96 protein-coding genes, 11 tRNA genes, 1 other RNA gene, 4 pseudogenes and 1 riboswitch are annotated in these 113,875 nt (G+C 72.0%); of the genes and pseudogenes, 56 read left to right on the top strand and 56 right to left on the bottom strand.

What is annotated here, in order from left to right:
* Positions 1-56 precede the first annotated feature (56 nt).
* Positions 57-575 (bottom strand): MarR family winged helix-turn-helix transcriptional regulator, encoded by a 519-nt coding sequence (locus ACIBBD_RS06875; protein ID WP_399418238.1) that lies wholly within the window; start codon positions 573-575, stop codon positions 57-59.
* 120 nt (positions 576-695) lie between these two features.
* On the opposite strand from ACIBBD_RS06875, the gene ACIBBD_RS06870 reads away from it, so the two are divergent.
* The 8 genes from ACIBBD_RS06870 (at position 696) to ACIBBD_RS06835 (ending at position 11,074) form a co-directional block, all read left to right on the top strand.
* Positions 696-1,115: an HGxxPAAW family protein gene (locus ACIBBD_RS06870; protein ID WP_399418237.1), complete on the top strand. Its 420-nt coding sequence runs from the start codon at positions 696-698 to the stop codon at positions 1,113-1,115.
* Entirely contained in the window at positions 1,036-1,932 is an 897-nt protein-coding gene (locus ACIBBD_RS06865) for a DUF2797 domain-containing protein (RefSeq protein WP_399418236.1), read from the top strand. Before ACIBBD_RS06870 ends, ACIBBD_RS06865 begins: the two co-directional genes overlap by 80 nt.
* 366 nt (positions 1,933-2,298) lie before the next feature.
* Positions 2,299-3,036, top strand: a complete 738-nt coding sequence (locus tag ACIBBD_RS06860) for a response regulator transcription factor (RefSeq protein WP_399418235.1) — start codon at positions 2,299-2,301, stop codon at positions 3,034-3,036.
* A 94-nt stretch (positions 3,037-3,130) separates the two neighbouring features.
* On the top strand, positions 3,131-4,780 hold the full coding sequence (locus ACIBBD_RS06855; protein WP_399418234.1) for an ATP-binding protein: 1,650 nt from the start codon (positions 3,131-3,133) through the stop codon (positions 4,778-4,780).
* Between the two features lie 14 nt (positions 4,781-4,794).
* On the top strand, positions 4,795-6,261 hold the full coding sequence (locus tag ACIBBD_RS06850; RefSeq protein WP_399418233.1) for a glycosyltransferase: 1,467 nt from the start codon (positions 4,795-4,797) through the stop codon (positions 6,259-6,261).
* Positions 6,258-8,444: an ArnT family glycosyltransferase gene (locus ACIBBD_RS06845; protein WP_399418232.1), complete on the top strand. Its 2,187-nt coding sequence runs from the start codon at positions 6,258-6,260 to the stop codon at positions 8,442-8,444. Before ACIBBD_RS06850 ends, ACIBBD_RS06845 begins: the two co-directional genes overlap by 4 nt.
* 137 nt (positions 8,445-8,581) lie before the next feature.
* Positions 8,582-10,120 (top strand): MFS transporter, encoded by a 1,539-nt coding sequence (locus ACIBBD_RS06840; protein ID WP_399418231.1) that lies wholly within the window; start codon positions 8,582-8,584, stop codon positions 10,118-10,120.
* Positions 10,121-10,315: 195 nt separating this feature from the next.
* The gene (locus tag ACIBBD_RS06835) at positions 10,316-11,074 is read left to right on the top strand and encodes a TetR/AcrR family transcriptional regulator (protein ID WP_399418230.1); all 759 of its coding nucleotides are present in this window, start codon (positions 10,316-10,318) and stop codon (positions 11,072-11,074) included.
* A 127-nt stretch (positions 11,075-11,201) separates the two neighbouring features.
* Here ACIBBD_RS06835 and ACIBBD_RS06830 read toward each other — a convergent pair whose 3' ends face one another.
* The 4 genes from ACIBBD_RS06830 to ACIBBD_RS06815 all read right to left on the bottom strand — a co-directional run bounded on the left by ACIBBD_RS06830 (position 11,202) and on the right by ACIBBD_RS06815 (position 15,685).
* Positions 11,202-11,672 (bottom strand): PPOX class F420-dependent oxidoreductase, encoded by a 471-nt coding sequence (locus tag ACIBBD_RS06830; RefSeq protein ID WP_399418229.1) that lies wholly within the window; start codon positions 11,670-11,672, stop codon positions 11,202-11,204.
* A 49-nt stretch (positions 11,673-11,721) separates the two neighbouring features.
* The gene (locus ACIBBD_RS06825; protein ID WP_399418228.1) at positions 11,722-12,543 is read right to left on the bottom strand and encodes a YceI family protein; all 822 of its coding nucleotides are present in this window, start codon (positions 12,541-12,543) and stop codon (positions 11,722-11,724) included.
* Between the two features lie 72 nt (positions 12,544-12,615).
* Positions 12,616-15,153, bottom strand: a complete 2,538-nt coding sequence (locus tag ACIBBD_RS06820; protein ID WP_399418226.1) for an MFS transporter — start codon at positions 15,151-15,153, stop codon at positions 12,616-12,618.
* A gap of 13 nt (positions 15,154-15,166) precedes the next feature.
* Entirely contained in the window at positions 15,167-15,685 is a 519-nt protein-coding gene (locus ACIBBD_RS06815; RefSeq protein WP_399418225.1) for a MarR family winged helix-turn-helix transcriptional regulator, read from the bottom strand.
* A gap of 473 nt (positions 15,686-16,158) precedes the next feature.
* Here ACIBBD_RS06815 and ACIBBD_RS06810 point away from each other — a divergent pair, with 473 nt between their 5' ends.
* Positions 16,159-16,356: a hypothetical protein gene (locus ACIBBD_RS06810; protein ID WP_399418224.1), complete on the top strand. Its 198-nt coding sequence runs from the start codon at positions 16,159-16,161 to the stop codon at positions 16,354-16,356.
* Between the two features lie 133 nt (positions 16,357-16,489).
* Here ACIBBD_RS06810 and ACIBBD_RS06805 read toward each other — a convergent pair whose 3' ends face one another.
* The 9 genes from ACIBBD_RS06805 to ACIBBD_RS06765 form a co-directional block, all read right to left on the bottom strand.
* Positions 16,490-17,230 (bottom strand): hypothetical protein, encoded by a 741-nt coding sequence (locus tag ACIBBD_RS06805; RefSeq protein ID WP_399418223.1) that lies wholly within the window; start codon positions 17,228-17,230, stop codon positions 16,490-16,492.
* A gap of 49 nt (positions 17,231-17,279) precedes the next feature.
* On the bottom strand, positions 17,280-18,191 hold the full coding sequence (locus ACIBBD_RS06800) for an RNA polymerase sigma factor SigF (protein ID WP_399418222.1): 912 nt from the start codon (positions 18,189-18,191) through the stop codon (positions 17,280-17,282).
* Positions 18,192-18,482: 291 nt separating this feature from the next.
* On the bottom strand, positions 18,483-19,316 hold the full coding sequence (locus ACIBBD_RS06795) for an RNA polymerase sigma factor SigF (protein ID WP_399418663.1): 834 nt from the start codon (positions 19,314-19,316) through the stop codon (positions 18,483-18,485).
* 228 nt (positions 19,317-19,544) lie between these two features.
* The gene (locus tag ACIBBD_RS06790) at positions 19,545-19,838 is read right to left on the bottom strand and encodes a Dabb family protein (RefSeq protein WP_399418221.1); all 294 of its coding nucleotides are present in this window, start codon (positions 19,836-19,838) and stop codon (positions 19,545-19,547) included.
* Positions 19,839-19,879: 41 nt separating this feature from the next.
* Positions 19,880-20,056, bottom strand: a complete 177-nt coding sequence (locus ACIBBD_RS06785; protein WP_399418220.1) for a hypothetical protein — start codon at positions 20,054-20,056, stop codon at positions 19,880-19,882.
* A gap of 277 nt (positions 20,057-20,333) precedes the next feature.
* Positions 20,334-20,418: transfer RNA gene (locus tag ACIBBD_RS06780), tRNA-Ser, on the bottom strand.
* Positions 20,419-20,463: 45 nt separating this feature from the next.
* The gene (gene tadA, locus ACIBBD_RS06775; RefSeq protein WP_399418662.1) at positions 20,464-20,895 is read right to left on the bottom strand and encodes a tRNA adenosine(34) deaminase TadA; all 432 of its coding nucleotides are present in this window, start codon (positions 20,893-20,895) and stop codon (positions 20,464-20,466) included.
* 86 nt (positions 20,896-20,981) lie between these two features.
* On the bottom strand, positions 20,982-21,515 hold the full coding sequence (locus ACIBBD_RS06770) for a hypothetical protein (protein ID WP_399418219.1): 534 nt from the start codon (positions 21,513-21,515) through the stop codon (positions 20,982-20,984).
* A 312-nt stretch (positions 21,516-21,827) separates the two neighbouring features.
* Complete coding sequence (locus ACIBBD_RS06765) at positions 21,828-22,022, bottom strand: hypothetical protein (RefSeq protein ID WP_399418218.1); 195 nt, start codon at positions 22,020-22,022, stop codon at positions 21,828-21,830.
* A 137-nt stretch (positions 22,023-22,159) separates the two neighbouring features.
* On the opposite strand from ACIBBD_RS06765, the gene upp reads away from it, so the two are divergent.
* Entirely contained in the window at positions 22,160-22,795 is a 636-nt protein-coding gene (gene upp, locus ACIBBD_RS06760) for a uracil phosphoribosyltransferase (RefSeq protein WP_399418217.1), read from the top strand.
* A gap of 99 nt (positions 22,796-22,894) precedes the next feature.
* On the opposite strand, the gene ACIBBD_RS06755 is transcribed toward upp, so the two are convergent.
* From ACIBBD_RS06755 to ACIBBD_RS06725, 7 genes are all read right to left on the bottom strand, one after another.
* Positions 22,895-23,512, bottom strand: a complete 618-nt coding sequence (locus ACIBBD_RS06755; RefSeq protein WP_399418661.1) for a LytR C-terminal domain-containing protein — start codon at positions 23,510-23,512, stop codon at positions 22,895-22,897.
* A gap of 251 nt (positions 23,513-23,763) precedes the next feature.
* Positions 23,764-24,060, bottom strand: coding sequence for a type II toxin-antitoxin system VapB family antitoxin (locus ACIBBD_RS06750; RefSeq protein ID WP_004943146.1), 297 nt, complete (start codon positions 24,058-24,060; stop codon positions 23,764-23,766).
* A 227-nt stretch (positions 24,061-24,287) separates the two neighbouring features.
* On the bottom strand, positions 24,288-24,422 hold the full coding sequence (locus ACIBBD_RS06745; protein WP_399418216.1) for a hypothetical protein: 135 nt from the start codon (positions 24,420-24,422) through the stop codon (positions 24,288-24,290).
* Positions 24,423-24,493: 71 nt separating this feature from the next.
* The gene (locus ACIBBD_RS06740; RefSeq protein WP_399418215.1) at positions 24,494-24,808 is read right to left on the bottom strand and encodes a hypothetical protein; all 315 of its coding nucleotides are present in this window, start codon (positions 24,806-24,808) and stop codon (positions 24,494-24,496) included.
* A gap of 66 nt (positions 24,809-24,874) precedes the next feature.
* Entirely contained in the window at positions 24,875-25,564 is a 690-nt protein-coding gene (locus ACIBBD_RS06735; protein ID WP_399418214.1) for an HdeD family acid-resistance protein, read from the bottom strand.
* A gap of 154 nt (positions 25,565-25,718) precedes the next feature.
* Positions 25,719-26,315: an HhH-GPD-type base excision DNA repair protein gene (locus tag ACIBBD_RS06730; protein WP_399418213.1), complete on the bottom strand. Its 597-nt coding sequence runs from the start codon at positions 26,313-26,315 to the stop codon at positions 25,719-25,721.
* A 25-nt stretch (positions 26,316-26,340) separates the two neighbouring features.
* Entirely contained in the window at positions 26,341-27,063 is a 723-nt protein-coding gene (locus tag ACIBBD_RS06725) for a siderophore-interacting protein (RefSeq protein ID WP_399418212.1), read from the bottom strand.
* Between the two features lie 129 nt (positions 27,064-27,192).
* Here ACIBBD_RS06725 and ACIBBD_RS06720 point away from each other — a divergent pair, with 129 nt between their 5' ends.
* The 5 genes from ACIBBD_RS06720 to ACIBBD_RS06700 all read left to right on the top strand — a co-directional run bounded on the left by ACIBBD_RS06720 (position 27,193) and on the right by ACIBBD_RS06700 (position 33,453).
* On the top strand, positions 27,193-29,460 hold the full coding sequence (locus ACIBBD_RS06720) for a penicillin acylase family protein (RefSeq protein ID WP_399418660.1): 2,268 nt from the start codon (positions 27,193-27,195) through the stop codon (positions 29,458-29,460).
* Complete coding sequence (locus ACIBBD_RS06715) at positions 29,453-30,046, top strand: GNAT family N-acetyltransferase (RefSeq protein WP_399418211.1); 594 nt, start codon at positions 29,453-29,455, stop codon at positions 30,044-30,046. Before ACIBBD_RS06720 ends, ACIBBD_RS06715 begins: the two co-directional genes overlap by 8 nt.
* 14 nt (positions 30,047-30,060) lie before the next feature.
* Complete coding sequence (locus tag ACIBBD_RS06710) at positions 30,061-30,534, top strand: cupin domain-containing protein (protein ID WP_399418658.1); 474 nt, start codon at positions 30,061-30,063, stop codon at positions 30,532-30,534.
* The gene (locus ACIBBD_RS06705) at positions 30,531-31,325 is read left to right on the top strand and encodes an SDR family NAD(P)-dependent oxidoreductase (protein ID WP_399418210.1); all 795 of its coding nucleotides are present in this window, start codon (positions 30,531-30,533) and stop codon (positions 31,323-31,325) included. The genes ACIBBD_RS06710 and ACIBBD_RS06705 overlap by 4 nt, the downstream gene beginning before the upstream one ends.
* Before the next feature lie 181 nt (positions 31,326-31,506).
* A complete protein-coding gene (locus ACIBBD_RS06700; protein WP_399418209.1) occupies positions 31,507-33,453 on the top strand; it encodes a copper resistance protein CopC in 1,947 nt (648 codons plus the stop codon).
* A gap of 9 nt (positions 33,454-33,462) precedes the next feature.
* On the opposite strand, the gene ACIBBD_RS06695 is transcribed toward ACIBBD_RS06700, so the two are convergent.
* Positions 33,463-34,359 carry a phosphorothioated DNA-binding restriction endonuclease gene (locus ACIBBD_RS06695; protein WP_399418207.1) on the bottom strand — a complete coding sequence of 299 codons (897 nt, stop codon included), beginning with the start codon at positions 34,357-34,359 and terminating at the stop codon, positions 33,463-33,465.
* A gap of 192 nt (positions 34,360-34,551) precedes the next feature.
* Here ACIBBD_RS06695 and ACIBBD_RS06690 point away from each other — a divergent pair, with 192 nt between their 5' ends.
* The 3 genes from ACIBBD_RS06690 (at position 34,552) to ACIBBD_RS06680 (ending at position 39,232) form a co-directional block, all read left to right on the top strand.
* The gene (locus ACIBBD_RS06690; RefSeq protein ID WP_399418206.1) at positions 34,552-35,343 is read left to right on the top strand and encodes an Fpg/Nei family DNA glycosylase; all 792 of its coding nucleotides are present in this window, start codon (positions 34,552-34,554) and stop codon (positions 35,341-35,343) included.
* A gap of 448 nt (positions 35,344-35,791) precedes the next feature.
* A complete protein-coding gene (locus ACIBBD_RS06685) occupies positions 35,792-36,433 on the top strand; it encodes a restriction endonuclease (protein WP_399418205.1) in 642 nt (213 codons plus the stop codon).
* 246 nt (positions 36,434-36,679) lie between these two features.
* Positions 36,680-39,232: a hypothetical protein gene (locus ACIBBD_RS06680; protein WP_399418204.1), complete on the top strand. Its 2,553-nt coding sequence runs from the start codon at positions 36,680-36,682 to the stop codon at positions 39,230-39,232.
* 203 nt (positions 39,233-39,435) lie between these two features.
* On the opposite strand, the gene ACIBBD_RS06675 is transcribed toward ACIBBD_RS06680, so the two are convergent.
* The 5 genes from ACIBBD_RS06675 to ACIBBD_RS06655 all read right to left on the bottom strand — a co-directional run bounded on the left by ACIBBD_RS06675 (position 39,436) and on the right by ACIBBD_RS06655 (position 44,883).
* Complete coding sequence (locus ACIBBD_RS06675) at positions 39,436-39,828, bottom strand: hypothetical protein (RefSeq protein ID WP_399418203.1); 393 nt, start codon at positions 39,826-39,828, stop codon at positions 39,436-39,438.
* 761 nt (positions 39,829-40,589) lie between these two features.
* On the bottom strand, positions 40,590-41,174 hold the full coding sequence (locus ACIBBD_RS06670) for a GNAT family N-acetyltransferase (protein ID WP_399418202.1): 585 nt from the start codon (positions 41,172-41,174) through the stop codon (positions 40,590-40,592).
* Positions 41,175-41,183: 9 nt separating this feature from the next.
* Positions 41,184-42,188 (bottom strand): aspartyl/asparaginyl beta-hydroxylase domain-containing protein, encoded by a 1,005-nt coding sequence (locus tag ACIBBD_RS06665; protein WP_399418201.1) that lies wholly within the window; start codon positions 42,186-42,188, stop codon positions 41,184-41,186.
* Between the two features lie 9 nt (positions 42,189-42,197).
* Positions 42,198-43,505: an MFS transporter gene (locus tag ACIBBD_RS06660; protein WP_399418200.1), complete on the bottom strand. Its 1,308-nt coding sequence runs from the start codon at positions 43,503-43,505 to the stop codon at positions 42,198-42,200.
* Positions 43,492-44,883 (bottom strand): cytochrome P450, encoded by a 1,392-nt coding sequence (locus ACIBBD_RS06655; protein WP_399418199.1) that lies wholly within the window; start codon positions 44,881-44,883, stop codon positions 43,492-43,494. The genes ACIBBD_RS06660 and ACIBBD_RS06655 overlap by 14 nt, the downstream gene beginning before the upstream one ends.
* Before the next feature lie 387 nt (positions 44,884-45,270).
* Here ACIBBD_RS06655 and ACIBBD_RS06650 point away from each other — a divergent pair, with 387 nt between their 5' ends.
* From ACIBBD_RS06650 to ACIBBD_RS06625, 6 genes and pseudogenes are all read left to right on the top strand, one after another.
* Positions 45,271-46,311: a helix-turn-helix transcriptional regulator gene (locus tag ACIBBD_RS06650; RefSeq protein WP_399418198.1), complete on the top strand. Its 1,041-nt coding sequence runs from the start codon at positions 45,271-45,273 to the stop codon at positions 46,309-46,311.
* A 368-nt stretch (positions 46,312-46,679) separates the two neighbouring features.
* Positions 46,680-47,180 (top strand): annotated as a pseudogene (locus ACIBBD_RS06645) (FtsK/SpoIIIE domain-containing protein); the annotation flags it as partial.
* 80 nt (positions 47,181-47,260) lie between these two features.
* A pseudogene (locus tag ACIBBD_RS06640) lies at positions 47,261-47,533 on the top strand (DUF2637 domain-containing protein); the annotation flags it as partial.
* A gap of 330 nt (positions 47,534-47,863) precedes the next feature.
* Positions 47,864-48,547 (top strand): annotated as a pseudogene (locus ACIBBD_RS06635) (replication initiator); the annotation flags it as partial.
* Between the two features lie 13 nt (positions 48,548-48,560).
* A complete protein-coding gene (locus tag ACIBBD_RS06630; RefSeq protein ID WP_399418197.1) occupies positions 48,561-48,794 on the top strand; it encodes an excisionase family DNA-binding protein in 234 nt (77 codons plus the stop codon).
* A 13-nt stretch (positions 48,795-48,807) separates the two neighbouring features.
* Positions 48,808-48,993: pseudogene (locus ACIBBD_RS06625) on the top strand (site-specific integrase); the annotation flags it as partial.
* Between the two features lie 157 nt (positions 48,994-49,150).
* On the opposite strand, the gene ACIBBD_RS06620 reads toward ACIBBD_RS06625, so the two are convergent.
* Positions 49,151-49,238, bottom strand: a tRNA-Ser gene (locus tag ACIBBD_RS06620).
* A 72-nt stretch (positions 49,239-49,310) separates the two neighbouring features.
* Here ACIBBD_RS06620 and ffs point away from each other — a divergent pair.
* The 6 genes from ffs to ACIBBD_RS06590 all read left to right on the top strand — a co-directional run bounded on the left by ffs (position 49,311) and on the right by ACIBBD_RS06590 (position 58,590).
* An RNA gene (gene ffs, locus ACIBBD_RS06615) (signal recognition particle sRNA small type) lies at positions 49,311-49,409 on the top strand.
* 197 nt (positions 49,410-49,606) lie between these two features.
* Positions 49,607-51,931, top strand: a complete 2,325-nt coding sequence (locus ACIBBD_RS06610) for a DNA polymerase III subunit gamma and tau (RefSeq protein WP_399418196.1) — start codon at positions 49,607-49,609, stop codon at positions 51,929-51,931.
* A gap of 277 nt (positions 51,932-52,208) precedes the next feature.
* On the top strand, positions 52,209-53,462 hold the full coding sequence (gene purD, locus ACIBBD_RS06605; protein ID WP_399418195.1) for a phosphoribosylamine--glycine ligase: 1,254 nt from the start codon (positions 52,209-52,211) through the stop codon (positions 53,460-53,462).
* A 389-nt stretch (positions 53,463-53,851) separates the two neighbouring features.
* Positions 53,852-55,717, top strand: a complete 1,866-nt coding sequence (locus ACIBBD_RS06600; protein WP_399418657.1) for a hypothetical protein — start codon at positions 53,852-53,854, stop codon at positions 55,715-55,717.
* A 385-nt stretch (positions 55,718-56,102) separates the two neighbouring features.
* Positions 56,103-57,599 carry a N,N-dimethylformamidase beta subunit family domain-containing protein gene (locus ACIBBD_RS06595; RefSeq protein WP_399418194.1) on the top strand — a complete coding sequence of 499 codons (1,497 nt, stop codon included), beginning with the start codon at positions 56,103-56,105 and terminating at the stop codon, positions 57,597-57,599.
* Positions 57,600-57,690: 91 nt separating this feature from the next.
* Complete coding sequence (locus ACIBBD_RS06590; protein WP_399418193.1) at positions 57,691-58,590, top strand: phosphoribosylaminoimidazolesuccinocarboxamide synthase; 900 nt, start codon at positions 57,691-57,693, stop codon at positions 58,588-58,590.
* Positions 58,591-58,703: 113 nt separating this feature from the next.
* Here ACIBBD_RS06590 and ACIBBD_RS06585 read toward each other — a convergent pair.
* The 8 genes from ACIBBD_RS06585 to ACIBBD_RS06550 form a co-directional block, all read right to left on the bottom strand.
* Positions 58,704-58,776: transfer RNA gene (locus tag ACIBBD_RS06585), tRNA-Gly, on the bottom strand.
* A 23-nt stretch (positions 58,777-58,799) separates the two neighbouring features.
* Positions 58,800-59,408 (bottom strand): response regulator, encoded by a 609-nt coding sequence (locus ACIBBD_RS06580; RefSeq protein ID WP_399418192.1) that lies wholly within the window; start codon positions 59,406-59,408, stop codon positions 58,800-58,802.
* Positions 59,405-60,691 carry a sensor histidine kinase gene (locus ACIBBD_RS06575; protein WP_399418191.1) on the bottom strand — a complete coding sequence of 429 codons (1,287 nt, stop codon included), beginning with the start codon at positions 60,689-60,691 and terminating at the stop codon, positions 59,405-59,407. The genes ACIBBD_RS06580 and ACIBBD_RS06575 overlap by 4 nt, the downstream gene beginning before the upstream one ends.
* Positions 60,692-60,744: 53 nt before the next feature.
* Complete coding sequence (locus ACIBBD_RS06570; RefSeq protein ID WP_399418656.1) at positions 60,745-61,551, bottom strand: ABC transporter permease; 807 nt, start codon at positions 61,549-61,551, stop codon at positions 60,745-60,747.
* Positions 61,552-61,574: 23 nt separating this feature from the next.
* Positions 61,575-62,591, bottom strand: coding sequence for an ABC transporter ATP-binding protein (locus tag ACIBBD_RS06565; RefSeq protein WP_399418190.1), 1,017 nt, complete (start codon positions 62,589-62,591; stop codon positions 61,575-61,577).
* Between the two features lie 127 nt (positions 62,592-62,718).
* Positions 62,719-62,791, bottom strand: a tRNA-Gly gene (locus tag ACIBBD_RS06560).
* An 80-nt stretch (positions 62,792-62,871) separates the two neighbouring features.
* Positions 62,872-62,943, bottom strand: a tRNA-Gly gene (locus ACIBBD_RS06555).
* A gap of 325 nt (positions 62,944-63,268) precedes the next feature.
* Positions 63,269-63,586 (bottom strand): Lsr2 family protein, encoded by a 318-nt coding sequence (locus ACIBBD_RS06550; protein ID WP_399418189.1) that lies wholly within the window; start codon positions 63,584-63,586, stop codon positions 63,269-63,271.
* 362 nt (positions 63,587-63,948) lie between these two features.
* On the opposite strand from ACIBBD_RS06550, the gene purS reads away from it, so the two are divergent.
* The 6 genes from purS to purM all read left to right on the top strand — a co-directional run bounded on the left by purS (position 63,949) and on the right by purM (position 70,919).
* Positions 63,949-64,212, top strand: a complete 264-nt coding sequence (purS, locus tag ACIBBD_RS06545; protein WP_399418188.1) for a phosphoribosylformylglycinamidine synthase subunit PurS — start codon at positions 63,949-63,951, stop codon at positions 64,210-64,212.
* Complete coding sequence (gene purQ / locus ACIBBD_RS06540) at positions 64,209-64,889, top strand: phosphoribosylformylglycinamidine synthase subunit PurQ (RefSeq protein WP_399418187.1); 681 nt, start codon at positions 64,209-64,211, stop codon at positions 64,887-64,889. Before purS ends, purQ begins: the two co-directional genes overlap by 4 nt.
* Positions 64,886-67,144: a phosphoribosylformylglycinamidine synthase subunit PurL gene (gene purL, locus ACIBBD_RS06535; protein ID WP_399418186.1), complete on the top strand. Its 2,259-nt coding sequence runs from the start codon at positions 64,886-64,888 to the stop codon at positions 67,142-67,144. Before purQ ends, purL begins: the two co-directional genes overlap by 4 nt.
* Positions 67,145-67,228: 84 nt before the next feature.
* The gene (locus ACIBBD_RS06530) at positions 67,229-68,026 is read left to right on the top strand and encodes a sterol carrier family protein (protein ID WP_399418185.1); all 798 of its coding nucleotides are present in this window, start codon (positions 67,229-67,231) and stop codon (positions 68,024-68,026) included.
* A 222-nt stretch (positions 68,027-68,248) separates the two neighbouring features.
* Positions 68,249-69,775, top strand: coding sequence for an amidophosphoribosyltransferase (purF, locus tag ACIBBD_RS06525; protein ID WP_399418184.1), 1,527 nt, complete (start codon positions 68,249-68,251; stop codon positions 69,773-69,775).
* A 37-nt stretch (positions 69,776-69,812) separates the two neighbouring features.
* On the top strand, positions 69,813-70,919 hold the full coding sequence (purM, locus tag ACIBBD_RS06520) for a phosphoribosylformylglycinamidine cyclo-ligase (protein ID WP_399418183.1): 1,107 nt from the start codon (positions 69,813-69,815) through the stop codon (positions 70,917-70,919).
* Between the two features lie 68 nt (positions 70,920-70,987).
* Here the strand turns inward: purM and ACIBBD_RS06515 are convergent, their stop codons facing one another.
* Together ACIBBD_RS06515 and ACIBBD_RS06510 are read right to left on the bottom strand one after the other, a co-directional pair.
* Positions 70,988-71,236, bottom strand: coding sequence for a DUF3073 domain-containing protein (locus tag ACIBBD_RS06515; RefSeq protein ID WP_399418182.1), 249 nt, complete (start codon positions 71,234-71,236; stop codon positions 70,988-70,990).
* Between the two features lie 338 nt (positions 71,237-71,574).
* Positions 71,575-72,678 carry a Leu/Phe/Val dehydrogenase gene (locus ACIBBD_RS06510; RefSeq protein ID WP_399418181.1) on the bottom strand — a complete coding sequence of 368 codons (1,104 nt, stop codon included), beginning with the start codon at positions 72,676-72,678 and terminating at the stop codon, positions 71,575-71,577.
* Positions 72,679-72,899: 221 nt separating this feature from the next.
* Between ACIBBD_RS06510 and ACIBBD_RS06505 the strand changes: the two genes are divergently transcribed.
* Positions 72,900-73,742 (top strand): hypothetical protein, encoded by an 843-nt coding sequence (locus ACIBBD_RS06505; RefSeq protein ID WP_399418180.1) that lies wholly within the window; start codon positions 72,900-72,902, stop codon positions 73,740-73,742.
* A gap of 557 nt (positions 73,743-74,299) precedes the next feature.
* Positions 74,300-74,506 (top strand): developmental transcriptional regulator BldC, encoded by a 207-nt coding sequence (gene bldC, locus ACIBBD_RS06500; protein ID WP_003949541.1) that lies wholly within the window; start codon positions 74,300-74,302, stop codon positions 74,504-74,506.
* Between the two features lie 483 nt (positions 74,507-74,989).
* Here the strand turns inward: bldC and ACIBBD_RS06495 are convergent, their stop codons facing one another.
* From ACIBBD_RS06495 to ACIBBD_RS06480, 4 genes are all read right to left on the bottom strand, one after another.
* Complete coding sequence (locus ACIBBD_RS06495) at positions 74,990-75,181, bottom strand: DUF6274 family protein (RefSeq protein ID WP_399418179.1); 192 nt, start codon at positions 75,179-75,181, stop codon at positions 74,990-74,992.
* 414 nt (positions 75,182-75,595) lie between these two features.
* Positions 75,596-75,670: transfer RNA gene (locus tag ACIBBD_RS06490), tRNA-Asp, on the bottom strand.
* Positions 75,671-75,764: 94 nt separating this feature from the next.
* Positions 75,765-79,709: an ATP-dependent RNA helicase HrpA gene (gene hrpA, locus ACIBBD_RS06485; protein WP_399418178.1), complete on the bottom strand. Its 3,945-nt coding sequence runs from the start codon at positions 79,707-79,709 to the stop codon at positions 75,765-75,767.
* Between the two features lie 338 nt (positions 79,710-80,047).
* Positions 80,048-80,224, bottom strand: coding sequence for a hypothetical protein (locus ACIBBD_RS06480; RefSeq protein WP_399418177.1), 177 nt, complete (start codon positions 80,222-80,224; stop codon positions 80,048-80,050).
* A 246-nt stretch (positions 80,225-80,470) separates the two neighbouring features.
* On the opposite strand from ACIBBD_RS06480, the gene ACIBBD_RS06475 reads away from it, so the two are divergent.
* Positions 80,471-81,514, top strand: a complete 1,044-nt coding sequence (locus tag ACIBBD_RS06475) for a hypothetical protein (RefSeq protein WP_399418176.1) — start codon at positions 80,471-80,473, stop codon at positions 81,512-81,514.
* Positions 81,515-81,624: 110 nt separating this feature from the next.
* On the opposite strand, the gene ACIBBD_RS06470 is transcribed toward ACIBBD_RS06475, so the two are convergent.
* From ACIBBD_RS06470 to ACIBBD_RS06455, 4 genes are all read right to left on the bottom strand, one after another.
* Positions 81,625-81,698, bottom strand: a tRNA-Phe gene (locus ACIBBD_RS06470).
* 24 nt (positions 81,699-81,722) lie between these two features.
* A tRNA-Asp gene (locus ACIBBD_RS06465) sits at positions 81,723-81,797 on the bottom strand.
* A 37-nt stretch (positions 81,798-81,834) separates the two neighbouring features.
* Positions 81,835-81,907: transfer RNA gene (locus ACIBBD_RS06460), tRNA-Glu, on the bottom strand.
* Positions 81,908-81,987: 80 nt separating this feature from the next.
* The gene (locus ACIBBD_RS06455; RefSeq protein WP_399418175.1) at positions 81,988-83,568 is read right to left on the bottom strand and encodes a metallophosphoesterase; all 1,581 of its coding nucleotides are present in this window, start codon (positions 83,566-83,568) and stop codon (positions 81,988-81,990) included.
* Positions 83,569-83,651: 83 nt separating this feature from the next.
* Here ACIBBD_RS06455 and ACIBBD_RS06450 point away from each other — a divergent pair, with 83 nt between their 5' ends.
* The 9 genes from ACIBBD_RS06450 (at position 83,652) to ACIBBD_RS06410 (ending at position 91,585) form a co-directional block, all read left to right on the top strand.
* Positions 83,652-84,002, top strand: coding sequence for a metallopeptidase family protein (locus tag ACIBBD_RS06450; RefSeq protein ID WP_003999986.1), 351 nt, complete (start codon positions 83,652-83,654; stop codon positions 84,000-84,002).
* A gap of 85 nt (positions 84,003-84,087) precedes the next feature.
* Entirely contained in the window at positions 84,088-84,621 is a 534-nt protein-coding gene (locus ACIBBD_RS06445; protein WP_399418174.1) for a hypothetical protein, read from the top strand.
* 230 nt (positions 84,622-84,851) lie between these two features.
* Complete coding sequence (locus ACIBBD_RS06440; RefSeq protein WP_399418173.1) at positions 84,852-87,074, top strand: DEAD/DEAH box helicase; 2,223 nt, start codon at positions 84,852-84,854, stop codon at positions 87,072-87,074.
* A gap of 154 nt (positions 87,075-87,228) precedes the next feature.
* Positions 87,229-88,806: an amino acid permease gene (locus ACIBBD_RS06435; protein WP_399418172.1), complete on the top strand. Its 1,578-nt coding sequence runs from the start codon at positions 87,229-87,231 to the stop codon at positions 88,804-88,806.
* 89 nt (positions 88,807-88,895) lie between these two features.
* Positions 88,896-88,968: transfer RNA gene (locus ACIBBD_RS06430), tRNA-Lys, on the top strand.
* Between the two features lie 305 nt (positions 88,969-89,273).
* Positions 89,274-90,062 (top strand): DeoR/GlpR family DNA-binding transcription regulator, encoded by a 789-nt coding sequence (locus ACIBBD_RS06425; protein WP_399418171.1) that lies wholly within the window; start codon positions 89,274-89,276, stop codon positions 90,060-90,062.
* A 59-nt stretch (positions 90,063-90,121) separates the two neighbouring features.
* On the top strand, positions 90,122-90,475 hold the full coding sequence (locus tag ACIBBD_RS06420) for a DUF4406 domain-containing protein (RefSeq protein WP_399418655.1): 354 nt from the start codon (positions 90,122-90,124) through the stop codon (positions 90,473-90,475).
* Between the two features lie 2 nt (positions 90,476-90,477).
* Positions 90,478-91,158 carry an NUDIX domain-containing protein gene (locus tag ACIBBD_RS06415; RefSeq protein WP_399418170.1) on the top strand — a complete coding sequence of 227 codons (681 nt, stop codon included), beginning with the start codon at positions 90,478-90,480 and terminating at the stop codon, positions 91,156-91,158.
* A 25-nt stretch (positions 91,159-91,183) separates the two neighbouring features.
* The gene (locus tag ACIBBD_RS06410; RefSeq protein ID WP_399418169.1) at positions 91,184-91,585 is read left to right on the top strand and encodes an ASCH domain-containing protein; all 402 of its coding nucleotides are present in this window, start codon (positions 91,184-91,186) and stop codon (positions 91,583-91,585) included.
* 35 nt (positions 91,586-91,620) lie between these two features.
* Here the strand turns inward: ACIBBD_RS06410 and ribA are convergent, their stop codons facing one another.
* Positions 91,621-92,256 carry a GTP cyclohydrolase II gene (ribA, locus tag ACIBBD_RS06405; protein WP_399418168.1) on the bottom strand — a complete coding sequence of 212 codons (636 nt, stop codon included), beginning with the start codon at positions 92,254-92,256 and terminating at the stop codon, positions 91,621-91,623.
* Between the two features lie 117 nt (positions 92,257-92,373).
* Positions 92,374-92,889, bottom strand: a complete 516-nt coding sequence (locus tag ACIBBD_RS06400) for a MarR family winged helix-turn-helix transcriptional regulator (protein ID WP_399418167.1) — start codon at positions 92,887-92,889, stop codon at positions 92,374-92,376.
* 140 nt (positions 92,890-93,029) lie between these two features.
* On the opposite strand from ACIBBD_RS06400, the gene ACIBBD_RS06395 reads away from it, so the two are divergent.
* The 4 genes from ACIBBD_RS06395 to ACIBBD_RS06380 all read left to right on the top strand — a co-directional run bounded on the left by ACIBBD_RS06395 (position 93,030) and on the right by ACIBBD_RS06380 (position 96,249).
* Positions 93,030-94,178 carry a dihydrofolate reductase family protein gene (locus tag ACIBBD_RS06395; RefSeq protein ID WP_399418166.1) on the top strand — a complete coding sequence of 383 codons (1,149 nt, stop codon included), beginning with the start codon at positions 93,030-93,032 and terminating at the stop codon, positions 94,176-94,178.
* Positions 94,179-94,309: 131 nt separating this feature from the next.
* Positions 94,310-94,383, top strand: a tRNA-Met gene (locus tag ACIBBD_RS06390).
* A 307-nt stretch (positions 94,384-94,690) separates the two neighbouring features.
* Positions 94,691-94,850, top strand: a riboswitch (cyclic di-AMP (ydaO/yuaA leader).
* 7 nt (positions 94,851-94,857) lie between these two features.
* Positions 94,858-95,880 (top strand): M23 family metallopeptidase, encoded by a 1,023-nt coding sequence (locus ACIBBD_RS06385; protein ID WP_399418165.1) that lies wholly within the window; start codon positions 94,858-94,860, stop codon positions 95,878-95,880.
* A gap of 135 nt (positions 95,881-96,015) precedes the next feature.
* Entirely contained in the window at positions 96,016-96,249 is a 234-nt protein-coding gene (locus ACIBBD_RS06380; RefSeq protein WP_399418164.1) for a hypothetical protein, read from the top strand.
* Positions 96,250-96,346: 97 nt separating this feature from the next.
* On the opposite strand, the gene ACIBBD_RS06375 is transcribed toward ACIBBD_RS06380, so the two are convergent.
* The 4 genes from ACIBBD_RS06375 to ACIBBD_RS06360 form a co-directional block, all read right to left on the bottom strand.
* A complete protein-coding gene (locus ACIBBD_RS06375) occupies positions 96,347-97,825 on the bottom strand; it encodes a PrsW family intramembrane metalloprotease (RefSeq protein ID WP_399418654.1) in 1,479 nt (492 codons plus the stop codon).
* A gap of 78 nt (positions 97,826-97,903) precedes the next feature.
* On the bottom strand, positions 97,904-98,710 hold the full coding sequence (gene trmB, locus ACIBBD_RS06370; RefSeq protein WP_399418163.1) for a tRNA (guanosine(46)-N7)-methyltransferase TrmB: 807 nt from the start codon (positions 98,708-98,710) through the stop codon (positions 97,904-97,906).
* A 101-nt stretch (positions 98,711-98,811) separates the two neighbouring features.
* Positions 98,812-100,017 carry an L-2-hydroxyglutarate oxidase gene (gene lhgO, locus ACIBBD_RS06365; RefSeq protein WP_399418653.1) on the bottom strand — a complete coding sequence of 402 codons (1,206 nt, stop codon included), beginning with the start codon at positions 100,015-100,017 and terminating at the stop codon, positions 98,812-98,814.
* A gap of 157 nt (positions 100,018-100,174) precedes the next feature.
* Positions 100,175-101,596, bottom strand: a complete 1,422-nt coding sequence (locus tag ACIBBD_RS06360) for an MFS transporter (RefSeq protein WP_399418162.1) — start codon at positions 101,594-101,596, stop codon at positions 100,175-100,177.
* Between the two features lie 724 nt (positions 101,597-102,320).
* Between ACIBBD_RS06360 and ACIBBD_RS06355 the strand changes: the two genes are divergently transcribed.
* Positions 102,321-104,462 (top strand): asparagine synthase-related protein, encoded by a 2,142-nt coding sequence (locus tag ACIBBD_RS06355; protein WP_399418161.1) that lies wholly within the window; start codon positions 102,321-102,323, stop codon positions 104,460-104,462.
* A 64-nt stretch (positions 104,463-104,526) separates the two neighbouring features.
* Here ACIBBD_RS06355 and ACIBBD_RS06350 read toward each other — a convergent pair whose 3' ends face one another.
* Both ACIBBD_RS06350 and ACIBBD_RS06345 read right to left on the bottom strand, forming a co-directional pair.
* Entirely contained in the window at positions 104,527-106,479 is a 1,953-nt protein-coding gene (locus ACIBBD_RS06350) for a sigma-70 family RNA polymerase sigma factor (protein ID WP_399418160.1), read from the bottom strand.
* A gap of 282 nt (positions 106,480-106,761) precedes the next feature.
* A complete protein-coding gene (locus ACIBBD_RS06345) occupies positions 106,762-107,529 on the bottom strand; it encodes a TetR family transcriptional regulator (RefSeq protein WP_399418159.1) in 768 nt (255 codons plus the stop codon).
* A 378-nt stretch (positions 107,530-107,907) separates the two neighbouring features.
* Between ACIBBD_RS06345 and ACIBBD_RS06340 the strand changes: the two genes are divergently transcribed.
* Together ACIBBD_RS06340 and ACIBBD_RS06335 are read left to right on the top strand one after the other, a co-directional pair.
* Entirely contained in the window at positions 107,908-109,305 is a 1,398-nt protein-coding gene (locus tag ACIBBD_RS06340; RefSeq protein WP_399418158.1) for an NAD(P)/FAD-dependent oxidoreductase, read from the top strand.
* Between the two features lie 326 nt (positions 109,306-109,631).
* Complete coding sequence (locus ACIBBD_RS06335; RefSeq protein WP_399418157.1) at positions 109,632-111,284, top strand: SpoIIE family protein phosphatase; 1,653 nt, start codon at positions 109,632-109,634, stop codon at positions 111,282-111,284.
* Positions 111,285-111,339: 55 nt separating this feature from the next.
* On the opposite strand, the gene ACIBBD_RS06330 is transcribed toward ACIBBD_RS06335, so the two are convergent.
* On the bottom strand, positions 111,340-112,614 hold the full coding sequence (locus ACIBBD_RS06330; protein ID WP_399418652.1) for an MFS transporter: 1,275 nt from the start codon (positions 112,612-112,614) through the stop codon (positions 111,340-111,342).
* Positions 112,615-112,767: 153 nt separating this feature from the next.
* Between ACIBBD_RS06330 and ACIBBD_RS06325 the strand changes: the two genes are divergently transcribed.
* On the top strand, positions 112,768-113,328 hold the full coding sequence (locus ACIBBD_RS06325) for a MarR family winged helix-turn-helix transcriptional regulator (protein WP_399418156.1): 561 nt from the start codon (positions 112,768-112,770) through the stop codon (positions 113,326-113,328).
* A gap of 224 nt (positions 113,329-113,552) precedes the next feature.
* Here the strand turns inward: ACIBBD_RS06325 and ACIBBD_RS06320 are convergent.
* On the bottom strand, positions 113,553-113,875 hold a 323-nt coding region (locus ACIBBD_RS06320; protein WP_399418155.1), incomplete at its 5' end, for a hypothetical protein.

Here is a 113,875-nt window from a genome sequence, read left to right as displayed (position 1 = left end):
CGACCGCACGCACCGGACGCCGCGAGCTGATCGAACTCCCCTTCTGTTCGGAGCTCTTATTCGTTCGCGCCGTTCGGGTCAGGGCCTGGTCCGTCCCGGTCCTGGTCGCGGAGTTCCTCCCGGTAGGTGTTGGCCAGGGCTGTCGCCCGGGTGAACCAGTCCGTGAGGACGGCGATCTCGTCGGGGGAGTAGTCGGCGAAGAGTGCGTCGAGGCGGTCGTAGTACGGCTGGTAGAGGGCGTACGCCCGGGCCACGGCGGCCGGCTCGGCGGCCACGCGGACGCGGCGGCGGTCCCGGGGGTCGGGGCGGCGGGTGACGTACCCGGCGCGCTCCAGGCGGTTGAGGATGCCGGTCACCGCGCCCGTGGTGACGTGGACGCGGGTGGCGAGTTCGCCCGCGGTGAGGAGGTTCTCGCCGGCCTGGAGGACGTAGGCGAAGCAGGTGAGGTCGGTGACGTTCAGGCCCAGGCGCTGGGCCATCTCCTGCTGGCCGACCAGGTGGGCCGCGATGAGGTCGTCCATCGCCGACAGCGCCTGCGCGGGGGTGGCGGGAGGACGGGGTGGCTGGGCTGTCATCGCGGCGGGTTGCTCCCTCTGCTTCCGGTTCGGTTCGTCCAGGGTCCTTGTTATCCGGTTTCCGTTTCTCTTACCTTGTAAGAGGTTCGATGCATTAACTTCTTAGATCGTGAGGGATCAATGTCGCTGTACGACGAAGGGCATACGGTCGCCGGCTGGACCGGCGTCGCGCTCGCGACCGTCGGGACCTCTGTGGCGGGGGCGGGTGTGTGCGCCGGCTCCGGTGTGCTCGTGGGGACGGGGCTGGGCGGCGTGGTGCTGAGCGGCCTGGTCACGTGGGTGCTGCACCTCGCCGGGTGGGGAAAGCCGCCAGGGGTGCGGCCCCGGGCGGAGTGGGGGATGCGGGTGCGTGACGCGCACGCGCGGGGCGGGCATCCGGGGTGTCTGGGGTGCCGGCTCGCCGGGCGGGGGCGCCGGAGCGACGGGGCGTTGTCAGTGGCGGCGGCTAGCGTGGTGAGGGATGGCACAGGCGTGGAAGTGCGCGGGGCTGCGGTGGTCGGCGCAGGGGCCCGTGCTGATGTGGGACGGGGGGCGTCGTAGCCCGCTGTCCTGGGGGAAGCGGGTGGCCTTCGGGGTCGCGGAAGGGGGTGTGCGCCGGTGTGTGGGGGCTCGGGGGCATCCGTGTCCGGTGCGGGCGGTCGTGCCGGGCAGGAGTACGGGCGCCCGGTGCGAGGAGTGCGCGCGGCTGGACCGGGCGCACTCCGTCGCCGCCGACGGGGTCGCCGACGACCCGCGTCCCTACCGCGTCTACCTGGCGTGGTTCGGGCCGGGCCTGGTCAAGGTGGGGATCACGGCCGTCGAGCGGGGGACGGCACGGCTGCTGGAGCAGGGGGCGGTCTGCTTCAGCTGGCTGGGCGTCGGCCCGCTGATGGCCGCCCGGCGTACGGAGGAGCTGCTGCGGGCCGCCCTGCGCGTGCCCGACCGGATCCCGTACGCCGAGAAGCGGGCGGTGCGCGCCGAGTTGCCCGCCGGGGAGGAGGAGCGGGCCCTGGAGATAGCGGAGTTGCACGCGCGGGCCGTCGGACTGGGCGGCTGGCCCGAGTCGTTGACCCGGGAGCCGTTCCGCGCCGTCGACCATGTGCGCGCGTTCGGGCTCGCGGAGGCGCCGGCCGCCGTCGGCGCGGTGAGTGAGCTGGTCGCCGGGGGCGCGGTGAGCGGGGTCCTGGTCGCGGCGGCCGGACCGGATCTGCATCTGGCGACGGGGGCGGGGGCAGGGACGGGGGTCGTCGTGCTCGACACGCGCCTGATGACCGGCTGGGAGATCGTGCCGGCCACGGCCGGGGAGGTCAATGTGCCGGTGCGGGAGTTCAAGCGGCGGGGGAACGCGGACGTGCCCCCGCAGGAGGGGCTCTTCTGATGCGCCTGGGCCGCCCGGCCCGTGAGGACGCGGTGCGTCACACAGGACGTTCATTCTCTTCCGCCCCTCTCGGGTGGGTGTCGGGCGGGGTGGTTGCTGATGGTCTTCGCCGGGGGGCGAGGGGCGGCGTGGTCGCTGACGGCCTTCGCCGGGTGGGCGAGGGGCGGGGCGGTCGCCGACAGTCTTCGTACAGGTGCTCCATCGGGGAGTCGGTGCCGGCGGACGACCACCCGGCGCGGCGGACGGCGTACGAGCGCGCCTTCCTCCCGCGTCCCCAGGCTTCCCTGAGAGCTTCCTGTGCGTTTCTCAGGGAAATCACAGATAAGGGAAAGGGTGCTCTCAGAGGACCCCGACATGGTGTCCTGCATGACCACGACCTCGCCCCAGGGGCGCACCGAACTGCTGAGGCCGGACGGGAGCCCCGTCCGAGTGCTTGTGGTGGACGACGAACTGTCGATCACCGAGCTGCTGTCCATGGCCCTGCGCTACGAGGGATGGCAGATCCGGAGTGCGGGGGACGGCACCGGTGCCCTCCAGACCGCTCGTGAGTTCCGGCCCGACGCCGTCGTCCTCGACATGATGCTGCCCGACATGGACGGGCTGACCGTCCTGGGGCGGCTGCGGCGTGAGCTGCCCGACGTGCCGGTGCTCTTCCTGACCGCCAAGGACGCGGTGGAGGACCGGATCGCGGGCCTCACCGCCGGGGGCGACGACTACGTCACCAAGCCGTTCAGCCTCGAAGAGGTCGTCGCCAGGCTGCGCGGGCTCATCCGGCGCTCCGGTGCCGCCGACCGGCGGTCCGACTCCGTGCTGGTCGTCGGTGACCTCACCCTGGACGAGGACAGCCACGAGGTCTCCAGGGCCGGGGAGAGCATCCACCTCACCGCCACCGAGTTCGAACTGCTGCGCTTCCTCATGCGCAATCCCCGGCGCGTGCTCAGCAAGGCGCAGATCCTGGACCGCGTCTGGTCGTACGACTTCGGCGGTCAGGCCAATGTCGTCGAGCTGTACATCTCCTACCTGCGGCGCAAGATCGACGCCGGCCGTGAGCCCATGATCCACACCCGGCGCGGTGCCGGTTACCTGATCAAGCCGGCCGGCTGAGCCGGGCCGGGCGGCGACGGGCGGGGCGGCCGGCACGGATGCCCTCCGCCCGCCGTGCTGTGCACGCGGCGCCGGGAGAAGCGAGGGAAGCGCGATGAGCAGGCAGAGAAGGCAGCGCCAGAAGCAGAGGCAGAAGAGGCAGCGCGCTCAGCGGTCCCTGCGGTCGCGGCTGGTCGTCTCCGCGGTCACGCTGATCGCCGTGGTCTGCGCCGTGATCGGCACGGTGACGACGATCGCCCTGCAGCAGCACCTCTACAAGCAGCTGGACGGCCAGGTGCAGGAGGTCGCCCGGCGCGCCGGCGGCCCGAAGCCGGACGTCGGCGATCCCGGCGGCCCGGAGATCCCGGGCACCTCCTCCGGCGACTCCTCCTCGTCGGGGTCCACCCTGTCGACGGTCGACCGGCTGGAGTTCGTCACCAAGGGCCCGACCCAGCCGAACACGATCGTCGCCACCGTGAGCGGCGACACGGTCGGCACGGCGGTCATCGCCAGCGAGAACAGCGTCGGCACCGGCATGACGGCCACGGCCCTCTCCGCCGCCGCGAAGTCCGCCCTGGCTCAGGCGCCGAAGGACGACAACACGCACACGGTGGAGATACCCGGCAAGGGCGAGTACCGCGTCAAGTACGTCGACACCTTCAGCGACCGCGGCGCCTTCTACGTCGCCCTGCCCACCGACTCCGTCAGCGCCACCATCAACACCCTCATCCTCGTCGAGGTCAGCGTCACCGCCGCCGGTCTCATCGCGGCCGGCATCGCGGGGTACGTGCTGGTCGGCGTCGCCACCCGCCCCCTGCGCAAGGTCGCCGCCACCGCCACCCGCGTCTCCGAACTCCCCCTGCACACCGGCGAGGTCAACCTCAGCGAGCGGGTCCCGGAGTCCGAGACCGACCCGCACACCGAGGTCGGCCAGGTCGGCGCCGCGCTGAACCGGATGCTCGACCACGTCCACGGCGCCCTGCACGCCCGCCAGCAGAGCGAGATGCGGGTCCGGCAGTTCGTCGCGGACGCCAGCCACGAGCTGCGCACCCCCCTCGCCTCCATCCGCGGGTACGCCGAGCTCACCCGGCGCGGCCGGGAACAGGTCGGCCCCGACACCCGGCACGCCCTGGGCCGTATCGAGTCCGAGGCGGGCCGGATGACCCTGCTCGTCGAGGACCTGCTGCTGCTCGCCCGCCTGGACGCGGGCCGGCCGCTGCAGTTCGAGCAGACCGACCTCATACCGCTGGTCGTCGACACGATCAGCGACGCCCGCGCGGCCGGACCGGACCACGTCTGGCGGCTGGAGCTGCCCGACGAGCCCGCGCTGGTCTCGGCGGACGCGGCGCGCCTGCAACAGGTGCTCGTCAACCTGCTGGCCAACGCCCGGACGCACACACCTCCCGGCACGACCGTCACCGCACGCGTGCAGCGGCGCGGTCCGTGGCTGTGCGTGGACGTCCAGGACAACGGCCAGGGCATCCCGCCGGACCTGCTCCCGCGTGTCTTCGAACGGTTCGCCCGCGGTGACTCCGCGCGCTCGCGTGCCACCGGTTCGACCGGCCTCGGCCTCGCCATCGTGCAGGCCGTGGCGACCGCGCACGGCGGCGCGGTCACCGTCGACAGCGTGCCCGGACAGACCGTTTTCACCGTGCACCTGCCCGCGCTCGCGCCCCCCGTGCCCCGGCCCGCGCCGGAAACCGACTGGCAACTGGACTCACAGGGCCAGCACAGGGCCAGCACATGGGTGCAACAGGGCGTCTGACGAAAGTCGTTGACATGCGAACCGACTCTTCTCCGGGCACCCTGCCGGCGCGGGAGCACCTCCCGGCCGCCACAGCCGGTACGCCTGTCCTGGACGTAGTGATCCCCGTCTACAACGAGGAGAAGGACCTCCAGCCGTGCGTCCTCAGACTGCACGACCACCTCACCCGGACGTTCCCGTACCCGTTCCGCATCACGATCGCGGACAACGCGTCGACGGACACCACCCCTGACGTGGCGCAGCTGCTGGAGACGCGGATCCCGCAGGTGAGGTCCTTCCGGCTGGAGCAGAAGGGCCGCGGACGAGCGCTGCGGACCGTCTGGTCGGCCTCGGACGCCCCGATCCTCGCCTACATGGACGTGGACCTGTCCACCGACCTCAACGCGCTGCTGCCGCTGGTGGCGCCGCTGATCTCCGGCCACTCCGACCTGGCGATCGGCTCCCGCCTGGCCCGCAGCTCCCGGGTGGTGCGCGGGGCCAAGCGGGAGTTCATCTCCCGCTCGTACAACCTGATCCTGCGCGGCTCGCTCCAGGCCCGCTTCTCGGACGCCCAGTGCGGATTCAAGGCGATCCGCCGGGACGTCGCACAGGTTCTGCTCCCCCTGGTGGAAGACACCGGCTGGTTCTTCGACACTGAGATGCTGGTACTCGCCGAGCGTGCCGGGCTCCGTATCCACGAGGTGCCGGTCGACTGGGTCGACGACCCGAACTCCACGGTGCACATCGTGAGGACGGCGACCGAGGACCTGAAGGGGGTGTGGCGCGTAGGGAAGGCCCTGGCCACTGGTTCGCTTCCGCTGGACCGGCTGACCAGGCCGTTCGGCGACGACCCCCGCGACCGCGAGATCATGGACGTACCCAAGGGCCTGGCCCGCCAGCTCGTCGGCTTCTGCTTCGTCGGTGGCCTGTCCACCCTCTTCTACCTGCTGCTCTACAGCGGCTTCCGGCAGTTCTCCGGCTCGCAGGTGGCCAACGCCCTCGCGCTGCTCGTCTCCGCGATCGCCAACACCGCCGCCAACCGCCGGCTCACCTTCGGGGTGCGCGGCAGCTCCGGCGCCGTCCGCCACCAGGCGCAGGGCCTGGTCGTCTTCGGGATCGGCCTCGCGCTGACCAGCGGCTCGCTCGTCGCGCTCAACGCGGCGACGTCCGACCCCGGGCACTCCACCGAGCTGGCCGTCCTCATCGCCGCCAACCTCGCGGCGACCGTGCTGCGCTTCCTGCTCTTCCGGGTGTGGGTCTTCCCCGAACGCCGGGAGAGCGAGGACCGGCCGGCGCCCGTGACGGGCTCCCCCGCCCCGGCCTCGCCGACGTACCCCACCGGCGCGCCGCGCGGACCGCTGCCGCAGCGCGGGACCGCCTTCCCTCCCCACGACACCACCCACTTCCGCGCCGGTGAAGCCGCGGACGGCACCGGGAGGGACGCCACGATGCGGCTCCAGCCGGTGCGCCCCCACGACACCGACCCGGGGGACGTCCGATGACCACGCACCTCGATCAGCCGGCCACGTCGGGTCCGCCGGAGACAGCACCTCCCGCGGCACCGGAAACGGCCGCCCCGGCCCCCCGGTCGGGTGAGCCGAAGCAGCCCTTCGTCCGCAGACTGTGGCGCGGCCGACCCGAGGACCCCCGCTGGGCGCGCCCCGCCCTCCTCGGCCTGCTGCTCGTCACCTGCGTCCTCTACCTGTACGACCTCAGCGCCTCCGGCTACGCCAACTCCTTCTACTCCGCGGCCGTGCAGGCCGGCAGCCAGTCCTGGAAGGCCCTCTTCTTCGGCTCGCTGGACGCGGCCAACGCCATCACCGTCGACAAGCCCCCGGCCTCGCTGTGGCCGATGGCCCTGTCGGTGCGGCTGTTCGGCCTGAGCTCCTGGGCGATCCTCGCCCCAGAGGTCCTGATGGGCGTCGGCACGGTCGCCGTCGTCCACGCCGCCGTGCGCCGCCGCTTCGGCCCGGCCGCCGGTCTGATCGCGGGCGCGGTGCTCGCGCTCACCCCGGTCGCCGCGCTGATGTTCCGGTTCAACAACCCGGACGCGATGCTGGCGCTGCTGATGACGGTGGCCTGCTACCTCGTGATCCGTGCCCTGGAGGACGGCCGTACGAAGTGGCTGGTGTGGGCGGGTGTCGCGATCGGCTTCGCCTTCCTCGCCAAGACCCTCCAGGCCTTCCTGATCCTGCCGCCGCTGGCGGTCGTGTACGCGGTCTGCGCGCCGGTGAGCCCGAGGAAGCGGTTCGGGCAGCTGGCCCTGGCGACGGTGGCGCTGGTCGTCTCCGGCGGCTGGTGGGTCGCGATCGTCGAGCTGTGGCCCGCCTCCTCCCGGCCGTACATCGGCGGCTCGCAGAACAACTCCTTCCTGGAACTGACCTTCGGCTACAACGGTCTGGGCCGCCTCAACGGCGAGGAGACCGGAAGCGTCGGAGGCGGCGGCACCGGTGCCGGGAACTGGGGTGAGACCGGCTGGGACCGGCTGTTCGGTTCCAGCATCGGCGGCCAGATCTCCTGGTTGATCCCGGCCGCGCTGATCCTGCTCGCCGGCGGCCTGGTGGCCACCCGCAGGGCCCGGCGCACGTCGGTGACGCGCGGATCCTTCCTCGTCTGGGGCGGTGCGCTGCTGATCACCATGGTGGTCTTCAGCTACATGCAGGGAATCTTCCACGAGTACTACACCGTGGCCCTCGCTCCCTACATCGCGCCGCTGATCGGCATGGGCGCGGCCCAGCTGTGGCAGGAGCGCGACAAGGCGTGGGCGTCGCTGACCCTGGCGGCCGCGACGACCGCCACCGCGGTCTGGGGGTACGTCCTCCTCAACCGCTCCTCCGACTACCTGCCGTGGCTGAAGTGGCTGGTCCTGGTCGGCGGCCTCACCGCCGCGCTCGGCCTGGTCTTCGTGGCCAGGCTCGGCCGTCAGCTGGCCCTCGGGACGGCGGCGGCCGGTCTGGCCGCGGCGCTCGCGGGTCCGACGGCGTACACCCTCACCACGCTGAACGAGGGGCACACCGGGTCGATCGTCACCGCCGGCCCGGCGGTCTCGGGCGGCCGGGGCGGCCCCGGTGGCGGCGGCGGTCCGGGCGGCGGCATGGGCGGTGGCATGCCCGGTCAGAACCAGCAGAACGGCAACGGGAACACCCGGAACCAGCAGGGCAACGGGTTCCCCGGCGGGACGGGCGGCGGTATGCCCGGCCAGAACCAGCAGGGGCAGGGCCAGAACCAGCAGGGCAACGGGTTCCCCGGCGGCCGGACGAACGGCGACGGGACGAACGGCGACGGCGGCCGGATGGGCGGCGGCGGCATGGGCGGCCTGCTGAACGGCGCCAGCGTCACCTCCGAGGCCAAGAAGCTGCTGGAGACCGAGTCCGACCAGTACACCTGGGTCGCGGCGGCCATCGGCGCGCAGAACGCGGCGAGCTACCAGCTGGCCACCGGTGAACCGGTGATGGCGATCGGCGGCTTCAACGGCACCGACCCGTCCCCGACGCCGGCGCAGTTCAAGGAGTACGTGGCCGAGGGCAGGATCCACTACTTCATCAGCAGCGGCTCCGGCGGTGGCATGGGCGGCAGCGGCGACGGCACGTCTTCGCAGATCACCGAATGGATCGAGGCCACCTTCAAGCAGGTCACGGTCGGCTCGGCCACCTTCTACGACCTCACCCAGAAGGCGAGCGGCTGACCCACGGCACGACGGTTCGCTGACGACGGGCGGTGGCCCGGGGTTCGCAGCCCCGGGCCACCGCCCGTTATCCGGGCCTTCCGTACGGCCGAAACCGCTGTTGTACGCCGTATGGCAACTGTTCTACGGTGTACAGCATGTCCGCGTCCCCCGCCCCCGCCGCGCCCCCCGCACCCCCCTCCCCCGAGGGCCACCCCCAGCGCTGGCTGATCCTCGGCGTGATCTGTCTCGCGCAGCTCACGGTGGTGCTCGACAACACCGTCCTGAACGTGGCCATCCCGTCCCTGACCCGCGAGATGGACGCGGCCACCTCCGACATCCAGTGGATGATCAACGCCTACTCGCTGGTCCAGTCCGGACTGCTGCTCACCGCGGGCAGCGCGGCCGACCGCTACGGCCGCAAGAAGATGCTGACCGCGGGCCTGGCCCTGTTCGGCGTCGGTTCACTGGTGGCCGGCCTCGCCGAGACGTCCGGCCAACTGATCGCCGCGCGCGCCGGGATGGGCGTCGGAGGCGCGCTGCTGCTGACCACCACCCTCGCGGTCGCGATGCAGATCTTCGCGCCCGCCGAGCAGCCGAAGGCGATCGGCATCTGGGCCGCGGTGAACTCCCTGGGCTTCGCGGTCGGCCCGCTCATCGGCGGCTTCATGCTCAACCACTTCTGGTGGGGCGCCATCTTCCTGGTCAACCTGCCGGTCGTCGTGCTGGGGCTGGCGGCCGTCGTCACCCTGGTCCCCGAGTCGAAGAGCCCCCAGGGCGACCGCCCCGACCTGCTCGGCGCGCTGCTCTCCACGATCGGCATGAGTTCGCTCGTCCTCGCGATCATCTCCGGCCCGTCGCACGGCTGGACGTCGGGCCGGGTGCTGCTGAGCGGGACGGTCGCGGTCGTCGTCCTCGCCCTGTTCGCCCGCTGGGAGAGCCGGATCGCGTACCCCATGCTCGACCTGCACTTCTTCCGCGAGCGCCGGTTCACGGCCGCGGTGTCCGGCGCGGTCCTGGTCACCTTCGGCATGGGCGGCGCGCTGTTCCTGCTCACCCAGCACCTGCAGTTCGTGCTCGGCTACGGCCCCCTGGAGGCGGGCCTGCGGACCGCGCCGCTGGCGGTGACCGTCGTCGCGCTCAACTTCACCGGGGTGGCGGCGAAGTGGATGGCGAGGCTGGGCGGTCCCGTGTCCATCCTGCTCGGGCTGACACTCATGTCCGGAGGCCTGGTCTCCATCGCCACGACGGCCTCCGGCGGTTACGCGGGCACGCTGCTCGGGCTGCTGCTCATCGGCGCGGGGACCGCGATCGCCAGCCCGGCGATGGCCCACGCCATCATGAGCTCGATCCCGCCCGCGAAGGCGGGGGTCGGCGCCGGGATCAACGGCACCCTCGCCGAGTTCGGCACCGGGTTGGGCGTGGCCGTTCTCGGAGCGGTGCTCAGCTCGCGGTTCGCGGCGGAGTCCCTGCCGGTGGCGTTGGCGGCGGCGCACACGCGGGCGGAACGGGAGCGGGTGGTCGACTCCTTCTCCTCCGGGTTGGAGACCAGCCAGCTCGGGGGAGCGGCGGCCGTGTTCCTCGGCGGTGTGGTGGCGGCGGGACTGCTGCGCAGGGCGGAGAGGAAGGACGCGGAGGCTGCGGAGAAGACGGAGACGGCGGGCGCCTCGGGAGCGGAGGCCGCGGGCGCCTCATGAGCGGCGGCGGCATGCCGTCCGGCGGCTCGTCATGTCGCCCGGCGGCCGCGGCAGCGGCCGCGGCCCTGGCTCCGGCCTCAGCCGTGGCTTCGGCCCCGGGCGGGGTGTGATCGATCGCGGCGTTCCCCGCCTCCGCCGGGGAGCGGCCGCGGCCTAGCATCGTCATCAGTGACCGGAACCCCAGGAAGGTGCGCCATGGTGAAGGCTGCTGGCAACGCCGCACGGTCCAGCGTGTGGCTGGACGGCAAGGCGCGCCGGGGCCGGGGCGGCGGTCAGCCGTCGGGGCTCGACCGGGAGCGGATCATCCAGGTCACCGTACGGCTGCTGGACGCGGAGGGACTGGACAGGTTCTCCATGCGGCGGCTGGCGGCCGAGCTGAACGTGACGGCGATGTCCGTCTACTGGTACGTCGACACCAAGGACGACCTCCTGGAACTCGCCCTGGACGCCGGCTTCGGCGAACTGGAGCTGCCCGACCCGGAGGCCGAGGACGCGGACTGGCGCGACCAGCTCCGGGCGCTGGCCACGGCGTACCGCACGCTGCTGGTGCGCCACCTCTGGCTGTCGCCGCTCGCCGGGCGGTACCTCAACATCGGCCCGAACTCGCTCGCCTTCTCCCGCACGGTCCAGCACATCATCCGCCGCAGCGGCCTGCCCGCACACCGCGTCACGAGCGCCATCTCGGCCGTCTTCCAGTTCGTGTACGGCTACGGCACGATCGAGGGCCACTTCTTCGGCCGGGTCGCGGACGCGGGGATGACGCCGGACGAGTACTTCCAGCACTCCATGACCACGGTGACCGAGGCCCCGCAGATCGCCTCGGTCGTCGAGGAGTCCCGGGACATCATGGCGGCCCGCGGCGGCGACACGGTCACCGAGATGCTCGACCGGGACTTCACCTACGCCCTGGACCTGCTGGTGGCGGGCATCGAGGCGATGGTGGCACGCGGCTGACGGCCCCGTGGCCGCCGCTCCGGGGGAGCACCCGACGTCCGCGCCGCACGCGAGGTCCATACCGCGCCCCGTACCGCTCCCGCGCCGCGAGGCCCGTACCGCTCCCGTGGCAGTCCCGGGACCCGCGTCACTCCTGGGGCGCGAGCCGGGCCGGGAAGCCTCCGGTCGCCACCGGGCCCCACCGCTCGGGGGTGATCCGGATGATCGACTTGCCCTGCTTGACCATCGCCTCCCGGTACTCGTCCCAGTCCGGGTGCTCGCCCGCGATGTTGCGGTAGTACTCCACCAGCGGCTCGACGGAGTCGGGGGCGTCGATCACCTCGGCCGTGCCGTCGATCTGGACCCACGGACCGTTCCACTCGTCGCTCAGGACGATCAGGCTGACCCGCTCGTCCCGCCTGGCGTTGCGCGTCTTGGCCCGCTCGGGGTACGTGGACACCACGATCCGGCCCGAGTCGTCGACCCCGCAGGTGAGCGGCGACCCCTGGGGACCGCCGTCGGCCCGCCGGGTGAGCAGGATCGCGCGGTGGCGGGGGCGTACGAAATCCAGCAGCTCGTCGAGGGAGACGGAGGTGTTGGTCGCGATGTTCGGTGCCATGGGGTCAGCGTAGGGGCAGCGGCGGCCGCCGTGCCTGACCCTGCCGGTGCTACGCCTGGGGCAGGGACTCGCCCTGCACGGCCTGGACGTCCAGCTCCACCTTCAGCGTCGTACCGATGGCGGCGATGCCCGCCTGGACGACCTGGTTGTAGTTCATCGCGAAGTCCTCGCGGTGGAGGTCGGCCGTCGCGCGGAAGGCCGCGCGGGTGCCGCCCCACGGGTCGGCGCCGGTGCCGAGGTAGGCGAGCTCGAGGTCGACGGGGCGGACGACCCCGCGCAGGCTCAGCTCGCCGTGGACCGTCCAGCGGTCCGGGCCCGCGGCCGTCAGGCCGGTGGAACGGTAGACGATCTCCGGGTACGTCTCCACGTCCAGGAAGTCCGCGGACCGCAGGTGCGTGTCCCGCAGGGCGTTGCCGGTGTCGATGGACGCTGCGCGGATCACCGCCTCCACGCGGGACCCGGTGACGTCGTCCGGGGCGATCTCGACGCGCGCCGAGAACTCCGTGAACCGGCCGCGCACGCTGGAGATGCCCAGGTGCTGGGCGACCGCGCCGACCGTGGAGTGCGCCGGGTCGACGGTCCACGGGCCGGGCGGCGGCAGTTCGGTGCCGCCCTGCCGGGCCAGCGTGACCGTGCCGACCTCGGCCCGGCCGCTCACGGTGACCAGCGCGCTGGAGGCGGCCGGCGCGTAGCCGACGGCCGTGACGATCACGGTGTACGCCCCCGGCGCCAGCGCCGTCGTGTCCCGGACGACGCCCTCCGCGTCGGCCTCGGCGCGCAGCACCTGCGTGCCCGTCATGTCGGTGACGGTGACGACCGCGTGCGACACGGCCCACCCGTCCCGGGTGCGGATCCTGGCGGTCAGTGCCATCTCGGGTAACTCCTCCGAAGGGACCGGCCCGTGGCGAGGCGCACCCCGCCACGGGCCGGTGCCGTGTCCGTCCTACTCGCCGGGGTGGGCGAGTTCGATGTCGTGGCCGTCGACGCCGGTGCCGCCGACGGTCAGCGCGGTGGCCACCGGCGGGTAGCCGGTCGCGATGACGGTGTACTCGCCGCCGTCGAGGTCGGTGAAGGCGTACGCCCCGTCCGCGCCGGTCGTGGCCGTGCCGACCACGTTGCCCGCCGCGTCCACCAGCGTCACCCGCGCGTCGGCCAGCGGGCCGTGCGGCGCCCGGACGACGCCCTGGACCCGCGCCCCTGCCTCGAGGACGACCTCGACGCGGGTCACCCCGGTCGTACCGATCTCGACGGGCAGCGCGCGCGGCCGGAACCCGGCGGCGTTTACCGCGACGGTCACCGCACCCGGCACCAGTTCCGCGAAGGAGAACTCGCCCTGTCCGCCGGTGGTCCCGGTGGCCAGCAGGTCCCCGCGCACATCGGTGACGATCACCATCGCGTCCTTGACGGGCTCCCCCGAGGCCGCCGCCCGGACGACTCCGCCGAGCCCGCTGGTCCCGCTGAGCAGGACGTCGTACGTGACCGGCTCGCCGTTCACCACGATCGTGGACGCCTGCGGCTGGAACCCGTCGGCGGAGGCGATCAGGACGTACGAACCCGTGCCGGGCGCGTCCACCGCGTAGGAGCCGTCGGCCTGGGCGACCGACCGGCCGAGCTGCCGGCCCGCGAGGGAGATCAGGGTGACGGCGGCCTGCGGCACGGGCGCGCTCTCCGCGCCGCGGACGAAACCGCGGACGGGGATGCCGCCGTTGCCGGAGGACGCGGTGGGGGCGTCGGCGGTGGCGACGGCCGCGAGCCGCTGCGTGCCCTCGGGGCCCGCCTCGGTGGTGGAGGCGGTGACGGCCCAGCTCGGGGCCTGCCGCTCGGGCTGTCCGTCGGTGGTCGCGGCCTCGGCCGGTGCCTGGGCCGGGGCCTCCTCGCCCGTGGCCGTCTGCGCCAGCGCGCCCTTGGTCTTCAGCGGGACCTCCTTGATGAACAGCGTGATGAGGAGGGCGATCAGTGCCATGACCGCCGCGATCAGGAAGACGTCGGCGATGCCGTGGCCGTACGCGCTCTCCATGACCGTGCGCAGCGGCGCGGGCAGCTTGTCCATGTCCGGGATCTCGCCGGTGGAGCTGGAACCCGAGGCGAGAGAGGCGTACTCGGGGCCGAGGTCGGCGATGCCGTCCTTGGCGTAGTCGGTGATGCGGTGCGCCATGACGGCGCCGAGCGCCGAGACGCCCATCGCACCGCCGAGGGAACGGAAGAAGGTGACGGTCGAGCTGGCCGAACCGAGGTCGCGCGGGTCCACCTGGTTCTGCGTGGAGAGCACCAGGTTCTGCATCATCATGCCGACGCCGAGACCGAGCAGCGCCATGAAGACCGCGGTCTTCCAGTACTCGGTGTCGTAGCGGATCGTGCCCAGCAGGCCCAGCCCGGCGGTGATGAGCACACCGCCGCCGACCAGCCAGGCCTTCCACTTCCCGGTGCGGGTGATGAGCTGCCCGGAGACGGTGGAGGAGACGAAGAGCCCGCCGATCATCGGGATCGTCATGACACCCGACATGGTCGGTGACTTGTCACGGGCCAGCTGGAAGTACTGGGCGAAGAAGACCGTGCCGGAGAACATCGCGACGCCCACGAACATCGAGGCGACCGACGACAGGGTGATGGTGCGGTTGCGGAACAGCCGCAGCGGGATGATCGGCTCCTCGGCCTTCGACTCGACCAGCAGGAAGACCAGCGCGAGGACGACCGAGCCGGCGACCATCGCGTAGGTCTGCCAGGACAGCCAGTCGTACTTGTCACCCGCGAAGGTGACCCAGACCAGCAGCAGCGAGACCGAGGCGGAGATGAGGAACGCGCCGGCCCAGTCCACCTTGACGTCCCGCTTCACGACCGGCAGGTGCAGGGTCTTCTGCAGCACGATCAGGGCGATGACGGCGAAGGGCACGCCGACGTAGAAGCACCAGCGCCAGCCGAGCCAGCTGGTGTCGGTGATGACACCGCCGAGCAGCGGGCCGCCGACGGTGGCGACGGCGAAGGTGGCGCCGAGGTAGCCGGAGTAACGGCCGCGCTCACGCGGCGAGATCATCGCCGCCATCACGATCTGCGCGAGGGCGGAGAGCCCGCCGACGCCGATGCCCTGCACCACACGGCAGGCGATCAGCATGCCGGGGTTCTGCGACAGACCGGCGGCCGCGGAGCCGAGCACGTAGATGACGAGCGCTATCTGGACGAGCGCCTTCTTGCTGTACAGGTCGGCGAGCTTGCCCCACAGGGGAGTGGCGGCCGTCATGGACAGCAGGGTGGAGGTGACCACCCAGGTGTAGGCGGACTGGCCGCCGCCGAGGTCGCCGATGATCTCCGGGAGGGCGTTCGACACGATCGTCGACGACAGGATCGCCACGAACATCCCGAGCAGCAGCCCGGACAGGGCCTCCATGATCTGCCGGTGGGTCATCGGCGCGTCGCCGGAGCGCCCGGCGGAGCCTCCCCCGTGCTTGGCGTGAGCCCGCACACCGGCTGGTGTGGTCGTTGCCATGGGCTTCCTTTTCTTACGTAGCTTCCGCGGGTGTACGGGTGGACGGTTCACGTACGGGAACGGGTGGTGCGGGCGGTGGCCGGTGCGGGGCCGACCGGCAGTCGCCGAAGCTGGCGCGCAGCCGGCTCATCAGCTGGATGAGCCGGCCGACCTCCTCCGCGGTCCAGTCGCTCAGGCGCTCCGCGAGCAGGTCGGTGCTCCGGCGGGACAGCTCGAGGAGCATCGCCTCGCCGTCGGGCGTGAGGCGCAGGATGCGGGAGCGCTTGTCCGCCGGGTCCGGGGAGCGTTCGATCCAGCCCCGCTCGGCCAGGTGCGCGGCGTGCCGGCTGGTCACCGACATGTCGACGGCGAGCAGCTCGGAGAGGGCGCTCATGCGCAGGTCACCGTGGCGGCCGAGCAACGCCAGCACGCCCGCCGAGCCCGCCGGGCAGTCGGGCGGCAGAATCCGCCCCATGTCCCGCTTCACGGCTCCGACGGCACTGAGCTGACGCGCCAGCTCCGCGTACTGCTCGTACTGCGCCTGCTCTGCCATCACACCTCCCGTTTCGTTGCTTAGGGCAACCATAGAAGCGCTTGGTTGCTACAGGCAAATAAAGAAGCGGGGTGGGCCGCAAAAACTTGGCAAAGGCAAGTATTGCGGCAGTAAATGTGCTGGTGGCGGGGTGGAAGAGGCGGCGGGCGGGGCTGTCAGCGGGCCGCCCCAGGGGCGCCGCCCCTGCTGACGACGTCCTCGGTCCTCGCCCGGTGCGACCGCTGCGCGGAGGAGGCTGTGTTCCCCGACGAGGGGAACCACCCGGACGACCTCGGGGAGACCCGGACGAGCGACCGCCAGGCCTTCCGGCGTCGCCGAGGTCCTCCCCTGCGGTGACCCGTCCCGCTACCGGCCGACGCTGACCCGGGAACACCCACTGGTCCCACTGGCCGGACGCCGGGACGCTGTAGGTAAGGAGCCCGGGGTGACCCCCACTTGGGTGGTCCCGGCCGGTTTCGCTAGGGTCTCGGGGCATGGCTAACACCCAGGGCCCCCAGGGCAACCACGACCCCGCCGGCAGCACCCAGATGTTCCGCGCGTTCGTCGACGAGGGCGCGCCCCAGTCCTCCCGCCAGGCCCCCGCCCCGGCCGGTCCCCGCATCGGTCTGATCGTGGGCATCGTCGCCGCGGTGGCGATCGTCGCGGCGGTGGCGTGGCTGGCGCTCGGCTAGGACCTTCCGGCGGATCATGCCGCGGACGCGGGCATCGGCACGCCCGGCTGCGGCTCTGCCGTCGGTCCCCGCTCACCTGCGCCGATGAGTGACCGCCGGTCTCCTGCGGCGTGATCCGCCGGACGGGCGCCGGTCACTCCCAGCGCACCGACACCACCCGCGTCTCCACCCGCATCCCCAGCGGGACGCGCCAGGCGTCGACGCAGACGGTCCAGGTGCCCTGCTCGCGCGCACCGGGAGAGACCGGTGCCGGCAGGGGCTCGGTCGACTCGACCGTGGACCAGTCGGTGCCCAGGGCGTCGATGATGTGCGTCTCGAAGGTCACGGCACCCGAACGGACCGCGGTTCCACCGGAGTTGTGGAACTCCAGCGTCACCCGCTCGCACCATCGCCGGTCCGTGGGCGTCCGTACGGGATCTCCCACGCTCAGGACGGCCGGGCCGGGAACCCCGGAAGGCCCGGTGGGGAGCGCGGGGGAGGACTCGGAGGGTGCGGAGGGCTCGGAGGGTTCGGTGCGCGGGATGGTGGCCGTCGGGGACGGTGGACGCGCCGTCGTCCGGGCTGAAGGGGAGCGCCCCGGCGCGGTGCTGACGGCACCCTCCGCCGGTGACGAGGCGGCTGTGCCGTCCGCGGGGTGGGCCGGACGGCCGGTCACCGGGTGGGAGCCGGTGCCCTCTTCCAGCTGCACCAGCCGCACTCCCCCCGTCGGCGAGGCCACGGCGCCCGACGCAACCGGCGCCGCCCCCACCGCCACGTACCCCTCTCCCCCGCCGCCCGGGCCCAGGGCGAGCACCGCGCCCGCGCACACGACGACGGCCGCCGACGCGCCCAGCAGGGCGCCCCGGCGGCCTTGTGTCCATGTCGGTCGGCGCATCGCGCCAGTGTGGCTGACGGTACGTCAGGAAGGAACCCCGCGGACCGGCCTAGTCGGAGATCAGCCCGTCCCGGAGCTGGGCCAGGGTGCGGGTCAGCAACCGGGAGACGTGCATCTGGGAGATGCCGACCTCCTCGCCGATCTGCGACTGGGTCATGTTGGCGAAGAAGCGCAGCATGATGATGCGGCGCTCGCGGGGCGGCAGCTTGGCCAGGAGCGGCTTCAGGGACTCGCGGTACTCGACACCCTCCAGCGCGGTGTCCTCGTAGCCGAGGCGGTCGGCCAGCGAGCCCTCGCCGCCGTCGTCCTCGGGGGCCGGGGAGTCGAGGGAGGAGGCCGTGTAGGCGTTGCCCACGGCCAGGCCGTCGACCACGTCCTCCTCGGACACGCCCAGGACCGCCGCCAGTTCGGCGACCGTCGGGGAGCGGTCCAGCTTCTGCGAGAGCTCGTCGCTGGCCTTCGTCAGAGCCAGGCGCAGCTCCTGGAGGCGGCGCGGCACCCGCACCGACCACGACGTGTCGCGGAAGAAGCGCTTGATCTCGCCGACGACCGTCGGCATCGCGAACGTCGGGAACTCGACGCCCCGTTCGCAGTCGAAGCGGTCGATCGCCTTGATCAGGCCGATGGTGCCGACCTGGACGATGTCCTCCATCGGCTCGTTGCGTGAGCGGAAGCGGGCCGCCGCGTAGCGCACGAGCGGGAGGTTGAGTTCGATGAGCGTGTCCCGGACGTAGGCACGCTCGGGGCTGTTCTCGTCGAGTGCGGCCAGCCGCAGGAACAGGGAGCGGGACAGGGTGCGGGTGTCGATGGCGCCCGTGGCCGGCAGAGCCGGGGCGGGCGCGGCCTCGAGGGCCGTGACGTCGTCGAGCAGGTCGGGCTCGACGGGCGTGACGGGCTCGGCGGGCGCGGACTCGCTCTTCGTGAGCGTGAGCACCTTCGAGCTGCCCTGGTCTGCGGACATGCCACCCCCTTTGGGTCGCGGGACGGTCGCGGCGGACTCTCCCGGAGAGGAAGGTCAGCCTTCACCTGAATACCGGCGCCGAAGCCCCGGCAAACGCGCTTCCCGCAGAATGTCACATGTCGGCAACACGCTGTAGTGACATGTCGACATCTGGGTAACGAAACGGCCCTGGAAAGAGGGGGTGTGACGGTGTATCAGCGCAGATCTGTCGGGATCCTCCCTGGTGAGCGATTCGCTCGCAACGGTGACCGCTCGCTCCCCCGTTCGGTTACGGAAGACCCCCCGGACGGCCTACGCGTCGATCCGGTTCGCCGAGCGCAGCCGCTGGAAGCTACGCGCCAGTAGCCGCGAGACGTGCATCTGGGAGACGCCGAGTTCCGCGCTGATCTGGGACTGCGTCAGGTTGCTGTAGTAACGCAGCAGCAGGATCCGCTGTTCTCGTTCGGGGAGTTGCACCAGGAGGTGGCGGACCAGGTCGCGGTGTTCCACCCCGTCCAGCGCCGGATCCTCGTAGCCGAGGCGGTCCAGCAGCCCGGGCAGCCCGTCGCCCTCCTGCGCGGCCTCCAGGGAGGTCGCGTGGTACGAGCGGCCCGCCTCGATGCAGGACAGCACCTCCTCCTCGCTGATGCGCAGCCGCTCGGCGATCTCGGCCGTGGTCGGCGTACGGCCGAAACAGGTGGTCAGGTCCTCGGTCGCGCTGTTGACCTGCACCCACAGCTCGTGCAGCCGGCGCGGTACGTGGACCGTGCGGACGTTGTCGCGGAAGTACCGCTTGATCTCGCCCACGACGGTCGGCATCGCGAACGTCGGGAACTGCACGCCCCGGTCCGGGTCGAAGCGGTCGATGGCGTTGATCAGTCCGATGGTGCCGACCTGGACCACGTCCTCCATCGGCTCGTTGCGGGAGCGGAAGCGGGCGGCCGCGTAGCGCACGAGCGGGAGATTGGCCTCGATGAGCGCCCCGCGCACCCGGTGGTGCTCCGGCGTGCCCGGTTGCAACTCCTTGAGCTGGGTGAAGAGCACCTGGGTCAGTGCTCGGGTGTCGGCGCCGCGGCGCTTCTCCGGAACGGGAGCGGGCGCGGGCGCCTCCTCCTGGGGCGGCGCAGTACTGGCCGACACGGTCAACGCCACCTCTTCATCGGTCTTTGTCGGGCTTCATCAGAACTTCAGCGGTCCACTCATCCGTCAAAAGCGGTCATAGCATCACAAGACATGTCCACTGTGTGCAAGCACCTCATAACGCCGTGTTGAGGGAGAAGTTGGGGGCCGACGCACGCGAAAGCCCCCCGCCGTTCCGGCGGAGGGCTCGGTGCGTCCGAGGAGGCGCGGTGCGGAACGCGGCCTGGAACGGGCCTAGAACTCGTAGTCCGCGACCACCCAGGTGGCGAACTCGCGCCACAGGGCGACGCCCGCCTGGTGGGCCGGGTGCTCGATGTACCGCTTCAGGGCGTCCGCGTCCTCGACCGCCGAGTTGATCGCGAAGTCGTAGGCGATGGGGCGCTCGCTGATGTTCCAGCCCAGCTCCCAGAAGCGCAGGTCCTCGATCTCCTCGCCCAGGGCGCGGAAGGCCGCCTCGCCCTCCACGACCCGGCGGTCGTCGCGTTCGACGCCCTCGTTGAGCTTGAAGAGGACCAGGTGGCGGATCATGGGCACTCCCAGCGTGGTGCGCGGCCTCGGCTCCTCCGCGGCTACCGCGCCCCGTCGGAGAGCCAGGTGAAGAAGTCGCCGATGGCCTTCGCGGCGTCCGATATGCCCTCGAACCCTATCTGGACGTAGTCCGCGGCCTTGGCCGGGTCCGTGATGATCACGTACAGAACGAAGACCACGAGTACGTAGACGGCGATCTTCTTGGCGTTCACCGCCACCGCGGCCTCCCTGTGAGTGCTGACCCTCGGGCCCCCTGTTGCCGGCGGCGAGTGTAACCCTCACATCATCTTTTACGACCAACGGCTCGACGGTGAACCGCCTCCCGGACGCCCCAGGACGCGGAAGGTGCCCCGACGCCGGGGACTCCGGACGCGGCGTCCGCCCCGACGCCGTGCGACTCCGGACGCGGAAGGTGCCGCGTCCCCGCGACGGGGAACACCCGGGACGCAGAACACCCCCCGAGCCGCGTTCCCGCGGTTCGGGGGGTGTTGTCAGCGGTAGCGGAGGGATTTGAACCCTCGGTGACTTGCGCCACACTCGCTTTCGAGGCGAGCTCCTTCGGCCGCTCGGACACGCTACCGAGGGAGACCTTACAGCACGGTGGCCCCTGCTTTGAAATCGGTATTCAGCGGGAGCGGAAGAACTCGGTGAGCAGCTCGGCGCAGGGGTCCGCGAGGACGCCCTCGATCACCTCGGGCCGGTGGTTGAGCCGGCGGTCGCGGACGACGTCCCAGAGGGAGCCGGCCGCGCCCGCCTTGTCGTCGCGGGCGCCGTAGACGACCCGGTCCACACGGGACTGGACGAGGGCACCCGCGCACATCGTGCAGGGTTCCAGCGTGACGACGAGCGTGCAGCCGGTCAGCCGCCACTCCCCGACCTCGGCGGCGGCCCGCCGCAGCGCGAGGACCTCCGCGTGGGCCGTCGGGTCGCCGCCGGCCTCGCGTTCGTTGTGGCCGGTCGCGAGGACGGTCGTGCCGTCGGCGGCCAGCACGACGGCGCCCACGGGGACGTCCCCGCCCCGGGCGGCCAGGACGGCCTCTTCCAGGGCGAGCCGCATCGCGGCCCGCCAGCGGTCACGTACGGGGTCGGCGGCCACGGAGGTCGTCTCGGCGGCCTCGCGGGCCGGACCCGGTTCCGGTGCGGTCAGCGGACGGTCTCCAGGACCTCCGAGGCGCCCAGGGCCTCGGCGATCTCGGTGAGCGCGTCCTCCGTCAGCGACTTCAGCTCCTTCTCGGTGACGCCTAGGTCGTCGAGGATGGCGGGGTCACCGACCGGGCCGTGCGGGACGGCCTCGGCGGCGGAACCGGCGCCGGGGTCGTCGTCGGCGGCCTCGTCGTCCTCGCCGTCCTCGGTGCCGTCGAGGTCGAGGGCGTCGAGGTCGTCACCGGCGTCCCCGTCCCGGCCGAGCAGTTCGTCGGTGAGCAGGATCTCGCCGTACGAGCTGCGGGCGGCAGCGGCGGCGTCGGACACGAAGATGCGAGGGTCTTCCTCACCGTCGACGCGGACCACGCCGAACCACGAGTCCTCCTGCTCGATCAGCACGAGCACCGTGTCCTCGTCGGGAGAGGCTTCCCGGGCCAGGTCGGCCAGATCCGACAGGGTCTCCACATCGTCGAGCTCTGTGTCGCTCGCTTCCCACCCGTCTTCGGTGCGCGCGAGCAGTGCGGCGAAGTACACCGTGACTCTCCCACTGGTAGGCGTGCCGGTTGGGGGTCCCCCCGGCGGAGGTTACGGGCGGAGAGAGCTGTGCTCCGAGCCCCACCCACTCGGAATCGTGGCAGAAACAAGGCGTTCAGGGGACGTCTTCGGCTCCCTGTGTCCGGCTGTTTTGATCGCGGGTCGGTACGTAGGTCCACAAGCAACTCACCAGCGCACTCGTTGCCGCCACGAGCGGGATCGTACGCGGCTTTCGGATGCGTCCACGCACACCCACCCCTCGCAACGCCCGAGAGGTCGGCGATCTGCCCCGTGCGGGCCAGGGGCGGAGGGCTACCAGCGGAACGTGCGCATACGCATCGCGTGTCGCAGGCGGGCGACCTTGGCCCGGCGCGGCTGGACGCGGTCGCGCAGCTCGCGGGCCTCGGCGAGTTCGCGCAGGAACTGGGCGCGTCGCCGACGGCGCTGGGCCTCGGTCTCCGGCGCCTCGTCCGCATCTCGTGCCTCGCGGTCAGGCAGGTCAGGCATAAGTCCACCACCCCGGTCCGTCCTCTCCACCTTCCCTCCGACGAGCGGTTTGATGCCAGCGAACGGCCCAATCGAGGGGGAGAGGGTCACCAGGCGTGCGGACGTCGGGCCGCTTCGGCCCGGTTACTGTTGTGGACATGCGTCTCCACGTCGTCGACCACCCCCTGGTCGCCCACAAGCTCACCGCGCTGCGCGACCGGCGCACGGACTCCGCGACCTTCCGCCGTCTCGCCGACGAGCTGGTCACCCTGCTCGCCTACGAGGCGACGCGTGACGTGCGCACCGAGGCGGTCGACATCCAGACCCCGGTCGCCTCGACGACCGGCGTCAAGCTCTCCCACCCGCGCCCGCTGGTGGTGCCGATCCTGCGGGCCGGCCTCGGCATGCTGGACGGCATGATGCGGCTGCTGCCGACCGCCGAGGTGGGCTTCCTGGGCATGATCCGCAACGAGGAGACGCTGGAGGCCTCCACGTACGCCACGCGCATGCCGGAGGACCTCTCCGGCCGTCAGGTGTACGTCCTGGACCCGATGCTGGCCACCGGCGGCACGCTGGTCGCGGCGATCCGCGAGCTGATCAGGCGCGGCGCCGACGACGTCACCGCCGTGGTGCTGCTGGCCGCCCCGGAGGGCGTCGAGGTCATGGAGCGCGAGCTGGCCGGCACCCCGGTCACCGTCGTCACGGCGGCCGTCGACGACCACCTCAACGAGCACGGCTACATCGTCCCCGGCCTGGGCGACGCGGGCGACCGGCTGTACGGGGCGGCCGAGTAGGAGCCGCCGCCGGCGCGCGGAGCTCCCTCCCGGCGGGTCCTTCCGCCCTCTCGGCGGTTCTCGGCCCTCTGGTTCTCGGCCTCTGGGTTCTCGGCCCTCTCAGCAGCTCTTCTTCGTGGTGGCCGTGGGCTGCGGCGCCGTCAGGGCGGTCAGTGCCCTGGTGGCGTCCGCCTGGCTGGTCAGCGCCTGGAAGCCGTTGCCGAGGATCAGGTCGATCGCGGTGCCCGTGCGGGCGGCGTCGGTGCGGCGCTCGGCGGTGGTGAGCTGGGTCGCGAGGACGGGCAGCGACGTGTTGAGCGAGGACGCGGGACCGAGCAGGACGCCGGTGCCGGGGACCTTCTTGTCGTACTGCTTGCTCGCGTTGCCCACCTCGCCGATCTTGAAGCCGCGCTTCTGGAGTTCGTCCGCGGTGGTCTTGGCCAGCCCGCTGCGGGTGGTGGCGTTGAAGACGTTGACGGTGATCTGCGCGGGGCGGGGCAGCGCGGCGGACGAGGCGGTGGCCGCGGGGCTCGACGCGGCGGGGCAGGACTTCTTCGACCCGGCCGCCGTGGCCGTGCCCCCGCCACCGGTGAAGACGTCGATGAGCTGCAGCGTCCCCCAGCCGGCCACGCCGAGCACGGCACCACAGGCGACCACCACGACCAGCAGTCGTCCACGCCGCCGGTGCGGGCGCATCCGGGGGTACTTGTCCCCCGTGATCCGGTACTTGCCGCCCATGCCCGGGGGAGTCAGCATGCTCATGGGCGCAGCGTAGTGCGCCCGGGCGGCCGTGCCTACTAGATGATCATTCGACACCCCTGAGAGGACCCGAAAGGGCCAACCCGTGCCCGCGTGGCGGCACGGGAGGGGGCGGGGCTGGGCGGGGCGCACGGCTCACGGGGCGGGCGCGAGCGCTGCGCGAGAGGCGCGGGAGCCGGTGGACCATCGCGGAGGACGAGGCGTCCCTCGTCGCTCGTCCCGGCCGTCCCTCAGTCCAGCTCCAGCACGCGCGCGTGCAGCACCTGCCGCTGCTGGAGCGCGGCGCGCACGGCGCGGTGGAGGCCGTCCTCCAGGTAGAGGTCGCCCTGCCACTTCACGACGTGGGCGAAGAGGTCGCCGTAGAACGTGGAGTCCTCGGCGAGGAGTGTTTCCAGGTCGAGCTGCTGCTTGGTGGTCACCAGCTGATCGAGGCGGACCGGGCGCGGCGCGACGTCCGCCCACTGCCGGGTGCTTTCCCGGCCGTGGTCGGGGTACGGCCGGCCGTTTCCGATGCGCTTGAAGATCACACGGAAAGCCTACCGGTCCTGACGTTCCGGGCGCAGCCATGGCGACCGAGTGTGACGCCGGAAAAGACGTGATGAACCAGGGCGAAACGGGAAGGGCGGGCTGTCCGGGAGGGTTGTCGGCGACGTCCTTCCGTCCGGCCGCGCGCCGTACACAGGCTGTGGACGGGGGCCGGGGGCGCTTCCCGGTGCCGCAGGGCGGAGGCGGTGGCGCCGCCTCCGCCGCCGTGTCAGCGGCCCCGGTCGCTCTTCGGGCCCGGCTGGCGCTTTTCCTGGTCGGTGGTCCTCATCTGCGGTTTCGGTGTGCTGCGCGCGGCCTCCGCGCGCAGCAGGGCGCGCAGGACCGCGTACGGATCGGTGGGCATGGCTGGTTCCCTCGCATGTTCCTTCGCGTGGTCGTGTGCGGTGCACTGGCCGACTGGGTGGCGAGGGGCGGTCAGCAGCGCAGGACCACGGTGCGCAGGGCGTCCAGGGCGTGCGGCGGCCCGGGCGGCACGGGGAGCGGACGGCCCGGCGGGACGCCGGGCGCCGGCTCCGGGCGGGGCGCCGGCCGCGGGGGCGGTGCGGTGCGGGGGGAGGCGCCGGGGAGCGGCCGCGGGGCCGTGTCCAGGGTGTCGTACTCGGTGATCTCGGCGGCCACGGGCGGTGTCTCGGCCGGCCCGGCGGGGACGACCGGTACGAGGACGGCGAGCAGCAGCGCGACGACCCGTAGCCGGGCGCGGCCGGGCGGGAGGCTTCGTGTGCTGCTCATGGGAGGTCATCTCCCCGCGACACGCCGGGCGTTCAGCACGTCGGACGCGAGAACCGCCCGTTCGGCTCACAGGGTGCGGGGGATCTGCCGGGCCCGGGCCCGGATACGGACCGCGGTGGCGGTCTCGACGACGCCGACCACCACCAGCCAGATCCCGCCGACGAGGGTGAGCACGGCGACCGACTCGAACGGCGAGTCGATCAGCACGATCCCGCCGACGAAGGTGACGGCCCCGAGGAAGATCTGCCAGCCGCGCGCGGGCATGGCCCGGTCGGAGACGGCGGCCAGGGTCTGGGTGATCCCGCGGATCACCCAGCCGATGCCGATCCACAGGGCCAGCAGCAGGACGGACCGCATCGGACCGCGGAAGCAGAACAGGCCCAGCAGGATCGACAGGGTGCCGCTGATGAAGGCCAGGACGCGCAGCGAGGTCGTCCTGTGGGTGCCGAAGGCCGACACGAGCTGGAAGACGCCGCTGACGACGAGGTAGACGCCGAAGAGGACACCGGCCGCGACCAGGGAGGCGCCCGGCCAGCCCAGGACGAGGACCCCGAGGACCAGTGAGGCGATCCCGGTGACCAGGACGACCTGCCAGGCCATCCGGGACAGGGTGTGCAGGGGGCCCTCGATGGGCGGCTCGGGTTCATGGGCGTGCGGCGCGGTCGCGGACGGGGCGGCGGCCGGCGAGTGGTGGGCGTGGACCTTGCGGTCGTCGTACTCCGGACCCCAGGGGGAGCCGGTCGGTGGCTCGGTCATGATCCATGCTCGACCCGGCCCCGAGCCACCCGCCACCCGGGACGGGGCAACCGGCTGAGGGGCGTGCCGCCGGGGCGGGGGGAGTGCCTGCCGCCCGGGGGCGGGGTCGGGCTCCGCCTCCTGCCCGGGGGGCGGCTCTCTCGCCCCGGGCCGGTCAGTCGGCTGACGCCTGTTTGCTGGCCTTGGCCGCTGCCTTCATCTCCTGCTTGTGGGCCCGCACCTTCGCCAGCGACTCCGGGCCGGTGATGTCGGCGACGGAACGGAAGGACCGGGGCTCGCCGTAGGCGCCGGCCGCCTCGCGCCAGCCCTTCGGCTGCACGCCGAGCTGCTTGCCGAGCAGGGCGAGGAAGATCTGGGCCTTCTGCTTGCCGAAGCCCGGCAGTTCCTCCAGCCGTGCGAGCAGCTCCCCGCCCGTGTCCACACCCTCCCAGACGGCGCTCGCGTCACCCTCGTAGTGCTCGACGAGGTACTGGCACAGCTGCTGGACACGCTTGGCCATGGAGCCCGGGTAGCGGTGCACGGCCGGCTTCTCCGCGAGCAGGGCGGCGAAGGCATCCGGGTCCTGTGCGGCGATCTCGTGCGCGTCGAGGTCGTCCGCGCCGAGCCGGTCCGCGATCGTCCGCGGGCCCTTGAACGCCCACTCCATGGGCACTTGCTGGTCCAGCAGCATCCCGACCAGCGCGGCGAGCGGCGAACGCCCGAGGAGCGCGTCGGCCTCGGGGTCCTGGGCGAGGTGAAGGGTGACGTCCATGACTCCGATCATGCCGCCTGCGGGGTCACGTCGCCCGCCAGTACCCCAGCGCGTGCACCCGCTGCCGGGGAACGCCGAGGTCCTTGCGGACGTACGACGCGAGGGTGCGGGTGGTGGCCGTGTCGCTGGTGATCCAGACGTACGGGTCCGGGGCGTCCCGCAGCAGCTCCGGGAGCTCCTGGCGCACCCGCTCGACGAGGTGCGCGCCGGAGTCCCGCCGGGGCACGTGGCGCACCTCGTGCAGGGCCGGGTCCGTGTGGAACGGCAGGCCGTCGGGGGACCCCTCGTACCAGACCGTCACCGGCGACGAGCGGAACTCGTCGAGCAGGGAGTTGAGCGCGGGCAGCGACGCGGGGTCGACGACGGCGAAGACGTGCGAGGGCTCGGGCCGGGGCCGCTCGAAGCCGGTGCCCTGCACGGTCGCCTCGATGGTGTCGCCGGGCTTCGCCGCCCGCGCCCAGTCGGCGGCGGCACCCTCGTGCAGGGCGAACTCCAGGGAGAAGGTGCCGGCCGCCGGGTCGGGGTCGACCAGCGTGAACGCCCGCTGGTGCGGCTTGCCCGCGTGGGTGAACCACAGCCGGATCCACATCGTCGGGTGGATGCCGGTCGCGGCGAGCAGGCCGCCGTCGGTGAGGTGCAGCCGGCGGTAGTCCGGGGTGACGTCCTCACCGCCCGTGACGGTGAGGGTGAAGTCCTTCGCCCGCATCAGCCTGAGGACCGCGCCCTCCCAGCCCCGCCCCTGCGCCATGGCCCTTCACCTCTCGCGTACGATTCCTGCACCGATTGATTAGGTGAGGCTAACCTAAAGTGCGGAGGGGTCACAGGGGTGGCGAGCGAGACCGACAGATCTGACGGCGTCTACCGGGACACCTGGGGCATTCCCCACCTGCGCGCGGGCAGTGCCCTGGAACTCGCCCGCCTCCAAGGGCTGGTCACCGCCCGCGACCGGGCCTGGCAGCTGGAGGTCGAACGCCACCGCGCCCGCGGCACCTCGGCGTCCTTCCTCGGCCCCGAGGCGCTCCCCTGGGACCGCTTCGTCCGCCGCGTCCGCCTCGACGACACGGCCCGACGCTGCTTCGCCACCCTGGAGGAACGCGACCCCGAGACCGCCGACTGGGTGCGGGCCTACGTCGACGGCGTCAACGAAGGCCTCACCGCGACCGCCGACGCGGTCACCGCCGGCGGGCACGGAAGCACCGGCGCGGGCGGCGCGGTCGGCACCGTCGACGTGCGCGGCACCGCGGACGCCGGCCCGCAGGCCGCCACCGACCCGGCCGCCCCGGATCCGCGCCGGACCGTCGGCACCGTCCCCCCGTACCCGGATCCGCACGCCACCGCCGGCGACGCCACCGCCGGCGACGCCACCGCCGGCGACGCCCCCGCGGGCCCGCGCCTCGGTCCCGCCCCCGAGTTCGCCCGAGTCGGCCTCGTCCCCGGCCGCTGGGAGCCCTGGACCCCGCTCGCCGTCTGGCTCTCCACCCACATCCTGTTCGCCGGCTTCCCGGCCAAGCTGTGGCGCGAGGAGGCCGTCCGCCACCTCGGCCCCGAGTCCGTCGGCCTGTTCGCCACCGACGGTCCCGGCACCTCCGGCAGCAACGGCTGGCTGGTCGGCGGCGAGCGCACCGGCACCGGGCAGGCCGTCATCGCCGGCGATCCCCACCGCTTCATCGAGGACCCCGGCGTCTACCAGCAGATCCGGCTGGCCTGCGACGAGTTCGACGTCGTCGGGCTCGCCGTGCCCGGTGTCCCCGGCATCGCCCACTTCGGCCACACGGGCACGGTCGCCTGGGCCATCACCAACGCCATGGCCGACTACCAGGACCTCTACCGCGAACGGCTGCGCCGCACCGGCGCCGGTGTCGAGGCCCTCGGCCCCGACGGCACCTGGCGGCGGGTCGCCCGGCACACCGAACTCGTCCGCGTGGCGGGGGAGGAGACGGTGGAGGTCGAGGTGCTGGAGACCGAGCGCGGGCCGGTGATCGCCGGCGGGCCCGAGGGCCTCGACGACGGCACTCCGCTCGCCCTCGCCCTGCGCTACCCGCCCCGCGTCACGGGCGACCTCGGCTTCAGCGCCCTGCTCCCGCTGCTGCGCGCACGCCGGGTCGCCGACGTCGACCGTGCCTTCGACGTCTGGGCCGAGCCGGTCAACGTCGTCCAGGCCGCCGACACCGAGGGCGGCCTGCTGCACCGGGTCGCGGGCAGGGTCCCCGTACGGTCCGAGGCCAACCGGACGCGGCTCGTGCCCGCCTGGGAGCCCGGCCACGAGTGGACCGGCTGGCACGAGATGCCCCACGCGGGACTGACCGACGGCGTCGCGGTCATGGCCAACCAGCGGGGCCCCGCCGTGGACCTGGGCGTCGAGTTCGCCCCGCCGCACCGCGCCGACCGCATCCGCGAGCTGCTGTCGCAGCGCCGGGAGTGGTCCGCCGACGACATGTCCGCGATCCACACGGACACCCACCTCGCGTCCGCCGCCCCCCTGCTCGACCACCTCGCCGCCCTCGACGACCTGACCGGCCCGGCGGCCGGGCTGCGCGACCGCCTGCTGCGCTGGAACCGCCGCATGGACGCCGACAGCCGGGAAGCGGCCGTCTTCGCCGCCCTGCGCAGCGCGCTCGTCCGCCGCCTGGCCGCCCAGCCGGCCTTCGCCGCCCTGACCACCCCGCCCGCCTACCCCGAGGTCCTCCTCCCCTGGCTGAACCTCGTCGCCCGCGTCGGCTTCGCCCTCGAACACCTCCTGCGCGCCGAGGAGCTGTACGGCATCGACCGGCCGGCCCTGGTCAGGGAGGCCGTCGAGGAGGTCGCCGGGCAGCCGGCCGGCCGCTGGGGCGACACCCACCGCCTCGCCGCCTGGCGGGCCCTGCCCGACCCCGCACCGCAGGCCCCGGCCCTCTCCGGCGACCACGACTGCGTGCTGTGCACGTCGGCCGTGCCGGGCTGGACGGACCTCGCCGCCCGCGGCCCGGCCGCCCGCTACGTGTGGGACCTGGCCCGGCGCGAGAACAGCCGCTGGGTCGTCCCCCACGGCGCCTCGGGCCACCCCGACAGCCCCCACCACCACGACCAGCTCCCCCTCTGGCTCACGGGCGAGCTGGCCCCGGTCGTCACCGACTGGGCGCACCTGACGAAGGAGAGCGATGTCTGACCCGTACGTCCACGAGGAGACCGTCGACGGCTTCGGCACCGTCGGCATCCGGCCCCTCGACGCCGAGGGCGACGCGGACGTCGTCCACCGCTGGGTGAGCGAGGAGCGCGCCGCGTTCTGGGGCATGAACGGCCTGACGAGGGAGCAGGTCGCCGAGATCTACGCCCACATGGCCGGCCTCGACACCCACCACGCCTTCCTGGTGGAGCTGGACGGCATCCCGGTCGCCCTGCTCCAGACGTACGAGCCGACGGAGGACCGGGTCGGCGAGTGCTACCCGGTCGAGCCCGGCGACATCGGCGTGCACGTCCTCCTCGCGCCGGCCGGTGAGGGGGGCGCGCGGCCGGGCTGGTCGACGGCGCTGATGGGCGCCTTCACGTCGTACGTGCTGCTCGGCCTGGACCGGCGGCGGATCGTGGTGGACCCGGACGTGCGCAACGACAAGGCGGTCACGCGTTTCCTCCGGCAGGGCTTCGAGGCCGGGCCGGTCGTCACGCTGCCGGAGATCGACCTGCCGGACGTGTACCTGCCGGAGAAGAAGGCCCAACTGGCGTTCCTCCGACGGGAGGTAGCCTTCCCCGGGTGACTGCCCAAGGCCCGGTGACCCCCGAAGCCCTCGTCGCCCACTACGGGATGGAGCCGATCCCCCGTGAGGGCGGACTGTTCCGGCGTACCTGGGCGGGGCCCGAGCGGGCCGACGGACGCCCGGAGGGCTCGGCGATCGTCGCCCTGCTCACCGCGGACGACTTCTCGGCCCTGCACCGCCTGCCCACCGACGAGGTCTGGCACTTCTACCTCGGCGACCCGCTGGAGCTGCTGCTCCTCGCCCCCGACGGCACCTCGCGGACGGCGGTGCTGGGCCCCGACGTCCTCGGCGGGCAGCAGCCGCAGCTCACCGTCCCCGCGCGCACCTGGATGGGCGCGCGGGTGGCCGCCGGCGGCGCGTGGACCTTCTTCGGCTGCACCATGGCCCCCGGTTTCACCTACGGGGACTACGAACACGGGGACGCGGCCGACCTCACGGCGCGCCATCCGGACCGGGCCGCGCTGATCGGGGAACTCTGCCGTCCATGACGTTGCTGGCGGGTCAGGTGGCCCTCATCACCGGAGCGAGCGGCGGACTCGGCCACGGGATCGCGTTGCGGTTCGCCCAGGAGGGCGCCCAGGTGGCGCTCCACTGCCGTACGGGCGGGGCGGCGGTGCGTGACCTCGCCCGCCGGCTCGTCGGGTCGGGGAGCCGGGTGGTCGTCCTCCAGGCGGACCTCTCCCGCCCGCAGGAGTGCCGACGGCTCGTGCGGGAGGCCGCCGAGTGGGGCGGGGGACGGCTGACGGCCCTGGTCAACACCGCGGGCGTGCAGCCCGTACAGCCACTGGAGGCGATGACGGCCGCGGACTGGCGGACCGTCGTGGACACCAACCTGACCAGCGTCTTCGCCTGCACCCAGGCCGCGGCCGAGGTGATGCGGGAGCAGCGCGGCGGACCGGGCGCAGGCCGGGCCGGCGGGCCGGGCGGCACGGTCACCCACATCGCCTCGGTCGAGGCCCGGATGCCCGCCGAGGGCCACGCCCACTACTCGGCCTCGAAGGCCGCGGTCGTGGCGCACGCCCGGGCGGCGGCGCGGGAGTACGGGGCCTGGGGCATCCGCGTCAACACCGTCTCGCCCGGCCTGATCGAACGGGAGGGCCTGGCCGAGGCCTGGCCCGAGGGGGTGCGCCGGTGGCGGGAGGCGGTCGCGGTCGGCCGGCTGGGCCGTCCCGAGGACGTCGGCGACGCCTGCGTCTTCCTCGCCTCGCCGCTCGCCTCCTGGATCACCGGCCACGACCTGGTGGTGGACGGCGGGGCGTCCGCGCGGACGACGTGGTGAGCAGGACCGCGCCCCCGTCCGTACGTAACCCCGAGCACACGAGTCCGAGGTACGGAGCGGTGACGTGAGCGAGGGGCGCGATGACGGGCGACGAGGCGGCACGACAGGGGCGACCGGAACCACAAGGACCACAAGGACCGCACAGCCCTCCGGACGCGGCGGCCGTCGACTTCGGGGGCTGGTGCTGTTGGGCACCCTGCTGGGCCTGTTCCTCTTCGCGGGCGCGGGCCAGGCGTCGGCCCACGCCGCCCTCCGCGGCGCCGACCCCGCCGACGGATCCGTCGTCGAGACCGCTCCCCGCAGCATCACCCTGACCTTCACCGAGTCCGTCGGCCTGCTCGACGACTCCTTCCGCGTCCTCGACCCCGACAACCGGCGGGTCGACACGGACACGGCACGGCACGCCGACGGCCGGGCGGACACCGCGCGGGTCACCCTGCCCGGGAAGCTCGGCACCGGCACCTTCACGGTGGCCTGGCGGGTGGTCTCCGCGGACGGCCACCCGATCGCCGGCGCCTTCACCTTCTCCGTCGGCGAACCGTCCGCGACGCGCGCTCCCCTGCCCACCGGCTCCGTCGAGGACCCGGCCACCGCCGCCCTCTACAAGATCGGCCGCTATCTGGCGTACGGCGCGGCGGCCCTCCTCATCGGCGCGGCGCTCTTCGTCGCCGTCTGCCGGCCGACGGACGCGCGTTCCCTGCGCAGACCGCTCGTGGCGGGCTGGTCGGTCTTCACCGGCTCGACCGTCCTGCTGCTCCTGCTTCGCGCCCCCTACGAGACGGGGGCCGGCCCGTCCCGGGCCCTCGACCCGTCCGCCCTGGCCGGGACCCTGTCCGGCCGCCCGGGCCTCGCCCTGGTGGCCCGGCTGGCCCTGCTGGCGGTGGCCGCCGTCCTCCTCGTACGACAGCGCGGGCGCGAGCGGGTCGCGCGCCCCACCCTCGTCACCGGCGCCGTCCTCGCCGTGGGCCTGGCCCTGACCTGGGCCGCCGCCGAGCACGCGTCGGCCGGGATCCAGGTCCCGGCGGCGATGACCTCCTCGGTGCTGCACCTGCTGGCGATGGCGGCGTGGCTCGGCGGCCTGGCGGCCCTGCTGACCCTCCTCCACCACGGCGCCCTCCAGGCCACCGTGGCCGCCCGCTTCTCCCGGCTGGCCGCCGCCTCGGTGGCCGTCCTTGCGGTGACCGGCGTCTACCAGTCCTGGCGCGGGCTCGGCTCGCCCGACGCGCTGACCGACACCCCGTACGGCCGGCTCCTGCTCGCCAAGCTGGCCGCGGTGGCGCTGCTGCTGGCGGCGGGGACGCGGTCCCGCCGGTGGACCGACCGCCTGGCGAGAGCGGAGGCGCACGGCACGACGGCGGAACGGACGACAGCAGACGGCACGACGACGGAAGGGACGACGGCGGTGACGGAGGCGGTGACCGAGACGGAGACGGAGGCGCAGAGGCAGACGGAGGCGAAGGCACAGGCGCAGGCAAAGGCACAGGCGGCAACGGAGAAGGTGACCGTGGCCGCGGCCACGGTCGTGAAGACCCCCGCGCCGGTACGGCAGCGCATCCCGCAGCCGGTGGGCGGCCCCCCGCTGCCCGACGAACCCCCGGCCGCCGACCCGCCGCTCACGCCGGCCGAGGACGCCCACCGCCGCGCCCTGCGCCGCTCCGTCCTGGCCGAGGTCGTCGTCTCGGTCGTGGTGCTGGGCCTCACGACCGTCCTGACCGGCACCCTCCCGGCCCGGGCGGAGGCCGAGGCGGCGACCGCCGAACAGGCGACCGGCCTGCCCGTCGCCTCCGTCACCACGGTCCCCTTCGACACCGGCGTCCCCGGCACCCCCGGCGCCCGCGGCACGGTCCAGATCACCCTCGACCCCGGCCGCGTCGGCGCCAACTCCGTCCAGGCCGTGGTCTACGGCCCCGACGGCGGCCTGGCGAGCGTTCCCGAGCTGCGGCTGTCCTTCACCCTCCCCAGCCAGGACATCGGCCCCCTCGACGCCAAGCTCACCGATCGCGGCGGCTACTGGGCCGCGACCTCCCTCAACCTGCCCATCCCCGGCGACTGGGAGATGAGGATGACGGTCCGGACGTCGGAGATCGACCAGGTGAGCGAGACGGAGACGGTCCGGATCACGCGCTGAGGCAGGTGGTCAGGGGGTGACGGCGGCGGGCCGGGGGGTGCCGTGGAAGACCTGCCGGGTGTGCCAGGCCCGGTGGGCGGCCGCGACCGGCGGTGTGCCCGGCTGCGGGCCGAGCAGCGGACGGCCCGCCAGCGATGTCACGTGCTCACGGGCGGCGGTGCTGTGCCCCACGAAGCGCTGCGAGACCAGGACGCGGTGTCCGTCACCGACACCCAGGACGCCCTTGTCGAACAGCTTGTGGTGCAGCGCGCACAGGCACAGCCCGTTGTCGACGTCGTCCGGGCCGTCGAAGGCCCACCAGCGCACGTGCGCCGCCTCCAGCCCGACCGGCGTCGCCCCCACCCTCCCGTCGTAGCCGCAGAACGCGCACCGGTACTCGTAGGCGGTCAGCACCAGCTCCCGCATCCGGCGGTCCCGCTGCCGCCGCCCGGCCGCCACCGGCACGGTCTCCGCGAGCGCCGGCTCCAGCCCCACGGCTTCGCACAGTTCGCCGTGGAGCGACGGCGGGAAGTGCAGATCGAGCAGGGCACGCGCCATCCTGGCGAGCAGCGAGGGGTCACGCCGCAGCGCGACCCTCAGCTCCGGTACGAGCCGCCCGGCCGCGCCGGCCGCGCGCAGCTCCAGGACGCCGGTGCCGGGACTGCCGGGCCCGCGGTCGGTGCGCACCTCCCACACCCCGTCACTGACCAGGTGGTGGAAGGGGTAGGCGGGCGAGGTCCGGTTGCCGGGCCCGTACTCGGCCAGCAGCCGCTTCAGATCCTCCTCCACCGCGGTGTACCGCAACTCGCCGTCGGCGTCCTCCTGGAACCGTCCGAGGGCGTACAGGAGCAGAAGGGGCTTGTGGGGAGCGCGTACCCCGTTCCCGGTCCACTGCCTCAGCTTCGTGACGCGCTCCAGCCAGTCCATGACCGGCGATCGTAGCGACGCCCCGCCGGGGGAGCGGGCCCGGAGTGCGCGGGCGGGGAACGCGTGAGATCAGTGGAGGGAGACACGCGTCGCCGCGCGCGCAGCGCCCCCGAGGAGGCGTCATGGACCCGAGCCGTTTTCCCTCCGTGCCCGGGGCCCACGGCGGCCGCCGCGCCGAGGAGGACGTCCGCCATGCCTGAGCTGCCGGACGTCGAGGGATTCCGCAAGACGCTCGCCTCCTGCGCCAAGGGCAGGGTCATCCGGCGCGTCGAGGTGCGCGACGCGGGGGTCCTGCACGGAGTGAGCGGGCGGCGGCTGCGGGACGCGCTGGAGGGCCGGCGCTTCACCGAGCCGCAGCGGCACGGGAAGTGGCTGCTGGCCCGCACCGGCGACGGCCCGATCCTCGTGCTGCACTTCGGCATGACCGGCCGGCTGGTCTGCGGCCGCCCCGACGACGCCGTCGAGGCCCACGACCGCGTCCTGTTCACCGTGGCCGGCGGCCACCAGCTCCGCTACCGGGACCAGCGCAAGCTCCAGGGCCTCTGGCTGGCCGACGACGACTCCGACGTCGAGGGGCTGCTGGCCGGTCAGGGCCCCGACGCGATGGCGGTGGACCGCGAGGAGTTCGAGGCCGCGCTCTGCGCACACCGCGGCAAAATCAAGACCGTCCTCACCGACCAGTCCGTCCTGGCCGGGCTCGGCAACCTGCTCGCCGACGAGATCCTGTGGCGCGCCGGGCTGCGCCCCGCGGACCGGGCGAGCGACCTCACCCAGGCCGAACGCCGTCGCCTGTACACGCACATGCGCCGCACGCTGCGCCTCGCGGTCACCGCCGGCTGCGTCCCGCCGCGCGACTCCTGGCTGACCGGTCACCGCGACGACCCCGCCCCGGCCTGCCCGCGCTGCGGCGGCCCCCTGCGCCGGACCCGGATGGCGGGCCGCGGCACGGTGTGGTGCCCGCGCTGCCAGCCGGACGGGTCCTGAGCGCCGGCCCCCTCGGCCCCTGGCGGGTCGGATCCCGGCACCTGCGTACGCGTAGGGATGTGCCGGCCGGCCCTTCGGGCATCGTCGCGGACCGCGTCGGCTGCGGCAACGCCACCTGTCGAACCTGCGAGCGTGCACGGCCGGGGGGTGCCGGGCGAGGGTGTGGACGGGGCCGGGTGGGCGGCGCGGGCGGACCGCCGCCGACCCGGCCGTGAAGCGGCGATCAGTCCGCGCCGATCCGGCCATGGCCGACTCGCGCCCTTCTCGCGCCGGCCGACGCTGCTCAGACTGCCGTACACGGACCTGTCGGGGAGGGACTGCGAACGTGGCTGGGCGTGGGCGGGGTGCGGCTGGGCGTGGACGGGGCACGATTGGCCGTGGGCGGGGTGCGGCGGGGCGTGGGCGGGGCGCGGCGGCCCGCAGGCGGCGGGCGGCACGGCTGAAGGCGGTGGCCACGGGCGGCGGCCTGGTGCTGGTCCTGCTGGTGGTGTCCTGGTCGGCCGTGTGGCCGTACGTCACGGCGGCCCTGCTCCTCGGCGGTGCCGCGGCGGCGGGATGGTGGCTGTGGCGCACGGACCGGCTGCTGCGCGGCCGGGACCGTCTGTGGCGGCAGGAGGAGGCGGTGAGGGCCGGTCACCGGACGCTCGCCGAGGTGGACGCGATGACCGGCACCGAGTTCGAGGAACTGGTCGCGAGCCTCTGCCGACGGGACGGGTGCACGGACGTGCGGCGGGTGGGCGGCGCGAACGACCACGGAGCCGACGTCCTCGCGCGCCTCCCCGACGGGCGGAGCGTGGTGATCCAGTGCAAGCGCTACGCGCCCACCAGCACGATCGCCAGCCGTGAGCTGCGCGATCTGCTGGGCGCCAAGGTGCACTTCGGAGCCGACCTGGCCGTCTTCGTCACGACCACGCGCTTCAGCCGCCCCTCCGAGAAGTTCGCCGTGCACCACGGCATCCTCGCCGTCCACCGCGATCACCTCGGCCTGTGGAACAACGGCACCTCCCTGCTCTCCCTGACCGCGGTGAACGGCCGGGGACAGGGCGACCTCCGCCACCGGTCACGCTGGAAGCAGGCGTACGGCAAGTGACCGGCCGCGGGCGACGGCGCGCCCCGACGCATCGCGCACCGCCCTGCGCCCCACTGGCGCCTGGCGCACCGCCGCTCCGCCCCACTGGCGCACTGGCGCCGGGACGAACGCCGAGGCCGCGCGGGTGTGACGGGACATCGACGGAGCGGGGGAGCGGGAGGGAGCGTGAGGGGCCCCGCGAGGTGGCCTGTCACTGCCAGGGGCTATTGTCCGCCTGCTTGTCTCGTTCTTTTTCACAGGAGCTCCATGCGCCTCAAGCAGGTCTCGCTCGCCGCGGCCCTCTCCCTCGTCGCCGGGCTGACGACCGCCGCCGTCGGTCTCACCGGCTCGGCCGCCGTCGCCGACAGCACGGCGGCGCTGCCGCTGTCCGGCTACGCGGACATGCTGGTCGACCCCGCTCACCGGCACGTCTTCTTCAGTCAGGGCGCCGGCTCGACCGGCATCCTGGTCACCGACCTGTCCGGCGCCCCCGTCGGCACCATCGCCGGCGAGCAGGGCGCCACCGGACTGGCGCTCTCCCCCGACGGCGGCACGCTGTACGCGGCGCTGGCGGACGGTGACGCGATCGCCGCCATCGACACGGCGACGCTCACCGAGACCGGCCGCTGGTCCACCGGGACCGGCAGCGCCCCGGTCTCCGTCGCCGTGGCGGGCGGCCGGGTCTGGTACGGATACACGGCCGACGGCAAGGGCGCCATCGGGTCGGTCGACCCGTCCGCCGCCGCCCCGGCGGCGACCCCTCAGCCCGCCATGTCGCACTGGTCGGTCGCACCGCAGCTCACCACGGGCGGCGGCGTGCTCGCGGCCGAGGAGCCGCAGCAGAACCTCAGCCACGTGGCCACCTTCGACGTCTCCTCCGGCGCCCCGTCGGTCGAGGCCGACACCCTCGTCCACGGCGGCACGGCGACCGGGTTCGAGGTCACCGGCGACGGCACGAAGGTGCTGCTCGCCGCCCCGCAGCAGCCCGTCCTGAAGGCGTACCGCAGCTCGGACCTCGCCGCCGCCGACCCCGCCGGGTACTTCACCGGCGGTGTCGGCTCCGCCCCGAACGCGGTCGCGGCCGACACCGACGGCACGATCGCCGTCGCGGGCACCTCCGGCGTCTACCTCTACGCCGGCTCGAACACCCTCGCCGCGAACCGCGTCACCTTCCCGTCCGGCACCACCGTCGCCCCCGACGGCCTGGAGTGGGGAGCCGACGGCACGACGCTCTACGCCGTCACACGGGACTCCTCGGGCGCCCACACCCTCAACGTGCTCAGCGCCGCCAAGCTGACCGACACGCAGCTCTCCCTGGAGCACCCGAAGTACGCGGTCCCCACCGAGCAGTACACGATCACCGGCGCGCTGAGCACCCGCGGCTCCCTGCCGGTCGGCGCGCCGCTCCAGGTCACCCGCGACGGCACGGCCCTGCCCGACGCCACGGTCGGCACGGACGGGACGTTCGCCGTCAGCGACACCCGGCAGGACGAGGGCACGTACACCTACCAGGTGTCGTACGCCGGTGACGCGACGCACCGGGCGGCGACGGCCTCGCTGACGGTGCACGTGGCGAAGCTGCCGACCACCCTCCTGGGCCCGGACCTCACCTCGGCGAGCCCCGGCTCGGTCGTCTTCACCGGCGCGCTCTTCACCCAGCTGGGCTTCGGCAGCCTCCCCCAGGGCACCACCGTCCAGGTGGCCCGGAGGAACGACGACACCCAGGAGACGGTGCAGCTCCCGTCCGTCCAGGTCGACCCGGCCACCACCCGGTTCACCGTCACCGACGCCCCGGGCAGCCCCGGACGGTTCACCTACATCCTGTCGTACGCCGGTGACGCCACCCACCAGCCGACAGAGGCCGGCATGAGCTTCGAGGTCTCCCGGTACGCCCCGGCCCTGACGCTGAACGCCCCGGCGACCGCGACCCGCGGCGCCGCGCTGTCCTTCGGCGGCAAGCTCGGCGACGCCCCCTACGGCAGCGGCCAGACGGTCACCGTCTCCCGCACCGACGCCGCCCACACCACGACGCCGGTGAAGTGGACCGTGCCCGTGGCCGCCGACGGCACGATCACCGTGAAGGACACCCCGTCCATCGGCGGCGCCAACACCTACACGGTGAGCTACCCGGGCGACGCCTCCCACCAGCCGGCCACCTCGTCCGCGATCGTCCAGGTGTCCCGCGCGGCGACGGCCGTGACCGTCACCACCAACGCGTCCACGTACGCGTACGGCGCGACGGCCACCGTCCGCGCGCACCTCGGCACGACGTACAACGGCCGCACGGTCTCGATCTACGCCACGCCCCACGGCGGTACGAAGACGTTGGTCAAGACGGGGACCGTGGACGCCAACGGCAACCTGACGGCCACGTACAAGATGACCCGCAACACGACCTTCACGGCGTCCTTCGCGGGCGACTACCGCTACGCGCCGGCGACGGTCACCCGCGTCGCCAACGCCTACGTGAAGGTCGCGACGACGCTCGGCGGCTACTACACGAGCACCACGTACAGCGGCATCACCTACCGCGTCTACCACCGCACGGTGAAGCCGACGGTGACCGCGACCGTGACGCCGAACAAGGCGGGCCAGTGCCAGCGCTTCCAGGTCCAGAAGTACTCCAGCGGAGCCTGGCGCACGCTCACCACGTCGGGCTGCTTCGCCCTGACCGCGAACAGCACCGCGAAGACCCAGCTGAGCCTCACCAACGCGCTCAACCAGAAGTTCCGGGTCCGCTCCCAGTACGAGCGCAGCAGCAAGGACAACACCAACCTGACCACGTGGGGCGGCTGGCTCTACCTCACCGTCAGGACCTGAGCCCTCCACAGGAGCCCCCAGCCGCCGGAAGACGGCCTGGGACCTGACGGGACAGACGGACACCGCCGAAGGGCCCCACCGCAAGCGGTGGGGCCCTTCGACATCGTGCCCGGTGAGGCACTGGCGGAGGATACGAGATTCGAACTCGTGAGGGGTTGCCCCCACACGCTTTCCAACTGTGTTGGTGGGGTCTCGGGTTTCGTTCAGGGGCGTTCACCTGCGTTGACGGAAACTGAGACGGAAGCGCGCCCCGCAGTTTCACGGCCTGAGCCGGTTCTCTTGAGGTCGAAGCAGATCAGCCCCATGGAGTGAGCGAGGGTCGCCGCATAGGCGGAGGCCTCCTCAGCCATGCTCCACCGCATCGGGAAGTAGATGAGTGGGCCGCACACCTCCCCGATCAACGGCCCCGTCGACCAGGGGGAGGTGTCCTCCACGTCCTCGCCAGTGTCGTCGTCGGGTAGGGGCATGCCGAGTTCGTGCAGGGCTTGAAAGTACAGCTCGCGGACCTCGGCCGCGTCGCTCCGGCGCGGCAGACCGGCAAGCTCGCGCAGGGCAGGAGAGTCACGCCCATCGACGAGAGCATGCGCAGCGAGCATGGGGAGTTCCTCAGGAGAGGAGTACCTCCGCTACGTACTGCCAAGCGCTGTACTGCAACCGGTCCATGCGCCCATCGTGCGGGCGGCAAGACGTCCTGGCCAGCCAGTTGTTGTTGTGGCCATCTTCTTGCCCTGGGTCTTGCCGGGGATCTTGATGACCTGCGTTTTCGCTCTTCAGGGGCGGTGGCCCCGCGCACTCGGTGGTCGTTGTTGGTCGTGATTGGCCACTGTCGAGCGGCGTCGGACGGCCCAGAGACGGCCCGGCCTTCGGCGCGCTCGACTGACGGCCGGCACCTTCGATGCGGCCCGTCTGGACCTCAACCGACGACAGTCCGCCACGACGGCGGGCGCGCTGACCGACCACGCACGCGTATGCCTCGCTGTACCCCAACCGGCCTCCGCCACGCTGCCGGTGCCGTCGACTGGAGCGAGCCACGACGGCCGGACCGTGACGACGATGCAGAAGCCCTTAGCTTGGGAAGCTCGGGTGCTTTCCCTTGTCCCGAGCTCTCGGCCCAACCGGCCGCACCACTTCGGCGGCGACTGCGGTCGATGGGCAACAGCGTTCCGTCGAGGATCAGATGCGCTTCCGTGCCGTCCCGCGAGCAGCGGTGGCAGCGCCCGAAGCCAGGCAGTCAGGACTTCGACGGCCCACAGCCGCTCCCCTTGAGCAACAGATGAAATCTGCGCATCTGCCGATCGAGGAGAAGGTGCACCTGCGAGAGGAATACCACTCCCGCCATGTGGTCACGTATCGCGCGTCAATCCCTAACCACGGGGGGAGATTCTCCTATATCCGGCCGCCGATTGTGCAGAATTCGCTGATAGAGGATATGATCCCGCCAGGCGCCATTGACGTAGAGATACTTCGACGCCCTGCCATAGAGAGCGAATCCGCACTTCTCCAAGACTCGCTGCGAGGCGCCATTTTCTGGCAGCGTTCCGGCCTCTATTCGGTGCAGAGAAAATTCCTCCCTGGCAACCTGGCATACGGCTTCGACAGCTGCAGTGGCGATCCCCCGTCCTGCACGCTCACGGTCGACCCAGTACCCAATACTGGCGCTGCACAGCGGCCCCAAGATGATTCTGGAGAGCGAAATGGCGCCGATGGGCTGACCGTGCTCAGTGAGTAGCCATTGCATGGCCCGGTCGGCATCACGTAGCGCAAGCAGGTTGGCCAGCCGGGAGCGCTGACCTGCTTCAGTGAAGAACCCCTCAGACCGGTCCGGCTCCCAAGGGAGCAGATACTCACGGTTTCGGGCAAGGGCTTCAGCGAGTTCTCTGGCGTCGTCCAAGCCCACCGCTCTCATCTCCACGCCCGGTGGCATCGAGCCCTCTGTGGTCATGCCAGTGCATCACAAGCGGGCAGTGTGCACGGGGCGGATCTGCTCCTGGACAGCCCGGCCACATCGAATCCGGAATCGCGCCACAGGTGAGCTGCGCCGGAAATCAAGTCGCACGGTCCGCTCATCAGTCCAGCCCTGGAGCCTGAATTCGGCATTGCCGATGTGGACCAGCCCGAATTGGGGTTCACCCGCGATGCACAGGACAAGTCGCCCGTCCTTGATCTCGACAGATCCTGGAAGGCTTTCTTCGGGGTCGGCCCCGCAGTCGTCCGACCAGTCGGGGAAGTTGGCCGGAACGTCGACTTCGCAGGTGAAGCCCTCCTCCTCGAAGGGGTGCAGAGGCACGGTTTCCCTGGCTAGCAGAACATCGCTCCACGCCAGTCGGGCCAGGTATTCGTCCGGGAAGAGACGCATGAGGGAAAGGGTTGGGACCGTGTCCACCACAAGGTGGATACGGCGTTCCTCACCTCTGTTCCTGGCAATGTGGAGACGATCGAAGTCCGCGTACCAGAGCCGTCCGGCTTCCCAGTGGTACGTCCTGCCATCCACGACGAGCTCGGCTCCGGGCTGGGTCACGACAGGGATGTGGAGGCGCAGGAACCCCCAAGGGAAATTGGTTTGCCCGTCGCTGTGCTCGTGGGTCTCCGCGCCAGCACCGAGCGCCATGAGGCGCGCGCTGTGGAGCGGGGCGGGAATGCTTGCGAGGACTTCCGCGTGGTAGGGACAGCGGTCCAGTACGGAGGTGTCCAGGTGATCCTCCAGGCCGGCACCGCCCGGGTCCGTGCGCAGCACGTCTCCATTCGGCGCCCGCAGTGGGATGATCTTCCAGTCGAAGGTGTCCTCCTGGCCAAGTCCGCCTTGATGAACCGGGCGGTTCGGTCGCCAGGTGAGATCGGAGAGAGCTTCGACTTCGGCAGCGAGCCGTGCGGCGTCGAAGCTCAGCCCGAGCGGGACGGCCGGCGGTAGCTGCCGCCAGCTTGCTTCGGCCCGAGGAGTCTGGACAGGAACGGACATGTGCGTGCCCTACCTTTCGGCGGTGGGGGTTGGTTGATGAGAACGGCTCGGGCTTTCGGTCCCGGTGGTCTTTGGCCCGGGCTCGGGCATGGGAGTCCTACCTCCCGACCGCCAGGGTCGCTTCCGTCCGGTGAACACCGCCGCCGTCAATGCGGCGATTCCCGCCCCGGCGAACACCCAGTGCATGGGCATCCAGTCGGCCATCACCCCGCCTAGCGCCAGGCCTGCGCCTTGGGTGGCGATCGAGCCCGCACCGGTGAGCGTCATGGCACGACCTCGGAGCGAGGCGGGCACACGCTCGATGAAGAGTTGGTCCAATGGCAACGCGAAGGCCGTTCCGACACCGCTGACGAACAGCAGCGCCAGCGCCATGGGGAGCGAGGGCGTGAAGACGAAGAACAGCAGAGGAATCACGGCGACAAGGAGGAGTGCCGGTACCCACCTTGTGCGCGCTTGGGGCCCCAGGAATCGCGCGACCGCGGCCTCGCCGATCACAGTGCCGACAGCAGGGAAAGCCAGCAGGAGGCCCACCGCCTCGGGGCCTCCGCCCAGGTGCGCCGCGTAAGGCGCGGCAAGTCCTTCCGGCAGCACGACGAAGGCCGTTGGCACCCACTGCAGAAGCAGAAGGCGGCGCAGTTCGGAGTCACCGAGGACCGAGCGGTTGCCCAGGATGGTCGCGCGCACGATGCCTGATGGGCGATCAACCTGACCAGCTGCGGCTGCCGGCCTCGGTCGCACCAACAGAGCCACTGCCGCCATGGAGAACGCAAACGTTGCCGCGTCGATGAGCAACGCGGCGCGCGGCGTGAAAACGACCAGCAGCAATCCCCCCAGGCCGAAGCCAAGCGTCTGGCCGATTTGAACGGTGCCCGAAAACATGGACCTGCCCAGCGCATAGCCGTTCATACCGACGATCTCGGGCAGCAGAACCTGCCGGACGGCACGGAACAGTGGTGACAACGCGCCGGATACGGCCACCAGAAGGAGGAGAACAGGGACAGGCATGCCTGGCACGGTCATCGCCAGAACACAGACCAACCGGCCGAGGTCACCGATCAGCATCAGACGCCGCGCCGGCACCAGGTCGACCACAGCCGAGGCCAACGCTGCTGTAAGGACTTGCGGCAGGAAGCCGAACGCATACGTGAGCGCGGTGAGGAGCGCGGAGTCGGTGCGATCGTAGATGAGGACCGACAGCGCGACCTTGGTCAGGACATCGCCCAGAATGGACACGGTGTGTGCGGCGAAAAGCCCGCTGAACTCCCGGTAGCGCAGCAGTTGGCCGTACGTGGCCACCCGTTCATCACTCGATGCCATCGGCTACCGGGCACCTCCTCTCATCAGAGACAGGAGTACGGACGGGAGCAGGGTGAGCTGCCGATGGGTATGACTGTCCGATCGACGGGCGCGCGTCCAGCCGAACCATCAAACCGGTCGGGGCGAGCCCGCGTGACGGATCGGGAACCACCTTCGCGCCCGACGGCTGGGAGACGCGGAAGGACCGGACCATAAGAGCCGCGGCAAGTGTCATCTCGATGAGACTCCACGACATCCCCATACAGATCAGCGGCCCCGCACCGAAGGGAAGATATGCGTTCGACGGGGCGGCGGTCCCGGAACCGTCGGGCAGCCAGCGGTCCGGATCGAAACGTTCAGGATCGGGGAACCAGCGGGCATCGCGTTGGATGACATATGCGGGAACCATCACCTTCGTGCCGCGCTCCAGGGTGTATCCGCCGAGCGTCGTCTCTCGAAGCACGTGACGGGCCATCATCCAGTTCGGCGGCCACAGGCGCAGTGCTTCCTTGACCACCCTCGCCGTATAGCCGAGTTGGTTGTAGTCGGTATGGGAGATGGATGCGGGATCGGGGAGAACCGCTGCGGCCTCCTCCGCGGCTCTCTCCTGGGCTTCGGGATTCCGCGACAGCTCATGGACGACCCATCCAAAGCCTGCGGCAGAGGTGTTCTCCGCCGCCAGCAAGGTGGCCACCACCGTCTCCCGAATGATCGCCTCGGGCAGCTCGCCGTGCCGGGCGGTGGGTTGCATCAGCACATCGAGCAGGTCACGCCCTCCGTCTCGCGCTTCTCCTCGTCGACGCTTGATCACCTGTCCGATGACCCCCTCCAACTGACGGTTCGCGCGCATGACACGCCGATGGCGTGGCAGAGGCAGCCAGAGAGGCAAGGGCATGGTGCTGCTGACAACTGGTGTGAGGGCGCCGAAGAGCTCCCGTGCCAAACCGGCCACCAGGTGTGCGTCATCCGAGAGACAAAACAGCGCCCCCACGGCGGCGGTCACAGCTCGCATGCGGTCGACCACGTCGATGTCGCCTGTGCCCCATCGCGAGATCCCGCCGCCTATCTCGGCAGCCATCATCGGAATCTGCACATGCATGGCAGTGGGCCGCATGGCGCGCATGCGGGCCGCTCGTGACGATGCCCACTGTCGCCGGGTCTCGGCATCGTCCTTCTGCTTACGGTGGAGGAAGTCGACCTCCGCCCCGAAGTCGGTATTGGTACGCAGCAGGACGTCTCCTGCAAGAGCGGGGTCGGCAACGACGACGATGTGGCGATCGAATGACCAGATAGCGCCGTACTCCTCCGACATCCGTACCATGAAACCGAGGCGGTCCTGCTCGTATGCCGGACCGTTGCCGGCGAGGCGTTCACCAAGCGGGCCTGGCGGTCGGATCATCGGCTCCCCCTGAGGTGTGAGACGTCTGGCCCTTGGGCCGGGGCGAGATAGTGCCTCGCCCCGGCCCAAGGAAGCAGAGTGACCGGCAATGCGGCCTGCTTTCTCAGTACTTGTAGAAGCCGGCCAGGGCCGTCATCTTGGTGCGGCGGGCAATCGCGTACGAGAAGGTCTTGAGCTTGACCATCGTCGTCACCCTTCTAAAGGCCGTCACTACGCAAATCAGAATAACGGCGCAATGTGACTCCAAGATTTTCCGGGAGCCCTTGGTGCGCTTTTAAGGCTGTCGAACATCTATGCGCCCCGTCCAGAGTGATCGGCTTGCATTAAGCTGCATGCAACATCTTCCCTGGGGGGTAAAAGATGGGAAGTCATCCCATAGGGGACATAGTGCAACTGGGCGAAGTGGAGATCGAGGTCTTCCGCTTGGGAGCTCAGCAAGGGTCCCTGGATATCGAAGCGGCAGCCCGTCAGCTCAACCTGCGGGTGGAAGAAGTGCGCATAGCGGCCGATCAACTCATCGCCAGGCACCTGCTGAGGCAGCAGCCAGGTCAGGATGGATTGTTGGTTCCCGTCGCTCCCGATACGGCGGCAGCGGTTACGCTCACCCCCGTCGAGAGATCGCTGCACACGCAGCTGGCGCGCGTCGAAGAGCTGCGAGCGGAATTTAGATCACTTGGCTCCCTCTATGCAGAGATACAACAGGGGCGGCGCTACGACACGCCATTCGAAGAAGTTCATGACGAAAGGGCCACCACTGAACTGATCGATAATGCGGTGACTCGTGCCGAACAGGAAATACTCACATGCGACGCCGGTCGAGCGAGTTCGGCAGGATTATTGGAACGCGCAAATGAACGCGAATTGGCTTCCATTCGGCGGGGTGTACAGATGCGCACTCTTTATCGACACGCTGCACGTCATGAGGTTGCAACACAGGAATACATCAAGCGCCTCGCTTCGACCGGCGCCCAGGTTCGCACACTGCCGGAGATATTCGGGAGAATGGTTCTCATCGACAAGGGGACCGCCTTCATTCCTCACCGCGACCACCCGGGCGGGACAGTCGTCGTCCGCGACCCCTCCACCGTGGGTTATCTCTGCGCTGTCTTCGAGCACTCATGGGCGCAGGCCACACCCCTCAACCCCGGCCACTTCGGGACACCCGCTATCAGCACGGAGGCGAAGCAGGCGATCGTTCGCCTCCTCACGGAAGGCATGAAGGACGAGGTGATCGCCCGCCGGTTGGGGATGTCCTTGCGTACATGCCGGAAGCACATCGCGGAAATCATGGAAATCTTCCGAGCTGAAAGCCGCTTTCAGCTCGGTTACTTGATACGTGCACGACTAGGTGACGCTGACAAACTTCCTGCAGGGACCATTGATGATGCAGTTGCCGACGCCGTCTCCTCGACCGTAAAGAACAAATGAAAGGTCGCTCGCGGAGACATCATGCCGTGGGAGCCCCTTAACCCTTCAGTTGTAGATCTGTGTGTCCGCATCAGCTGGGTCCGGGTAACTGACGTGCATACAGGCGGTGTTGTTGGATGTGCCGCTGTCGATCACAGACCAGGAGCGGGCTGAGGAGTTCTCGGACCCAGTTGGAGTTGCTGCTGCTGGAGGTCGGTGGGGTCTTCCCGCGAGCAGATCTGCGACGCCGTGCTGCGAAAGCGCGGTTGGCGTAGCGGCTTTGGGCTGGCGCTGCTTTGGGTGCGAGTGATGGCGCAGACAGGAGGCAGGCCGCGCCGCAGAGGCGGCGCGCGCCCGCCCCGTGCGCGGGCCTTGAACAAGTAGAGAACGTCCTGTTCGTCGACGAGGTGGCCGAACTCTTCCTGACCTCCACTCGCAAGGACGAGGAACGGCGCGACGAGATGGTCACCCAGCTCATCCGCCTCGCCCAGCTCGGCCGCGCGGCCGGCATCTACCTGGAGGTGTGCGGGCAGCGCTTCGGCGCCGAACTCGGCAAGGGCGCGACCATGCTCCGGGCCCCGTTGACCGGCCGCGTCTGCCACCGCGTCAACGACGAAGCCTCCTCCAAGATGGCCCTCGGCGATATCGCCCCGGAAGCCGTCCTCGCCGCCTGCGCCATCGCCCCCGAACGCCCCGGCCTCGCCGTCGCGGGCGACACGTCCGGCGGCTGGTCCCGCATCCGCACCCCCTACCTCTCGCTCGGCGAAGCCGCCGACACCTGCCGGGAAACGGCCCACCTGGTCCCCGACGTACCCGCGCTGAAGCCCTTTCGTCCCGACGTGGCCGTGCGGCCTGTCGAGCCGTTGGCCGACGTCGTCCAGCCGCCCCCGCAAAGCTCCACTGACCGGCGTGACCGCCTCGCGCCACGTCCCTACCCCTCCCATGCCCGAACCCGGAAGGAGTCGCCATCGTGCGCGCCGAACTGGCCCGTGTGGACGCGGTGCTCGTGCAGGCGCTCATCGCCGCAGCGCTGTCCTTCGCCCACATCCATGACGTCGCCGTGGCGGCCGGACAGGACGGCTGGAAAGCCTGGGCCTATCCGGTGTCCGTGGACCTGCTGCTCGTCGCCGCCTGGCGTCGACTGCGCTCCGGTACCGGCAAGGCAGCGGCCTGGTGCTGGTTCCTCATCGCGCTCGCAGCCTCCCTCGGCGCGAACATCGCCACCGCCGGCCTTCTCGACCTCGGCGACGTCCCGGGCCTGGCTGCGCACCCTCGTCGCGGGCTGGCCCGCCGTCGCCTTCCTCGGCGGAACCCTCCTCGCCCACTCCTCACCCAAGACGGCCACGGCCGCCGAGGTCATCGAGGAGCAGGAGGACGAGCCCGAACCCATCCACGAGCCGCCTGCCCCCGACCCGCCCGCCATCGAGGCACCACCGGAACGCCCGCCTGTCCCGGTGCCGGCCGCCCTCATCGACCACGCCCGCAAGGTCGCCGCCGAGCACCACACCCGCACCGGCACCCCGATCGACACCCCGACCCTTCGGAACTCGGCAAGCTCGCCTCAGGCGGCACCCTGCCCGGTATCCTCCGGCAGCTCTCCGGGCTCGGCGGTTGCACCCACCCCATCCGACTGGACGGCCACCGCACCGAGTACGACGTCGACACCACCACCGGCGAGATCGGCCGCATCCTCCAGCACCTCGACTCCACCGACCTCCCGGCCGGCCAACTCCTCGTCCGCTGCAACAACCGCCGCGTCACCCGCTGCCCGGCCTGCGCCGAGGTCTACCGCCGCGACACCTTCCACCTGATCACCGCTGCCCTACGCGGCGGCAACGGCACCCCGGAACACGTCGCCGCCCACCCCCGCGTCTTCGCCACCTTCACCGCCCCCGGCTTCGGCCCGGTCCACAACCGCCGCACCGACGGCCGCCCCTGCCGCTGCGGCGTCCGCCACGACCAGGAGGACGAAGCCCTCGGCACCCCGCTGGACCTCGACACCTACGACTACGACGCGGCCGTCCTCCGGAACGCGCACGCCGGCCCTCTCTGGCGGCGCTTCTCCATCTACCTCCGCCGGGAGGTCGCCAAGCGCGCGGGCCTCTCACAGCGCCGCCTGCGCGACCACGCCCGCGTCTCCTTCGCCAAGGTCGCCGAGTACCAGAAGCGCGGGGCAGTCCACTTTCACGCCGTGATCCGCATCGACGGTCCCGGCGGCGGCAATACCGCGCCCCCGGCCTGGGCAACCGCCGAGCTAGGAGAATCCACCCATGGCTGAGCCCCGAGTCGCCGTCTCCACGCCTGAGGCCGTCGACCCGTCCTTGGCGCTCCTGACCGTAGAAGAGGCGGCACGGCGGCTCCGTATCGGCCGTACGACGTGCTTCCGCCTGGTCCTCGCAGGAGAGATCGAGTCCGTCACGGTCGGGCGGCTTCGCCGAGTTCCCGCCGACGCCGTACCTGCCTACGTGGCCAAGCTGCGCCACCGACCCGCGCACGCGGCCTGAGGAGGGGGACGACATGGCAGAGAAGAAGCGCACTCGACAGCCCAACGGGGCCTCGACCATCTACCTCGGCAAGGACGGCAAGTGGCACGGCCGAGTGACAGTCGGCGTCAGGGATGACGGAAAGCCCGACCGCCGCCACATCGAGCGCAAGACCAAGGCCGAGGTGACCAAGGCAGTCCGCGAGATGGAGCGGGGGCGCGCCCGATACATGCACGTGACGGGGACCATGCTCCGCAAGGTCGCGCAGCAAGTCGGCGACGCGCTCTGGGAGCTCCCGAAAACGAACTGAGACGGACGACGACGAAGGGCCCCACCGCGAACGGTGGGGCCCTTCGACATCGTGCCCGGTGAGGCACTGGCGGAGGATACGAGATTCGAACTCGTGAGGGGTTGCCCCCAACACGCTTTCCAAGCGTGCGCCCTAGGCCTCTAGGCGAATCCTCCGCCGGAAACATTACATGACCGAGAGGAGTGCTCGCGAACTCGATCCCTGCCGCCGGCATCGGGTAACCTGGGCGCAGCCCCTCACGCGGCGCTATCTGACTGAACTCCCCCAGGGCCGGAAGGCAGCAAGGGTAGGTCGGCTCTGGCGGGTGCGTGGGGGGCGCTTGCGTTCCCCGGCGGGCGCGCCGGGCGGGTACGCGGGGCGGGACGAGGCTGTCGGTAGGGGGCGGGCGCCGGGCCGGCACGCGGGGCGAGTGCCCGGTGGGTACGCCGGGTGCGGGGCGCGGGGTGCGCCTGTGACGGGTGCGGCCGGGGGGGGCGGGCTCGGGCGGGTCCGGTTGTCAGTGGGCGCCTATAACCTCGTAGGCGTGTCGTCTCTCGCGCTGTACCGCCGCTATCGCCCGGAGTCGTTCGCCGAGGTCATTGGGCAGGAGCATGTCACTGACCCGCTGCAGCAGGCGCTGCGGAACAACCGGGTCAATCACGCGTACCTGTTCAGCGGTCCGCGTGGCTGCGGCAAGACGACCAGCGCGCGCATTCTGGCCAGGTGCCTGAACTGCGAGCAGGGGCCCACGCCGACCCCGTGCGGGGAGTGCGAGTCGTGCCGGGACCTCGCGCGCAACGGGCCGGGTTCCATCGACGTCATCGAGATCGACGCCGCCTCTCACGGAGGCGTGGACGACGCCCGTGACCTGCGGGAAAAGGCCTTCTTCGGGCCCGCCCGCAGCCGCTACAAGATCTACATCATCGACGAGGCCCACATGGTCACGTCGGCAGGTTTCAACGCGCTCCTCAAGGTCGTCGAGGAGCCGCCGGAGCATCTGAAGTTCATCTTCGCCACCACCGAGCCGGAGAAGGTCATCGGGACCATCCGGTCGCGGACCCACCACTACCCGTTCCGGCTGGTACCGCCGGGGACCCTGCGGGAGTACCTCGGCGAGGTGTGCCAGAAGGAGGACATCCCCGTCGAGGACGGCGTCCTGCCGCTCGTCGTGCGGGCCGGCGGCGGATCCGTGCGTGACTCCATGTCCGTCATGGACCAGCTGCTCGCCGGTGCCGGGGCGGACGGTGTGACATACGCCATGGCCACCTCCCTCCTCGGGTACACGGACGGCTCGCTGCTCGACTCCGTCGTCGAGGCCTTCGCCACCGGTGACGGGGCCGCCGCCTTCGAGGTCGTGGACCGTGTCATCGAGGGCGGCAACGATCCGCGACGCTTCGTCGCCGACCTGCTGGAGCGGCTGCGGGACCTGGTGATCCTCGCCGCCGTGCCGGACGCGGCCGAGAAGGGGCTCATCGACGCGCCCGTCGACGTCATCGAGCGGATGCAGGCCCAGGCCGGCGTCTTCGGCGCCGCCGAGCTCAGCCGCGCCGCCGACCTCGTCAACGAAGGCCTCACCGAGATGCGCGGCGCCACCTCGCCCCGTCTCCAGCTCGAGCTGATCTGCGCGCGCGTCCTGCTGCCCGCCGCCTACGGCGACGAGCGGTCCGTCATGGCCCGCCTCGACCGCATCGAGCGAGGCGTGAACTTCTCCGCGGGCGCCGCCGCGGGGATGCCGCCCATGGGCTACGTCCCGGGACCCGAGGCACACGGCGGAGCGACTGCCGCCGCGGCTGCCGCAGCGGGCGCGCCCATCCCGCCGGGAGGCGGCGCCGCAGCCGCCCGGGCCGCCGTACGGGGCCCGGGGGCCCCGGTGACCCCGGCAGGACCCCCGGCAGCACCCCCAGCCGCGCCGAGTGCCCCCGCGGCTGCCGCACCCGCACCGGCGCCCGCTCCGGCCCCCACCCCGCCCCCTGCACCCGTACAGGCCCCCTCCACGCCCGCTCCCGAGCCGGCCGACGCGGGCCCCGCCCCGACGGCTCCCGCGGCCGCCTCGGCGCCCGCCCCCGGTTCCTGGCCCACCCCCACCGCCGCGGGCAGTGGGCGACGACCCGGCGGCTGGCCCACGGCCGCGCCCGCGGGCGGCGGCGCCCGCCCCCCGGCGGCGACCCCTGCCGCCCCGCCCGCCGCATCCCCGGCCGCCCCCGCACCGGCTGCCGCCGCGGCCGCCGCGTACGCGCCCCCCGCCGGCGGTCTGGACCCCCGTACGCTCTGGCCCAACATCCTGGAGGCGGTCAAGAACCGCCGCCGCTTCACCTGGATCCTGCTCAGCCAGAACGCCCAGGTCACCGGCTTCGACGGCACGACCCTCCAGCTCGGCTTCGTCAACGCCGGTGCCCGTGACAACTTCGCGAGCAGCGGCAGCGAGGACGTGCTGCGACAGGCGCTGGCCGAGCAGTTCGGCGTCCAGTGGAAGATCGACGCGATCGTCGACCCGTCCGGCGGCTCGGCACCCGCACCGTCCGGCGGCTTCGGCGCCTCCGGGTTCGGCGGCGGCTCCCCGGCAGGCGGCTACGGCAGCTCGGGCGGTTACGGCGGCTCCGGTGGCTACGGCGGTGGCGGTACGGCCTCGCCGCCCGCGACCTCGTCCACTCCCGCCGCGCCCAGACCGGCCCCGGCCCGGTCCGCGCCCTCGGCGGCACCCGCCCCCACGCCCGCTCCTCCGCCCTCGTCCGCCCAGGAACCCGTAGCCCTCGAGGACGACATCCCCGAGGACGACGACCCCGACCTCAACGAGTCCGCCCTCTCCGGTTACGAACTGATCGTGCGCGAGCTGGGGGCGACGGTGGTCGAGGAGTTCACGAACGAATAGGCATCCCGGGCCCGCCTTTCCGGCATCCCGGGTCCGGCATCCCCGGCCCGCCGGTCCGCACCGGGCCGGCCGCTCCCACCAGCCGGCGGGTCCGCCACTCCCGCCGCCCGCACACCCGTGGGTCTCCCGGCCCGAGCGCCCGCACACCCGTGGGACTCCCGCACCGAGCGGTGCATCCGCTGCCACCACCCCGTTCAGAGGATGCTACGAACCGCCCACCCCCCACCCTTCAGAAGCCCGCACAAGAACCCCGGCCGATGCCGGTTAGGCTGACCCCGTGAACGTCCTCGTCATCGGCAGCGGCGCCCGCGAACACGCCCTGTGCCGCTCACTGTCCCTCGACCCCGCCGTCACCGCGCTGCACTGCGCCCCCGGCAACGCCGGCATCGCCGAGGTCGCCGAGCTGCACCAGGTCGACGCCCTGGACGGCGGGGCCGTTTCCGCCCTGGCCAGGGAGCTCGGCGCCGACCTCGTGGTGGTGGGCCCCGAGGCCCCCCTCGTCGCGGGGGTCGCCGACGCCGTGCGCGAGGCGGGCATCCCGGTCTTCGGCCCCTCCAAGGAGGCCGCGCAGCTGGAGGGCTCCAAGGCGTTCGCCAAGGACGTGATGGCCGCGGCCGGCGTCCCGACCGCCCGCTCCTACGTCTGCACCACGCCCGAGGAGGTGGCCGAGGCCCTCGACGCCTTCGGCGCCCCGTTCGTGGTCAAGGACGACGGCCTGGCCGCCGGCAAGGGCGTTGTCGTGACCGGCGACCTGGAGGCCGCGAAGGCGCACGCGGCGGGCTGCGAGCGCGTCGTCATCGAGGAGTTCCTCGACGGCCCGGAGGTCTCCCTCTTCGCGATCACCGACGGCGAGACGGTCGTCCCGCTCCAGCCCGCGCAGGACTTCAAGCGCGCGCTCGACGGCGACGAGGGCCCGAACACCGGCGGCATGGGCGCGTACTCCCCGCTGCCCTGGGCCGACCCGAAGCTGGTCGACGAGGTCGTGCAGACCGTGCTCCAGCCGACCGTCGACGAGATGCAGCGCCGCGGCACCCCCTTCTCGGGGCTGCTCTACGCCGGTCTCGCGATCACCAGCCGGGGCGTGCGCGTCATCGAGTTCAACGCCCGTTTCGGCGACCCCGAGACCCAGGTCGTCCTGGCCCGTCTGAAGACCCCGCTGGCAGGTGTCCTGATGGCCGCCGCCACCGGCAACCTCGGCGACCTCGCGCCCCTGCGCTGGAGCGACGAGGCGGCCGTCACGGTGGTCGTCGCCTCGCACAACTACCCGGGCACCCCGCGCACCGGCGACCCGATCACCGGCCTCGACGAGGTGGCCGCCGAGGACGCCCCGCACGCCTACGTCCTGCACGCCGGCACCAAGCTCGACGGCGGCACCGTGGTCAGCGCGGGCGGCCGGGTCCTCTCCGTCACCGCGACCGGCAAGGACCTCACGCAGGCCCGCGAGCGGGCGTACCGTTCGGTCGCGCGCATCGGCCTCGCCGGCTCCCAGCACCGTACGGACATCGCGGCGAAGGCGGCGGCGGAGGCGTAGGCGAGCCCCCGGCCCGGAGGCACCAGGCCCACCGCGCCCCCTCCAAGCCCCTGCCGGACAGGGGCCTCCAGGCCCCTTCCCGGCGCCCTGACGCAGGCACCCCTCAGGCCTTCCAGGCCCCGGATCCAGCGGGACACCACCCCCGCGATCCGGGGCCTGTCCCTTGCCCAGGGTCATCCACCTCTCCCCAAAGCCATTCCATCGAGTGACCGCTGCCCCATCCGGCTGACGGACGCCGAAGGGCCAACTAGGGTGCGGCGCAAGCATTCGGGCACTTGGCCCACCGGCATTGCGATGTCCGTGGCGGGTGCCACAGTGGGGGAGTGAGCAAGACCAGGAGAGTCAGCACCAGGACCAGGGGGAGGGGGTGAGGTCCGGACGTGACCGGTATGGGTATGGAGGTGGGCGCGCAGGCCGCGCGGGCCCGTGCGCTGGCCGTGCTGCGCGTCCGCAGCCGGGCGCTGGCTGTCGCGCTGCTGCCCGCGGCGGCCGCCGTGATCCTGCTGGCGGGCGCTTCCTCCGGGCACCTGGTGGGCCCCGGCTGGGACGTCGCCCGCTGGATCGTGTCCGTGCTGGCGCTCCTCGTCCTGGTCGCCGCCGGCGTCATCGCCCTGGTCGTCGCCCGCGCCCGCCCCGCCGTCAGCCCCACGGTCGCCATCGCCGAGCGCGCGGCCCCCGACCTGTACCGGCTGGTGCGCGACCTCGCCGACCGGCTCGACGTTCCCGCGCCCTCCGCGATAGCGCTCACCCCGGACTGCGACAGCTGGCTGGAGGACCGTGCCCACCCGGCCCACGGCCCGCCCGCGCCCCGGGACCCGGACGAGACAGCCGGGCCGGGCCGCCACCCCCACCGCCGTACGCCGACCGCGCCCGTGCTGGTCATCGGCTCCCCGTTCCTGTGGTGGATGCGGGTGGCCGAGCTGCGCGCCGTCCTCGCGCCGGTCGTCGCCGGTACGGGACCTTCGGCGCACCCCGACATAGCCGCGGCCCGGCGCTTCGTGCGCGGGCTGGACGCCGCGGTGGCCGTCTCCGCCGACCGTGGCCGCTGTCCCGGCACGCGTCTGGTCTGCGCGGGCATCGGCCGGGTCGCGCGGCTGCTGCTGCGCGGCTGCCAGGCCCATGCGGCGGAGATGGAGCGGGGCGTGGCCGCGGCGGCCGCGGAGCGTGCGCAGGCTGTGGACTACGGTCTGCGGATCGTCGCTCAGGAGCAGGTGGGGCTGGCGTACGCGGGCTGGGACCGTCTCCTCACGCGCGTGGCGCTGCCCGCCTGGCGGATGGGCCGGTGGCCGTCGCGGCTGGACGCGGGCGTCGTCGCCGCCCTCACCGAGCTGTCCCGGCGCGACCGCCTGGCCGAGGGCTTCGCCTCGCGGCTCGGCGAGCGTCCCGCCTGTGACCTCCTCGAAGAGCCTGGCGCGGTCGACGAGGCCGCCTCCCTGCTCGCCGCCCGTCTCTTCCACGGCGGTCCCGCGGGACCCGGCCCCGACTGGTCCCCGGTGGACTGGCAGGAGTACCCGGACGAGGTCGTGGACCGCAAGTGGCGCACCGACGCGGCCCGTCTCCACCGTGTCCTGGACGCCCTGGGCGTCCGCCGCATCCCCGACCCCGCGGTCCCGGCCGCCGACGGCCCGACCCTGGCCCGCGTACTGGACCACCTGACGGGCACGGAGGGCACGGCTTCCGGCGGGGACGGCCATCCCCCTCCGCCGCTCACCGCGGAGCCCCCCGCTCCCGAGGACGCCACCTCCATCGCCCCCGAGGGCGCCACCGCCCCTCCGGAGGTCACCCCCGCCACCTCAGGTTCCCGCGCAGCCGACGAAGAGGAAGAGCCCGCCCCCAATCCCCGCAGCGCCGCCCTGGCCGCCCGTCTCGGGGCGGAACTGGCCCGGGAGGAGACCGAGGCGGTGCCCTCGACACCCGCGTCCACCGGGCCCCCGGCGCCCGGGCAGGGCCACGAGACCGAGGTCCCGTGGGACGGCGGCTCCCTCCCGCTCTTCCCCCTCCAGCCCCCGCGCACCGACCGTGAGCTCCTGACCGACCACGTCACCGCGATGGTCTGCTGCGCCGCGATGGACACCGTCGGAGCCACCCCCGGCCTGGACTGGCTCGACGGCCCCACCCTCCTGGTCGACGGAGAGCGCGTGACCGACCTGACGCCCCGCGTGCTGAGCCTGGTCGAGGACGGCGACGCGGCCCCGCTCCACAACTGGCTGGTGGAGCTGGGGATACGTCCGGAGAAACCGGTCCGCCTCGGCTGACGAGTCCGACGCCACCGACCCGTCCGACGCATCCGTCCCGCCGTCCCGTCCGTCGCGTCCGACCCCCGGACGCAACCGTCCCGTCCGACCCTCGGCGCGTCCGTCCCGTCCGACGCCACCGCCCCGTCCGACGTGTCCGATCCGCCCGACCCGACCGGCGTTCCCCTCTGCCGACGCCTCCCTCCCCGCCCCTCCTCGCCGATACCGGAGCGGTTAACTCCACTTTCGGCCAATTCACAACGAATAGTGACTGTCTGCGCGCGTTATGTGATGTGCTGGGATCGATCGCGCCCATGGCATGGGCGCGCGACATAGGACAAACACAAGAACAGCCGCGTCTCACCACGGCACACGACAACCACGGGGGCAAGGGGAGGGGAGCACCATGGGACAGGACCACACCCGCCGGTGGGAGTCGGGAGCGCTGGCGCACGCCGTGACGGACCCCTTCGGACAGGGGCCCCTCCCCTGGCTGCGCGGCACCGAGACCTACTTCGGTGACACCGGCCAGGTCGTGCCCTGGTACGTCGACCCGGCGCCGGCCCCCACCCCGGAGGCCACCACCCCCCGGATCCCGGCCCCCCGGGCAGCCGGGGGCCCCCGCTCCGCCGACGACGTCCGCCACCAGATCAAGGGCTTCGTCTCCACCGGCGCGGTCGCACCCGGCGACGCCGTCGACTTCCACATCACGGTCGACCCGCCCCAGCAGTTCAGCGTCGACATCTACCGCATCGGCCACTACGACGGCCACGGAGCCGCCAAGATCACCACCAGTCCGCGCCTGCCCGGCATCGTCCAGCCCCCGCCGCTGACCGCCGACCGCACGGTCTCCTGCCACCACTGGTGGCTCTCCTGGCGCCTGCAGGTCCCGTCCCACTGGAACGTGGGGGCGTACGTCGCCGTCCTCACCACCGCCGACGGCTACCGCTCCCACATCCCCTTCACCGTCCGCGACAGCCGCCCGGCCGACCTGCTCCTGCTGCTCCCGGACATCACCTGGCAGGCCTACAACCTCTACCCCGAGGACGGCCGCACCGGCGCCAGCCTCTATCACGCCTGGGACGAGGACGGCCGCCTGCTCGGCGAGGCCGACGCCGCCACCACCGTCTCCTTCGACCGCCCGTACGCCGGCGCGGGCCTCCCGCTCCACGTCGGCCACGCCTACGACGTCATCCGCTGGGCCGAGCGCTACGGCTACGACCTCGCCTACGCCGACGCCCGCGACCTGCACACCGGCGACGTCGACCCCACCCGCTACCGGGGCCTGGTCTTCCCCGGCCACGACGAGTACTGGTCGCAGCCCATGCGCCGCACCGTGGAACAGGCCCGCGACAGCGGCACCTCGCTGGTCTTCCTCTCCGCCAACACGCTGTACTGGCAGGTGGAGCTGGGCCCGTCCCCGTCCGGTGTCCCCGGCCGCCTGCTGACCTGCCGCAAGCGCAAGGGCCCCGGCCGTTCCGTCCTCTGGCGCGAGATCGACCGTGCCGAGCAGCAGCTACTCGGCATCCAGTACGCGGGCCGGGTCCCCGAACCGCACCCCCTGATCGTCCGCAACGCCGACCACTGGCTGTGGGAGGCGACCGGCACCCACGAGGGTGAGGCGATCGAGGGCCTGGTCGCGGGCGAGGCCGACCGTTACTTCCCCCGCACCCCCCTCCCGCCGCACGAGGAACGCACCCTGCTCGCGCACTCCCCGTACGTCGACGGCGAGGGCGTCCTGCGCCACCAGGAGACCTCCCTCTACCGTGCCCCTTCGGGCGCCTGGGTCTTCGCCTCCGGCACCTTCGCCTGGTCCCCGGCGCTGGACCGCCCCGGCCATGTCGACCCCCGCGTCCAGCGCGCCACCGCCAACCTCCTGGACCGCATCTGCAAGCGCGACTGACCCCCGCGCCGCCCTGCGCCACCCCGCTGTCCCAGATCAATCCCGGTGTACGGGACAATCAAGCCATAGGACAGAACCACGGGGAGGAACCGTGTCCGGATTCGTAGAAAAGCCCGAACCGCTTGAGGTCCCGGGCCTGGTGCATCTCCACACCGGCAAGGTGCGCGAGCTGTACCGGAACGAGGCGGGCGACCTCGTGATGGTCGCCAGCGACCGTACGTCCGCCTTCGACTGGGTGCTGCCGACCGAGATCCCCGACAAGGGCCGCATCCTCACCCAGCTCTCCCTGTGGTGGTTCGACCAGTTCGCCGACCTGGTGCCGCACCACGTCCTGAGCACCGAGCTGCCCCCCGGCGCCCCCGCCGACTGGGCCGGCCGCACCCTCGTCTGCAAGTCGCTCCGGATGGTCCCCGTCGAGTGCGTGGCCCGCGGCTACCTCACCGGCTCGGGCCTCGCCGAGTACAAGGAGACCCGCACGGTCTGCGGCCTCGCCCTCCCCGAGGGCCTGGTCGACGGCTCGGAGCTGCCCGCGCCGATCTTCACCCCGGCCACCAAGGCCGCCGTCGGCGAGCACGACGAGAACGTCTCCTACGAGGAGGTCGCCCGCCAGGTCGGCGCGGACACCGCCGCCGAGCTGCGCCAGACGACCCTCGCCGTCTACTCCCGCGCCCGCGACATCGCCCGCGACCGGGGCATCATCCTCGCCGACACCAAGTTCGAGTTCGGCTACGACGGCGACACCCTCGTCGTCGCCGACGAGGTGCTCACCCCCGACTCCTCCCGTTTCTGGCCGGCCGACCAGTGGGAGCCGGGCCGCACGCAGCCGTCGTACGACAAGCAGTTCGTGCGGGACTGGCTGACCTCGGCGGCCTCCGGCTGGGACCGCGCCGGCGAGCAGCCGCCGCCCGAGCTGCCGCAGGAGATCGTGGACGCGACCCGCGCCAAGTACGTGGAGGCGTACGAGCGCCTGACGGGCACGAGCTGGACGTAGACGCAGAAGAAGCCCCCGGTGACGACCGGGGGCCGCCGGTCGTCGCCGGAGGGGCGGGGAGCCGGGGCCGGGAGACGAAAAAACCCCCGGTGAGAACCGGGGGCTTGATCCAGAGCGGACGACGAGGCTCGAACTCGCGACCTCAACCTTGGCAAGGTTGCGCTCTACCAACTGAGCTACGTCCGCGTTGCGCCGTGGCGCGAGAGCAACTATACCCAACCCCGCTCGCGTGCGAGTCGCACCGCCGCATGCCGGTTCTCCGTCCCGAGCTTGGAGACGGCCGACGAGAGGTAGTTGCGCACGGTCCCCGGCGACAGCGCGGCCCGCTCGGCGATCTCCGCGACGGGCGCCCCGTCGGCGGCGAGTTCCAGCACCTCGGCCTCGCGGGAGGTCAGCGGCGAGTCACCGGCGGCGATCGCGTCGGCGGCCAACTCGGGGTCGACGTAACGGTTTCCCGCGTGCACGGTCCGGATGATCTCCGCGAGCCGCTGGGCACTGACCGTCTTCGGGACGAACCCGCGCACACCCGCCGCAAGCGCCCGCTTCAGGTGCCCGGGCCGGCCGTGACTGGTGACGATCAAGGTCTGACAGGCCGGGAGTTCTGCCCGCAGCGATGTGGCGACCTTCACACCGTCCGCGCCCGGCATCTGCAGGTCCAGTACGGCCACGTCCGGCGCGTGCGCCCGCGCCATGGCCAGCGCCTCGGGCCCGGTGGCCGCCTCGGCGACGATCAGCAGGTCGTCCTCCAGCGAGAGCAGCGCGGCCAGCGCACCCCGGATCAGATGCTCGTCGTCGGCGAGCAGCACCCGCACGGTCACGCGGTCACCTCGCCCACCACGGCCGCCTCACCGGTCCCGCCCGTCCCGGCCGGCTCCGCCAGCGGCACCTCGGCCACCACCCGGAACACCCCGGCCCCGGCCAACCCCGCCTCCAGCGTCCCGTCCACGCCCGCGAGCCGCTCCCGCAACCCGGCGAGCCCCGACCCGCCCCGGGCGCCCCCACCCGTCACCGACGAGGCCCCCGAGGCCTCCGCCCCGTCGTTCTCCACCGTCAGCACCACATGTCCCTCCGTCACCCGCAGTCCCACCGAGCACCGCCCCGCGTCCCCGTGCCGCAGCACGTTGGTGGTCGTCTCCCGCACCACCCAGCCGAGCGCCGACTGCACCTCGGCGGGCAGCCCGTCGGCCGCCCCCGGCGCGGCCCGCACCTCGCAGTCGATCCCGGCAGCCGTCAGCACCCCGTGCGCCCCGGCGAGTTCGACCCCCAGATCGGCCTCCCGATACCCCCGTACGACATCCCGTACCTCGCGTTGCGACTCCTGCGCGATCCGCTGCACCTCGATCATCTGCTCCACGGCCTCCGGCCGCCCCCGTCGGGCCAACTGCACGGCCAGCTCGCTCTTCAGGGCGATCACCGCCAGATTCCGCCCCATCACGTCGTGCAGATCCCGCCCGAACCGCAGCCGCTCCTCGGCCACGGCGAGCCGGGCCCGGGTCTCCCGGGCCTCGTCGAGCCGGTAGACGGCGTCGAGCAGCCAGACGGAGAAGACGGAGGTGGCGGCGATGAACGCGCCGCCCAGCAGCACCGCCACCACCGACACCAGGACGGCGCCGCCCGGCAGCCCGAGCGGGAGCGCCACCCCCGCGGCGCCCGCCGCGTACCCGACGACGACCGCGGTCACGCGCCGCCAGCCGCGCACGCCGAGCGCGGTGTGGCCCGCCGCGAAGACCAGCGTCACCCCGAAGACCCCGCCCGCGGCGGTGTCGACGGCCTTGCCGCCCGACCCGTGCTGGGCGATACCCGTCGCGACGACACCGACCACCGCGCTGGCGGCGGCCAGCGTCCACAGCAGCCGGACCGGCTGGGGACGACGCCCGCGCGTCCAGTCCAGCGCCCGCGACGCCGTCACGGCGCAGAGCACGCAGTGCCCGGCCACCAGCAGCGGCAGCCACATCCCGGCCCCCGTCCACAGCCCACTGCCCAACGGCACGCCCACCGACGTGAACTCGGCGAAGGCGAAGAAGTGGAACGACCACCGCGTGTACGTCTCCACCTTCTCCGGCGTACTCTTCCGCCGCCACCAACCCCCCGGCCTGCGCATCTGTGCGTCTCCCCCGTTCCCCGGCATGTCGGCGCCCCCGTCCCCCGGGTGCGTCAGCGCCGCGGCTCCCACCGGAACCACCGCCGTACAGCAAACACCGCCAGCACGGTCCAGGCCAGTGCGGTCGCCAGGGAGCCCAGCGCCTCGTACACCGAGAGGTCACCGGTCCAGCCGCCGCGGACCAGGGTGATGACCGGACTCAGCGGCAGCAGTTCGCAGACGGAGGCGACCCGGTCGGGCATCAGCTCCAGCGGGACGGTCACCCCGGAGGCGACCATCGACAGCAGGACGAACGGCAGCGTGGTGACCTGCGCGCTCTCCACGGTCCGCGTCACGCTCGCCGTGACCGCCGCCAGCGCCGCGCACATCACCAGCCCCAACAGCACTCCCAGGACGGCGAGATGGGGCGCCTCGGGGGCCGGCACGTCGAGGAAGGCCGTACAGCCCGCCGCCAGCACCAGGCACTGCACCAGCCCCGTGACGAGGACCGGCAGCGCGGAACCGGCGAGCACCTCGGCGTCCCGCACCTCCCCGGTGCGCAGCCGCTTCAGCACGAGTTCCTCGCGCCGGGCGGTGTAGATCCCGGCCAGTGCCCCGTAGACCCCGAACAGCAGCGAGAAGCCGATCGCGGCGGGCAGCATCACCAGCCCGACCGTGAGCCCGGCCTCGCCGACGTCCATCCCCTCGACCACCGACCGAAGGCTGAACGGCAGCGCGAGCGGCACCAGTACGGCCGCCACGATCGTGGCCTTGCTCCGCCCGAGCAGCGTCAGCTCGGCCCGCGCGAGGGAGCCCATCCGCCTCGCCGGTGTCGTCACCGGGCCTCTGCCCCCGGTCACCGCACCCGTTCCCACCGCCATCGCGCCCCTCTCCGTGATCCCGCTCATGCCGCGACCCCGCCCTTCTCCGACGCGCCCCACGTACCGGTGGCACCGGAAGCACCCTCAGGTCCCGACGCCTCCCGCGCGATCCCGAGGAACGCCTCCTCCAGCGACGCCGACCGCACGTCCAGCCCCCGCAGCTCGACCCCGGCCCGCTCGGCCCACAGCAGCACTTGGGTGGCCGCCCGCTGCAGCTCCCGCGTCCGCAGCCGGACGTGGCGCCCGTCGACCTCGTGGTCGCACACGCCCAGCTCGCCCAGCGGCGGCAGGTCGCCGACGAAGTAGCCCTCGGGCAGTTCGAAGGAGATCCGGGACGGCTGCGCGGCGGTCACCTCCGCCGGCGTCCCGGCCGCCGCGATGCGCCCCTGGTGCAGGATGGCCAGCCGGTCGGCCAGGCCCTCCGCCTCCTCCAGGTAGTGCGTGGTCAGCAGCACCGTCGTCCCGGCGTCCCGCAGGGCCCGCACCAGATCCCAGGTCTCCCGGCGCCCCTCCGCGTCCAGGCCGGTCGTCGGCTCGTCCAGGAACAGCACCTCCGGCTCCCCGAGCAGCGCGAGTGCCAGGTCGAGCCGCCGCCGCTCACCGCCGGACAGCTGCTTCACCCGCACCCCGGCCTTCCCGGCCAGCCCGACCAGCGCCAGCGCCTCCGCGACCGGCCGGGCCCCGCTCACACAGCCCGCCCACATCCGCGTGGTCTCCGTCACCGTGAGCTCCGACGGAAAGCCCCCCTCCTGCAACATCACCCCGGTGCGCGGCCGTACGGCGGCCCGGTCGGTGTGCGGGTCGTGGCCGAGGACCCTGATCTCCCCGCCGTCGGGACGCTCGAGCCCTTCCAGCAGTTCGACCGTCGACGTCTTGCCGGCCCCGTTGGTGCCCAGCAGCGCGAAGATCTCCCCCCGGCCCACGTGGAAGGAGATGCCGCGCACCGCCTCGAACCCGCCCCCGTACACACGCCGGAGGTCGGTGACCTCTATCACGTGCTCTTCCGTGTTCCAGGCTTCCCTGGCATCCCTGGCGTCCATGACTCCAGCGTCCCGGCGGCCGGGCCCGGGCAGCAGTGCGCGCTGTCACCACTCCGCATGACAAATGTCAGGAGGACCGCGGGCATACGAAAAGACCCCGGTCCATTGGACCGGGGTCTCATTCCCGAGCGGACGACGAGGCTCGAACTCGCGACCTCAACCTTGGCAAGGTTGCGCTCTACCAACTGAGCTACGTCCGCGTTGCCTCCGACCGGCTCTCACCGATCGGCGCGAGCACCAGCCTACCTGATCCACCAAGGTGGTCGGGACGGCGATGCAGAGCGGGTGACAGGAATTGCACACTGCGCCTTCCCCCTGGAAGGGGGATGTTCTGCTACTGAACTACACCCGCACGGCCTCCGTGAGCTGGGCTTTTCGGCCCCGCCCGGCGGCGTGCTCCAGACATTAGCCGACCATGAGGGGGGTAGCGCAAGTCGGTTGCTCCCAGGGCCCGCTGAGGGACCCCGGGACGCGCCCCGGCGGCCCGGCGGACGGACCACCCGGACCCGGCCACCCGCACTCGGTCACCCGGTCCGGAGGAGGACCACGGCGACCCGGTCACCCGACCCGGAGCGCCGGGACCCGGCCCCGATCGCCCGCCCGCACCCGATCACCTAGTCCGGAGCATCCAGGCATCAGTCGGCCTGAATCAGCCGGCCCGCATCGGCCCGCCCGGATCACTGAGCCTCGGCGAACGCCTCGTAGACCTTCTTGGGGATCCGCCCGCGCGCGGGGACCTCCATCTTGTTCGCCTGGGCCCAGGCGCGGACGGCCGCCGGGTCGGGGGCGACCTCCGTCTGCTTGTACGCCCTGCCGGACCTCGACCGCTTGCGGCCGGCCTCCACGTACGGCGCGAGCGCCTTACGCAGTTTCTCGGCATTGGTTTCATTCAGGTCGATCTCGTACGACTTGCCGTCGAGTCCGAAGGCGATCGTTTCCGCCGCTTCCGAGCCGTCGATGTCGTCAAAGAGAGTGACCACGACCTTCTGCGCCACGAATATCGGTCCCTTCGTGCGACAGCTCTGCGGTGACGTGCCAAGACGTCACGGAGTTGTCGACTGTCCGCCTGTTACGGGGCAAAGTATCGGCTATTGCCAATTCATTTGTACAGTGCCCGGCAATCGAATGTGAAGCTCGACTAAATCTCCCAGCGTGTCCCAGCGCAATAGGGAAGCGGGGCGCGTCCGGGATCTTTCCCTGAACTTTTCGTGAAGGGGCAGCTCCGCTACCTGATCGTGACGCCGGGCGTGATCGCGCTCACGTAGATTCCTCCAACTCTACTCGCGTAGAAATTTTGTGCGGGTAGTCTGAAGACACCTGCAGGAACCTGCTCAGCACCACAACACCGGGAGTGCCAGTGGCACGCGTCGTAGTCGACGTCATGCTCAAGCCGGAGATCCTCGACCCCCAGGGCCAGGCGGTGCAGCGCGCACTGCCGCGGCTGGGTTTCGAAGGCATCTCCGACGTACGTCAGGGAAAGCGATTCGAACTGGAAGTTGACGGACCGGTCGACGAGGCCGTCCTCGCCCGCATCCACGATCTGGCGGAATCCTTCCTCGCCAACACCGTGATCGAGGACTTCACGGTTCGGGTCGACGAAGTCGCGGAGGCCGTCAAGTGACCGCTCGTATTGGCGTCGTCACTTTCCCGGGCAGCCTCGACGACCGGGACACCCAGCGCGCGGTCCGCCTCGCGGGCGCGGAACCGGTCGCCCTGTGGCACAAGGACAAGAACCTCCACCAGGTCGACGCCGTGGTGCTGTGCGGAGGTTTCTCCTACGGCGACTATCTGCGCGCCGGTGCCATCGCCCGCTTCTCGCCGGTGATGGAGCCCCTGATCGAGCAGGCCAAGGCCGGCCTGCCGGTCCTCGGCATCTGCAACGGCTTCCAGATCCTCACCGAGGCCCACCTCCTTCCGGGCGCGATGCTCGGCAACGACCACCTCCACTTCATCTGCCGCGACCAGAAGCTGCGGGTGGAGAACGCGGAGACCTCCTGGACGACCGACTACACGGCCGGCCAGGAGATCCACATCCCGCTGAAGAACATGGACGGCCGGTACGTCGCCGACGAGTACACGCTCGACAAGCTGGAGGCCGAGGGCCGGGTCGCGTTCCGGTACGTCGACTTCAACCCCAACGGCTCGCTCCGCGACATCGCCGGCATCACCAACGAGGCCGGGAACGTCGTGGGCCTCATGCCGCACCCCGAGCACGCCGTGGAGCCGCTGATCGGCTCCGGCCGCACCGACGGCCTCCCCTTCTTCACCTCGATCCTCAAGAAGCTGGTCAACGTATGAGCCGGACGCCTCTGGACACGGTCGAGCACGCGGCCGCGACCCCCGACGTCGAGCTGCCCTGGGCCGAACTCGGCCTGAAGAAGGACGAGTACGAGCGGATCGTCGAGATCCTGGGCCGTCGCCCCACCGGCGCCGAGCTCGCCATGTACTCGGTCATGTGGTCCGAGCACTGCTCGTACAAGTCGTCGAAGGTGCACCTGCGCCAGTTCGGCGAGAAGGCCCCGCAGTCCGACGCCCTCCTCGTCGGCATCGGTGAGAACGCCGGTGTCGTCGACGTCGGCCAGGGCTACGCGGTCACCTTCAAGGTCGAGTCGCACAACCACCCGTCGTACGTCGAGCCCTACCAGGGCGCGGCCACGGGCGTCGGCGGCATCGTCCGCGACATCATCGCGATGGGCGCCCGCCCGGTCGCCGTCGTGGACCCGCTGCGCTTCGGCGCGGCGGACCACCCCGACACCCGGCGCGTCCTGCCGGGCGTCGTCGCAGGCATCGGCGGCTACGGCAACTGCCTCGGCCTGCCGAACATCGGCGGCGAGGTCGTCTTCGACGCCTGCTACCAGGGCAACCCGCTGGTCAACGCCGGTGCCATCGGCGTCATGCGGCACGAGGACATCCACCTGGCGAAGGCCTCCGGCGCCGGCAACAAGGTCATCCTCTACGGCGCCCGCACCGGCGGCGACGGCATCGGCGGCGCCTCGATCCTCGCCTCCGAGACCTTCGACGACGCCAAGCCGTCGAAGCGCCCGGCCGTCCAGGTCGGCGACCCCTTCCAGGAGAAGCTCCTCATCGAGTGCACCCTGGAGGCCTTCAAGGAGAAGCTGGTCGTCGGCATCCAGGACCTCGGCGCGGCCGGTCTGTCCTGTGCCACCTCCGAGCTCGCCTCCAACGGCTCCGGCGGCATGCGCGTGATCCTGGACGACGTACCGCTGCGCGACTCCACGCTCTCGCCCGAGGAGATCCTCATGAGCGAGTCGCAGGAGCGCATGTGCGCGGTCGTCGAGCCGGGGAAGGTCGACCGCTTCCTGGAGATCTGCGAGAAGTGGGACGTCATCGCCACCGTCATCGGTGAGGTGACCGACGGCGACCGCCTGGAGATCTACTGGCACGGCGGCAAGATCGTCGACGTCGACCCGCGCACGGTCGCCCACGAGGGCCCGGTCTACGAGCGCCCGTACGCCCGTCCGGAGTGGCAGGACGCCCTCCAGGCGGACGACGCGAACAAGCTGCCGCGCCCGCAGACCGGCGAGGAGCTGAAGGACCAGGTCCTGAAGCTGGTGTCGTCGCCGAACCAGGCCTCCAAGAAGTGGATCACCTCGCAGTACGACCACTTCGTCCAGGGCAACACCGTCCTCGCCCAGCCCGAGGACTCCGGCATGATCCGCATCGACGAGGAGACCGGCCTCGGCGTCGCCATCGCCACCGACGGCAACGGCCGGTACGCCAAGCTGGACCCGTACCACGGCGCCCAGCTCGCCCTCGCCGAGGCGTACCGCAACGTCGCCACCACCGGCGCCAAGCCGCTCGCCGTCTCCGACTGCCTGAACTTCGGCTCGCCCGAGGACCCGGCGGTGATGTGGCAGTTCGCGGAGGCCATCCGCGGCCTGGCCGACGGCTGCCAGCAGCTCGGCACCCCGGTCACCGGCGGCAACGTCTCGCTCTACAACCAGACGGGCGAGGCCGCCATCCACCCGACCCCGGTCGTGGCCGTCCTCGGCGTGATCGACGACGTCGCCCGCCGTACGCCGGTGGCCTTCCAGGAGGAAGGCCAGCTGCTGTACCTCCTCGGCGACACCCGTGAGGAGTTCGGCGGTTCGGCCTGGTCCCAGGTGATCCACGACCACCTCGGCGGCCTGCCGCCCAAGGTCGACCTGGAGCGCGAGCGCCTGCTGGCCGAGATCATGATCTCCGCCTCCCGCGACGGCATGATCGACTCCGCGCACGACCTCTCCGACGGCGGCCTGATCCAGGCGGTCGTGGAGTCGGCGCTGCTCGGCGGCAAGGGCGCCCGCCTGATCGTGCCGGACGGTCTGGACGCCTTCACCTTCCTCTTCTCGGAGTCGGCCGGCCGCGCGGTCGTCGCCGTCCCGCGCTCGGAGGAGGTCCGCTTCAACGACATGTGCGGCGCCCGCGGCCTGCCGGCCACCCGCATCGGTGTCGTCGACGGGGACACGGTCGAGCTCCAGGGCGAGTTCGAGCTGTCCCTCGAGGACCTGCGCACCGCGCACGAGGAGACCATCCCGGCGCTGCTCGCGTAGGAGCGGCCGTACGACCGGCAGAAGGCCCCGACCATTCGCGCGGTCGGGGCCTTCGCCGTTCCCGGACGGCCTAGGCTCATGGTCATGTCCCCGGCGAAGAAGCGCACCAGGACCTACGACCCCGCCAGGATCCGCACCGCGGTACTGGCCCAGCTCGGCCACGTACGGCAGGCGGTCGTCACGCTCACGCCCGAGCAGCTCGCACGGCCCACCCGGCTGGGCGACTGGACCGTGCGGGACCTGGTCGCGCACATCGGGATGGCCCTCACGGCCATCGGCCGGTCCCTCGACCTGCCGGAGCCGTCGAAGCAGGACGCCACGATCCTCGACTGGCCGTTCGCGACCGGCGCCCACTCCGCGGCCATCGACGAGTTCACCCGGCGGCTGTCCGAGGAGAACTTGGACCTGGACGCCTACCTCGAGGGTGTGGCGCGGGGCCTCGCCGAGCAGCTCGACGCCCATCCCGCCACCCGGCTGCTGCGGACCAACGCCGGCGCGCTGCCCCTGGCCGACTACCTGGTCACCCGCACCGTCGAACTCGTCGTCCACACCGACGACCTGAACGCCGCCGTGCCCGGTCTGGACGTCCCGTACGACCGACAGGCCCTGGCCGCGGCCACCCGCCTGCTCGCCGACGCCCTCGCGGTGAAGGCGCCCGGCGGAGCGACGGAGGTGCGCGTGCCGCCGTATGCCGTCGTGCAGTGCGTGGAGGGTCCCCGGCACACCCGTGGGACGCCGCCGAACGTCGTCGAGACCGACCCGCTGACCTGGGTCCGGCTGGCGACCGGGCGGCTGGCCTGGAAGGACGCCGTGGAGGACGCGAAGGTGAGCGCGAGCGGGGAGCGGGCGGACCTCACGGAGCTGCTGCCGCTGATGTCCTGACGCCCAGGGCACCGATCGATGTGCGACATTTCACTTGCGCCATCGGAACGAGCCCCCGGCCCGCCCCCGCCGGGGCGCCCCGCCCGCCTGAGTCGATCATCGTATCCCCGCTCTGACCTGCGGAAATAAGGGGATCGGCGAGGGGGTGGCGGCCTCGTGATCGAGTTACCGGCAAGTATCCCCAATTCGGACCAGTGGTCGACCTCGCCTACACTCGATGACGTGCCACGTGGTGACGGTCGACTCAATCACGATCTGCTTCCCGGCGAGAAGGGCCCCCAGGACGCTTGCGGCGTCTTCGGTGTCTGGGCTCCGGGCGAAGAGGTCGCAAAGCTCACGTACTTCGGGCTCTACGCCCTCCAGCATCGGGGCCAGGAATCCGCGGGAATCGCGGTCAGCAACGGCTCCCAGATCCTCGTCTTCAAGGACATGGGCCTGGTTTCCCAGGTCTTCGACGAGACCTCGCTCGGTTCCCTCCAGGGTCACATCGCGGTCGGACACGCCCGCTACTCGACCACCGGCGCCTCCGTGTGGGAGAACGCCCAGCCGACGTTCCGAGCCACCGCGCACGGCTCGATCGCGCTCGGTCACAACGGCAACCTCGTCAACACCGCCCAGCTCGCCGAGATGGTCGCCGACCTGCCCAAGCAGGAAGGCCGCTCCCCGCGCGTCGCGGCCACCAACGACACCGACCTGCTCACCGCGCTGCTCGCGGCCCAGGTCGACGAGGACGGCAAGCCGCTGACCATCGAAGAGGCCGCCCACCAGATCCTCCCGCAGGTCAAGGGCGCCTTCTCCCTCGTCTTCATGGACGAGCACACCCTCTACGCGGGGCGTGACCCGCAGGGCATCCGCCCGCTGGTCCTCGGCCGCCTGGAGCGCGGCTGGGTCGTCGCCTCCGAGTCCGCCGCCCTCGACATCTGCGGCGCCAGCTTCGTCCGCGAGATCGAACCGGGCGAGTTCGTCGCCATCGACGAGAACGGCCTGCGCACCTCCCGCTTCGCGGAAGCGAAGCCCAAGGGCTGTGTCTTCGAGTACGTCTACCTGGCCCGCCCCGACACCGACATCGCCGGCCGGAACGTGTACCTCTCCCGCGTGGAGATGGGCCGCCGCCTGGCGAAGGAGGCCCCGGTCGAGGCCGACCTGGTCATAGCGACCCCGGAGTCCGGCACTCCGGCCGCCATCGGCTACGCGGAGGCCTCCGGCATCCCGTTCGGCGCCGGCCTGGTCAAGAACGCGTACGTCGGCCGGACCTTCATCCAGCCCTCGCAGACCATCCGCCAGCTCGGCATCCGCCTGAAGCTGAACCCGCTCAAGGAAGTCATCAAGGGCAAGCGCCTGGTCGTCGTCGACGACTCGATCGTCCGCGGCAACACCCAGCGCGCCCTGGTCCGCATGCTCCGCGAGGCGGGTGCCGCCGAGGTCCACATCCGGATCTCCTCGCCGCCCGTGAAGTGGCCCTGCTTCTTCGGCATCGACTTCGCCACCCGCGCCGAGCTCATCGCCAACGGCATGACCATCGAGGAGATCGGCACCTCGCTCGGCGCCGACTCCCTGGCGTACATCTCCATCGACGGCATGATCGAGGCGACCACCATCGCCAAGCCGAACCTCTGCCGCGCCTGCTTCGACGGCGAGTACCCGATGGAGCTCCCCGACCCCGAGCTGCTCGGCAAGCAGCTCCTGGAGACGGAGCTGGCCGCGGGCCCGGCCGCCACGGCCGCGGCCGACGCGATCCGCCGCCCGTAAGCCCCGTACGTATCACCAACCCGAAAGATCCCAGGCAATGTCTGCTGTGCCAGACCAGTCGACTCCGTCGACGGGCAATTCCGGTGTTTCCGGTGCTTCCTACGCGGCTGCCGGCGTCGACATCGAAGCGGGCGACCGCGCGGTCGAGCTGATGAAGGAGTGGGTGAAGAAGACACAGCGCCCCGAGGTCCTCGGCGGCCTCGGCGGTTTCGCCGGCCTCTTCGACGCCTCCGCCCTCAAGCGCTACGAGCGCCCGCTGCTGGCCTCCGCCACGGACGGCGTCGGCACCAAGGTCGACGTGGCCCGCCAGATGGGCGTCTACGACACCATCGGCCACGACCTGGTCGCCATGGTCATGGACGACATCGTGGTGTGCGGCGCCGAGCCGCTGTTCATGACCGACTACATCTGCGTCGGCAAGGTCCACCCCGAGCGCGTCGCCGCCATCGTCAAGGGCATCGCCGAGGGCTGTGTGCTGGCCGGCTGCGCCCTGGTGGGCGGCGAGACGGCCGAACACCCGGGCCTGCTGGGCGAGGACGACTTCGACGTCGCCGGCGCCGGTACGGGCGTCGTGGAGGCCGACCGTCTGCTGGGCGCCGATCGCATCCGCACGGGTGACACGGTGATCGCCATGGCGGCCTCCGGGCTTCACTCGAACGGGTACTCCCTCGTCCGGCACGTCCTGCTGAACCAGGCCGGTCTCTCCCTCGACGCGCGGATCGACGAACTCGGCCGCACCCTCGGCGAGGAACTCCTGGAGCCGACGAAGATCTACTCGCTGGACTGCCTGGCCCTGACCCGCACCACCGAGGTGCACGCCTTCAGCCATGTGACCGGCGGCGGACTCGCGGCCAACCTGGCGCGGGTCGTCCCGGACGGACTGCACGCGATCGTCGACCGCTCCACCTGGACGCCCGCCCCGATCTTCGACCTCGTTGGCCGGACCGGGAAGGTCGAGCGGCTCGAGCTGGAGAAGACCCTCAACATGGGCGTCGGCATGATCGCGATCGTCCCGGAGGAGTCGACGGACGTGGCCCTCGCGACGCTCGCCGACCGTGGAGTCGATGCCTGGGTGGCCGGCGAGATCACCGAGCGGGGCGAGCACACCACTGGTGCCGCCCTGGTCGGGGACTACGCCGGCTGAACCCTGCGGACAGCACAAGACCCGGTCGGTGACCGAAGTCACCGACCGGGTAAGTGCTCAATACAAGGTCAAGCGCCGCGACGGTGTTGTCGCGAGGAGTCGTCGTCCTCGTCATCGTCGTCCTCGTACAGGTCGGCGTACCGGCTGTAGAGGTCGTCGTCGTGCTCATCGTCCTCGAACGGGTCGCCGTTCGGCGACGTGTTCGACGTCGATGCGCCCAGCTCTTCGGCCAGGCGTGAGAGGTCCGTCCCGCCGCTGTTGTACTTCAGCTGGCGGGCGACCTTCGCTTGCTTGGCCTTGGCCCGGCCGCGCCCCATGGCTCGACCCCCTCAACGACGGGGCTCGACGGCCCCAGAGTCTTGACACGCGTTCATGATCCGGAACGGACTCTCCGCAGAGAGGCCGGTCCGTAGGGCTTCCACGGTACCTGAGCCCGCACCCATACGGTACGTCGCCCGCAGGACGCGCGTGTGCGCAGAACCTTCGAGGCGCCCCGTCCTCGCTGGTCAGTGGCGATTTTAACCACTTATTGGCGGACGACCCGCCGGTAGGAGTGAGAGTTCTCTCTAACTTTCCACCGGCAGGTACCGAACAAACCCGCGGACGGAACGGCGCCGGGGCCCTCCGGAGGCTCAGCGGAAGCCCGTCCTCCGCCTCACCACCCGCGCGCCTGGGCCGCGTCGTGCATCCGCTGCTCGGCGATCCGGTCGGCCGCCGCGGCCGGCGGAATCCCGTCTGTCTTCGCACGTGCGAATATGGCGAGCGTGGTGTCGAAGATCTTCGCGGCCTTCGTCTTGCACCGGTCGAAGTCGAAGCCGTGCAGCTCGTCGGCGACCTGGATGACCCCGCCTGCGTTCACCACGTAGTCCGGCGCGTAGAGGATCCCGCGGTCGGCGAGGTCCTTCTCGACGCCCGGGTGGGCGAGCTGGTTGTTGGCCGCGCCGCAGACGATCCGGGCGGTCAGCGCCGGCACCGAGTCGTCGTTCAGCGCCCCGCCCAGCGCGCAGGGGGCGTAGATGTCGAGCCCGTCGACCCTGATCAGCGCCTCGGTGTCCGCGACGGCCGTCACGCCCTCGGCGTGCCGGTCGAGGATCCGGCGTACGGCCTCCTCGCGCACGTCCGTGATCACGACCTCGGCGCCCTCGTTGCGCAGGTGCTCCACCAGGTGGTGGCCGACCTTGCCGACGCCCGCGACCCCGACCCTGCGACCGCGCAGCGACGGGTCGCCCCACAGGTGCTGGGCACTGGCCCGCATGCCCTGGTAGACGCCGAAGGCGGTCAGCACCGACGAGTCGCCGGCGCCGCCGTTCTCCGGGGAGCGCCCGGTCGTCCAGCGGCACTCACGGGCCACGACGTCCATGTCGGCCACGTACGTGCCGACGTCGCAGGCGGTCACGTACCGCCCACCGAGCGAGGCCACGAAACGGCCGTACGCGAGCAGCAGCTGCTCTGTCTTGATCACTTCGGGGTCGCCGATGATCACGGCCTTGCCGCCGCCGTGGTCCAGCCCGGCCATGGCGTTCTTGTACGACATGCCGCGCGCGAGGTTCAGGGCGTCGGCGACGGCCTCCGCCTCGGTCGCGTACGGGTAGAAGCGCGTACCGCCGAGCGCGGGGCCCAGGGCGGTGGAGTGGAGGGCGATGACGGCCTTGAGCCCGCTGGCCCGGTCCTGGCAGAGCACGACCTGCTCATGACCCCCCTGATCCGAGTGGAAGACGGTGTTCAGTACGTCAACTGAGGCGCCGGATACGTCGGTCACTGTGGTGACTCCTGGGTAACTAGCGGCGGGTGGGACGGTGGCTCCCGTACGGGTGGCGGGGCCTGTGGGATGAGCGTAGAGCCTGTGCGGCCCATCGAACGCGTGGTGTTCCGGATCACCTTCTTGCGGAGTACGGACGTGGGACGATTTGCAGGTTTTCCAGCCCGTTCAGGTGCGGGCCGGACAGGTTTCCCACTCGGCCGAAAGGGGAGGGAGCAGGCGTGCCCCAGGTGTCCTCGGTGATCGTTCCGTACGCGGCCTATCTGCGCGTGTACGAACCGCTGGGCGCCTTTCCCGAGCCCGAGCGCGGCCACTGGGAGCGCTACGCCCGCCGCCCCGACCGGCCCTCCTACCAGGACGAGCTGCGCCGCTCCCTGGCCGACCTGCTCCCCGTGCCGCCGGTGGCGGTGCCGGTGCACGAGAGCGGGGACGCGTTCGTGCTCGAGGTGGAGGGCGTGACGTGCGTCTGCCCGTGGCGCACCCGGCTGCGCGGCTGGCAGGCGCTCGGTGAGCTGGGGGACGAGCTGCCCGGACCGGTCCTGGACGCGGTCCTGCCCCCGGTGGTCCGTCTCCAGGCCGCCCAGGACTACGAGCGCTGGCTGACCCGCAACCCCGATGCCCGCCCCTGGATCCGTACGGCGACCTGGCACGTCCCGCTGCACTGGTTCGTGCTCGTCGCCGACGAGGAGCGCGAGTGGGACAAAGGGACCGCGGAGCTGCCCCCCGTGCTGCGCTACCGCACGCCGATGGTGCAGGCCCGGCGCCGGGTGGCCCGCGGCCTGCGCGCGCTCCGGGACGCGATGGACGAGGGGCCGCTGATCGACGGCCTGGTGGACGTGGGGCGCTGGCTGGAGGAGTTCCACCCGCGCTCACTGGTCGAGCTGGACTACGGCGGTCTCGTCCACACCGTGCCGGCCGGGGACCTGGAGAGCGATCACTCGGCGGCTGACGTGGCCGAGGGCATCGACGCCCTGCGGCGGGGCGACGGCGGCGCGGCGGGCGAGGCGTACGCCCGGCTCGTGGAGCGGTGGCGGTCGGTGCGGGACCGGCGCTCGGCGAACTGACGGTGTGACAGACGCGACAGACGTTCCTTTAGTGACGTACGTCACGGCCATGACGGCTTCGAACAGCGTACGGTCTACCGACTTCACGGAACTGACGGGGCGTTGGCCCCGTTCCGGGCGTATGGCGCAAGGGTCGCGAAGGGTGATGGACCGCACGTACGCGGCCCTTGCGTCGCTTGCCCCTCCTCATGCCAAAATAGGACAAGGAGTCCGGGGAGGCTCCGTCCGTCCACTTGTGCTCCACCGTGGGGGGAATCTCAGCATTGCACGCTTTGGGGGGTCTGGTGACTCCTGATCGCCGTGTGACTGATCGTCACACTGGCGTGACTGTCCGCTATGGCATGGTCCATCGGCTTCCGTCGCCGATGAACACCTGGGGGGCAATTCCATCGGTTTGGCCGACGCGGCTGGACGGATGGTGTAGTTGTAGTGCCGAGGACAAGCCGTTCGTCCTATAACCGACTCGACTCGCGTCCGCCATTTCGGGCAACGCGGGTCAAGGTGCAGAATTTAGAGGAAAGAACCGAGAAGGTTCGGTTCTCCCGAGGAGGCCGCTCATGACCGCTCGCACCCCTGATGCTGAGCCGCTGCTGACCCCGGCTGAGGTCGCCACCATGTTCCGCGTGGACCCGAAGACGGTGACGCGGTGGGCGAAGGCCGGCAAGCTCACGTCGATCCGTACGCTCGGCGGGCACCGCCGTTACCGCGAGGCCGAGGTCCGCGCCCTGCTGGCGGGCATCCCGCAGCAGCGCAGCGAGGCCTGAACAACTGAATAACCGGGCAACGCCGCAGGTCCCCCAATCTGCCGAGGCGCCCGAACCCTAGCTCCAAGCGACGCGGGTCCTGCCCCAACAGGTCCGTAACCCACACGGTGCGTCGTCGATCGCGCTGGACTCCGCCGAGTCCAGCGCGATTTTTTTGTGCCTGTGGCCTGTCTGCCAGGTGGCTCTGTGAGCGGCCTTGTCGGAGTCTGGGGGGTCACTGGGAGGGTTCCGGGGAGTTGCTGGGAGGGTTCCGGGGAGCTTCCTCCGACGGGGCTCCGGTGGGGTGCGCGCAGTGGTGCAATTGCACATATTAAATTGACCAGTTGTAGGAGATGGGTAAGAACCCTGATTTCGGAAACTCATGCGGTGACACCCGTCACATACCACTGGCCTTGTCGCCGTCACCGGCCGTGCGCTAGAGGGGGAGCGCCTGCCTTCGACGCTCCAGCACCCCACGGCCGTACGGCCGTTGAGGCGTGACGGTCACGCGGGAGGGGTCTCGTCGCCCCCGTCGGGCTCCTGCGGGGCCTGGGGGCCCCGTGGAGCGCCGTCCATCGCCAGCCGCAGCAGACGGTGGCAGATCGGGCAGTGGCGGGTCAGGTGCCGGTAGGACGACGCGGCCGACAGATGCGCGCGGAGCAGCGCCCGCGTCTCGTGCCTAGCCGATGCCGCCATACGCCACCTCCGGAAGGCCCGCGCCGGGAACGCGGCCCTGACCTCTGGGGTACCGAGGGAATGTGACGCCGTCAAGGGAGCGGGACGCGTGCGGGCGAACGACGCGGCTCCTCCCGGCCCGCCGGGCCGGCGTCCGGGGGCGTGCGGGGAGCCGACGACGCGGCGCAGGTCATGAAAAGGGGTGGTCACCGCCGAAGCAGTGGCCCGGGACACGAAAAGACGCGCTCTCCGCGGCGCGGAGGCGCGGGAGGGGCGCGCGATGCGGGCGCGCGGTACGGGATGCGGCTGCGCCGCCAACGCCTGGCGGGCGGAGCGAAGCCGCCGGACGGGAAGTGCTGCCCCGATGGCGGCTTCGCCACCGACCCGTGGCATGCGAAGAGCCCGGGTCCGAAGACCCGGGCTCTCGTTTCACTGCGGTCCTGACGGGATTTGAACCCGCGGCCTCCACCTTGACAGGGTGGCGAGCACTCCAAACTGCTCCACAGGACCAGGTTTCGCGGCACTTGGTGTTGCGTTGTGCTGCGAGAAGAGACTGTACAGGAGGGTGAGCCCTTGGTCGAACTCACCCTCCGTACCGGACCCGTCACGGCGCGGCCGCGTCGATCGCCTTCACGATCCGCTTGTCGGAGACGGGGTACGCCGTGCCCAACGCGTGGGCGAAATAGCTGACCCGGAGCTCCTCGATCATCCAGCGGATGTCCAGGACCGAGGACGGCACCGGTCGGCCCTGGGGCAGCTGCTCCAGCAGCCAGGCGTACTCGTCCTGCATCTCGTGGACCTTCTCCATGCGGGTGGTGTCCCGCTGGACGTTGGCCGGCATCTGCTGCAGGCGCCGGTCCGCGGCCACCAGGTACCGCATCAGGTCCGGCAGCCGGCGCAGTCCCGTCTGCGTCACGAAGCCCGGCCGTACGAGCGCGTCCAGCTGCTTGCGCACGTCCGTGAGGTTTGCCAGCAGCGCGGGGCTGCGTACGCCCTTCAGGCGGCGCTCGCAGGCCTGCCAGGCGGCCAGCACCTGCTGCACCTGGCCGACCGTGCGCACGGTCGTGTCGACGATCTCGGCGCGCACCCTGTCGTACAGCTTCCGGTACGACTCCTCGTCCCACGCGGGCCCGCCGAAGTCCCCGATCAGCTTGTCCGCCGCCGCCGTCGCGCAGTCGTCGAACAGCGCCTGGACGGAACCGTGCGGATTCGCCGACAGCGCGAGCTTCTGAGGATTCGTCAGCTTCTCGGACGCGAACTTCGCGGGGTTGACCGGGATGTTGCGCAGGATCAGCCGGCGCGTGCCCTTCCACATCGCCTCCGCCTGCTCCGCCTCCGTGTCGAAGAGCCGTACGGAGACGGTGTCGCCGTCGTCGACCAGCGCCGGGTACGCCTTCACCGGCTGACCGGCGCGGCGGGTCTCGAAGACGGGGGTGAGCGTGCCGATCGTCCAGTCCGTCAGGCCCGACCGCTCAAGGGACTCGCCGCCCCGCCGCTCGGCGGTCGCCGCGGCGGCCTGGGAGAGCGCCTGGCGGGCCTTCGGCTTCAGCCGCAGCTTCAGGGCCTCCAGGTCCTTGTCCTCGGCCAGCTTGCGGCGCCGCTCGTCGACGATCCGGAAGGTGATCTTCAGGTGGTCGGGGACCTTCGACCAGTCGAAGTCGTCGGCCTCGAAGGGAACGCCGACCATGCGCTTCAGTTCGCGGGCCATGGCCGTCGTCAGCGGTTCCCCCGACGGCACCGCCTGGTCGAGGAACCGCTGCGCGAAGTTCGGCGCCGGCACGTAGTTGCGGCGGATCGGCTTCGGCAGGGAGCGGATCAGTTCGGTGACGACCTCTTCCCTGAGGCCCGGGATCTGCCAGTCGAAGCCCTCGTCCGTGACCTGGTTCAGGACCTGGAGCGGGATGTGGACGGTCACGCCGTCCGCGTCCGCGCCCGGCTCGAACTGGTAGGTCACCCGGAACTTCAGCGGGCCCTGCCGCCAGGAGTCCGGGTAATCGGCCTTGGTGACCGCCTCCGCCGACTCCCGGATGAGCATCTCCCGCTCGAAGTCCAGGAAGTCCGGCTGCTCGTGCCGCTTGCGCTTCCACCAGGAGTCGAAGTGGGCGCCGGAGACCACGTGCTCGGGCACCCGCTGGTCGTAGAAGTCGAACAGCGTCTCGTCGTCGACCACGATGTCCCGGCGGCGGGCCCGGTGCTCCAGCTCCTCGACCTCGCTGAGGAGCTTGCGGTTGTCGGCGAAGAACTTGTGGTGCGTCCGCCAGTCGCCCTCCACCAGCGCGTTGCGAATGAAAAGTTCGCGGCTCGTCTCCGGGTCGATCCGCCCGTAGTTCACCTTCCGCTGGGCGACGATCGGCACGCCGTACAGCGTGACCTTCTCGTACGCCATCACCGCGGCCTGGTCCTTCTCCCAGTGCGGCTCGCTGTACGTCCGCTTCAGCAGGTGCCCGGCGAGCGGCTCGACCCACTCCGGCTCGATCCTGGCGTTGACCCGGGCCCACAGGCGGCTCGTCTCCACCAGCTCCGCCGACATCACGAACCGGGGCTGCTTCTTGAACAGCGCCGAGCCGGGGAAGATCGCGAACTTGGCGCTGCGGGCGCCGAGGTACTCGTTCTTGTTGCCGTCCTTCACGTCCTTCATGCCGATGTGCGAGAGCAGCCCGGCGAGGAGGGAGGTGTGGATGCTGTCGGCGGGGGCGTCCTGCTCGTTGAGGTGGATGCCCATCTGCTTGGCGACGGTGCGGAGCTGGGTGTAGATGTCCTGCCACTCACGGATGCGCAGGAAGTTCAGGTACTCCTGCTTGCACATCCGGCGGAAGGACGACGAGCCGCGCTCGCGCTGCTGCTCACGGACGTAACGCCACAGGTTGAGGTAGGCGAGGAAGTCGCTCGTCTCGTCCTTGAAGCGGGCGTGCTGCTGGTCGGCCTGGGTCTGCTTGTCGGCCGGGCGCTCGCGCGGGTCCTGGATGGACAGCGCGGCGGCTATCACCATCACCTCGCGGGCACAGCCGTTCTTGTCGGCCTCGAGGACCATGCGGGCCAGCCGCGGGTCGACGGGCAGCTGGGCCAGCTTCCGGCCGGTCTGCGTGAGCCGCTTGCGCGGGTCCTTCTGGACCGGGTCGAGCGCCCCCAGCTCCTGCAGGAGCTGCACGCCGTCGCGGATGTTGCGGTGGTCCGGCGGATCGATGAACGGGAACTTCTCGATGTCGCCGAGGCCGGCCGCGGTCATCTGCAGGATGACGCTCGCCAGGTTCGTCCGCAGGATCTCCGCGTCCGTGAACTCCGGACGGGCGAGGAAGTCGTCCTCGCTGTAGAGGCGGATGCAGATACCGTCGCTGGTCCGCCCGCAGCGGCCCTTGCGCTGGTTGGCGCTGGCCTGCGAGATCGGCTCGATGGGCAGCCGCTGCACCTTGGTGCGGTGGCTGTAGCGGCTGATCCGGGCGAAGCCGGGGTCGATGACGTACTTGATGCCCGGGACGGTCAGCGAGGTCTCCGCCACGTTGGTCGCCAGCACGATCCTGCGGCCGGTGTGCGGCTGGAACACACGGTGCTGCTCGGCATGGGACAGCCGGGCGTACAGCGGGAGCACCTCGGTGAACCGGTACTTCTTCTTCTCCAGCGCGTCCGCGGTGTCCCTGATCTCCCGCTCACCGGAGAGGAAGACGAGGATGTCGCCCTGCCCCTCGCCCATCAGCTCCTCGACGGCGTCGGTGATCGCGGTGATCTGGTCCCGGTCCGCGTCCTCGGAGTCCTCCTCCAGCAGCGGGCGGTACCGCACCTCGACGGGGTACGTCCGCCCGCTGACCTCGATGATCGGCGCGTCACCGAAGTGCCGCGAGAACCGTTCGGGGTCGATGGTGGCCGAGGTGATGACGACCTTGAGGTCCGGCCGCTTGGGCAGCAGCTGGGCGAGGTAGCCCAGCAGGAAGTCGATGTTGAGGGACCGCTCGTGGGCCTCGTCGATGATGATCGTGTCGTAGGCGCGCAGCTCGCGGTCGGTCTGGATCTCGGCGAGCAGGATGCCGTCCGTCATCAGCTTGACGAAGGTCGCGTCCGGGTTCACCTGGTCGGTGAACCGCACCTTCCAGCCGACGGCCTCCCCGAGGGGCGTCCTCAGCTCGTCGGCCACGCGCTCGGCGACGGTGCGGGCGGCGAGCCTGCGCGGCTGCGTGTGCCCGATCATGCCGCGCACACCCCGGCCCAGCTCCAGGCAGATCTTCGGGATCTGGGTCGTCTTACCGGACCCGGTCTCACCCGCGACGATGACGACCTGGTGATCACGGATGGCGTCCGCGATCACGTCCTTCTTCTGGCTGACGGGGAGCTGCTCGGGATAGGTGACGGCAGGCACCCGGGCCCGCCGCGCGTCCATGCGCTCCGCGGCCAGCCCGACCTCCGCCTCGATCTCGGCGAGAACGGCGTCACGGGCTTCCGGCTTACGGATCTTGCGCGCACCTTCGAGCCTGCGCCCGAGCCGGTGCGCGTCGCGCAGGGACAGCTCGGCCAGGCGGGGGGCGAGGGCGCCGAGGGCGGGGGCAGGGTGCGTAGACATACGCGATCCAGGATCTCATCCCGGGGAAAAACGTGGCGAACGCTTTTGCCTCCGGCGGTGCGGCGGGGGGTGGTGGGCCGGTGGGCGGCGGCGAGGCGGTGGTGCGGTGAGGCAGTTGGGGGGCGTGGAAGCGGCTCATGACGATGTTCGTGGCGGCGGCTCGTGGCGGAGGCTCTGGCGTTCGGGGTGGCGGCTGTGGCGTTCGGGGTGGCGGCTCGGGGTGGGGCGTCCCCGCGGACAGCCTTCCCCGTGCCCCGCTTCGGCATCCGGCCCGCGGGGGCACGGGGGAGGGTCATGGGTGTACTGACCCGCGCGAACAGCTCCGCGGGTCAGTACACCTAGGCCCGCCGGACGGGCCGGCGGTGCCAGGCCGCGAAGAGGGCGGACAGCGCGGACCCGAGGACGGCCATGTCCTGGGCCGTGGTCCGCCCGCTCATCACAAGGACGACCCCGACGACGAGCACGGCCACGAAGACGACGAGGTCGGTCGTGTGCTGCATAGGCTGGTGGTGCATCACTGGCTCCTCCCGAGCACTGGTGGTGTGGTCGGGAGCGGCCTCTGCTGGCCGGCGTCGCCGCTCCCGGTCGCTCGGGCCGTCCGGCCCGGCACCACCCATCCTCGATCACCGCGAAGCCCCTCCCGGGAGGTCGGTGCTACGCCTTGGTCCGACTTACTACTCCATACGTAACGCAGCGGACCGTGACGGCACGTTACGTACACTCGGACCAAGGGGTCAGGATCAAGGTGCATCGGGGGGTGCGTGACCGAGCGGACACAGAACCAGCAGCGGGCGGCGAAGCGGGCGGAGACCCTGCGGCGGCTCGACCGGGACGGATCGCTGCCGGACGTGGTGCAGTCGACGCGGGCCCTGTGGGAGGGCGGCCTCGCTCCGTCCGAGATCCGTCTGCGCACCGCGTACCTGCGCAATCCCCGCATGCCCGCCGGGCCACTGGACGATCGACGGCGACCGCCGGCGGCGGCGCTGCCCCGCTTCGCCCAGCTCCTGGTGTCGCAGGGGGTCGCCCTGCAGTTCCACCTGACCGCGCTGTTCGCCGCGCAGTGCACGACCGGACCGGGACGGCCGTGGCGCAACGGCATCCCCCTCGACCGGCGCCGCACCGACGCGGACTTCACCTGGCTGGACCTCGTGGCGTCCTCCGCACGGTCGGGAAAGGGCGCCGACTACGTCTCCGGCCACACCGGCAACAAGCTGCGGCAGTTGCGCGCCGCTCTGGAGACGTTGTCCCGCAAGGGCCTGGTCGGGCTGGGGCGCAGCGGGGACGGGCTCCGGTACGACGACTTCGAGCTGCTGAAGGAGGGCGGGCGGAACTCCCGGGCCGGTGCGGTCAGGTACCGCGTCCCCTCCCTGTCGGAGGCGTGTCTCGCCGTGCCCCGGGAGTTCTTCACCCAGGGCTGGGTGCACGTCCTGACCAAGAGCGAGACGGCGGCCTATCTGATGTGGCTGCAACTGGGAGCCCTGGAGGAGCAGGTGCGGGTGGGGTGGGAGGTCCGGGCCGGCCTGTTCGGGCTGTCCCGCGAGGTCTACGACACCCACCAGGCGCTCGCCGCGTTCGGCCTGCTGGAGGTCACCAGGCCGGAGGGCCGCCGCGAGGACGGCACCTGGCAGGGGTTCGCCCGCGGAGACATTCCTCTCCTGCACCGAGTGCGGGCCCTCCCCGCCGGCCTCACCCAGAACCCCGCGAGGGTCGTCCACGCAGCGGTCTCGAAATTCGCCGCCCTCGGCACGTGGTCCCGCCCGCTGGGCCTCGCCCCCGGTCCGGCAACGACCGCGGTGGACAGGTGAGGGCGTACGGCTGCGCTCCCGGGGGCTGCCGCCGTACCGCCGTCGTGATACGCCAACGCGAAACCCCCGCCGATGATCTCGACGGGGGTTTCTGCCCTGATGGGCTGCGGTGGCTGGGGCCGGGGTCGAACCGGCGACCTTCCGCTTTTCAGGCGGACGCTCGTACCAACTGAGCTACCCAGCCGCGAGGTTTCACGTGAAACCTCAGCGGTCCTGACGGGATTTGAACCCGCGGCCTCCACCTTGACAGGGTGGCGAGCACTCCAAACTGCTCCACAGGACCAAGCGATGTGTACGACAGTGTCGCACACGTTGTTGCGTGCCCCCAACGGGATTCGAACCCGTGCTACCGCCTTGAAAGGGCGGCGTCCTAGGCCGCTAGACGATGAGGGCTATCGGCCCGCCTGGGCGCTTCTCAGCGCGTCGGGGACGTGAGAAGCATATGGGATGGCGGGAGGTAACGCCAAAACGGTTTACGGAGCGGCTCCGGACGGGGTGGGGGACGGGGGTGTGGTGGAGGGTGTCGGGGAGGGGCTGGGGGACTGGTCGGCTCCCGGCTGGTTCTCCTTCGGGAGGTGGCGGCTGACCTCGGCCGTGGTCAGGCCCAGGCCGCCCAGCTTGATCGCGTCCCAGGCCTGGAGGCGGCGGGTGTCGCGGTCGAAGTAGAGGATCGACGCCTCGATGGGGTCGGGGTACGTGCCCTCGACGGCGCGCAGGCCGCTGCCACCGGTGGAGCCCTCGGTGCGCAGTCGGGTGCCGTTCTCGAGGATCTCCATCTTCGCGTGGTGGATGTGGCCGGCCAGGACGAGGGGGACCTCGCCGTCGGTCCGGCGGGCGGCGGAGGGCTCGTGGGCGATGGCGATGTCGACGGGCGTGCCCGCGGCCCGCTGGGCGCGCAGCGCGGCGGCGAGGCGGTCGCCGGCCGCTTCCTGGACGCCTTTGCCGCCGGGGACCTGCGAGCGGTCGGGGGTGAACTGCGGGTCGCCCATGCCGGCGAAGCGCAGCCCCGCGATCGTGACCGCACGGCCGCCGTCGAGGACGTGGACGTTCTTGATGCCCTCCAGGTAGCGCTGGGTGACGGCCGAGTCGTGGTTGCCGCGGACCCAGACGTAGGGCGCGCCCAGGTCGGCGATGGGGTCGAGGAAGCCGTTCTCCGCAGCCGAGCCGTGGTCCATGGTGTCGCCGGAGTCGACGATGACGTCGACCTTGTACTGCTCGACGAGCGAGGCGATGATCTTCCAGCTCGCGGGGTTGAGGTGGATGTCGGAGACGTGCAGGACGCGGACGGTGGTGGGGTCGGGCTGGTAGGCGGGGAGGGTGGAGGTGACGTCGTAGAGCTTGGTGACGTTGGTGACGAGGCGGGCGAGTTCCCGCTGGTAGACGTCGAACTCGGTGACGATGCTGCGGGCGTTGCCGACGACGGAGGGGGCCGAGGAGAGCAGGCCCGAGAAGCGGGGTTCGAGGACGGACTTGGGGTTCCAGGTGGCGTAGGCGGTGGCGCCGGAGGCGGTCAGGAGGGCGAGGGCCAGGCCACCGGCGGCGAGGGCGCGGCGGGGACGGCGGTAGACGGCGAGGCCGAGCGCGGTGGCGCCGGAGACGACGGCGACGCAGGAGCGCACGGCGAGGTCGAGGGTGCCGTGTTCGACGTCGCGGGTGACCTCGTCCTGGAGGCCGGAGAGGCGTTCGGGGTGGTCGACGAGGGCCTGGGAGCGGACGGGGTCGAGCTGGTCGACGTTGACGTCCAGACGGACGGGAGCGACGTGGCTGTCGAGGTGCAGCGCGCCCAGCGGGGAGATGTTGATCTTGGTGCCGCCGGTGACGGAGGGCCGCAGCGTCATCGTCGTGTTCATCGGGCCGACGGCGGCGCGGACGTTTCCGACGATCAGCAGACCGAGCCAGGCGCCGACAAGGACGACGGCGGTCAGGCCGGCGGCGCGGGCCCAGGGGCGGGGTGTGGCGGCGAGTTCGGGGGTCGTGCGGGGGGAGCGGCGGGGGCGGCGGAAGCGTTTCAGGTGGTTCATGGGGTTCGGTGCGGCGGCGGGGACGCGGGCCATTGGTCCCGTATGCCCAAGTGCGCGCCCGGATATGCGGGCCGTTCGTGCCCTCGTACGACCGTGTCGTACCGGAGAATGGGCCCGTGCTGGAGATGACGCGCGAGGAGTTCGAGGAACTGGTTGCCGAGGCGCTGGACCGGATCCCGCCGGAGCTGACACGGCTGATGGACAACGTCGCCGTGTTCGTCGAGGACGAGCCGCCGGCGGACGATCCCGAGTTGCTCGGGCTCTACGAGGGGACTCCGCTGACCGATCGTGGCGAGTGGTACGCGGGCGTGCTGCCGGACCGGATCACGATCTACCGGGGGCCGACGCTCAGGATGTGCGAGACGCGGGAGGAGGTCGTCGAGGAGACGGAGGTGACCGTGGTCCACGAGATCGCGCATCACTTCGGGATCGACGACGCCCGGCTGCACGCGCTGGGCTACGGCTGAGTCGTCGTCGTGCGGGGCGCGTGTCCTCCCGTGGGCGACGGGAGTTGGTGAGGTTGACTCCTGCGTCTGCCCCCGGAGGTGGCCCGTGCGCCCCTTGTACCTGCCTGTTCGCCTGGCCGTCACGGTCATGGCCGTCGCCGCGGCCGCCGGATGCATGAGCGTGGGTGACGGGGAGGGGGATCGGGCCGAGCCGTCGCGGTCGGCGGGACAGCCGGGGGGCGAGGCGCCGGACGGCGGCCCCGGGGGATCGGCCGGCGGACACGGGTTCGACGCGGCGGGCCGCGACGACCGGCGCGGGCACGGCAAGGACGGCAAGAAGGGCAGGCCGGGTGAGTCGGCGGCTCCTTCGGCCTCGCCCTCGACGGGTGCGAGCGAGCCGGCGGCCGGAGGGAAGCCGGGCAAGGGCAACAAGCCGGACAAGCCCGGGCGCCCCGAGTCGCCGAAGGACGAGCCCACGCCGACGCGTTCCTCCGATCCGGAGCCGCCGCCGTCGCCGGAGCCCCCGCCGTCGCCCTCCCCGGAGCCGACGGTCGCGGAGCCGTCGTCGTCGGCGCCCGAGGAGCCGACGCCGCAACTGGTGGAGCGGGAGCCCGCCCCGGAGGCCGGGGCGCCGGCGTAGGACGGGGATCCGGCCGTGTGACCTACGTCCCTGGGGCTCGGTTTGCCTTCGGGGGTGGTGGGTGCGTATGGTGGTAGATCGTTTGATCCCATTTGCCCGGCGCCAACGCAGAGCGCGCCGTGTGGCGCGTACTCTCCCTTGCCGTGGCTGACCGCATTGAGGCGGTCGTATTGCGAATCACGGAGTTGACGGGCGCGTGCCGACGAGACTCCGGAAGGTTTCGCATACGCATGTCCATTTCCACCACTGATCACGTCGTCGTCCCCGAGAGCGACGAGGCCGTCGAGACCGTCGAGACCCTCGAGGCCGTCGCCGACGAGGCGCCCCAGGTGACCTTCGCGGACCTGGGTCTGCCCGAGGGCCTCGTGCGCAAGCTCGCGCAGAACGGCGTGACCACCCCCTTCCCGATCCAGGCGGCGACCATCCCGGACGCCCTGGCCGGCAAGGACATCCTCGGCCGTGGCCGCACCGGCTCCGGCAAGACCCTCTCCTTCGGCCTGCCGACCCTGGCCATGCTGGCCGGCGGCCGCACCGAGAAGAAGAAGCCGCGCGCGATCATCCTCACGCCGACCCGCGAGCTGGCGATGCAGGTCGCCGACGCGCTCCAGCCGTACGGCGACGTCGTCGGCCTGAAGATGAAGGTCGTCTGCGGCGGTACGTCGATGGGCAACCAGATCTACGCCCTCGAGCGCGGCGTCGACATCCTGGTCGCCACGCCCGGCCGTCTGCGCGACATCATCAACCGGGGCGCCTGCTCCCTGGAGGACGTGCAGATCGCCGTCCTCGACGAGGCCGACCAGATGTCCGACCTGGGCTTCCTGCCCGAGGTGACGGAACTGCTCGACCAGGTCCCGGCGGGCGGTCAGCGGATGCTGTTCTCCGCGACCATGGAGAACGAGATCAAGACCCTCGTCGACCGCTACCTCAACGACCCCGTCTCGCACGAGGTCGACGCGGCGCAGGGCGCGGTGACGACCATGTCGCACCACATCCTCATCGTGAAGCCCAAGGACAAGGCGCCGGTCACGGCCGCGATCGCCTCCCGCAAGGGCCGCACCATCATCTTCGTCCGCACCCAGCTGGGCGCCGACCGCGTCGCCGAGCAGCTGCGGGACGCCGGTGTGAAGGCCGACGCGCTGCACGGCGGCATGACGCAGGGCGCGCGCACGCGGACCCTGGCCGACTTCAAGGACGGCTACGTCAACGTCCTGGTCGCGACGGACGTCGCGGCGCGCGGCATCCACGTCGACGGCATCGACCTGGTCCTGAACGTGGACCCGGCCGGCGACCACAAGGACTACCTGCACCGGGCGGGCCGTACGGCGCGGGCCGGGCGCACCGGCACGGTCGTGTCCCTGTCGCTGCCGCACCAGCGGCGCCAGATCTTCCGTCTGATGGAGGACGCGGGCGTCGACGCCGGGCGCCACATCATCCAGGGCGGCGCGGCCTTCGACCCGGAGGTCGCCGAGATCACCGGTGCCCGGTCCATGACCGAGGTCCAGGCCGAGTCGGCGGGCAACGCCGCGCAGCAGGCCGAACGCGAGGTCGCCCACCTCACCAAGCAGCTCGAGCGGGCGCAGCGCCGGGCGGCCGAGCTGCGCGAGGAGGCCGACCGGCTGGTCGCCCGGGTCGCGCGCGAGCGGGGCGAGGACCCCGAGGCGGCGGTGGCCGAGGCGCAGGCGGCGGCAGCGGCCGGGGAGACCGTCGAGGCTCCGGCCGTGACCGAGGTCTCCGTGCCGGAGCAGCCGGCCGCGCGGGACATCGACCGGGACGACCGGGGCGGGCGCGAGGAGCGTCCGGCGTCGTCGTCGTACGAGCGGCGTGAGCGGAAGCCCTTCGAGCGGGACCGTGAGCGTTCGTTCGAGCGCCGTGACGACCGGGGCGGCTTCCGCGGTCGCGATGACCGGGGCGACCGGAACGACCGCGGTGACCGTGGTGACCGGGGTGGCTTCAACCGGGACCGTGACCGGGACCGTGGGTTCAACCGGGACCGTGACGACCGTGGCGGGCGTACCTTCGAGCGGCGCGACGACCGTCGTCCGTTCGACCGCGACCGTGACCGTGACCGCGGCTTCAACCGCGACGAGCGCGGCGGCCGTTCGTTCGAGCGTCGTGACGACCGTGGCGGGCGTACCTTCGAGCGGCGCGACGACCGTCGTCCGTTCGACCGCGACCGTGACCGTGACCGCGGCTTCAACCGCGACGAGCGCGGCGGCCGTTCGTTCGAGCGCCGTGACGACCGCGGCGGCTTCCGCGGCCGTGACGAGCGCGGCGGCCACCGCGGCAGCGACCGTCCGTTCAACCGCGACCGCCGCGACGACCGCCCGGGCTTCCGCACCGGCGGCCACGACCGCCCGTACGGCCGCCGTGACGACCACCGTCGCGACGACCACCGCGGCGGCGGCTCCTTCCAGCGCCGCGAGGACAAGCCGCGCTGGAAGCGCAACGGCTGACCTCGGCTGAGCCGATCAGACGCCGTGGCCCCCACCGATTCACCGGTGGGGGCCACGGCGTTTTCCGGAACTACGGGTGCCTTTTCCAGGCGGGGGCCTTTTCCGGTCACCGTGTGACGTGTGTCACGCCCTCGGCGAGGGAATTGCTGGGGGCATGACAGATGACGCCAGAGCGAGTGGGCTCTCTGACGAGGAACGGCTGGCCCAGCTCGGTTACACGCAGGTTCTCGCCCGCCGCATGTCGGCGTTCTCCAACTACGCGGTCTCGTTCACGATCATCTCGGTGCTGTCGGGCTGTCTGACGCTGTACCTGTTCGGCATGAACACCGGCGGCCCGGCCGTGATCACCTGGGGCTGGGTCGCCGTCGGCCTGATGACGCTGTTCGTCGGGCTGTCGATGGCCGAGATCTGCTCGGCGTACCCGACGTCCGCCGGTCTCTACTTCTGGGCACACCGCCTGGCACCTCCGCGGTCGGCGGCGGCCTGGGCCTGGTTCACGGGCTGGTTCAACGTGCTCGGCCAGGTCGCCGTGACGGCCGGTATCGACTTCGGGGCCGCGTCCTTCCTCGGCGCCTACCTGAACCTCCAGTTCGGCTTCGAGGTGACGCCGGGCCGCACGATCCTCCTCTTCGCCGGGATCCTGCTGCTGCACGGCCTGCTGAACACCTTCGGTGTGCGCATCGTCGCCCTGCTGAACAGCGTGAGCGTGTGGTGGCACGTGATCGGCGTGGCCGTGATCGTCGGCGCGCTCGCGATCGTCCCCGACCGGCACCGGTCGGCGTCCTTCGTCTTCGGCGAGTTCGTCAACAACACGGGCTGGGGCAGCGGGGTGTACGTCGTCCTGCTGGGTCTCCTCATGGCCCAGTACACCTTCACCGGCTACGACGCCTCCGCCCACATGACGGAGGAGACCCGCGACGCGTCGACGGCGGGCCCGAAGGGCATCGTGCGGTCCATCTGGACCTCCTGGATAGCCGGCTTCGTCCTCCTCCTCGGCTTCACCTTCGCGATCCAGTCCTACGAGGGCGCCCTCACCTCCCCGACCGGCGCGCCGCCCGCCCAGATCCTCCTCGACGCGCTCGGCGCGACGGCGGGCAAGCTGCTGCTGCTCGTCGTCATCGGCGCACAGCTCTTCTGCGGGATGGCGTCCGTGACCGCCAACAGCCGCATGATCTACGCCTTCTCCCGCGACGGCGCCCTGCCCTTCTCACGCGTCTGGCACACCGTCAGCCCCCGCACCCGCACACCCGTCGCGGCGGTCTGGCTGGCGGCCGGCGGAGCGCTGCTGCTCGGCCTGCCGTACCTGATCAACGTCACGGCGTACGCGGCGGTCACCTCGATCGCCGTGATCGGCCTCTACATCGCCTACGTCATCCCCACCCTGCTGCGCCTGCGCAAGGGCGAGGCCTTCGAACGGGGGCCGTGGCACCTGGGCCGGTGGTCGCGGGCGGTGGGAGTCGTGGCGGTGACCTGGGTGGCCGTCATCACGGTCCTCTTCATGCTGCCCCAGGTCTCCCCGGTGACCCCGGAGACCTTCAACTACGCCCCCGTCGCCGTCCTGGTCGTCCTCGGCTTCGCCGCCACCTGGTGGCTGGTCTCCGCCCGGCACTGGTTCCTGAACCCCGCGCATTCCGCGCGTGCGGCCGGGGAGGGGACGGGAGCGGGGACGGTCCCGGCGACCGGGGCGGGGGCGACCGGAGCGGGGCCGGCCGCCGAAACGACGGATCCGTGACCTTTCTCCGCCCCCGGCAGGGCCGTGTCCCCGATACCCGATCGGAGACACGGCCTCGTCCGGCTATGCTCGGGGTGGCAACATTGCCTGGGCCCTTAGCTCAATTGGCAGAGCAGTGGACTTTTAATCCATTGGTTGTGGGTTCGAGTCCCACAGGGCCTACGGTTCGCAGGCGGGCTGCAAGCCCTCCGACCTGCTGCGCAGCGCCCGGGACGACTTCGGTCGGCTCGGGCGCTGTCGCGTTGTGGGGCCGTGTCCGCCATCCGGCTCCGCACCGCCGCGCAACGTCGTGCGTTCCACGCCTCCCCCCGCCCGTCTCCGTACGCCGTCACCGGCGCGCTCCCGTTGATCTCCGTCCGCTGAACCGATCGTCGGGGGGCGTCGAGGCGGTTCAGCGACGCACCCGTCCATCCGGTGATCAAACATTTCATTGTTCATTCGATCAGTCTCATGGTAGAAATGCTCGCATGGGTGTTGCCAACCGTCTCGACCTGACCCTCCGCCTCGTCCAGGGGGCCGAAGGCCGTGTCTCCGTCGCCGAGTTGTCGCAGCGGCTCGGGGTGTCCGAGATGACCGTGCGCAGGGATCTCGACGCGCTGGAGAAGCAGGGGCTGGTGCGGCGGGTGCACGGTGGGGCCGTCGCCGGCCGGGCGCGGGAGGAGGGGGGTGGCTTCGCGGCGCGGGAGGGCTGGCAGGCCGCCACCAAGGACCGGCTCGGCGCGGCCGTCGCCGGGCTCGTGGAACCGGGGACCCGGGTGCTGCTCGATGCCGGGACGACGACCGTGCACGTCGCCGAACACCTCGCGGCACGCGGGCCGTTGACCGTCGCCGTGCTCTCCCTGCAGGCCGCCGTGCGGCTGGCCGACCGGCCCGGGATCGAACTGCTGGTCGTCGGCGGGCGGTCACGGCCGGGGGAGCGGTCCCTGGTGGGGCCGTTGGCCCTGCGCACCGTGGAGTCGCTCGCCTTCGACCTGTTCGTGATGTCCATCGGCGGGGTGCACGCGGCGCACGGCTGGTCCGAGTTCTCCCTGGACGACGCGGCCGTCAAGCAGGCGGGGCTCGGTCAGGCCGGCCGTACCGTCGCCGTGGCCGACGCGACCAAGCTGGGCGTGCGCGCGTTCAGTCAGGTCGCCCCGCTCGGCGCCGTGCACACCTTCGTCACCGATGCCGCCGCGGCCGACGCCGCCACCCACCCCGGCGGCCCGCAGACCCTGGACGCCCTGCGCGAGGCGGGCGTCGAGACGCTGATCGTGTGAGCCCCGCGTCCTAATCGAGAAGTCCCAGCCCAGGAGTCACCGTGTCCCGTCCACCCCTGATGATCCTCGTCGCCGGCCCGTACCGTTCGGGCACCGGCGACGACCCCGCCAAGCTCGCCGCGAACGTACGAGCCATGAACGAGGCCGCCCTCGTCCTCTACCGCGCCGGGCACCTGCCCGTCACCGGCGAGGCGCTCGCGCTGCCGCTCCTGGAGACGGCCGGCTGCACCGGCCCCGACGACCCGCTCTTCGAGGAACTCTTCCACCCCGTCGCCGAACGCCTCCTCGACCGCTGCGACGCCGTCCTGCGCATCGGCGGTCCCTCCGAGGGAGCCGACCGCATGGTGGCGCGGGCACAGGCGCAGGGCAAGGACGTCTACACCGACCTGACCGACATCCCGGCCGGGGGCTGACGATGGCGGAGAGCACCCACCCCGGGCGTCCGGGCATCGACCTCCCCGACCCCCGCGGCCGTACCGGACTCGACCGTCAGGGGCGCGACCTGACCGGGAACCCCCGGGTCCGCGTCCTCGACGTCGAGGTCCTCGCCTGCGACTGGTCGGTCCTGCGCCGCACCACCTTCGACTACCGGCACAGCGACGGCCACTGGAGCCGCGAGCGGCGCGAGACGTACGACCGGGGCGACGGCGCGACGATCCTCCTCTACGACCCCGCACGGCGTACGGTTCTGCTGACCCGTCAGTTCCGGCTGCCGGCCTACGTCAACGGGCACCCCGACGGCATGCTGCTGGAGACCGCGGCCGGGCTGCTGGACGGTGACGAGCCGCAGGAGGCGATCCGGCGTGAGGCCGAGGAGGAGACCGGCCGGACCGTGCACGAGGTCGCGCACGTCTTCGACGCCTACATGAGCCCTGGCTCGGTCACCGAGCGACTGAGCTTCTTCGCCGCGCCCTACGACGGATCGGTGCCCGGCGCGGACACGGCGGGTGTGGCCGACGAGGGCGAGGACATCACCGTCGTGGAACTGCCCTTCGGAGAGGCGCTCGACCTCGTCCGGCGCGGTGCGATCGCCGACGCCAAGACGATCATGCTGCTTCAGTGGGCCGCGCTCGACGGCCCCTTCCGGCACGGCTGACCAGGGAAATGTGAGGCGATGACAGATGTGGCCACGGGTCGACGGCATGCGGTCGATGGAGCTCGGCACCCCGGACGAGATGCGCGTCCGGCTGAACTCCCTCGTGTTGTCCGGGCGGAAGACGGCCACCACGGGCCTGCTCGCGGAGTACGTGGAGGAGACGGAGGGCCTGGAGTACGTCGGTGAGCGTCTCGCCCTCCTCGACGGCGACGGGCGTTCCGTCGCCACCATCGAGGTCACCGGCGTGCGGCGGACCACCTTCGCCGGGGTGAGCTGGGAGCATGCGGCGGCCGAGGGGGAGGGCGACGCCGACCTGGAGGAGTGGCGTGCGGGGCACCGCCGGTTCTGGAGCGCCGACGGCACGCCGGTGGAGGACGACACGCCCGTGGTGTGCGTGGCGTTCCGGGTGGTGGAGGAGAAGGCCTGAGGACGGGCCGGGCGGGTCAGCCGGGCGGGTGAGCGTCAGCCCACGCTGAGCTCCGTGAGGTCGGCCAGCGGCAGTGTGTGCTGCGTCTGGAGGACCTTCGCCCGCAGGTAACGCACATTGTGCGGGGTGGTGAAGACACCCGTCGGCACCCGGTCGTGGACGTCGATGCCCAGTGTGCGGAGCTGGTCGGCCTTGTCGGGGTTGTTGGACAGCAGGTCCAGGGTGGTGACCTTCAGGGCGCGCAGCATCTGGGCGGCCGCCGTGTAGTCCCGGTCGTCCTCGGGCAGGCCGAGGGCGGCGTTCGCCTCGTAGGTGTCCAGGCCCTGGTCCTGGAGGGCGTACGCGTCGAGCTTGTTGTAGAGGCCGATGCCCCGGCCCTCCTGGCGGAGGTAGAGCAGGACGCCGCCGCGGTCGGCGATGCGCTCGACCGCCTCGCGCAGCTGGGGGCCGCAGTCGCAGCGGGCGGAGCCGAAGACGTCCCCGGTCAGGCACTCGGAGTGCAGCCGCACCAGCGGGCGGGGGCCCGGGTCGCCGAGGACGAAGGCCACGTGCTCCTGGCCGTCGGCCAAGCCGTGGAAGGTGACCAGTTCGGCGTCGACCGAGTAGCCGTCGTGGAAGCGCAGCGGTACCCGGACGCGGGCACGCTCGGTGGCGGCGGGGGTGTGGAGCATGAGGATTCTCCCGGGTCCGGTGGACAGAGCGCGGCTCTGCTTCAGATTTGAAACAGTCACGGTGATCGCGACACTACCTCATGCTTTAAGTTTCAAGCAACGGAGGAGTGGTGTGGCTCACGAGCAGGAGGGCGACGACCGCCTGCGCCACGGCACGCCCTCGGGCCCGCCCCCGCCGTCGTCCCCCTGGAGCCCCTGCGCGATGTGCGTGCAGATCTCCTCGAGCTGCCCCACCTGCTCCGGGGTGAGCCGGTCGAAGAGGGAGGCGCGGACGGTCTCGACGTGGCCGGGAGCCGTCCGCTCCAGCACCGCCATGCCCTCGTCGGTCAGGACCGCGATGCTCCCGCGTCTGTCCCAGCGACAGTTCTCCCGCCGTACCAGCCCGTCCTTCTCCAGGCGCGTCACCGCGTACGTCAGCCGGCTGCGGGTGATCTTCAGCTTCTCCGCGAGATCGGTCATGCGCAGCTGTCGCTCGGGGACCTCGGAGAGGTGAGCCAGGATGGAGTAGTACAGGTGGGGCATGCCGGCCTCATGCTGGAGCTGCCGGTCGATCGCGTCCTCCAGGAGCAGGGAGGCGGCGACATACGCGCGCCAGGCGCGTTGCTCCTCGGGGGTGAGCCAGCGGATCGTCATGCCCCCAGTGTAGGTTTGCTTCAAACTTGAACCAAGGTCGCCGCGGTCCGGTAACCCCGCCGGTACCCGCAGCCCCGTCCACCCCGTCCACCCTCTCTGTCCCTCTGTCCCTCACCCCCTCGCCCGGAGAGACCGCGCCGATGCCGTACCCGTACGTCCTGCTGTCCGCCGCTGTCTCCCTCGACGGCTACCTCGACGACACCGGCCCCGACCGCCTCCTGCTCTCCAGCCCGGCCGACTTCGACCGGGTCGACGAGGTGCGGGCCTCCGTCGACGCGATCCTGGTCGGAGCCGGCACCATCCGCGCCGACAACCCCCGCCTCCTGGTCAACTCGCCCGAACGCCGGGCGGCCCGGCTGGCGGCCGGCGGGGCGGAGTATCCCCTCAAGGTCACCGTCAGCGGCTCCGGTGAGCTGGACCCGGCGGCGAACTTCTGGCACACGGGCGGCGAGAAGGTCGTGTACACGACCGACACGGGTGCCGAGCGCGCCCGGTCGCTCGGCCTCGCGGCCGACGTCGTCCCCCTCGGCCCCGCCCTCGACTGGCGGCGGCTCCTGGAACACCTCCACGACGTACGGGGTGTGCGGCGGCTGATGGTCGAGGGCGGCGGAACCATCCACACCCAGCTCCTCCAGGAAGGCCTGGCCGACGAACTCCAGCTCGTCCTGGCCCCCCTCTTCGTGGGCACCCCGGACGCGCCCCGGCTCTTCGGGCCCGGCGGCTACCAGGGTGGACGGCTGCGGCTCGTCGAGACGCGGCGCATCGAGGACGTCGTGCTGACGCGCTACGAGCCCACCGCGCCCGGCGCCGGCCCGCTCCCCGTGGCCGCCGACCGGCACTGGCTGGCCCTCGCCTGCGAGCTGGCGGCCGCCTGCCCGCCGTCGCGGACCGCCTTCAGCGTGGGCGCGGTGGTGGTGGCAGCCGACGGGACCGAGCTGGCGCGCGGCCACTCCCGGGAGGCCGGCGACCCCGTCGTCCACGCCGAGGAGGCCGCCCTCGCGAAGATCGCCCCGGACGACCCCCGTCTGGCCACGGCCACCGTCTACACCAGCCTTGAACCCTGCACCCGGCGCTCCTCCCGCCCGACGCCCTGCGCCCGGCTCGTCCTCGACGCGGGCGTCCCCCGGGTCGTGACGGCCTGGCGGGAACCGGACACCTTCGTGACCGACGCCGACGGCGCCGGCCTGCTGACCGCCGCGGGCGTGGACGTCGTGGTTCTTCCGGAGTACGAGGAGCCGGCCGCGGCGCCCAACCGCCATCTGCTCCGCGACGCCCAACAGCCGTCCTGACCAAGGCGGTTCGGCTGAGCGGTGGCTCTGGGGGAGGCCCTGCGGGCAGTTCCCCGCAGGCCCCCGAGGAGCCCCCGGATCAATGCGTGCGCTTCGTGTCCCGCAGATGGCGTACACTGGTGTCATACCGACGCGGGGTGGAGCAGCTCGGTAGCTCGCTGGGCTCATAACCCAGAGGTCGCAGGTTCAAATCCTGTCCCCGCTACTGAAGGCCGAGGGCCGGAATCCTGTTTCAGGATTCCGGCCCTCGGTGCGTTCATCCGCCTGATCGCCCTCACGGAAGGTGACCGGCCGAGCGCCCTGCGCATAACAACTGAGTCACCATCAAAAGTCCTGTGGCTGCTGAAGCGTGGTCGAACCGGGGTCAACTCGCCCGTTTTTCACCGCTCGTGAGACAAAAGTCCAGGCCAGAAATGTTGTTGATCAAGCGGAACCGCTTGGAAACCCGGCCCCGCGTCTATTAACGTTCGATAACGCAGCGCGGTCGTCCCAGCCGTCACAAGAGGCGGCTCCGTGCGCACGCGCCGAATCCCGTAAGGGAACCGGGGAACCACCACCTTGGGGTGAATCACGCGGAAGCCGCCGTGAAGTTACGGCCGGTATACGCGCGTAGGAGACCTTCCCGCTCCGAACCCGTCAGCTAACCCGGTAGGCGACGGAAGGAAAGGAGTACGCCCGCGTGGCGTCCAACCGGCCTGCCCCAGAAGCCCCCAGTGTGCCCAGCCAGACCTTCGGCTACGGCAGCTACCGCACCGACGAGGGCCCCTGGGAGGAGTGGAACCCCACCGCGGAGTCCATTCGCCCGGTACGCGGTCGGCACCGCGTCGCCAAGCAGCGCGGCGGACTCGCCCGCAGCTCCACCGTCCTCGGCGTCGGCGTCATAGCCGCCGTCGGCGCGGGCGGCATGGCCAGCGCCAACACCGGCAAGCCGCCGGTCTCCATCTCCATGCCGGACCTCCCCTCCGTGGGTTCCCTGATCTCGGACGACGACACCCCCGAGGAGTCCGCGTCCGCCCTCAGCACCTTCGGCACCACCGTCGCCGCGGACGACAGCAGCGACAGCGCCGCCGACGCCGGCGAGGCGCTGCGCAGCCGGATCATGGCGCAGGCCGAGTCGCAGCAGACCCAGATCGAGGCCAAGGCCCAGGCAGCCGCCGAGGCCGCCGCGGCCAAGGCGGAGGCCGACGCGGCCGCCAAGGCCCAGCAGGAGGCGGAGGCCAAGGCCGCCGCCGCGAAGAAGAAGGCCGCCGAGGAAGCCGCGAAGAAGGCCGAGGCCGAGCGCCTCGCCGAGCTCGCCAAGCAGTACACGCTGCCGACCTCCTCGTACACCATCACCTCCACGTTCGGTCAGGCCGGCGCCTACTGGTCCTCCGGGTACCACACCGGGCTCGACTTCGCCGCCCCCACCGGCACCCTGCTCAAGGCCGTGCACAGCGGCACCATCACCTCGGCCGGCTGGGACGGGTCGTACGGCTACAAGACCGTGCTCACCCTCGATGACGGCACCGAGATCTGGTACGCCCACCAGTCCTCCATCAACGTCAGCGTCGGCCAGAAGGTCGCCACCGGCGACGTCATCGGCCGCGTCGGCGCCACCGGCAACGTCACCGGCGCCCACCTCCACCTGGAGGTCCACCCGGGCGGCAGCGCCTCGGGCATCGACCCGGCGGCCTGGCTGCGGGACCACGGCGTGAACCCCTGAGTCTTCCGGGGAATTTCCGGAGGTCGACGGGGGTCGGTGAGGTCTCCCGTGCGGCACCCGGACGTTTCCCGGATGTTCCGACCCCTGGCCGGAGGCGTGCAATGCGCGCCTCCGGCCTCGGTGTTGTCGCAGCGGATGACGTCTCCGCGCGTGCCCGGCTCCTCCGACCCCGAGGTCTTCCCGCGCGCCCTCGGTGGTGACGGCCGGGGGCGCGCCCCGGTGGCCCCGGCCCTGCCCCCGGCCCAGCCGGCGGTGGCGGCGCCGATCGCCTCCGCCCGGACCGTGGGGCAGTTGCCGGCGCAGGTGGGAGCGGCCGGGCTGGAGCCGACCCGGGCGGAGACCGAGCGGCTCCCGCAGGCCTCGGCGTAGGGGTCCACCGCGGTGTCCCCGGTAGGAGCAGCCCCTACGCCGTACGGCTTACGTCATGACGGTCGCCCGGCCGCCGGGACGCGAGCGCCCGCACGGCTCACGGCTGGTTGGGGCCGTACCCGGAGTACCCGGAGTACCCGGGCTGTGGGGAGCGGGGGTGCGGGTACAGGGACTGCGGCTGGGGTTGCGGTTGCGGCTCGTGCGGGTGAGGGTGCGGCTGCGACTGGGGATACGGGTACTGCGGGTGCCGGCTCGGTCCCGTCGGACGCCCGTGGCCCCGCCCGTGCCCGTAGACCCCGTAGACCCCGTGGACCGGCCAGGGCGGCATGGCCACCGGGACCGGAGGCGCCGTCATGCGGGCCGCGTGGTCCAGCGCGGGGCGCGCGATGTCCTTGCGGCGCCACAGCTCGTGCAGCAACTCCTGCTCCCGCACCACGAAGTCGGTGCCGGCCCGGCCGAGGCGTCCGCGGTGCCGCAGGAACGCGAGGGAGGTCGCGTACGCCTCGTACCGCGCCACCTCGCGCGCGGCCGGCTTGCCCAGATGGCGGCGGGCGTGGTCGCGGGCCAGCCGCCGGGCCCGCATCGAGCCGAGCGCGTACGGCTCCGCCGGGGTGAGCCAGCCCGCGGCCGCGTAGGCGGGGAGTTCCTCGCGCACGGTGCCCAGTTCACGCTGGCGCGTCCACACCACCAGCCAGGTCAGCACCGCGAACGCCGGCATCATGAACGCCCCGTACACCGCGAAGAACCCCCACTCGCCGAGGGTCGACGAGCCGTTCCAGAGGGCGTGCATCACCATCGCGAGCAGCAGTCCGCACAGCGGGAGCAGGACGCGGCGCACGCGCTGCCGGTCCGCGGACAGGGCGGCGACGCCGAAGCCGAGACCGGTCAGCACCGTGAACAGGGGGTGCGCGAACGGGGACATGATGACGCGTACGAAGAAGGTGGCGACGGTGACGGAGGCGATACCGCTGTCCCCGCTGAGCTGGTCGGTGCCGAAGGCGTTGCCCAGGTAGAGGATGTTCTCGGTGAACGCGAAGCCGGTCGCCGTGATCCCGGCTATCACCACTCCGTCGACGATTCCGGTGAAGTCCCGCCTGCGGAAGAGGAAGACCAGCAGGATCGCGGCCGCCTTGGCGGACTCCTCGACGACGGGGGCGATGACGGTCGCGCCGAGGGTGTCCGCGCTGGACGGGTCGGCGGTCGCCGTCGCTATCCACCGGGTGGCGAAACTGTTGGCGACGATCGCTATCAGGGCCGCCGCGCACGCGCCCCAGGCGAACGCGAACACCAGATTCCGCCAGGGCCCGGGCTCCACCCGGTCCAGCCACCGGAAGGCCGCCACGAGGAGCGGAACGGGCAGCACGGCGAGCCCCAGGCCCACCAGGAACCCCTGCGTGCCCGTCTGTTCGCGCACGAGGGCCAGAATGACCAGCCCGGAGAGCGCGAGCAGGGCGATCAGGGCGCCGTAGCGCACCCACGTGTGCTGCCACCAGTGCGCGTGCCGGAGCCCTCCGCCCTCGGGAGTGCCGCCCGGCTGGGGCGGACGCGGCGGGAGCGGCGGGTACGGGGAACTCATGGCCACGGCATCGACCCTAACGAGGGAGAGGACAGCGGTGGAGGGAACGCGGGGTCGGAGGCGGCAGGAGCGGTTCGGTCAGCCGTGCTGTACGCGACGGAACAGCAGATCGTTCACCACATGCCCCTTGTCCAGGCCCTGTCCCTCGAAACGGGTCAGCGGCCGGAAGCCGGGACGGGGCGCGAAACCGCCGTCCGCCTGCGTGTTCTCGAAGTCCGGGTGCGCGGTGAGCACCTCGAGCATCTGCTCCGCGTACGGTCCCCAGTCGGTCGCGCAGTGCACCAGCGCGCCCGGCTTCAGCCGGGTCGCCGCGAGGCTGAGGAACTCCGGCTGGATGAGGCGTCGCTTGTGGTGGCGCTTCTTGGGCCAGGGGTCGGGGAAGTAGACGCGCAGACCGGCGAGGGAGTCCGGGGTCAGCATCTCGCGCAGCAGGATGATCGCGTCGCCGTTGCCGACGCGGACGTTGGTGAGGCCGCCGCGGTCGGCGAGGTTGAGCAGGTTGCCCTGGCCCGGGGTGTGGACGTCGACCGCGAGGATGTTGGTGTGCGGGTCGGCGGCGGCCATCTGGGCGGTGGCCTCGCCCATGCCGAAGCCGATCTCCAGGACGACGGGGTGGTCGTTCCCGAAGAGCTCCCCGAGGTCGACGGGGCGCCCGTCGATGTCGAGCCCCCACCTGGGCCACAGCCGCTGGAGCGCGTCGGCCTGCCCCGCGGTCACCCGGCTGCGGCGCGGCTGGAAACTCCTGATCCGCCGCTCGAAGTGCGATCCGGCGGGGTCGGCCTTGGGGCCGTCGGGGAAGCGGGGTTCGCCCTTGGCGCGGGCGTGCCGGAGCGACTCGCCGGAGGCGGGTCGGGCGGCGTCGGGGGCGTTGAGGGAATCAGACACAGTGGGGTCGATTTTACGTGGGTGGGCCGGCGGGTGGGGTGGGCGCGGGGTCTGAGCGGCGGCCCACCGGGAGGCGACGGGCAGGGATGACGTGGACGCGGTCACTGGCCCAGGACCCCCAGCGCCCTGCGCGCCACCTCCCGGCCGATCGGCAGGGAGGCCGTCGCCGCGGGGGAGGGCGCGTTCAGGACGTGGACCGCCCGGGGGCCCTCCCGGATCAGGAAGTCGTCCACCAGGCCGCCGTCCCGCAGGACCGCCTGCGCCCGTACGCCGGCCGCCGCACGCACCAGGTCCGCGTCCTCGACGGCCGGCAGCAGCCGGCGTACGGCCTCCGCGAAGGCCGCCTTGGACAGTGACCGGCGCAGCTCGCCGACGCCGTAGCGCCAGTGCTGCCGGGCCATGTGCCACACCCCGGGCCAGGCCGCCGTCGCCGCCGCCTCCCGGGGGCGTACGACTCCCCAGCCGTACCCCTCCCGGGCCAGCGCCGGTACCGCGTTGGGGCCGATGTGGACCCCTCCGTCGATGCCCCGGGTGAGGTGCACCCCGAGGAACGGGAACGCCGGGTCGGGCACCGGGTAGACCAGGCCCCGCACCAGCTCGGGGCGCGCCAGCTCGTAGTACTCGCCGCGGAACGGCACGATCCGGACCTCGGGCTCGTCGCCGGTCAGGCGGGCGATCTCGTCGCAGTGCAGGCCGGCGCAGTTCACCAGGACGCGGCCCCGCACGATGTCGCCGCGGGCGGTGCGGACGGCGACGCCCCGGTCCGGGCGCCGGTCGATGCGGGCGACCTGTGCGCCGTAGCGGATCTCGGCGCCGGACGCCTCGCCCAGCTGGCGGGCGACGGCCGTGAAGTCGCAGATGCCGGTCGTGCGCACGTGGATCGCCGCGAGGCCGCGGACCTCCGGCTCGTACTCCGCGATCTGGGCGGGGCCCAGTTCCCGGACCGGTATGCCGTTCTCCCGGCCGCGCTGGACGAGGGCGTGCAGGCGGGGCAGCTCGGAGCGGTCCGTGGCGACGATCAGCTTGCCGGTGACGGCGTGCGGGATGCCGTACTCCGCGCAGAACTTGATCATTTCGGTGGCGCCCCGGACCGCGTAGCGCGCCTTGAGGGAGCCGGGGCGGTAGTAGATGCCGCTGTGGATGACGCCGCTGTTGCGTCCCGTCTGGTGCCGGGCCGGGCCGGGCTCCTTCTCCAGCACGGTCACGCGGGTCCCCGGCGCGGCACGCGTGATCGCGTGCGCCGTCGACAGGCCGACGATGCCCCCGCCGACGACGAGCACGTCACAGTCGTACGCCACCACCTGCACCACCTCCGCCCTCGATAGTGCACTGCGCCACTGACAGTCACTTCAAACGCCGGGGAGTGCCGCGCCGGCGAGGGGAGGCGGAGGACGGCGCGCGAGACCGGGAACGGGCCGTGCCGCGCCGCACAGCGCGGCGGACGCTCAGCGGCCCGGCGGACGCTCAGGCGGGAGCCAGCAGCGGCCGGGCCCGCTCGCGCAGCTCGACCACGCGGGGCTCGTCGCCGTACGGCTCGAGGCGGTGCAGGAGGTCCTTGACGTACTCGGTGGTGCGGGCCGAGGAGATGCGCCCCGCCACCTCCACCGCCCGCACGCCCTGCTCGCAGGCCGCGTCGAGATTGCCCGACTCGAGCTCGGCTACCGCGGAGACGACGAGCCTGAGGCCGTGCGAGCGTACGAACTCCTCCGTCGGCTTCGACAGCGCCTGCTCCGTGAACCGGCGTACCTGCCGTGGTGCCTTCAGGTCGCGGTAGCACTCGGCGGCGTCGGCGGCGAAGCGGTCGTAGGAGTAGAAACCCAGCCAGGACGGGTCGTTGTCGCCGTCGCGGGCCCGCTCCAGCCAGCTCTCGGCGGCCTTGAGGGCCGCGCCGGCGGCCTGGGCGTCGCCGGCGCGCGCGTGGGCCCGGGCCTCGACCAGGCGGAAGAAGCTCATGGTGCGGGCCGTGGCCAGGCCGCGGTTGCGTTCCAGGGCGGCCTGCGCGAGGTCGACGCCCTCGTCGCCGAAGCCGCGGTACGTCGCCTGGAGGGACATGGAGGCGAGGACATAGCCGCCGAGGGGGACGTCGGCCGCCGCGCGCGCGAGGCGCAGCGCCTGGATGTAGTACCGCTGGGCGGCTTCCTGCTGGCCGGTGTCGAAGGCCATCCAGCCCGCGAGGCGGGTCAGTTCGGCGCTCGCCCCGAACAGGGCACGGCCGACCTCGTCGGAGTAGGAGCCGAGCAACAGCGGCGCCGCCTCCACCCGCAGACACTCCGGCACCATGGACGAACGCCAGTCGCCGCCTCCGTACTTGGAGTCCCAGCGCCTGGCGTCCTCGGCGGCCTCCCGCAGCTTCTGCACATCGCTGTGGCCGACTTTGAGCGGTGCGCCGGAGTCCTCCAGGGACTGGGCCTCGCGCGCCACCGAACTGTCGGCCGGGGTTATCAGCCATCGCGAGGCGGGCGTTGCGTATGCGCTCACTGCGAACGAACCGGCCAGCGACTGCCAGATGCCGCCGGAGCCGGCCCGGCGGCCCGCGAGGTCGAGGCGGTACAGCTCCGTCGCCGAGCGCACGGCCTGGCCGACGTCCCTGGGGAAGGCGAGGCCCACTTCGGGCGCGGGATCCGCGTCCGCCAGACCGATCTCGTGGAGCGGCACCGGACGGCCGAGCTTCTGGCCGATCGCGGCCGCGATGAGGTGCGGTGCGGCGCCCTGCGGCACCATGCCCTTCGACACCCAGCGCGCCACGGACGTCTTGTCGTAGCGAAGGGTCAACCCGCGTTGAGCGCCGAGGTCGTTGACGCGACGCGCGAGTCCCGCGTTGCTGATTCCCGCGAGGGCGAGAACGGCGCCGAGTTTTTCGTTCGGCCCGCGTTGCTCCCTGGACATTGCGCCACCCCTCGACACAGACGGCTGCCGCGCTGGCATAACCACGCGGCATTCGTAAACCCAGCGTAGTTCGCCGCATCCCAAGCGTTAAGGGGCATTCTTCCGGATGGCGGGATTGTGGCCCGTACGGAAGTGCGGGCACCAGTACGGACGGTTGCCGCGTGCTCCCGCTGTGTGGCCGTGCGCCTGTCCGTGCGCTCTTCTCCGGCCATCGGGGGAGCGGTTCCATGGGTCGTGCGTGGGTCGGCCCGCTGTACTGGATCCAGTGGGCTGGGGGACACCGCCGCCACCATCCCCGCGGGCGGCGGAACGGTCCGGGAGGCGGTCTCCGCCTCCCGGACCGACGCGCGGGTCGAGGCGCGCGGCTGTGTACGGAGCGTGTGCGGGTCTGCCGCACCGGCGGCTCGCCGTACGGGATTTGGCTGAAAATCGACCCTGTGTTCTGTGGGTGATTCCGCTTCCCACCATGGAAATCGACGGCGCACGGGGCGTTTTGGGGGAGCGTATCGGGGGCGCATTCGCGTCGCACGTGCGGGGGTAAGCGCGGTCGCCGGCCCTCCGCGCGCGTGAGCGCACACGGTCCCGCAGGTCGGCGCGGGGGCGTTCAGGGGGGCGCACTCCGGGGATCTCAAGCGGCGTCACCTCCTTCTGCGGCGCGTTCTTCGTGGCAGCATGTGAACCGTTCGTCCGGTGCACCGGTTGTCCACAGCCTGTGGAGGCGTCGATGCGGTGGTTGGTGGGATGGAGCAGCACCGCCGCGGGCGCCGTCGGCCCCGGCGCCTCGGCAGCGGGGGGCTACGGCGGCCCCGGCACGTACGCCGGCCCCGGCGAGGACGGCGGGCACATCGGCTACGACGGCGAGACGCTGCACCCGGTGGGCTCCCAACTCCTGTGGGGCGACCCGGATCCGCTGTGGGCGGTCGGCGACTGGCGGCCCGACGAGGTACGGGTGGTGCGGGCCGACGCCCAGACCCGGATCGCCGTCCTCGGCACCTGCGGGGCCACGGACGAGCAGCTGCGCGTCGGACTGTTCGCCGCGCGCGGCGGGGCACTTCGGCACCTGACGGCCTGGCCGGGCAGCTACACCGCGATCGTCCAGGTCGGCCGGCGCATCACCGTCTGCGGTGACCTGGCCGGCGCGCGCCCGGTGTTCCACACCGCCTGGGCGGGCGGCACGGCGTACGCGACGGCCGCGCTGCCGCTCGCCGACCTCATCGAGGCCAACCTCGACTTCGGCCACCTGGCGGCCCTGCTCGCCGCCCCCGACGTACCGGCCGCCGTGCACGACTCCACGCCGTACGACGGCGTGCGGCGCATTCCGCCGGGGCACGCGCTGATCCTGCGCGCGGGGGCGCGGGAGATCGCCGGGTACGAGCCGGTCGCCTCCCTCGCGGTGGCGGCGCCCCCGGCCGACCCGGACAGCGCGGTCGACGCCGTGCGCGACGCCCTCGTCGAGGCGGTCCGCGCGCGTCTGTCCGCGCCGCGCCACGTCCCCGACATCGACCCCGGCCCCGTGCCCGGCATGGGCCCCGCCGAACGGCGCGCCGCGCGCGGGATGCCGGTCCCGGGCATCGGGGCCGACCTGTCCGGCGGCCCCGCCTCCGGCACGCTGGCGCTGCTGGCGGCCGGCCTGCCCGGCAGACCCGGCACGCTCCTGGGCCACGGCACCGGCGCCGGCGAGCGCCTGCTGGCCGTCACCTTCAACGACCTGGCCGTCGGCGGCCACGAGGCGGAAGTGGAACGGGCCGCCGCCCTCGCGGCCAACCCGCGCCTGCACCACGTCGTCGTGGCCGGCGGCGAGGAGACCCTGCCGTACGCCGACCTGGACGGTCCCCTGACCGACGAGCCCGGCCCGAGCCTGGTGACGGCCGCCCGCCACCGCGCGCGCCTCGCCGCCGGCAGCGCGGACCACTTCACCGGCTACGGCGCCCGCCAGGTCCTCGACGCCCACCCCGCCCGCCTCGCCGACCTGCTGATGGACCGCAAGCGACGCCACCTCGTCCGGCCCGTCGCCGCCCTGACGAAGGCGGAGGGTTCCGTGCTCGTCCCCGCGCGCGTGTACGGCGCCGCCCGCCGACTGGCCCGTACGCCGTACCGGGCGGGCGTGGAGGGCCTCGCCGAACGGCTCCTGCACCGCCGCTTCGACGACCCCGCGGGCGCCGCGGGAGCCGTGGGGGCCTCCCTGGCCGCTCTCGTCTGGGGCGGCCCCGGTCCGGCCGCCCGCTGGCTGACCGGCGAGGCACTGGCTGAAGTATCGGTTCGCCTTCAGGGGACGGCGCACCGTGCCGGCGTGGGCCCCGGCCAGCGTCCCGGCGACTATCGCGCGCGTGCCGCCCTCGCCCGCCACGCCGCTGACCTGCGCGTCCTGGAGCAGGCTGCCGAGATCCGCTCGCAGCGGCTGCACGCGCCGTTCCTCGACAACCAGGTCGTCCGCGCCTGCCGCGCGCTCCCCGAGACCCTGCGCGTGCAACCCGGGGCGCGCGCCGCGATCCTGCGCACCGTCCTGAAGGGCTCCGGCGTCGCCGACCTCCCGCCCGGCTGGGGCGCCCCGTCCCTCGGCTCCACCACCGCCGCGGCCCGCGCGGGCCTGCGCATGGCGACGGACCCCCTCCTCGCCCTCTTCGACGCCCCGCTCCTCGCGGAGGCCGGCCTGATCGAGGCGAGAGTCGTCCGCAAGGCCCTCCGCGGCGCGGCAGCGGGCGAACCCCTCCCCCTGGACGGCCTCGCCGACCTCGTCTCCCTCGAACTCTGGCTCCGTCGCCTCCTCTCGCGCCGGGGCACCTGCTGGACGGGCACCCCGGCCCGCGCCCGTGCGGTCCCGGCGGGCATCGCCCCGCGGAGACGGGCGGTGTCGTCCGGGGGGTGAGGGGGCGCGGGGCGGAGCGGGCGGCACGGGAGCGGCCGCTCGGCACCCGCGGCCGGGCCGGCGCCTAGGAGCAGATGAACCTCGCGTCCGCCCAGTCCGCGAGCGCCACCCCGTCGAGGTGGTTGTGCGGCTCCACCACCAGACGGACCGTCTCGCGGCCGACGAGGTTCACCCGGACGGGCAAGGCCCGGTCTCCGCCCCGGATCTCCGGGGACGTCCACAGCCGGACCCCGTCGGCGTACACGGAGAAGGTGACCCTGCCCAGCTTCTGCGTGAGGTCGTCGACGCCGACCACGGCCTCGTAGGAGGCGCACGCGCGGTTGAGGACGACGGTGACGGAGGAGTCCCCGTGGACGGTCACCCCGCGCGCGTACTGCCGGTCGGCGATGGAGAGATCGGAGCGCTGCCAGACCCAGCTGCTGCCGGCCAGCCGGATCTCCGGCCCGGTGCCGTCGCCGCCGACGTCGAAGGGGAGCTCGCCGAGGTGGAAGACGGCCGGGGCGGGCGGGGGAGCGGGCGCGGGCGTCGGGGGCGCGGACGTGGGGGCCGGATAAGGCGTGGGCGCCGGTGTGGGCGAGGGAGGTGGGGTCGGGGACGGCGTCGGCTGCCGGGCGGCCGTGCGGGAGGGCGTCGGCGTGGGGACCCCGGCCGGGACGACCGCCGCGGGTTCCGGCTCGGGCACCGCCGGCGTGCGGGTGGGCGTGGACGCCGGTTCCGGCCTCGGCCCCTCCGGCAGGACGACCGGCGCGGAGGGGGAGGGCTCGGCCACCGGCTGCCTGGCCGGGCTGTCGTCGCCGGCCAGGGCGAGGGCCACCGCCGCGGCCGCCACCGCGACCACACCGGCCGCGACACCGGCTTTCACCGACGCGCCCAGTCCCTCGGAGACCGCCGCACCACCGCCCCCGGCGCCCGCCCCGCCCGACGCGCCGCCGCCCGCCGCGGCGGCCGCGCCCGCGGCACCCGCCGCGCCGGCTCCGGCGCCCCCGGCGACGAGCGCGGCCGCCTTGGCGTACCCGGCGGCGCCGAACCAGCCGATGACCGCGACCGGCACGACGGCGGGGATGCCACCGGCGACCTCCTCGATCTGCAGGGCGGCCAGCCGGCACCTCGCGCACTCCTCCAGGTGCTTGCGCAGTCCCCGCTCGGCACGGGTGCGCAGCCGGCGACGGGCGTAGGTGCCGAGCTGGTCGGCGTAGCGGGCGCACTCCTCGTCGCTGGTCAGGGTGGTGCTGACGTGGGCCTGGAGGTAGGCCTGCTTGAGGCCCTCACGGGCCCGGCTGGCGAGGACGCGGGTGCCGTTGGCGTCGAGCCCGAAGAGCGTGGCCACCTCGCTCGGCGACTCGTCCTCGACCTCGGTGTGCCACAGCACGGCCTGCCAGCGCTCCGGCAGCGAGCGGAAGGCCCGCACGGCCATGGACTGCTCGGCCTCGCGCAACGCCCGCACGTCGGCGCCGACGGCGAGCGTGTCACCGTCCGAGACCTCGGCGGAGCGGGCGGCCTGCGCGGCGAACACCGCGAAGTCGTCGACGAGGTGCTCCCGTCGCGCCGACCGCGTCCAGTCGGCGGCGACGCGGCGGACGGAGGTGAGCAGATAGGCCCGTACGGCGTGCGCGGGGCCGGCACCGCCGCGTACCGCCTGGAGCATGCGGGCGAAGACCTCGGCGGTGAGGTCGTCGGCGGTGTGGGCGTCCCGGCAGCAGGTGCGCGCGTACCGGCGGACGGCGTCGGCGTGACGACGGTACAGCTCCTCGTACGCCGTGTCGTCGCCCGAGCGCATCCGGGCGATCAGGTCGACGTCGGCCGGCGGCGCATCCGGCGGTGGGGGCAGCGGGCCGCTGTCCACCCGCGGCTCACGCTGGGCCGGGACGCCGCGGCCCCTCGGCGGTACGGCCGGAGCGGCGTCGCGGCGCCGGGGCACCCGCCCGCGCCCGCCCTGACTCGGCACCTGCGGTGAGGTCAGGCCACCGGCCTCGGCGCCACCGTCGCCCGGTGACCCGTCCCGCCCGTCAACACTCATCGCGGAAAGCCCCCGCCACCTGCTCAACCCGTCCTGGCCACGGGTCAGAGTGCCATATTGGCTTTTGTTCAGGACCCGGCCGACCGGACCGTCCACTCGTCCGTGGGGACTTGTCATATCTCAGTACCGAGACTCACCCGGACGGGGGCCCAGGGCGCCGGGCGAGTCGCGTGCCCCGTACGCCCGACGTACGCGGTCCGGTCGGGCCCCGGGAGCCGGCCCAAAGGCCGGCTCCCACAGGCCGAACCCCACGAAGGCCGACTCCCGGCGACAGCGGACCCCCTACGAAACCGGGCGCGACCGCAGCCCCTCCAGCAGGATGTCCAGCAGCCGGGCCGAAGCCGCCGCCTGCTGCGCCGCGTCCGGCAGCGAGGGAGCCGCCGTCGCGATCACCAGCAGGACGTCCGACACCGACACGTCCGGCCGCAGTTCGCCCGCCGCGCGCGCCCGTTCCACGAGCTGGCCCACCACGTCGAGCAGCGCCGCGGCCCCCGCGTCGTCCACGGTGGCCGGCACGCCCTCCTCGGGCATCAGCCGCAGCTCGCCGCCGACCGGCTGGGACCGCTGCTGCGGAACCCGTCCCTCACCGCCCACCGAGCCCTCGGCACCCTCGTCGGAGACCCCGACCCTGAGTACCTGAGGCGGCAGCAGCCGCCCGGCGCCCGACGCCACCGACGTCCGCAGAAAGCGCGACAGCGCCGACCAGGGCTCGTCCTCCTGGCCGAGCGCCGCCCGCGCCTGGTCGGTCAGCCGGGAGGTCTCCTCCTCGGCTATCCGGCGCACCAGAACGTCCTTGCTGGGGAAGCGCCGGTACACCGTGCCGACGCCGACCCGCGCGCGCCGCGCCACGTCCTCCATCGGCGCGCCGTAGCCCAGCTCGCCGAAGACCTCGCGCGCCGCGCGCAGTACGTGCTCCAGATTGCGCTGTGCGTCCACGCGCAGCGGCGTGGTCCGCGGGCCGTCCCCGCGTCCGTTGCCCGCCGCCGCACTCACCGCGCCGCCCGGTGCAAGGGCGGACGCGGACGACCAATGCGTGTCCTGAATGTGCATGAATGATCCCCCGGTAATGACGTCTCCCCCCGGAGACTCTCCCCGCCATCGAAAGCCGGGGCGCATGGAACGAGGGATCCCCGCCCGGACCCGCTCGTCGCGGAACCGAAGAGCGTTTCCCCCTACACCCCGTCGACACACGAACATAGTTGAGAGGCAGTCAATTCAGAAGAGGCAGGTTCCGCACGGAGCGCCCCCCGATCGGAGTACGGGTCGTATACGTCCCGATTGCCCCCCTGTCGGTACCCCGGCACACCACAGCTGACCTGCACTCCTTCCCCCCACGCCCGTGTTTCGGCCAACCCCGCGCCCACCCGGCCGCCCGTCACACGAACGGTCGGGGCTGTGGACAAACTCCGGCGCCGGGTGCGTCATGGGATGGTGAAGGAACGTGCGCGCATTCTCGTTGTCGGCGGCGGCTACGTCGGGATGTACACGGCCCTGCGGCTCCAGCGGAACCTCAGACAGGAACTCGGCAGGGGCGAGGCCGAGATCACGGTCGTCACCCCCGACCCGTACATGACGTACCAGCCGTTCCTGCCCGAGGCCGCCGCCGGCTCCATCTCCCCCCGTCACGTCGTCGTCCCGCTGCGCCGCGTCCTGCCGCACTGCCGCGTCGTCGTCGGCGAGGTCACCGCCATCGACCACGCCAAGCGCACCGCCACCCTCACCACCCTCGCCACCGACGAGGAGGGCACCGGCCCCCAGCAGCTGCCGTACGACGAACTCGTCCTCGCGCCCGGTTCCGTCTCCCGCGCACTGCCCGTCCCGGGCCTCGCCGACCACGGCATCGGCTTCAAGACCGTCGAAGAGGCCATCGGTCTGCGCAACCACGTCATCGAACAGATGGACATCGCCTCCTCCACCCGCGACCCCGCGATCCGCGACGCCGCCCTCACCTTCGTCTTCGTCGGCGGCGGCTACGCGGGCGTCGAGGCGCTCGGCGAGCTGGAGGACATGGCCCGCTACACCACGCGCTACTACCACAACGTGAAGCCCGAGGACATGAAGTGGATCCTCGTCGAGGCCTCCGACCGGATCCTGCCGGAGGTCGGCGAGGACATGGGCCGCTACACGGTCAGCGAACTGCGCCGCCGCAACATCGACGTCCGTCTGGGCACCCGCCTCGAGTCCTGCGCGGACCGCGTCGCGGTCCTCAGCGACGGCGCCCGCTTCCCCACCCGTACGGTCGTGTGGACCGCCGGCGTCAAACCCCATCCGCTCCTCGCGGCCACCGACCTGCCCCGCACCGAGCGGGGCCGACTGAAATGCACCCCCGAGCTGACGATCGAGGGCGTCACCCACGCGTGGGCCGCAGGAGACGCAGCGGCCGTCCCCGACGTCACCGCCTCCGAACCCGGCGCGCTCACCGCCCCCAACGCCCAGCACGCCGTACGCCAGGCCAAGCTCCTCGCCGACAACATCGCGCGCTCCCTGCACGGCCGGCCCCTCCGGACGTACTCCCACACGTACGTCGGCTCGGTCGCCTCCCTCGGACTGCACGAGGGCGTCGCGTACGTCTACGGGCGCAAACTCAAGGGCTACCCCGCCTGGTTCATGCACCGCGCCTACCACCTCAGCCGCGTGCCCACCTTCAACCGCAAGGCGCGCGTCCTCGCCGAATGGATCCTGTCCGGGCTCTTCAAGCGGGAGATCGTCTCGCTCGGTTCACTCGAACATCCCCGTGCCGAGTTCGAACTGGCCGCGGGGGGAAAGGCTTCTGACGGCCGGAAGAACGGCCCGCAGGACGACGCGAACAACAACCCGAAGGGGTAGTCCTGACCGGACTCAGGAACTCCCTCGGCCGCCCTGGCGTCTGACGGATGTCGGCCTCGACGGCCACACTGCCAGACTGCTGCCCACGCCCTTCACCGAGCACCTTCCCAGCCCTTCACCGAGCACCTTCCCAACCCTCCCCGAACCCGTCATCAAGCCCCTCCCCGAGCCCCGGCGGGCCGCCGCCCGCCCCGCGAACCGACGAGGCTGTTCCCACGTGCTGCATTTCCCGGGTGCTGCGACAATGTGCGGCCACCGCCGCGCGGCCCCCGGAGCCCAGGCCGGGCCCGGAGCCGGCCGTCGACGACTACACGAGGCAAGGATTCGTGAACTTCACGCGCTGGAGCGCCCGGCTCCCCGGAACGCAGCGCCGCGCCGCCGCGCGGGCCGAGCACACGGTCACCACCACGGACCGACGGAGCGAGGGCTCCGTACCCGCGGCCCGCGCCGAACAACTCACCGACGAGCCACCCCCGGTCCCCGCCGTCGACGAACTCCCGGTCCGTGAGGTCCTCGACCGCGTCCCGGCCCTCGTCGCCCTCGTCCACGGCCCCGACCACCGCCTCGCCTACGTCAACGACGCCTACACGGCGGCCTTCGGCACCAGACCCCCCGGCGAACCGGCCGCCGAAGCCCTCCCCGAACTGCGCGACCTCGGCCTCATGCCCCTCCTCGACCAGGCCCTGCGCAGCGGCAGGCCCCGCACCCTGAAGTCCCGCAAGGCCCCCGACGGCCGCTCCTACACCTTCACCTGCACCCCGGCCGCCGAGAAGAACGGCGACGGCGCCGTCCTCATCTTCGCCACCGACGTCACCGACCACGCCGAGGCCGCCGAACGCCTCAGAGCCAGCGAACGCCGCCAGCGCGAGACCGCCGTCACCCTCCAGCGCTCCCTCCTCCCCCAGGAGCTCGAACACCCCGACGACCTGCGCATCGCCGCCACCTACCAGCCCGGCGGCACCGAGGCCGCCGTCGGCGGCGACTGGTACGACGTCATCACCCTCGGCGGCGGCCGCACCGCCCTCGTCATCGGCGACGTCATGGGCCGCGGCGTCCGCGCGGCAGCCGTCATGGGCCAGCTCCGCACCGCCGTCCGCGCCTACGCCCGCCTCGACCTCCCCCCGCACGAGGTCCTCCAGCTCCTCGACGGACTCGCCACCGAGATCGACGCCAACCAGATCGCCACCTGCGTCTACGCCGTCCACGACCCGAACGAGGCCCGGCTGGTGTACGCCTCCGCCGGCCACCTGCCCATCCTCGTCCGCGACGAGACCGGCACCGTCCAGCGCGCCGACGAACCCACCGGCCCCCCGCTCGGCACCGGCGGCTGGATGCACGCCTCCGGCTCGATCCCCCTCGGCCCCGGCTCCACCGCCGTCCTCTACACCGACGGCCTCGTCGAACGCAGGAACGAGGACCTCGACGAGGGCATCGCCTCCCTGGAACGCGCCCTGGCCGGCGCGACCGGCACCCCCCAGGTGGTCTGCGACCGCCTGGTCCGCTCGGCGGGCGTCACCGCCGACCACGACGACGACGTCGCCGTCCTGGTCCTCCAGCACCCCCACCGCACCGGCCCCGACGGCGAACTGTTCCGCAACGCGGCCCTCGAACTCCTCGGCGGAGTCGAAGCCGCCCCCCGCGCCCGAGCCTTCGCCTCCGGCGTCCTCACCAGCTGGCGCTTCCCCACCGACCTGCACGACCTCGGCGTCCTCGCCACCAGCGAACTCGTCGCCAACTCCCTCCAGCACGGCACCCCGCCCATGCGGCTGCGGCTGCGCCGCACCGACCGCCGCCTGATCATCGAGGTCACCGACGGCGACGACCACCTCCCGCGCCGCCGCCGCGCCGAACCCGGCGACGAGTCCGGCCGCGGTATCGCGATCGTGGCGACCATCGCCTCCAGCTGGGGCAGCAGACGCACCCCGGGCGGCGGCAAGGCGGTGTGGTGCGAGTTCGTCCTGCCCCGCGGCGCGGACTGACGAGCACACGAAAAAGGCGGCCGTCGTCCAGGACGACGGCCGCCTCTCCCCACCCTCAGGCCTCGGCGGCCACCGGCTCCGCGGCGGACCCGCCCCGCGCGACCACCCGGTTCCGCCCCAGCCACGGCTGATCCTGCGCCGCGGTGAGCTGCCGCCCCAGCCGCACGGCGAGCACGCTGATCCCCAGCGAGAACAGCAGGAACGTCACGACGTACGGCCCGTGCAGCGAGGCCCCCATCGGCCCGCCCACCGCCGGCCCGACCGCCAGCGCCAGCTGCTTCACCAGGGCGAACGCCGAGTTGTACTGCCCCGCCAGCCCGGCCGGCGCCAGATCGGCCACCAGCGGCGCCACGGTCGGCGACAGCATCGCCTCACCCAGCCCGAACAGCGCGTACGTCGACACGAACGCCGCCGTGGCCATCTCCTGACTGCCGTGCCCGAGCCCCGCGTACCCGGCCACGGCCCACGCCACGGCCCAGATCAGCCCCACGGCCGCGATCACCCGCGACCGCTTCTGCCGCTCGACGAACCTCAACACCGCGAACTGCGCGACGACGATCATCGCGGTGTTCGCCGCGAGCGCGGTCCCCAGCGCGGACGTGGAGATCCCCGCGGCCTCGACCCCGTACGCACTCAGCCCCGATTCGAACTGCCCGTAGCAGGCGAAGAACAGCACGAAGCCCAGCACGCACAGCTGCACCATCGCCCGGTTGCCGAGGAGCTGCTTCCAGCTCCCCTTCACGGACCCCCGCGGAGCATCCTCCACCTGCGGCGAGTGCGGCATCCGCACCGTCGTCATCACCACGACCAGCAGCAGGAACATCGCCGCCTCGATCGCGAACAGCAGCGTGAACGAGGACACGCGCGTGGTGTCGACGAGGTGGCCGCCGATGAGCCCCCCGACACCGAGCCCCAGGTTCTGCAGGAAGAACTGCGTCGCGAAGGCCCGCGACCGCGTCTCCGCCGTCGAACAGTCCACGATCATCGTCGCGAGCGCCGGCTGCATCACGGCCTGTCCGGCCCCGAGCACCGCCGCGGCGGCCAGTACGGCGGCGGCGTTGCCGGCGAGCCCCAGGCCCAGCGCGCCCAGCGCGGCGGCGACCAGGGCGGCGACGAGAACCGGCAGCGGGCCGCGCCGCACGATCGCCCGACCGGCGAACGGCAGCACGATCAGCGCGGCCACGGCGAAGACGGCGAGGACGAGCCCCGCCGTCACAGCACCGAGCCCCCGCACCTGCGCCACATAGACGTACAGGTAGGGGACGGTGAAACCGAGCCCGAACGCGCTGAGTGCGTTGCCCACGTGGATCCGGCGCATCGCCGCGCCCATCGCCCTGGTCACGTTCACCTCTCTCAGGTAGTCGTCTCACTGCTTGCGAAGCTTCAGTACTTAGAACCGAAGACTTCGAAGCTAAAGTTCGAAGCTAAAGAGTACACATCGAAGGACTTCAAGGCGAACGGGCCGCGTGCGATACTGATGGCCATGGGCGACACCCCCGGCAGCACAGGCATCGGCAGCGAACCGACTCTCGAAGAGCAGATCGCCGCCTACCAGCGCGAGTTCCAGGACCTCGACCCCCAGGTCGAGAAGATCGTCTCGGCGCTGTCCCGCCTGAACCGCCGGATGAACGTCGCCTACAGCCGCCAGACCGCCGCGCTCGGCATCAGCAACGCCGAGTGGGAGGTCCTCAAGGCGCTCGTCCTCTCCGGCGCCCCCTATCGCATGGGCCCGAGCGAGCTGGCCAAGCGCCTCGGCCTCACGCCGGCCGCGATGACCCACCGGATCGACCGCATGGTTGCCGAGGGACTGGTGACCCGTGAAAGGGACGAGTCCAACCGGGTCCGGGTGATCGTGGAGCTGACGCCCGAGGGCCGTGAGAAGTGGCTGGAGGCGATGCGACTGGCGACGGTCTTCGAGGAGGATCTGCTCCAGGACCTCTCCGCGGAGGACCGCACGGCCCTCGGCGACGTCCTGACCAGGCTGCTCCGACGGGTGGAACACGCCCAGCCGGACGCCGGCGGCCGCCTCACGGACCTCGACTAAAAGATCTTGACAGAGGGTGCTTGACACGCCCCTTGCGGGTACGTACAGTTCTTCGGGTTGCCGGGGAGCCGTAACGGTTCTTCGACAGCACTTCCGCCGCGGTAGCGGCATCTCACACCACAGCAAGATCTCCCAATGGGATCACATTCGGCGTGCCGAATTTGATATTGAAATTGGGTCCGGCGGTTCGATCACCTCGATTAGCGCTCGCCGGGACGGATCCGCTAAGGTTTGAGGCGTCGGAACGGCCCAACAGCCGGGAAGACAACCCCTCCTGACAGGGAATCAGCGCCGAAAGGATCTGATAGAGTCAGAAACGCCGGAAAGGCAGCCGCGAGAGTGGTAACCTTGAAAGCACCGAGGAAATCGGGTCGAGAAAAGATCTGATAGAGTCGGAAACGCAAGACCGAAGGGAAGCGCCCGGAGGAAAGCCGCGAGAGAGTCTCTCGGGCGAGTACAAAGGAAGCGTCCGTTCCTTGAGAACTCAACAGCGTGCCAAAAGTCAACGCCAGATATGTTGATACCCCGTCCACGGCAGTGATAGCCG

This window comes from Streptomyces sp. NPDC051315, assembly GCF_044455165.1.
GTDB lineage: Bacteria > Actinomycetota > Actinomycetes > Streptomycetales > Streptomycetaceae > Streptomyces.
This window is presented reverse-complemented; position numbering and strand designations above follow the sequence as displayed.

Bases quoted from the DNA above. Each gene is read 5' to 3' on its own strand.
- hrpA (WP_399418178.1), bottom strand. From the start codon at position 79,709: ATGTCTACGCACCCTGCCCCCGCCCTCGGCGCCCTCGCCCCCCGCCTG.
- ACIBBD_RS06745 (WP_399418216.1), bottom strand. From the start codon at position 24,422: ATGCCCACCGATCCGTACGCGGTCCTGCGCGCCCTGCTGCGCGCGGAG.
- ACIBBD_RS06800 (WP_399418222.1), bottom strand. From the start codon at position 18,191: ATGTCCGCAGACCAGGGCAGCTCGAAGGTGCTCACGCTCACGAAGAGC.
- ACIBBD_RS06425 (WP_399418171.1), top strand. From the start codon at position 89,274: ATGGGTGTTGCCAACCGTCTCGACCTGACCCTCCGCCTCGTCCAGGGG.
- bldC (WP_003949541.1), top strand. From the start codon at position 74,300: ATGACCGCTCGCACCCCTGATGCTGAGCCGCTGCTGACCCCGGCTGAG.
- ACIBBD_RS06325 (WP_399418156.1), top strand. From the start codon at position 112,768: ATGGGCGACACCCCCGGCAGCACAGGCATCGGCAGCGAACCGACTCTC.
- ACIBBD_RS06715 (WP_399418211.1), top strand. From the start codon at position 29,453: ATGTCTGACCCGTACGTCCACGAGGAGACCGTCGACGGCTTCGGCACC.
- ACIBBD_RS06680 (WP_399418204.1), top strand. From the start codon at position 36,680: ATGCGCCTCAAGCAGGTCTCGCTCGCCGCGGCCCTCTCCCTCGTCGCC.
- purL (WP_399418186.1), top strand. From the start codon at position 64,886: ATGAGCCGGACGCCTCTGGACACGGTCGAGCACGCGGCCGCGACCCCC.
- ACIBBD_RS06595 (WP_399418194.1), top strand. From the start codon at position 56,103: ATGGGACAGGACCACACCCGCCGGTGGGAGTCGGGAGCGCTGGCGCAC.
- purM (WP_399418183.1), top strand. From the start codon at position 69,813: ATGTCTGCTGTGCCAGACCAGTCGACTCCGTCGACGGGCAATTCCGGT.
- ACIBBD_RS06345 (WP_399418159.1), bottom strand. From the start codon at position 107,529: ATGCACATTCAGGACACGCATTGGTCGTCCGCGTCCGCCCTTGCACCG.
- ACIBBD_RS06735 (WP_399418214.1), bottom strand. From the start codon at position 25,564: ATGACCGAGCCACCGACCGGCTCCCCCTGGGGTCCGGAGTACGACGAC.
- ACIBBD_RS06860 (WP_399418235.1), top strand. From the start codon at position 2,299: ATGACCACGACCTCGCCCCAGGGGCGCACCGAACTGCTGAGGCCGGAC.
- ACIBBD_RS06575 (WP_399418191.1), bottom strand. From the start codon at position 60,691: ATGCGCAGGCCGGGGGGTTGGTGGCGGCGGAAGAGTACGCCGGAGAAG.
- upp (WP_399418217.1), top strand. From the start codon at position 22,160: ATGCGTCTCCACGTCGTCGACCACCCCCTGGTCGCCCACAAGCTCACC.
- ACIBBD_RS06840 (WP_399418231.1), top strand. From the start codon at position 8,582: ATGTCCGCGTCCCCCGCCCCCGCCGCGCCCCCCGCACCCCCCTCCCCC.
- ACIBBD_RS06755 (WP_399418661.1), bottom strand. From the start codon at position 23,512: ATGGGCGGCAAGTACCGGATCACGGGGGACAAGTACCCCCGGATGCGC.
- ACIBBD_RS06530 (WP_399418185.1), top strand. From the start codon at position 67,229: ATGTCCCCGGCGAAGAAGCGCACCAGGACCTACGACCCCGCCAGGATC.
- ACIBBD_RS06420 (WP_399418655.1), top strand. From the start codon at position 90,122: ATGATCCTCGTCGCCGGCCCGTACCGTTCGGGCACCGGCGACGACCCC.
- ACIBBD_RS06820 (WP_399418226.1), bottom strand. From the start codon at position 15,153: ATGGCAACGACCACACCAGCCGGTGTGCGGGCTCACGCCAAGCACGGG.
- ACIBBD_RS06455 (WP_399418175.1), bottom strand. From the start codon at position 83,568: ATGGCCCGCGTCCCCGCCGCCGCACCGAACCCCATGAACCACCTGAAA.
- ACIBBD_RS06705 (WP_399418210.1), top strand. From the start codon at position 30,531: ATGACGTTGCTGGCGGGTCAGGTGGCCCTCATCACCGGAGCGAGCGGC.
- ACIBBD_RS06395 (WP_399418166.1), top strand. From the start codon at position 93,030: ATGCCGTACCCGTACGTCCTGCTGTCCGCCGCTGTCTCCCTCGACGGC.
- ACIBBD_RS06665 (WP_399418201.1), bottom strand. From the start codon at position 42,188: ATGTCCGTTCCTGTCCAGACTCCTCGGGCCGAAGCAAGCTGGCGGCAG.
- ACIBBD_RS06350 (WP_399418160.1), bottom strand. From the start codon at position 106,479: ATGAGTGTTGACGGGCGGGACGGGTCACCGGGCGACGGTGGCGCCGAG.
- ACIBBD_RS06825 (WP_399418228.1), bottom strand. From the start codon at position 12,543: ATGGCACTGACCGCCAGGATCCGCACCCGGGACGGGTGGGCCGTGTCG.
- ACIBBD_RS06515 (WP_399418182.1), bottom strand. From the start codon at position 71,236: ATGGGGCGCGGCCGGGCCAAGGCCAAGCAAGCGAAGGTCGCCCGCCAG.
- ACIBBD_RS06630 (WP_399418197.1), top strand. From the start codon at position 48,561: ATGGCTGAGCCCCGAGTCGCCGTCTCCACGCCTGAGGCCGTCGACCCG.
- ACIBBD_RS06790 (WP_399418221.1), bottom strand. From the start codon at position 19,838: ATGATCCGCCACCTGGTCCTCTTCAAGCTCAACGAGGGCGTCGAACGC.
- ACIBBD_RS06815 (WP_399418225.1), bottom strand. From the start codon at position 15,685: ATGGCAGAGCAGGCGCAGTACGAGCAGTACGCGGAGCTGGCGCGTCAG.
- ACIBBD_RS06690 (WP_399418206.1), top strand. From the start codon at position 34,552: ATGCCTGAGCTGCCGGACGTCGAGGGATTCCGCAAGACGCTCGCCTCC.
- ACIBBD_RS06570 (WP_399418656.1), bottom strand. From the start codon at position 61,551: ATGGCGGTGGGAACGGGTGCGGTGACCGGGGGCAGAGGCCCGGTGACG.
- ACIBBD_RS06810 (WP_399418224.1), top strand. From the start codon at position 16,159: ATGGCTAACACCCAGGGCCCCCAGGGCAACCACGACCCCGCCGGCAGC.
- ACIBBD_RS06340 (WP_399418158.1), top strand. From the start codon at position 107,908: ATGGTGAAGGAACGTGCGCGCATTCTCGTTGTCGGCGGCGGCTACGTC.
- ACIBBD_RS06675 (WP_399418203.1), bottom strand. From the start codon at position 39,828: ATGCTCGCTGCGCATGCTCTCGTCGATGGGCGTGACTCTCCTGCCCTG.
- ACIBBD_RS06480 (WP_399418177.1), bottom strand. From the start codon at position 80,224: ATGCACCACCAGCCTATGCAGCACACGACCGACCTCGTCGTCTTCGTG.
- ACIBBD_RS06360 (WP_399418162.1), bottom strand. From the start codon at position 101,596: ATGTCCAGGGAGCAACGCGGGCCGAACGAAAAACTCGGCGCCGTTCTC.
- ACIBBD_RS06355 (WP_399418161.1), top strand. From the start codon at position 102,321: ATGCGGTGGTTGGTGGGATGGAGCAGCACCGCCGCGGGCGCCGTCGGC.
- ACIBBD_RS06725 (WP_399418212.1), bottom strand. From the start codon at position 27,063: ATGGCGCAGGGGCGGGGCTGGGAGGGCGCGGTCCTCAGGCTGATGCGG.
- ACIBBD_RS06875 (WP_399418238.1), bottom strand. From the start codon at position 575: ATGACAGCCCAGCCACCCCGTCCTCCCGCCACCCCCGCGCAGGCGCTG.
- ACIBBD_RS06400 (WP_399418167.1), bottom strand. From the start codon at position 92,889: ATGACGATCCGCTGGCTCACCCCCGAGGAGCAACGCGCCTGGCGCGCG.
- ACIBBD_RS06695 (WP_399418207.1), bottom strand. From the start codon at position 34,359: ATGGACTGGCTGGAGCGCGTCACGAAGCTGAGGCAGTGGACCGGGAAC.
- ACIBBD_RS06440 (WP_399418173.1), top strand. From the start codon at position 84,852: ATGTCCATTTCCACCACTGATCACGTCGTCGTCCCCGAGAGCGACGAG.
- ACIBBD_RS06670 (WP_399418202.1), bottom strand. From the start codon at position 41,174: ATGACCACAGAGGGCTCGATGCCACCGGGCGTGGAGATGAGAGCGGTG.
- ACIBBD_RS06865 (WP_399418236.1), top strand. From the start codon at position 1,036: ATGGCACAGGCGTGGAAGTGCGCGGGGCTGCGGTGGTCGGCGCAGGGG.
- ACIBBD_RS06805 (WP_399418223.1), bottom strand. From the start codon at position 17,230: ATGCGCCGACCGACATGGACACAAGGCCGCCGGGGCGCCCTGCTGGGC.
- ACIBBD_RS06600 (WP_399418657.1), top strand. From the start codon at position 53,852: ATGGGTATGGAGGTGGGCGCGCAGGCCGCGCGGGCCCGTGCGCTGGCC.
- ACIBBD_RS06850 (WP_399418233.1), top strand. From the start codon at position 4,795: ATGCGAACCGACTCTTCTCCGGGCACCCTGCCGGCGCGGGAGCACCTC.
- ACIBBD_RS06765 (WP_399418218.1), bottom strand. From the start codon at position 22,022: ATGCCTGACCTGCCTGACCGCGAGGCACGAGATGCGGACGAGGCGCCG.
- ACIBBD_RS06660 (WP_399418200.1), bottom strand. From the start codon at position 43,505: ATGGCATCGAGTGATGAACGGGTGGCCACGTACGGCCAACTGCTGCGC.
- ribA (WP_399418168.1), bottom strand. From the start codon at position 92,256: ATGCTCCACACCCCCGCCGCCACCGAGCGTGCCCGCGTCCGGGTACCG.
- ACIBBD_RS06435 (WP_399418172.1), top strand. From the start codon at position 87,229: ATGACAGATGACGCCAGAGCGAGTGGGCTCTCTGACGAGGAACGGCTG.
- ACIBBD_RS06375 (WP_399418654.1), bottom strand. From the start codon at position 97,825: ATGAGTTCCCCGTACCCGCCGCTCCCGCCGCGTCCGCCCCAGCCGGGC.
- ACIBBD_RS06855 (WP_399418234.1), top strand. From the start codon at position 3,131: ATGAGCAGGCAGAGAAGGCAGCGCCAGAAGCAGAGGCAGAAGAGGCAG.
- ACIBBD_RS06830 (WP_399418229.1), bottom strand. From the start codon at position 11,672: ATGGCACCGAACATCGCGACCAACACCTCCGTCTCCCTCGACGAGCTG.
- ACIBBD_RS06835 (WP_399418230.1), top strand. From the start codon at position 10,316: ATGGTGAAGGCTGCTGGCAACGCCGCACGGTCCAGCGTGTGGCTGGAC.
- ACIBBD_RS06565 (WP_399418190.1), bottom strand. From the start codon at position 62,591: ATGGACGCCAGGGATGCCAGGGAAGCCTGGAACACGGAAGAGCACGTG.
- tadA (WP_399418662.1), bottom strand. From the start codon at position 20,895: ATGCGGCTCGCCCTGGAAGAGGCCGTCCTGGCCGCCCGGGGCGGGGAC.
- ACIBBD_RS06410 (WP_399418169.1), top strand. From the start codon at position 91,184: ATGTGGCCACGGGTCGACGGCATGCGGTCGATGGAGCTCGGCACCCCG.
- ACIBBD_RS06845 (WP_399418232.1), top strand. From the start codon at position 6,258: ATGACCACGCACCTCGATCAGCCGGCCACGTCGGGTCCGCCGGAGACA.
- ACIBBD_RS06495 (WP_399418179.1), bottom strand. From the start codon at position 75,181: ATGGCGGCATCGGCTAGGCACGAGACGCGGGCGCTGCTCCGCGCGCAT.
- ACIBBD_RS06330 (WP_399418652.1), bottom strand. From the start codon at position 112,614: ATGGGCGCGGCGATGCGCCGGATCCACGTGGGCAACGCACTCAGCGCG.
- ACIBBD_RS06730 (WP_399418213.1), bottom strand. From the start codon at position 26,315: ATGGACGTCACCCTTCACCTCGCCCAGGACCCCGAGGCCGACGCGCTC.
- ACIBBD_RS06655 (WP_399418199.1), bottom strand. From the start codon at position 44,883: ATGATCCGACCGCCAGGCCCGCTTGGTGAACGCCTCGCCGGCAACGGT.
- ACIBBD_RS06870 (WP_399418237.1), top strand. From the start codon at position 696: ATGTCGCTGTACGACGAAGGGCATACGGTCGCCGGCTGGACCGGCGTC.
- ACIBBD_RS06740 (WP_399418215.1), bottom strand. From the start codon at position 24,808: ATGAGCAGCACACGAAGCCTCCCGCCCGGCCGCGCCCGGCTACGGGTC.
- ACIBBD_RS06415 (WP_399418170.1), top strand. From the start codon at position 90,478: ATGGCGGAGAGCACCCACCCCGGGCGTCCGGGCATCGACCTCCCCGAC.
- ACIBBD_RS06380 (WP_399418164.1), top strand. From the start codon at position 96,016: ATGACGTCTCCGCGCGTGCCCGGCTCCTCCGACCCCGAGGTCTTCCCG.